This window comes from Salinicola sp. 4072 (assembly GCF_036663415.1).
Classification (GTDB): domain Bacteria; phylum Pseudomonadota; class Gammaproteobacteria; order Pseudomonadales; family Halomonadaceae; genus Salinicola; species Salinicola salarius_A.
The window spans coordinates 1-115,343 of sequence record NZ_JAXOVV010000011.1 but is presented as its reverse complement, the minus strand read 5'-3'; the positions used below and the strand labels follow the sequence as shown (position 1 = coordinate 115,343).

The following is a 115,343-nucleotide window of genomic DNA, read 5'->3' as shown; positions in this document are numbered from 1 at the left end:
TTAGATAGCATAACACCCGTTCGTTTAGCCCCATTATCCCCTAAAACATAAGAAACCTCATAAAGCTTCCAGTTGAAGACAGCAAGCACGGGATTCAAAATAGCCCGCCCCGTCTTGTAGGTTATCCAAAAAAGCCACATTAAAAAAACTAAATACCCAAGAAACTCTTTGGACTCTGAGTACTCTATGGATATAAATGCAACCAGATAAGGCAAAACATAATTCATCAAATCCATTGGCACATGTTTAACTTCGACAACCTTGACTTCATGCTTACATCTGATCCGGCTGAGAATCCAAAGGGACAAAAGCAGACAAGACAAGCAAAAAGCAACCGCACCAAAACTCAAGAAAGGATTAGAGAACGGTATGTAGCATGTTCTCTCACCAGAAAAATACCCCCAGCAAATATCATCACTCAGCGCAACCTCATCAAAGTCCTTAATCAGAAGGATTATGCTAAGCGGCAAATATGATCCGCAAAAAATAAAAAAAGCTGAGAGAATCTTAAGCTGCATTTTTCCATCTCAGGATAGATGAAAAATAAAATAGGAAAAACTTTAACAAAGCGCTCTCCCTCTTTAATAGACCTAATTATTCACAACACTTTCCTAATCCGAATCTCACACCGCTCCAGGATCTTCACGTCCTTCATGTCCTGAGGCTTAATCAATTCTTTCTCATAGCGCTGGTTATCGCTGATCTGAAGCCAGGCGCCGGCGGCCACGCGCAGCACCCGCTTGATGCGCCACTCGCCGTGCACCAGCAGGTACATCCCCTCGTGCAGCGGATTGCGGCTTCAGTTCGTCTTTTTCTCCGAGAAACCAGCACCAATCCCACTGTGTCAGCTGCATGGGTGTATCCGAAGAGAAAGCTAGAAACGCTATGTCACCACTCCCAAGCTCACGGCTGCTCACAAAACTTAGGACGACAGTACCGAAAACCTGAACGGCTGTCATTCCTGAATTAGGAAATGACTGCTCAGATGAGGCATAGCTGCAGGAAGAGCGACAGCACGGGAGAAAGGCCGTCCAAGGACGTCTTGAAGGAGCCTATGGAAGCCAGGTGCTAGGTGTGGGTCAAAGTGTGGGTCAAAAAGATACAGACAAAGAAAAAGCCGCTGAAATCAGCGGCTTAATCAAAATTCGTGGCGGAGGGGGAGGGATTCGAACCCTCGAAGCCTTTCGACTTACACACTTTCCAGGCGTGCTCCTTCGACCACTCGGACACCCCTCCGCATTGTCATTCCGTTCGCAATGGCTGTGCCGCTGCGTTCAGAACGGCGCACATAGTATCGAGCTAAACCTGTGATCGCAAGCCATTTTTCCTTTTCCGGCGACCTTTTACGTTATTCGTGCACGACAGGCCGCCGAGTCAGGACCAGCGTTCCACGTATTCGTCCGGATTGCGCGCTGGCGCGCTGGGGTAGCGCCCTCCTGCCTGGCCCAGGTAGAGGTAGCCGATCAGTTCTTCATGCTCGCCGAGGCCGAGACCACGCCATACAGTCTTGTCGTGCGCGTAGGTGCCGGTGCGCCACATGGCGCCGAGTCCCTGCGCGTAAGCGGCGTAAAGCATGGCATGGGCGGCACAGCCGGCCGAGATGATCTGCTCTACCGGCGGTACCTTGGGCAGATCGGGGGTGATTCTGGCGATCACGGCGATGATCATGGGGGCGCGCTTGGGCTTCTTGCGGGCGGCGTCGAGGCTACCGTCGTCGATATGCGGGTTGGCCTGGTAATCGGACTGGGCGAAGAGTTCACCCAGCCTATCGAGCCCTTCCCCGCTGATCTCGATGAATCGATATGGCGTCATTTCCTTGTGATCCGGCGCCCGCAACGCCGCGCGATAGAGCGCGTCCAGCTGCTCGGCGGTCGGTGCCGGACCGGCCAACTTGCCCATCGAGCGGCGCTCGTGCAGCAGTGTCATGGCATCCATGTGTAGCTCCTTCGACGATACCGGTAATGAGACTCAATGCCTGGTCGCCTGACTCTACGTCAAAAGCGTCACTGCCGCAGCAGCCGTGCGGGCAGCTCCGGCGCCCAACCCGGCGTGGCACGCCACGGGTTGATATCCAGCCCGCCGCGACGCACGTAGCGTGCCATCACCAGCAGCGCCTGCGGGCGGCAGCGCGCCATCAGGTCGACGAAGATGTGCTCGACGCAGTGCTCGTGGAAGTCCTGATGCTGGCGATAGGAGACGATGTATCGCAACAGGGCGGCGCGGTCGAGCCGCGGGCCACGGTAGGCGATCAGCACGCTTCCCCAATCCGGCTGGCCGGTGACCGGGCAGTTGGATTTGAGCAGGTGCGAATGCAGCGTCTCCTCGACGACATCGCCCTCGTCACAGATGAGCAACTCCGGTGACGGCGTGTAGCGATCGATATCGACTTCGATCTCGTCGATGCACTTCCCCGGCATGGCACGGGGGGCCAGCGCGGCGTCATCGACACCAAACAGCTCCACGGTGACCGGCGCACCGGCTGCCGCGCTCAGGTCCCGCTGCAAGAATTCGATCACCGCCTCGCGGTCGGCGAACGTCGTCTGGTTGAAGCTGTTGAGGTAGAGCTTCCATGACTTGGATTCGATCAGTCGGGGCGAGTCTGCCGGCAACCGGAAGCGCGCGACGGCCACGACCGGCTTGCCGCGCAGATCGAGCCAGGAGAGTTCGAACGCCCACCACTCGTCGCCGCCCACGAAAGGCAGCGACGATGCTTCGATTTCCAGCGGGGCACGGTTGGCCGCGCGCTCGATGGGGAACAACAGCGAGGCGTCGTAGCGCTCGGGATAGCTGGAGGCCTCGCCTAGCGGTGCGTCGATCAGGGTCTGCGGGCGATCCTGGTTCATGAGCGAATCCCCTTGCCGCGATTGAGCATCCACAGTGCCAGGAACCAGAACGCGACGATGAAAACGGCGATGGCGACCAGCGCGCCGCCGACGGGAATGTCGGAGATACCGAGAATGCCGTAGCGGAAGGCGTTCACCATGTAGAGGATCGGGTTGATCATCGTCACGTTCTGCCAGAATTCCGGCAGCAGATCGATCGAGTAGAACACGCCGCCCAGATAGGTCAGCGGTGTCAGCACGAAGATCGGAATGATCGAAATGTCATCGAACTTCTTCGCCAGCAGGGCATTGACGAAACCGCCGATCGAGAACAGCAAGGCGGTCATGATCACCACCATCAGGGTCAGTAGCGGATGGTGAAGGTCGAGATGGGTAAAGAACAGCGATACTACCGTTACGATCAGCCCCACACCGAGCCCGCGTGCCGCCCCGCCGATGACGAACCCGGCCAGGATGACCCAGTTGGGCATCGGCGAGACCATCATCTCTTCCACGCTGCGCTGGAACTTGTTGGAGAAGAACGACGAGGCCACGTTGGAGTAGCTGTTGGTGATCACGGACATCATGATCAGCCCCGGCACGATGTAGGACATGTACGAGATGCCGTGCATCTCGCCGACACGGGAGCCGATCAGGTTGCCGAAGATGATGAAGTACATCGTCATGGTGATGGAGGGCGGCACCAGCGTCTGCGGCCAGATCCGCAGGAAACGGCGTACTTCCTTGACCACCATGGTCCAGAGAGAAATCAGCAGTTGCCGGGTATTCAAGACGCCGTCTCCTTGGCCTGTGGGGATGTCTCGGGTTGCTTGTCGATACCGGTCGCGGCCTCCGGCTGCGAGGTCATCGACACGAACAGTTCTTCCAGGCGATTGGCGCGGTTACGCATCGAGAGCACGCGTACGCCCTGCTCCGTCAGTTGCTGGAAGGCGTCGTTGAGATCGGTACCCTTCCGTACCGACAGCGCCAACTGGTGCGAGTCGACCCGCTCGATCTCGAAGCCTTTGACCAGCGGTGCCGTTTCCAGCGGCTCGGCAAGGTCGAGCAGAAAGGTTTCGGTATCCAGCTCGGTCAGTAAACCCCGCATCGAGGTGTTCTTGATGATCTCGCCGCGATTGATGATCGCGATGTTGCGACACAGGCTCTCGGCTTCTTCGAGATAGTGCGTGGTCAGGATGATCGAGGTGCCCTCTTCCTCGTTGATCCGTCGCATGTATTCCCACATGCTGCGACGCAGTTCGATATCCACGCCGGCGGTGGGCTCGTCGAGAATCAGCAGGCGCGGACGATGGATCAGCGCGCGGGCGATCATCAGCCGGCGCTTCATGCCGCCGGAGAGCATGCGGGCGGCGCCGTTGCGCTTGTCCCACAGACCAAGGTCCTTGAGCAGGCGTTCGCAGCGCGGCCTGGCTTCCTTCATGGGCATGCCGTAGTAGCCGGCCTGGGTGAGGATGATGTCCTCGACCTTCTCGAACTGGCTGAAATTGAACTCCTGCGGCACCACACCAAGGGCGTATTTGGCCTTGGCAAAGTCCTGGTCGATATCGATGCCGAGGATCTTCACCTGCCCCGCCGTTTTCTGAACGAGCGAGCAGACGATGCCGAGCGTGGTGGATTTGCCTGCCCCGTTGGGGCCAAGCAATGCAAAAAAATCGCCCTGAGCGACATCGAGATCGATGCCCTTCAGGGCCTCAAAACCATTACCGTAGACTTTGGTCAGCCCGCGGATGGACAGTGCCGGTTCTGCCATCAGGGTTTCCTGCCATGTTTATGAAATCAAGGTTCGCAACATCAAGCGATACGAGGTGCCAGCCAATATGGGGGCAGTCCCGCCGGGTTCAATCTTTAGCAGACGAATGGATGGCCCGATAAGAACAACGCGAAAATTCCGACTACGCCGCACTGTCGCCAGCCTGATCCTAGAGAAACCGAAGAGAGTGGCGTCCGGGGTTCGAACCCCTGTTACCGCCGTGAAAGGGCAGTGTCCTGGACCACTAGACGAATGGGACGTAATTTGGAGCGGGAAAGGAGATTGACCGGGCTGGCGTTCCAGCTCACGACCCTCGCCTACCGTTCCTACGCTTACGATATGGAGCGGGAAAGGAGATTCGAACTCCCGACCCTCGCCTTGGCAAGGCGATGCTCTACCACTGAGCTATTCCCGCTTATCGCTGTCGACACCTTCCGGCGGCGACGTCATGACCTGGCGATCATGAAGTGGCGTCCCATAGGGGGTTCGAACCCCTGTTACCGCCGTGAAAGGGCGGTGTCCTGGACCACTAGACGAATGGGACGCAAAAGAAGAGATGCGATATGGAGCGGGAAAGGAGATTGACCGGGCTGGCGTTCCAGCTCACGACCCTCGCCTACCGTTCCTACGCTTACGATATGGAGCGGGAAAGGAGATTCGAACTCCCGACCCTCGCCTTGGCAAGGCGATGCTCTACCACTGAGCTATTCCCGCTTATCGCTGCCGACACCTTTCGGTGACGACGCCATGATCTGGCGATCATGAAAGTGGCGTCCCATAGGGGGTTCGAACCCCTGTTACCGCCGTGAAAGGGCGGTGTCCTGGACCACTAGACGAATGGGACGCATATTGGAGCGACCTCGGCCGTTCCGGTACTTTCAATTTGGAGCGGGAAAGGAGATCGATCGGACCGGCGTTCCGGCTCACGACCCATACTGCCTATCTGACGCTACCAAAAAATGGAGCGGGAAAGGAGATTCGAACTCCCGACCCTCGCCTTGGCAAGGCGATGCTCTACCACTGAGCTATTCCCGCACCGTACTTCGCTTGAACCGAGTGGCGTCCCATAGGGGGTTCGAACCCCTGTTACCGCCGTGAAAGGGCGGTGTCCTGGACCACTAGACGAATGGGACGTAATGTCTCGGCTCCGTCGAAGTGGCGCGTATGTTACTGAGCCGCTTTTGAGGTGTCAAGCGATTGATTTCACCGATTTTCACCACAACCCAATCAAGGCTGGTCAGCGGCCGACAAATGGCCTGTAATGCAGGGCACGCAGCCGAAGCAATATAGTGCCAAAGCGATGAGGAGAGCGAACATGAGCAAGGTACAGAAGACAGAAGCCGAGTGGCGCGAGCAGCTGACTCCCGAGCAGTACCACGTCACCCGCGAGAAAGGCACTGAGCGACCTTTCACCGGCGACTATCAGGTCGAGCCGGTCCAGGGCATCTATCATTGCATCTGCTGCGGCGCCCCGCTGTTCGAGAATGAGCATAAGTTCGAAGCCCACTGCGGCTGGCCGAGCTTCGACCGCCCCTTGGCAGCGGCAGCAGTCGAGGAGCATCAGGACGACAGCCATGGCATGCGCCGGATCGAGGTGACCTGCCGGCGCTGTGATGCGCATCTTGGCCACGTTTTCCCGGACGGCCCGGCGGAAACCACCGGCCAGCGGTACTGCATCAACTCCGTGGCGATCACGTTCCACGCGGGCGAATAACCCCCCACTATCGAGCCACGCCGAGCGGGCAGCCATTCTGATAAGATGGCTGCCCGCTTTTCGTTGGGCTCGCCCGACAGGCACGACACAAGCATTGCAGGCATAAGCAGGCACGACGCAGTCATTGCAGGCACAAAAAGTAGGCAGGAGACAGGTATGCTCGGCTGGTATCCCGGACACATGAACAAGGCGCGGCGCCAGATCACCGAGGCGCTGCCGGAAATCGACGTGGTGATCGAAGTACTCGATGCCCGTCTGCCCTACTCCAGCGGCAACCCGATGCTGGCCGAACTCACCGAGCACAAGCCGGTCCTCAAGATTCTTTCCCGCGCCGATCTGGCCGATCCCGAAGCCACGAAACAATGGGTCGCGTTCTTCGACGCGCAGCCGGACAGCCGCGCCATTGCCGTCACCACCACCCAGGCTCGCGAGCTCAAGCAGATCCCGGCGCTTTGCCATGAACTGGCAGGCCAGGTACGCGCCGACCGCGATGTCCGCGTGATGGTGATGGGCATACCCAACGTGGGGAAATCGACCCTGATCAATGGGCTGGCCGGTCGCAAGATCGCCAAGACCGGCAACGAGCCGGCGGTGACCAAGCGCCAGCAGAAGATCCGAATCGACGGCCGCGTCTCGCTGATCGACACGCCAGGCGTGCTGTGGCCCAAGATCGAGAACCAGGCCAGCGCCTATCGACTCGCCGCCAGCGGCGCGATTCGAGACACCGCGATCGAGTATGTCGATGTCGCCATCGTCTGCGCCGCCGAGCTGGCCAAGCGCTATCCCGAAAGCCTGCGCGAACGCTACAAGCTCGGCGAACTTCCCATTTACGTGCCACCAACCAACGCCGACGCCGTGGACGCCGACGGCCCCAGGCTGGTCGATCTTCAGGCCAGGGCCGGCTTCGACGGGCACGCGATCATGAACGAGATCGCCCGCAAGCGCGGCGGACTGAAGGCCGGCGGCGTGATCAACCTGCATCGCGGTGCGGAAGTGCTGCTGCACGAGCTGCGCGACGGCAAGCTGGGCAGGCTCACCCTGGAACTGCCCGAAGACATTCCCGAGCCCATCGAGGAAGCTCTCGACGAGTCCGAAGGCTGACCCTCACCCTGCTGAGCTGGTGAAATCCTGCCGCTTCTGCCCCTTGCGCCGCGCCCGCGCGGCGTTATGCTGGAACCTCGGCGACGCAGCCCGCCGAGAAGATACTGCCTGAACGCCTTCAAGAATGGCTCATGGCTTCATTCAGTACTTCCCTGACCCTCTAACCTTTATCCACCCGCCTGACTTTTTAGGCTGTGCAGCATACGGAAGCCCCATGAACAGCCCCATTCGGAAATCGCACAAGCTCGACAATGTCTGCTACGACATTCGCGGGCCCGTTCTCGATCATGCCAAGCGGCTCGAGGACGAAGGCCATCGCATTCTCAAACTGAACATCGGCAACCCAGCGCCCTTCGGTTTCGAAGCGCCTGAAGAGATTCTTCAGGACGTGATGCGCAACCTGCCGACAGCACAGGGTTACTGCGACTCCAAGGGGCTCTACTCGGCGCGCAAGGCGATCATGCAGGAGTGCCAGCGCAAGGGGATTCCCGGCGTCGGCGTCGAGGACGTGTTCATCGGCAACGGGGTTTCCGAGCTGATCGTGATGGCGATGCAGGCCCTGCTGAACGATGGCGACGAGGTGCTGATCCCCGCCCCCGACTACCCGCTGTGGACAGCTGCCGCCAACCTGTCCGGCGGCCACCCGGTTCACTACCTGTGCGACGAGGCCGCCGACTGGTCGCCGGATATCGCCGATATCCGCGACAAGATCACGGCCCGCACTCGCGCGATCGTGCTGATCAACCCCAACAACCCCACCGGCGCCGTCTATCCGCCGACCGTGGTCAAGGAGATCCTGACGATCGCCCGCCAGCATGGCCTGGTCGTGTTCTCCGACGAGATCTACGACAAGATCCTCTACGATGGCACCGAGCACGTTTCCACCGGCGCCCTGGCCGAAGACGATCAACTGGTCGTGACCATGAACGGCCTTTCCAAGAGCTACCGCTGTGCCGGTTTCCGCTCGGGCTGGATGATTCTGTCCGGCGGCCAGGGCAAGCAGAACGCCGAGGACTTCATTCAGGGGCTGAACATGCTGGCCTCGATGCGCCTGTGCGCGAACGTGCCGGCGCAGCACGCGATCCAGACCGGGCTTGGCGGCTATCAGTCGATCAATGACCTGATCCTGCCCGGCGGGCGCCTGCTGGCCCAGCGCGATGTGGTGTTTGATAAGCTCAATGCCATTCCCGGGGTTTCCTGCGTCAAGCCCAAGGGCGCGCTCTACGCCTTCCCGCGGCTCGACCCGGAGGTCTATCCGATCCACGACGACGCCCAGATGGTGCTCGATCTGCTGCTGCAGGAGCGCATCCTGCTGGTGCAGGGCACGGCCTTCAACTGGCCGACGCCGGATCATGTCCGCATCGTGACCCTGCCCTGGGCGGATCAACTGAGCGATGCCATCGACCGCTTCGCTCGCTTCCTGTCGCGCTACCGTCAATGATTCATGAGGCCGCGCGTCGCTGCGCGGCCGCTTCCCCTCTTGAAACCTATTCGCGAAAATCGTATCTAACGGTTCATAACTGCCTGATTATCGGGCGATAACGCATAACAGGCTAACTAAGACTATCGCGCAAGGCGGTGGTAGCGCTTTTCCACGACTGAGGGTAAAGACCGATGATGCGAATCATCCTGTTTCTGGCAACCAATCTGGCGGTGGTACTCGTCGCCAGCGTCACGTTGCGATTACTGGGCGTCGAGCCCTATCTCGATGCCAACGGGCTGAACATGAACAGTCTGCTGATCTTCTATTTCGTATTCGGCATGGCTGGTTCGCTGGTATCGCTGTTCATCTCCAAATGGATGGCGAAGATGAGCACCAAGGCCAGGGTGATCGAGCAGCCGAGCAACTCGACCGAGCAGTGGTTGCTCGATACGGTTCGCGAACTGGCGCAGCAGGCCAACATCCGGATGCCGGAAGTCGCGATCTTTCCCGCTCAGCAATCCAATGCCTTCGCCACCGGCTGGAACAAGAACGATGCGCTGGTCGCGGTTTCCCAAGGCCTGCTGGAGCGCATGCGCCCCGAGGAAATTCGCGCTGTCCTGGCACACGAGATCGGTCACGTCGCCAATGGCGACATGGTCACGCTGGCGCTGATCCAGGGCGTGCTGAACACCTTCGTGATGTTCTTCGCGCGCGTAGTCGCCCAGGTCGTCGACAGCTTCCTGCGTAGCCGCGACAACGAGGGTGGCCTGGGCTTCATGGGCTATTTCGTGGTGGTGATCGTCGCCGAGATCGTATTCGGGCTGGTGGCGTCGATCATCGTCGCCTGGTTCTCGCGCTTCCGCGAATATCGTGCCGATGCCGCCGGCGCCAAGTATGCCGGAAGCGGCGCCATGATCAACGCACTGGCTCGTCTGAAAGCCGAAACCAACCAGCCGGACCAGATGCCGGATTCGCTGACGGCGTTTGCCATCACCACCGGACAGACGCGCAAGGTCATGGAGAAGCTGTTCGCCAGCCACCCGCCGCTGGACGACCGTATCCGTGCACTGAAGGAATCCGCCTACCGGGAGTGAGCCGTGATACAAGCCGGTTCACTTACCGGCCGCCCCATTGGCTCACGCAACGCCCCGCTTCATGCGGGGCGTTGCGTTTCAGCCATCACGAACTCACTCGATCGTTTGACATCCGCGCCAATCGATAATGAGAATGGTTGACACTTGGCTTCGTCGAGCGCTTAATTGGTTGATATTATCAACCGACAAGGCGCGACATGTCCGGTACGACGGTGGGTGAATCCCTGCATCAGCTCATGCATGCCTACAAGCGAGCCTTGCGCCAGGCCTATGCCGAGGCCGAGCTGCCACTCACCGTATCCCACATTCGGACGCTCAAGGCCATTCGTCGCCAGGCACCCTGCACTGCCCAGCACATCGCGCATCACACCCAGCGTGACAAGGCCCAGATTACCCGGCTGCTTCGCGACCTGCTCGATGCCGACATCATTGTCAGGACGCCACATCCGGATGACCGGCGCAGCCAGATGCTGTCGCTGACCGCCCATGGCCAAGCCGTATTGGCACGAGTCGATACCTGCGAGCGCCAGGTGCATGCGCGGTTGTCGAGCGGGATGGCACCGGCCGATCTCGAGGCATTCCTGCGGCTGTCGCGGCTGATGATTTCCAACCTGAATTGACCGGGAGTTCCGATGCCTAAACCTGCCCCCAGACCCTATACCGTGCTGAACCGTCAGCTCGTCACCCCCCACATGCTGCGCCTGACCTTTGGCGGCGAGGGCATGGCGGGATTTCCTGCCGATCAGGAAAGCGCCTATATCAAGCTGGCCATCCCCACCGTCCATGAGTCGATGCCGGAAACCCCGTCAAGCGTGATGCGAACCTACACCGTGCGTCACCAGCGCGACGGCGAAATCGATGTGGATATCGTGCTGCATGAAGACGGTGGCCCTGCCGCGACCTGGGCGGCAGCGGCAGCGCCTGGCAACACGATCCTGATCGGCGGCCCGGGGCCAGCCAAACGGCTGCCGGAAAACGCGGACTGGTATCTACTGGTTGGCGACATGACATCGCTACCGGCGATAGGCGCCAATCTGGAACGACTTCCGTCGAACGCCCAAGGCCGTGCCATCATCGAAGTGACCAGCGAAGCGGATATCCAGGAACTGGACCTGCCAGACGGCGTGCAGATCGACTGGCTGATCAATCCGCACCCGGGCAGTGACAGCGATCGCCTGGTCGACGCCTTGCGCGAATTCGACTGGCGCCCGGGCACCTCGGGGATCTGGGTTGCCTGCGAATTTTCGGCCATGCGCAAGCTGCGCCGCCATCTGATCGATGAGCGCGGCGTGGGCAAGCGGGAGATGTACATTTCGAGCTACTGGAAGCTGGGTACCAGCGAAGACGGTCATCGCGTGGTCAAGCGCGAGGATGCCGACAGGGAAGAAGCCGAGAGCGCCTAGCCCGGCAAGACGCTGTCGCGAACGGCACTCTCGTTTCGGCTCGGCTATTTGCCGAGCTTGACGCTGAAGCCGAACCCTTCCAGAGCGTCACGAAGGCCGCCCTTGTTCTTCTTCAGCTCGACCCGCAGCGTCTGGAATTCACGCCGGGGCGGATATTCGCGGCGGTAGGCATCGAACCCTGCCGCCATGCCCAGGCGGCGGCGGTAGCGGTCGAACGCCAGCATGTCCCGACGCACGTCATAGCAGGCCCGGGCGCATAGCGACAGCGCCTCCAGCGGCGGTGTCCAGCTGTGCAGGACGATCTTGCGCAACCACGGGTCAGGCTTGAGCTGGCCCAGCTTCTTGCGCGCCGGCAAACCGAAATGACGCATGGTCGCCTGATAGATCATTTCGGTGCCCAGCATCTTGCCATCGACGCTATAGCCCGCGATGTGCGGCGTGCCGATGTCGACCAGCTCGAACAGTTCCTCGTCGATTCCCGGCTCGTGCTCCCAGACATCGAGCACCGTGCGCAGATCGGCCTGCCGCTCGAGCCGTTCACGCAGGGCATTGCCATCGAGGCAGTCGCCGCGTCCGGCGTTGATCAGCACCGTGCCCGGCTTGAGAGCCTCGATGCGCTCGCGGTTCATGAGATGATGCGTGGCATGTTCGCCTTCGGCCACCAGCGGCGTGTGCAGACAGACGATGTCGGCCCGCTCGATCAGCGCATCCAGGTCGAGAAAATCGTCCCGATTCTCGGCCTCGGCACGCGGCGGATCGCAGATCAGGCATTCGACGTCCAGGTTATCGAGCCGAGTGGCCAGCCGCCCGCCGACGTTGCCGGCACCGACGATACCCACCGTCTTGCCGGAGAGCGAAAAGCCCTCCTCCTCGGAGAGCAGCAGCAGGCTGGAAAGCACGTAGTCGACCACGGATTCGGCATTGCTGCCGGGAGCGCTGGCGAAGCCGATCCCGCGCTCGGTCAAAAGGTCCGTATCGATATGGTCGGTGCCGATGGTGCAGGTGCCGACGAATCTCAGCTTGTCGGCGCCTTCCAGCAGTGCCGCATTCACCTTGGTGATCGAGCGGACGACCAGAATGTCGTGACCCCTCAGGCTGGCCGCCGTCATCTCGCGGCCGGGCTGGCGAGTGACTTCCCCCAGTTCACCAAAGAATTCTTCCGCCAGCGGAATGTTCTCATCCAACAGGATGCGCATGACTATCCTCTTGTCTCGTTCATCCCGGCGCCAGGCCGGGCCCGGCGATGCGTCGGCTTCGAGCGTGGCACGTCAAAACCGGCGTCGATTTCTGCGGGGCTTGCTTTACAATGTCGCCTGACGCCGGGTTCGCCGCGGAGTTGAAAAACCGCGATGCTCGGCGCAGCCATATTAGGCCGGCCATTCGCGATGAACAAGCGATGAGCACCAAGCAGCAGGAGTCTCCGTGATCGTCCGTTGGGAAAGTGAACATGACTATGTCCTGGTCCATCTGCACCAGGACATGTTTGGCGACTGGATCTACAGCCGCGCCTGGGGCCAGATCGGCACCCAGTACGGCGGCCTGAAACATGCCGTCGCCGACAGCTACGATCAGGCCATGATGTGGATCGACGACCTCTCCCACATCCAGACGGCCCGCGGCTACCGCAAGGTGCTCGAGGCCGACGACGACAGCCCCGAGGGGCGTCAGGCCATGGCCCAGCTATCGCTGCTGGACTAGGCCCTGCCCGAAAACCAGCTGCGCTCGATCATGCAACGTAAGAATACCCAGGCTGGCCGCACTCGCTGAGTCAGACACGAGCCGGCCGTCCTCGACCGGCTAGCTCGCGTGCCGGATGCGGAAGCAGTGGTGCAGGTTGGCGCGCCGGGTGAAGTCCGGATCGTAGGTCTGGGCGGTGATCTCCTCGACTTGATAGGTCGACGCCACCGCGGCATCCAGGCTGAAACGCTGCTGATTGTTGGAGAAGATCAACTCGCCCGCCGGTGCCAGACGTGCCATTGCCAGCTCGATCAGTCGCACGTGGTCGCGCTGGATATCCAGCGTGCCCTCCATGCGCTTGGAATTCGAGAATGTGGGCGGATCCATGAAGATCAGATCGAACTCGCTACCCGCGGTTTCCAGCCAGCGCAAGCAGTCGTCGCGCACGATCCGGTGACGGCTCTGATCGAGCTTGTTGAGCGTGAAATTGTCTCGCGCCCACTCCAGGTAGGTATTCGATAGATCCACGCTGACGCTGTCGCTCGCCCCACCCAACGCGGCATGCACCGTGGCCGTAGCGGTATAGCAGAACAGGTTGAGAAAGCGTTTGCCGGCCGCCTTTTCACCCAGCATGCGCCGAACCGGGCGATGATCCAGAAACAGCCCGGTATCGAGATAGTCCTTGAGATTGACCCACAGCCTGGCGCCCCCCTCCTCGACCACGAAACGGTCGCCGCTGTCGGCCTGCTTGCGGTATTGCGCCTTGCCGCTCTGACGCTCGCGCTGCTTGTAGTGGATCTGCTCCGGCCGCACGTCGAGCGCGACGGGAATCGCGCTCAGCGCGTCCATCAGCCGACGCTGCGCCTTGTTCGGATCGACCGATTTCGGTGCCGCGTACTCCTGCACATGAACCTGATGGCCGTAGACATCGATGGCCAGGGCGTACTCCGGCATGTCGGCATCGTAGAGCCGGTAGCAGGACTCCCCGGATTTCTTGAGCCACTTGCCGAGACGCTTGCGATTTTTCTGCAGACGATTGGCAAACATCCGCGCGCCCTCGCTCAGCGCCGTCTCTTTCTGCACCGACCGGGCTGGCTCGTTGCCACCTTCCGAGTCTGTCCGGCTGGCGATATCGATCAACAAAAGCTTGCAGTCGAGAGGACCGTTCTTGAACGCGTACTGCTTGTGCGCCCGCAGCCCGAGACGATGGCCCAGGTCCGGGTTGCCGGTGAATAGCGCCAGTTGCCAGCCCGGGAACTGCCGGCGCATGCGATCGCCGAGATCGCTGTAGAGCGCGATCAGTTCCGGCAGCTCGCCCAGCCGCTCGCCATAAGGCGGGTTGGTGATGACCATCCCGCTGCTTTCGGCACCGTGCTCGCGAAGCTCGGCCGGGCAGTCGAGCGCTTTCACCGAGCCGCCGGATAGCGTGATCAGCGCGGGAATACCCGCACGCATGGCGTTGCTTCTTGCCGCCGAGATCGCCTGAGGGCTCTGGTCCAGACCGAACAGACGCGACCTGGCCCGGCGCCGACCGAGCTCGGCTCGTGCCTGCGCCTCGCGACGCAACTCTCGCCAGGCTTCGGCGTCGAAGTCGGCCAGCGTCTCGAACGCAAACCGCTCACGGCTCAGTTGAGGCGCCATATCCGCCGCCATCATTGCGGCCTCGATCAATAGCGTACCGGCACCACACATCGGGTCAACCAGCGGTTCACCGCGCTTGGCCCGCGCCGGCCAGCCCGCGCGCACCAACAGCGCCGCCGCCAGATTCTCCTTGAGCGGCGCGTGGCCGGTATCGCGACGATAGCCGCGCTGGTGAAGACTCGCTCCCACCAGGTCGACCCCGACCAGCAATTGCCCCTTGTGCAGGTGGGCATACAGCCGAACATCGGCCTCGCGAGGATCGATGCCTGGCCGTTCCCATCCGGCGTCGCGCAGCGCATCGACCACGCCATCCTTGACCACCTGTGCCCCGAATCGCGTATGCCGAATGGCGGCGGATTGGCCATGGAAGTCCACGGCCAGCGTCTGGCCGGGCTTCAGCACATCCGCCCACGGCAATGCCTTGACCGCGGCAATGATCGCCGCCGACTCCTCGCAGCCGGCTTCCCGGCCGAGGGTCAGGATTACCCGGTTGGCCAAGCGAGACCAGAGGCAAATGCGATAGGCCGTTTGACGGTCGGCGGACGCATGCAGGCCGGCGACCGTAGTTTTTTGTATAACGCCTCCGAGATCGGTGATCTCCTCGGCCAGCAGGGACTCGATGCCCCACGGACAAGTAATATAGAGGCTTAACAGTGAGTTATCGTCTTTCATGGCGGCGTCATCCGACCGTTATGAAGCGGTCATATTCCCGTGAGTGCAGTGAAAAAGAGACTTTATGACGAAACGACTATCGACATCGTTTCTCATTTCGACTAAAGCTAGGAGGTGTAGCTACGAAACAACGCATGCGGTTTTGCCTGTCCGGACGTTTTCGCGGGCAGTCGGTCGGACTTGGCCTAAGGTCGCTCGACAGACTGTGGTTTTCCCTAGGAGATGCACTTGTTCTGACAAGAGGCTACTACACGATGAAACGACAGAAACGTGATCGCAACCAGCGGGCATTTCTCCACGGCTACAAAGCGGGGGTCGTCGGTCGCTCACGCGACGAGTGCCCAAGCCAGGATGTGAATCTGCGCGAAAACTGGATGAGCGGTTGGCGTGAAGGTCGCGGAGACCAATGGGCCGGAATGACAGGCGTTTCGGGCATCCACAAGAACCCGGCGGTAATGACGTAGTTGACACTTACCTCAGTACACTCAAGGCTCGCTACTGGCGGGCCTTTTTATGGCGTGCATTCCACCAGGCGCCCGCCCGCATCATTTCTCACCTGCGCCACTTCTTATGGCCATTTCTAACCGCGTCACTACCCACCGTGTCACTTGGCGCACAGACCATTGCGCTGACCCGCTCCCCTCGTCGCCACACGCTGTCTGGCGCATCTACCGTTCGACGTCCGCTGGCTTCCGGCTCTCAGCTTAATCTCGTGTCTGACCGCTATCGAGCTGAGTCGCACGTACACACTCTCCGATCAGCTCCGGCCCGCGATAGATGAAGCCAGTGTAGAGCTGTACCAGATCGGCGCCAGCCTGGCATTTCTCGCTGGCCCGAACGCCACTATCGATACCGCCCGCGCCAATGATCGGCATCGTCGGCATCAGCTGTCTCAATTCCCTCACTACGGCGGTCGAACTCGCGAACAGGGGCGCGCCCGACAACCCTCCCGCTTCATGCGCATGGGGCGTTCCCGCGACGTGCTCCCGAGACACCGTGGTATTGGTCGCGATGACGCCGTCGATCTCATTGGCCTGGAGCGTGTTCGCGACCAGCGCGATCTCGTCACGCGTCATGTCCGGGGCGATCTTGACCGCCAAGGGCACGCGACGGCCGTGTTCGGCATTCAGCTTGACCACCTCGGTCTTCAACGCGCTCAAAAGGCCATCTAGATGATCGCCAAACTGGAGATTGCGCAGCCCCGGCGTGTTGGGCGAGGAAATGTTTACCGTAATGTAGTGGGCGGCACCGTGCGCCTTGCGCAGGCAGGTCACGTAATCGTCCACCGCTCGCTCGACCGGCGTGGTCAGGTTCTTGCCGATATTGATGCCGATGACGCCGTTGTAGCGGCTTTTGCGCACGTTAGCGACCAGATGATCGACGCCTGCGTTGTTGAACCCCATCCGATTGATGATCGCCTGCGGCCCGGTCAGCCGGAACAGACGCGGCTTGGGGTTGCCCTGCTGTGGCTTGGGCGTCACCGTACCGACCTCGACGAAACCGAAGCCGAGCGCCCCCAGGGCATCGAGATGATCGGCGTTCTTGTCGAGCCCTGCCGCCAGTCCTACCCGATTGGGAAAGGTCAGCCCCATGAGATCCACGGATGCCGAAGCCACGTAAGTATCACCGAGCATGCCGGAAAGATGGGCACGGTGTGCGACGTCCAGCGCGGTCAACGTCAGGCGGTGGGCGGCTTCCGGTTCCAGCCGGAACAACAGGGATCGAACGAGGGCGTACATGGATAGATCTCGTCGGTAACGAAAGGGATCGCTTGCGGCGGGCGAGTATATCCCAACTTCGCCTCTCGGGACGAACCCGACCTTTGGCGGTTCGAAGCGCCGAAACAGTTCAAAGCGTCAAGAAAGAGAGCGCGAAAACGGTCATGCACGCCGGCCAGATACGAAAAGCCCGGCGCCTTGGCGCCGGGCTTCTCCCTGCCACGCGATTACTGGGTATCGAGTTGCTGAACCCGCAGCGTGTAGTTGTTGGCAGCGTTCATGGCGGAACCGAACCGTTGCCCCTTGACCCAGACACGATAGCGACCGGGCTGCAGCACGGTTTCGATATCGAAATCGCCGATAGCCAATGAACCTTCGTCGCTGGCGACCGTGTTGCCGTTGGCATCGAGGATCTTCGCCTGCAGACGATACGTGCCTTCGTTGCCGGGGAAGGTGGAGCTGGTGACCGACACCGTGCCCGCCTCGGCGACGTCGAAGCTCAGCACCTCGCCTTCCTGCAGCACCTTGATGTCGGCAACGATCTCGTCGAAAGCGTCCGGCATCTGAGGCTCGTTAGCGCTACCTTGGCCCGCCGCTGCCGAAGTGGCAGCATTTGGTGTCGCGGCAGCGCCGGTGTTGGTGGTGCCGAACGTGGCATCCCCGTCACCCTGCCCTGCCGAGCCAGCCTGAGTCGCAGCGCCGCCAGCGGCAACGCTGCTGGCAGCCTGGCGGCCCGGTGCGCTCAGGGTTGCCACCTGGTCGCTCTCGTCGACGAAGGCCGTGGTCCGGCCACTGGTACCGGGACCGCCGAACATGATGCCGCCGCCGTCGTCGACGCCGCCTTCTCCGCTGGCGACCACGTTGCCGCTGGCGTCCAGCCTTGCAACATCGATACTGAAGCTGTTGCCGCCGGTCTTGGTGGTGCCGAACTTCTGACCCGAGACCTGCAGGGAGTAGTCGCCGGGCTCCAGCGTCTCTCTCATTTCAAGGCCACCGGTACTACCCAGCCCGGAACTGCTGGCCAACACGTTGCCGTTGCTGTCCACGAGTTTGGCAGAGATCTTGTAGTCCTCCGACTCCCCCGGCAGGGTCGAGCTGGTGAACTGGTAACGACCCGCTTCGTCGACGGTGAACGGGTGCTGATGGAGGCCGCCGAAAAAGAAGCTGCGGCTATGTGCATCCGAGCTGGATTTGAAAAACTTGGTCAGGTCGACCTTGCTGGCAGCTTCCTGGGCATCCTTCAACGCCTCGCTCTGCGCCAGCGCCTGGGTACTGGCGCCCGCTAGACTCAACGCCACGAACAAGGTGGAAAATACGCGATACTTCATGGGGCCTCTCTGCGTTCTGCGACCGAATCGGAGCCAAGCATAACAGAGACGCCCGCCGGCGCACCTTAAAGGCTGCCGGAGAGCATCTTTGCGCTAGATAATCATGACTCGAGCTAAATAAATCATGACTTGATGGAATGCGACGCCACCCTCGAATGTTCTTCGAGCGGCAGGTCACCTCCATCCGGCACGGGCGGCATGGCTGCCGCCCGGCCTGCAGGCCACCTTAGCCTTCGCTTTCGCTCTCGGCAAGATCAACCAGTTCACGGATCGCGACGGCGACCAGCGGGAAGCTGATCTGCGCTCCCGTTCCGATCTCCGCCAGCAGCGCATTCCAGCGTTCGAACAGCGGCGCGTGCTGCTCCTGCCAATGCGCCACTCTGGGCTCGATCTCGCGTGGGGCGTCCGTCATCCCCAGCACCTTGACCGTCAGTGCCAACTGCTGGCGGTCGAGATCGTCGCGGAACGTTTCCCGCGCCTGCGCCTGCCAGCTGTCGCGGACTTCGAGGCTATTGATCTGCTGCATCATCCGCGGCAGTTCCAGACGCTGGCCGATGGCATAGTAGGTTTCGGCGACCCGCTGGATCTTGTCACCACTGGTTCGCGCCGCCTGGATGATGCCCAGCCCGGCGTAGAGGCTCGAGGACGCCGCGACGACCGACGCCAGCGCTTCCGGCACCTTCGCCTTGACCAGCTCATCGCGCCGCGTGCTCCAGGCCTCGCGCTCGTCGCCGCTGAGGCGATTGCCGATATCCTCCTTCAACTGCGCCAGCTGCGGCGCGTACTGCTCGACGCACTCCTTGACCGCGAGCGACCCGCGATGACGCAGGAACCAGCGCGTCGCACGACGCAACAGCCGCATCAGATCCAGCATCATGGCGTACTGCGTCTGGCTGTCGACACGGTAGTCCAGCGCCTCGATCTGCTCCCACAGCGGGTTGAGACCGAAGCTGTCTCTGGCGATGACATACGCCTGGGCGATCTCGACCCGCGAGGCACCGGTGGAATCGCGCAGCTGGCGCACGAACGTGATGCCCATGTGGTCGACCAGATCGTTGGCGATCTGGGTCGCCACGATCTCCCGCTTGAGACGATGCTGATGAAGATCGTCCGGATACCGTTCGGCCAGCGTCGTCGGGAACGCCTTGGTCACATGCTGCTGCAGTTGCCCGTCCGCCGGCAGATCGGCCGCGATCAGATCGCTCTTGAGCGTGCTCTTGGCGTAGGAGATCAACACGCTCAGCTCCGGTAGCGTCAGGCCGCCGTCGGCATTGCTGCGCTCGATCAGCTGTTCGTCGGTGGGCAGGAACTCGAGCTCGCGATCGAGGCTGCCGGCCGCTTCCAGCTCGTTGATGAACCGGCGGTACGGGCCGAGCCCTTCCTTCGACTGCAGCTCGGAGAGCGATAGCGCCTGGGTCTGACGGTAGTTGTCGCGCACCACCAGCTCGCCGACCTCCTCGGTCATCTCGACCAGCAGCTGATTGCGCTGCTTCTCGGTCATGTCGCCGCGCTGAACGATACCGTCCAGCAAGATCTTGATGTTGACCTCGTGATCCGAGCAGTTGACCCCGCCGGCGTTGTCAATGAAGTCCGTATTGACCCGGATGCCCTTCTCCGCGGCTTCCATTCGGCCCCGCTGGGTGAGACCCAGGTTGCCGCCCTCGCCCACCACGCGGCAGTTGAGCTCGCGACCATCGATGCGAAGGCCATCGTTGGCCTTGTCGCCGACATCCGCGTGGCTCTCGCTGGAGGCCTTGACGTAGGTACCGATGCCACCGTTCCAGATCAGGTCGACCTTCGACTTGAGCATCGCGTTGATCAGGTCGTTGGGCGAGAGCTTGTCCGCCTTGATGCCGAAGACTTTCTTCATCGCCGCGGAAACGGGGACCGACTTGGCATCGCGGGAGAAGACGCCACCCCCTTCGGAGATCGTCTTCTCGTCATAGTCCGACCAGCTCGAACGCGGCAGTGCGAACAGGCGCTTGCGCTCGGCGAAGGACTTGGCAGCGTCGGGATTGGGATCAACGAAAATATGGCGGTGATTGAACGCGCCCACCAGCAGAATCTTGTCGGAGAGCAGCATACCGTTGCCGAAGACATCGCCGGCCATGTCACCGATACCCAGCACGCTGAACGTGTCCTTCTGGGTATTCAACCCCATCTCCCGGAAGTGGCGCTTGACCGACTCCCAGGCACCACGGGCGGTGATCGCCATGCCCTTGTGGTCATAGCCCTGGGCGCCGCCGGAGGCGAAGGCATCCCGCAGCCAGAAGTCGTATTCGATCGAGATCGCGTTGGCGTAGTCGGAGAAGGTTGCCGTGCCCTTGTCGGCGGCGACCACCAGGTACGGATCGTCCGGATCGTGGCGCACGACCGAGCGCGGCGGCACGACGGTGGTGCCGTCGAGATTGTCGGTGATGTCCAACAGGCCGCGGATCAGGGTGCGGTAGCACTCGATCCCCTCGGCCTGGATCGCGTCTCGATCGGCGTTTTCCGGCATCCGCTTGCAGATGAAGCCGCCCTTGGCCCCGACCGGAACGATGACCGAGTTCTTGACCTGCTGCGCCTTCATCAAGCCCAGGATCTCGGTGCGGAAGTCCTCGTTGCGGTCCGACCAGCGCAGGCCGCCACGGGCCACCTTGCCGCCGCGCAGGTGAACGCCTTCCATCCGTGGCGAATAGACGAAGACCTCGAACATTGGCCGCGGCTTGGGCATGCCCGGCACCTTGCTGGGCTCCAGCTTGAACGAGATGTACTCCTTGACGCTGCCATCCTCGCGCGGCTGGAAATAGTTGGTGCGAACGGTCGCCTGGATCAGATCGACATAGCGGCGCAGCAACAGATCATCGTTGAGGCTCGCGACCTGATCGAGCATCGCATTGAGCTCGTCGATGCATTGCTGACACTGCTCATCGCGCTTGCCGCTCTCCGGCGAGAAACGCAGCGTGAACAGCCGCGAGAGCCCCCGGGTGATATCGGCATGGGCCGCCAGGGTATTGGCGATGTAAGCCTGCGAAAGCCCGATGCGCAGCTGCTTCATGTAGCGCGCATACGCCCGCAGTACCGCCACCTGACGCCAATCCAGATCGGCGCCGATGATCAGGCGGTTGTAGCTGTCGTTCTCCGCATCACCCACCCAGATCTTGGTGAAGGCATCGATGAAATTGCTGCGCATGTCGCCCAGATCGATCTCGCCCACGCCGTGATATTCGAAGGTGAAATCATGAATCCAGTAGGTCTGCTGCCCGCTCGCGATACGGTAGGGCCGCTCGCTGATGACGCGCAGTCCCAGATTCTCGAGCACCGGCAGCATGTCGGAGAGCGGGATCGGCGTGTCCTGGTGGTAGAGCTTGAGATTGACGCTCTCCGCGGCGCTCTCCGCCAGATGATAGAGACTGACACCGATCGGCGCGCCGTCATCGAGCGCTTCGAGATGGCGAATGTCGTTGGCGGCGGTACGCGCCGAGAAGTCGTCCCGGTAGCTGCTGGGGAAGGCATCGCGGAAGGCCTGGGCCCGGCGATTGCCCGCTTCCTCGCCGAAACTTTCGATCAGTGCCGTATGCAGGTCCTCGCGCCAGTTGCGCGCCAGATTGATGACCTTCTTCTCCAGCGCGCGGCTGTCGAAGTTCACTGGCTTGTCGCCGTTGAAGCGCAGCGTGAACTGGATACGCGCCAGGATCGACTCGGACAGATACGGGTTGAAGTCGGCGAAGGTCGCGTCGAGCTCTTCGCACAGCAATTTCTGGATGCGCAGGCGCAGATCCGTCGAGAAGATATCCCGCGGCACGAACACCAGGCAGGAGTAGAACTGCCCGGCGCGGTCCTCGCGGATGAACAGGCGCACCCGGCGACGCTCGCGGATGTTGAGAATGCCGAACGCGGTCCGGCTGAGCTCTTCGGTGGAGCTCTGGAAAAGATCGTCCCGCGGGTGCACTTCCAGCACCTGCAGCAGCAGCTTGCCGTTGTGCCCTTTCGGATTGACCCCGGCGGCGTCGATCACCGCCTGAACCTTGCGCCGCAGGATCGGCACGGTGCGCGGCGACTCGTTGTAGACCAGCGAGGTAAACAGGCCGAAGAAGCGCCATTCGCCGATCGCCTTGCCCTTGTCGTCGTAACGCGTAATGGCGATGTAGTCGGGATAGGTAGGTCGATGCACGCGCGCATGGTAGGCGCTCTTGGCGAAATGCAGCAGCGCGGACTCTTCGTCCTTCTCGAATCGCACGGGCTCCTGATAGCGCGGTTGATCCAGCTTCAGCACGCCGAGCGCACTGCCCTCCACCCGCTCGCTGTGAACCTTCTTGCCGCTACCGGCGAAGCGGCTTTCGGCGTAACCGAGAAACGTGAAATGCTCGTCCAGCAGCCACTTGAGAAAGGCCACGGTCTCTTTGCGATCCGCCGCCGTGACGCCGCCCGCCTGCTGGCTCTCCAGCGCTGCGATGACGTCGCGAACCTTGTCGCACATCGGGTCGAAATCGGCCACGGCAGTGCGCACGTCGAGCAACACGTCCCGCAACCCCTGCTCGAGGTCGGACAGCGTCTCGCCATCGGTATGACGATCCACCTCGATCAGAATGATCGACTCGCGCGCTTCCGGCGCCTGCTGGGCGCGGGTCCCGGTAATCCGCGTGGCGTGGTGGCGAGCATCGCGCTCGACCGCCAGCACGGCGTTGTGGATCGCGTGCAGGGTCAGGCCACGGCGATTGAGTTCCATGCGGACCGAATCGACCAGAAACGGCATGTCCTGATGCAGAACGGCGACCACCGTATGCGGAGACTGCCAGCCGTGGGTTTCGAAATTGGGATTGAAAACACGCACCTTGGCTTCGTCGGGATCGAAGGTGCGCATGAAATGCCATGCCGCCAATGTCGCGCCGTAGATATCGTCCAGCTGTCGATCCGCGGCCTCTTCGAACGGCGCGGTAGCGTAGAGATCCTCGGCGAACGCCGTTATCCGCTTGACCTTATCCTCGGGGAGACGCTTGGAAAGCTTTTCCTGCAGCTGTTCCAGGAATTCCGTTTTTCCCTCGATCGCGACGTGTTGCATCTATCACCTCGGCTGGCATCGACCGTCAACATGGCGGCCACATTCAATAGGCTGGAAGCTTACGCCAGCGCCGCATGGCGCCCTACACAAGTGAAGCTTCGTCATGACGCATGTCGGTTATGCATCATCGGCGGCACTGCATGCGCTCGCCGGCAGTTGACAACGCTCGCCGTTACAGCCATGTCACTGGCGAACGGTGCCCAAAATCACGCTGCCGGCAGGCGTTCCAGCAAAACCCCGCACTCACAGTGGTCCGTCCAGGGGAATTGGTCAAACAGCGCCATGCGAACCACCCGGTGGGTCTGGCTCAGCTGTTCCAGATTGACGGCCAAGGTGTCGGGGTTGCACGAAATATAAACGATGCGCGGATAGCGCATCAGTGGCGCGCAACTCTCGGCATCCAGCCCGGCCCGGGGCGGGTCCACCAGCACGGTGGAGAAGTCGCATTCATCGAGTTGCATGGCCGCGACGCGACGCCCCTGCTTTTCCCCCGCCAGTGCCTGAGCGAACTCCTCGGCCGACATTCGCGCCACGTGCACGTTGTCGATGTCGTTGGCTTCGAGATTGGCCTGCGCGGAGGCGACCGATGTTCGGGAGATTTCGGTGGCGACCACGCGGCGGAAATTCTCCGCCAGCGCCACCGTGAAATTGCCGTTGCCGCAGTAGAGTTCGACCAGATCCCCCTGGCTTTCGGACGTCACATCGCGCGCCCAGTGCAGCATCGAGCGGCAGATCTCGGCGTTGGGCTGGGTGAAGCTGTTCTCGACCTGCTGATAGCGAAGTTCTTGGCCATCCACTTCGAGCCGTTCCCAGACGTGATCGCGATCCAATACCAGCCGCTGTTTGCGGGAGCGCCCGATCAGCGACACACCGAGCTGCGCCTGAAGCTCGCGAGCGCGTGCCTCCCACTCATCGTTCAGCGGCTTGTGATAGATCATCGTGACCAGCGCCTCGCCGCTCAGGGTGGTGAGGAACTCGATCTGGAACAGCTTGCGCCGCATCAATGGCTCGTCGCGAATCGCGTCCAGCAGCTGCGGCATCAGTTCGTTGATGCGCTCGCTGGCGACCGGAAAGCGGTCGACCCGGACGACACGCTGCGCGACCCGGCCCCGGTGACGCGGTGCCTCCGGATCGGGCTCGAACATCGCGTAGTAGAGATCGTCTCCCTCGTGCCAGACTCGGAATTCGGCGCGCATGCGGTAGTGCGACGGCGGCGACGCGAACACCTCCAGCGGCGGCGGCGAGAAGCGGGCGAACTGCCGCTCGATGCGCTCGCGCTTGGCCTCGAGCTGAGCGTCGTAGCGGGAAGGGTCGATATCGAAAATCACCAAACCAGAAATCCTCAAGCAGAAATAGCGCAATGACTCATGAAACGTGGACGGCAACGGCTGGAGAGGCGATCTCGAGCATCGCGGGCGGCGCATAACCGAAACGCATCAGCGCCGATGCCAATCCCGGCGCCGACGCGGCCGTCGCCCAACTGCGGGCATCCGGCGAACGGGTGGCGCGCTCTTCCGCCTCGGCAGCGGCGGCCGGCGCCGGGGCGCCCCAGAGCACGGACTCGAGACGCCTGGCGATGGCCGCCCCGGAATCGATCCAATGAACGCCTGACGGCAGCAAGGGCTCGAGATAATCGTGCAGCAGGGGAAAATGGGTGCAGCCCAGCACGACGGCGTCGATCTCCTCCGCTGCCCTGAGCGGTGCGATAGCCTCGCGAACCCTGGCTGGATCGACCGCCTGCCCCTTGAGCAGACGTTCGGCTTCGATGACCAGCGCGTCCGCCGCCACCCGGATGACACGACAGCCCCGCGCATGGTCTTCGATCAGTCGATCCAGATAAGGGCGGCGGACGGTGGCGCGGGTGGCGAGCAGGCCGATCGTGCGGCTTCGCGTCGTCTCGGCCGCCGGCTTGATCGCAGGGACCGTGCCGATGACCGGTATCGACAGCCGCGCCCTCAGCGCCTCCAGCGCCAGGGTGCTGGCGGTATTGCACGCGATCACCAGCGCGCGGGGGCGGGCTTGTCGGCAGGCGCTTTCACACACGGCGACGATCCGAGCCACCAGCCAGGCGTCATCCTTGGTGCCGTAAGGCAATGCAGCATTGTCACAGACGTAGCCCAACGGAAGCCACGGCATCCGCCGCCGAATTTCGGCGCTGACCGAGAGGCCACCGACGCCCGAGTCGAAAATCAGCGCATCAATCATACCGCTGACCCTCTCCGAAGTAGTCGAGCAAGGCGTCGATCAGCGCCCGCAACCGGGCCGGCATGTAGTCACGCTCGGCATACAGCAGGTGCACATCGAGCGGCGGCATCTCGAATACCTCGAGCACACGAACCAACTGGCCGGTTCTCTCCTCCGGCGCCGCCAGGGAGGCCGGCTTCAACGTCAACCCCATGCCCATCACCGCGGCTTCCACCAGCGCCCGACCGTTGTTGCAGGAAAACGCCGGCTGCAACCGCCAGCGATAGACCTCACCATCGACCCAGAATGGCCAGTAGAGTCCATGCCGCGACAAGGTGTAGTGCAGGCACCGATGATCCTTGAGATCGCGTGGGTGCCGCGGCGTCCCGTGACGGTGGAGATAGGCCGGCGACGCGTATAGGTGCAACGGCATCCGCATCAGCGGGCGGGCGATCAGACCGGAATCCTCCAGTTCGCCGATACGCACGACCAGATCGAAATCCTCGGCCAGCGGATCGACGCGTCTGTCCTCCAGCACCAGATCCAGGGAGACTGCCGGGTGAGCCGCCTCGAAAGCCTGCAGCGCCGGCATCAGCGAGCGGGCACCGAAGTCCACCGGCGCCGAAAGTCTCAGTCGGCCACGTACCTCGCCGCGCTGCTCTCCGATTCCCGCCTCCAGCTCCTGCAGCTCGTCGAGCAGGCGAGTCGCCGTCGTCAGGTAGCGCTCCCCTTCCGCAGTCAATTGCAGACGGCGTGTGGTACGTACCAGCAGACGCACGCCGAGCGTCTCCTCGAGCCGCGAGACCTGCTTGCTGACCATGGCATTGGAAACACCCAGGCGCCGGGCACCGCCAGCGAAGCTGCCGGCCTCGATCACCGCACGGAAAACCTGCATCGCTTGCAGCCGATCCATCTTGTCCCCTGCCACTGTTTTCAGGGGGATCATTCTACGCAAGCGACGACGATCGCGCAGTGGCGATCGTCATCGTGGGCAAAGGCAGAGCGGGCAGGATGGAAAACCGGCGGGAGTTGGACAGCCCCGAGGCTACACCGGCGAGGGTGCCTCGCGAAACTCGGTGTACAGCTCCGGGTAGGCCTCCTGCAACCGCGCCAGTTCGGCGCCGGCCTGAGCAGGCAGCTCGGCGGCCAGCCGTGCCAGATCGTCTTCGTCGAAATGCTCCCGGATCAGCGGGAACAGCTCTTCACGTTCGGCTCGCAGGTAGGCCCGATGCGCTTCGAGATAAGACTTGAGATCGTCGGCGAACTTGTCCATCGGCATCACCCCGTCCATGAGGATCATGTCGATGTCCCGGGAGAGCCGCATCAATTGCTGGTGAAGGTGCTGATAATCGCCAGCCAAGCGCTCGGTCAGCGCGTTGATCCCGGATTCCCGGGCCACCAGTCGATCGCTGCAGATTCGCTCCAGCGGAATCGTGAACCCGCTCATGTAGTCGAGGATATAATCCACGACTTCTCGGATCAGCCGAAAATCGGGCCGTTCACCGTCGGCCAGCGTCTTGTGCTTGAGTTGCAACACATGCAGCAGGCGCGCCATGTTGGCATGGTCCTGACGCAATTGAGTCAGCATGGGCATGGTGAGTCTCCTGTCCGTGAAGCGCGATGTCGGGTAACGCCGCGTTTGTCAGCCTAGTGTAGCGCCTGTCTCAAGAGTTGGCGCTGGAACTCGTGATCCTCGCCCTGTCGCGGCGCGACGGGCAACGCCGGCCTAGGTAGACGAGTCTCGGATAGCCTTCCTGTCGACGATCGATTGGGTCTGCCTCCAGTCACACGCTAGAATTTCATACCCTAGCGGTTTTTACGATAAACGCTCTACGCCTAACGTCTGAATCGCTGTAGCGAAATGTACCGTTTCGCTGCCGTCAGCCAGCCTGGAAGATGCCATGGACCTTTTTGCCGACGACGCCTCTCGAGGTGACTCCCGCACCGACAACGCCCCTCTCGCCTACCGCATGCGGCCGCGCCGGCTGGAGGACTACATCGGGCAGCAGGCCCTGGTCGGCCCCGGCAAGCCGCTGCGGCGCATGGCGGAAACCGCCAGTGTGCGCTCGATGATCCTGTGGGGGCCGCCGGGTGTCGGCAAGACGACGCTGGCCGAAATCCTGGCGGAAGCCTCCGGCGCCCGGCTGGAGCAGCTGTCTGCCGTCATGGCAGGCGTCAAGGACATCCGCGCGGCGGTCGAGCGGGCTCGGGACGGCCAGATGCGCGAGCGGCAGACCCTGCTCTTTCTCGACGAGATCCACCGTCTCAACAAGAGCCAGCAGGACGCCCTGCTGCCCCATGTCGAATCCGGCCTGCTCACGCTGATCGGCGCCACTACCGAGAATCCGTCGTTCGAGGTCAATTCGGCGCTGCTGTCGCGAGCCCGGGTCTACGTATTGAAGACACTCGACGAAAGCGAACTGATCACGGTGCTCAAGCGCGCGCTCGGCAACGAACCGCTGGGGCTGGGGGTGCGCAATATCCGCGCCAGCGACGAGACGCTGTCGATTCTCGCCCGCGCAGCGTCCGGAGATGCCCGCCGCGCCCTGGGCCTGCTGGAAACCGCTTGCGATTTCGCCAAGACCGACGAGCATGGCGAACATCTCGATCGGGATGCCGTGATCGAAGTGATCGGCCATCAGGGCGCCGCCTTCGACAAGCAGGGGGAGCACTACTACGACCTGCTCTCGGCCGTTCACAAGTCGGTGCGCTCTTCACGCCCCGACTCGGCCCTGCTGTATATCGCCCAGTTCATCAGTGGCGGCGGCGATCCGCTGGACATCGTCCGGCGCCTGGCCGCGATTGCTTCGGAAGACGTGGGCAACGCCGACCCGCGCGCGCTGCCGCTGGTCATGGCGGCGTGGGATGCCTATCTGCGCCTGGGCGACTACGAAGGGCAGCGCGCCATCGCCCATGCCGCGATCCACCTGGCGATCGCCCCCAAGAGCAATCGGATCGACCAGGCCTGGAGCCAGGCCAAGGCGTTCGTCGCCGCGCATCCCGACCTGGAAGTGCCGGTCTACCTGCGCAACGCGCCCACTAAATTGATGTCGTCACTGGGCTACGGCGACGGCTATCGATATGCCCACAACGAACCCAATGGTTACCCCGCCGGCACCGAACATGACTGCTGGCCGCCGAACCTGCCCCGCGCACGTTTCTACGACCCCAGCGACTACGGTCAGGAAAAGCGCTTCCAGCAGATGCAGACATGGCGTGCCGAACTGGATCGGGAGGCGGACAACGAGTCCTGACCGGCGAACCCGCCCCGGCAGCCTGCTTCCTGAAACGCATTCGCCCCCGCCGTGACGAACACGACGGGGGCGAGTCGACCGAAAAGCGAGAGGGTTACGGCGTCGCGGGGGCCTGCTCGCGGATCACGTCGGCACCTTCGGGCGCCTGGAACTGGAACTGGCCGGGGTCGATATCGATATTGATCTGCGCGTTATCGAAGTCGATGGCCGTGCGCTGGCCGGTGCTGTCGGTCATCTGCAACGCATCGAGCTTCTCGCTGTAGAAGGTCAGCTTGAGCTGCTCGAACAGGGTATCGTTGGCCTGAGGAACCAGGGTAAAGGTCTCGCTGGCGCCCTGTTGCTGACGCGACACGTCATAATTGTCGGAGAGCTCCGAAGCGCTTCCGGAGAGCAGCAGCGCGGGCGTATGCGTAACGCGATCATCCAGCGGCTGAATGGTGACCTGCTCGAGATCCGGGTCGTAGAGCGAGACTTCGTTGCCGTCGGAGACCACCAGCTGGCGATACGGTTCGTTCACTTCCCAGCGGAAATGTCCGGGACGCGACAACCACATGTGCCCGCTGGTGTCCTGCAGGCTCGAACCCGAGGCATCCAGGATCTGCTGTTCGAAATCCGCAGAGTAGGTCTTCAGCGGCTCCAGCAGATGAGTCAGGCGATCGGCAGAGGCCTGGTCGGCCAGCGCGGTCTGCGTCATCAGCACCGGTGCCAGCAACAGCGATCCGGCGACAGCCAACCTCTTCATCTTGCGCATGGGCATTCCTTATCGTGAATCGTCGGACTTTCATCGACGATCTTGGATCAATGGCGTGGAATCATTGTGGTAATGACGTGAAATGATCGTGGTCATTGCTGAGACAGCAAAACGGCCATAGGGTTTTACCTCACCCTATGGCCGTCAGCTCTCGATCAATGGCCGACCGGTGGTGGTGCGAGAACCTCCCGCGAACCATTGGTGCCCATCGAGGAGACGACACCGGCCTGCTCCATCGCTTCCACCAGTCGGGCGGCGCGGTTGTAGCCGATCTTGAAGCGACGCTGGACGGCGGAAATGGAGGCGCGGCGTGTCTCGGTGACGAATTGCACGGCTTCGTCGTAGAGCGCATCCTGCTCGGCGTCGTCGCCGTCGCCGCCGTCGGCTTCGAGCCCGGCCAGGGCGTCGGCGGATACCCCGCCGGACAGGATCTCCTCGATGTACTCGGGCTCGCCGCGACGCTTCCAGTCCTCGACGATGCGATGCACCTCGTCGTCATCGACGAAGGCGCCGTGGACACGCTGCGGCATGCCAGCACCGGCCGGCAGGTAGAGCATGTCACCGTGGCCTAGCAGGTTCTCGGCCCCGCCCTGATCGAGGATGGTGCGCGAGTCGATCTTGGACGATACCTGGAACGCCATGCGCGTCGGGATATTGGCCTTGATCAGCCCCGTTACCACGTCGACCGAGGGCCGCTGGGTGGCCAGAATCAGGTGGATACCGGCCGCACGCGCCTTCTGGGCCAGGCGCGCGATCAGCTCTTCGACCTTCTTGCCGACGATCATGAACATGTCGGCGAATTCGTCGATCACCACCACGATGTACGGCAGCTTGTCGAGCACCGGCGGCTGCTCGTGCATTTCCCAGGGCTGCGGCTCCCATAACGGATCCTGCACCTGGGCGCCATGACTTTCGGCTTCGTCGAGTTTGGCGTTGAAGCCGGCGATGTTGCGCACGCCCATGGCCGCCATCAGCTTGTAGCGTCGCTCCATTTCGGCAACGCACCAGCGCAAGGCGTTGGCTGCCTCCTTCATGTCGGTGACGACGGGCGCCAGGAGATGCGGAATACCGTCATAGACGGAAAGCTCGAGCATCTTGGGATCGACCATGATCATGCGCACCTCGTCCGGCGTTGCCTTGAGCAACATCGACACGAGCATGGTGTTGATCCCCACCGATTTACCGGAGCCGGTGGTGCCGGCGACCAGCAGGTGAGGCATCTTGTTGAGGTTGGCGACCACCGGCTTGCCGCCGATGTCTTGGCCCAGCGCCAGCGTGACCGGCGACTCGGCATTCTGGTAGACGTCGGAATCCAGCACCTGGCGAATGCGAATCATGGCCCGGTTGGGGTTGGGAATCTCGATCCCCACCGTCGGCTTGCCGGGAATGATCTCGACTACGCGCACGCTCTTCACCATCAGCGAGCGTGCCAGATCCTTCGCCAGGTTACTGATCTTGGAAACCTTCACGCCGGCCGCCGGGCGGATCTCGAAGCGGGTGATGACCGGCCCCGGCCAGGTCTCGACGACTTCCGCCTTGACCCCGTATTCGCGCAGCCGCATTTCGAGCAGGTCGGCCATGTCGGCCAGCTGTTCCGGCGTATAGTTTGGCTGCTCCGGATCGGCGGGCGTGGTCAGGCGAATCGACGGCAGATCGCCGCTCGGCTCCGGCATATCATCCATGACCGGGCGCTGGCTCTGCAGATGCTCGACGGTCCACAATGTCGGCTGGTCATCGGCGGCGGCCCTGGCTTGAGCTGCCGTCGCCAGCCGCCCCTCGCTGGGGGGTGTCGATGCCGGCACTGACGAAGGCTGCGGCGCCGTCGAAAGGCCGGCAGCCACGCTTTCGCCTCTCTCGCCTCTGTTCCCGCTCCTGTCGCCGCCGCTCACGGATGTCCGATCATCGTCGGCGATATCGAAGCACGGTTCCTGACGCTGCGGCGTTCGCTCGGTAACTGAGCGGCTCGGCTCATGCGCCGACGATGGCGATGGCGATGGCGATGAAGAGATGATTGGCTCCGAGGGTATCTCGCCGCCGTCCGCTTCGGCTTCCCGCCAGTTGATGCCCGAATGGCGAGGCTGATCGTCTGTCGGCTCGGTCGAAAACGCCTCTTCCGGCGCCCTCGCCGATCCTTCGATATCGATCACCGGCTCTTCGGTGTCGGCTGCCGGCTCGTCGGCCTGGGAGGCCGCTACTGGACGCCAATCCGCCATCGGCTCCTCGCGTTCCGCGCGAATCCCCCACTGCTGGGTCGGCGCGTCCTCGTCGTTCGCGGAGAGCCCCGGCTCGCTCTGCGCGGATTCCCGCGCGTTCGTGACGGCACGCTGCTCGTCTGCAGCGAGCTCCGGCGCAGGTTCCCGCGGCTGACGGCTCTCGTCGTCAATCCGGGGCTCCTCATCGTGCCGGAACGCTTCACCGTACCGGAACTCTTCGCCGTGCCGGAACGCCTCACCGTGCTGGCGCTCGTCGATGTCGCCCCGGGGAGCCGGAGGCACGGACGAGGACTCGCCTGCTGGCGCTTGAAAGGCATCGGGTATGCGTCGCCGGGTGACATCGGCGCGGAACGGCGTACTTTCCGGCCCGGATTCCTCCCCGGCATCCGGCCTGCCCTGAGCCTCGGCGGCCGAGATCGCCGACGAGGCAGCGACGGCATTCGTCGAGTCGTCGGTTGCCGATATCCTGCTCGGCCCTGACTCGGTGGAAGATGGCTGCCGGGCCGAGGCCTCGCCTCCAAAGCGGGTCGCCGGCGCCGTTCGCTGCGGTACTTCGGGCTCCTCGCCCGGTAGCCGACCCAGCGTGGGCTCGCGGGCTTCGTCACGCTGCTGGCGAGCGGTGTAGGAAGCTTCAGGCCGTTTGGCAGACGGTGTTCGCGCCGGGACATCCCACGGAATGTCCGTACGACCGTCATGACGCCACATCGAGGTGTCACGAGGCTCGACCCCATCGGCAGCCGCACCCACCGCGCTCTCCCAGGCAGGTTCCCGCCGGACTGGCCGTTCGGCGGCCATGTCGTCGTCTTCCCACTGCTCCAGATCCGGCGCCCTGTTCCAGGGCAGCCGGTTCCACGGCAGCAACCTGGCCCACCACGCGCTCCGGCGCGGCGCGTCTTCCTCATCCATCGCACCGGCATCGTCCGCCGCTGCCGCGTCATCGGCGGCCATGCTGCGTGCCTCGGCCTTGTCGAGACGACGAGTTTCCCGCGCCTCACGACGCTCGCCAGCGCGAGCTTTCGTCCAATGGAACAGCCGATTGAGCGAGCTACCGAGCTCATCCATCACCGTCAACCAGGACATGCCGGAGAACAGCGTGAAGCCGCACATGAATGCCGCGATGGCGATCAGCGTGGTGCCTCGCACACCGACCAGCGAGCCGAGAGAACCGGCGATACCACGGCCGAGAATGCCGCCCGCCTGGTTAGGAAGATCGCTGGCAGCGTTGTAGAAATGCAGGTCACCCAGCGTGGTCGTGCTCATCAACAGCAGCACCAGCCCGCCGGTGTGAACGGCGAGCGCCATGGGGTCCCAGGCGATCTGCACCTGGGTCTGGCGCATCAGTCGCCAGGCACCCAGACCGAACATGCCTGGCCACCACAGCGCACTGGCGCCGAACAGCGAATAGAGCACATCGGATAGCCAGGCACCGATCCTGCCCATCCAGTTGGAAACCGATTGATCCGGCCCGCTATGGGACCAGCCGGGGTCCGTCGGCGTGTAGCTGAACAGGGCCAACAGCAGAAAAACGCAGATGGCGAGCAACAGAATCACGGCACCTTCGCGAGTCACGCCCTGTAGGCGCATGATCACGTGGCGGGCCTGCTCCTTGGCTTGCGCTTGCGTTGATGGACGACGGCTCTTTTTGGCCGAACTCTTGGCACTCAAATGATCAACCCCCTCGCGCCCGATCTGGCGTGGCGTAACACGATCAACTGCCACGCCGCTGGCGGCATTCCATTCCGCTCGCGGCATTGACGATCACGGCCGAGCCGCTGATGGGCTCGACCTCTTCAACCCGCCATCATACCGGGGGCCGCGTCGACATCACAGGGGGCGCCGGCAGGTCATGAAATCCATGATCCGCGAGGCGCCAGATCAAGCTGGAAGAGGCTCGCCGGCTGGCGTTCGTCGCCCTGTCTCGTCCAGGCGCGAGGCAGCCTCGGGCACTCCTGTCTCAGCCGGCGGCGCGTTACGCAACCGGAACAGCGAGACGGTTTCCGCCAGCCGGCGACTCTGCTCGTTCAACTGCCGGGTCGACACGCTGGACTGACGCACCAGCGCGGCGTTGCTCTGGGTGGTCTCGTCGATCTGGGATATCGCCACGTTGATCTGCTCGATACCGCGAGACTGCTCTTCGGATGCCAGCCGGATCTCCGAGATCAGCGTGCTGATGCGTTCGACCTGGGAGACGATCTCGGTGACCCGCTGCCCCGCCTCGGCCGCGCGCAGGTTGCCGCTGTCGACTTCGTCGACGGTCTTGCCGATCAACGCCTTGATCTGCTGCGCCGACGTCGTGCAGCGCTCCGCCAGGTTCCGGACTTCCTGAGCCACCACGGCGAAACCGCGACCGTGCTCGCCGGCCCGAGCGGCTTCGACGGAGGCGTTCAACGCCAGCAGGTTGGTCTGAAAGGCGATGCCATCGATCACGCCCACCACCTCGGAGATCTGCGTCGCCATGCCGACGATACGCTGCATCGCCTCCGACGTTGCCTCGACGGTGCTCTGCGCTTCACCCGCTGCCGCCACGGTTCGCTGCGCCTGCTCATCGCCTTCCTGCGCCCGCTGCGCATTCTGACGAACCGTCGCGTTGATCTCTTCGGTGCTGGCAGCGGTCTGCTCAAGGCTCGCCGCCTGGGATTCGGTGCGCGACGCCAGTTCAGCGTTGCCGGACGCCAGCTCCCGGGTATGGCTTTCGGTCTGCGCAACTGCCGTACGCACTTGCGCCACGATACGCTCGAGCCCGTTGCCGATACCGTTCATGGCGGCAACCAGTTGGCCGATTTCATCACGCCGGCTCGTGTCGATGCGCTGCGACAGGTCTCCCTCCGCCAAGGCTTGAGCCAGGTTGACAACGCGGCTCATGGGCTGCGTCACCAGCCGCTTGACGATCCAGTAGAGCGTCACACTCAGCGCCGCGGCCAGCACAAGTGCAATCAGCAGGAAGCGATCCCGCGCCGCGATCACCCCCGCCTGCATTTCATCGACCGAGACCGAACCGGCCACGACCCATTGCCACTCGGGATAGCGCGAGTAGCGCACCAGCCGCCCTTCGCCACTGCTGGCGGTATATTCGATGTCGCCGAATGACGCCTCGAACAGCGGTGCGAAGAGCTCCCCCATTTCGCCGTCCAACAAGTTCCGCCCCTCGTAGGGCCCGCCGGCAATGACCTCCCCCTTCTGATCACCGGCTGCCGAGGCCAGCATGGTGTAGCCGGCATCACCGATGCCCATTTCACGAATACGATCCTGAACCTGAGCCATCTCGGCACTGACATCGACACCCACGAACAGCGCACCGACGACCTGACCATCTCTGTCCTGGATGGGCTGATACTTGGTGATGTAGTCGGTGCCAAAAAGCCTGGCGAGACCAATATACGGCTGATTCGCCATCAGCCTGGCATAGCTCTTCGAGTCCCGACTGAGCAATGTTCCCATCGCCCTTTCGCCATTCTCGTTCTTGAGGGACGTGGAAATGCGCACGAAGTCATCCCCGTCGCGCGCAAAGATCGTTGCTGGCGTACCCGTCTGCTTGGTGAACCGATCGAGCTTCCAGGTATTGTCGTTGAGCACTTCAAGCCCATCCTTGAGCGCCGGTGTCTGGCGCCCCGAGACTTCGACGAGCTGGTCTGGGCTCAATACGAAACGCCCCGAATACTGCTCCGAAAAAATACTCAGGAACCGGTCCGCCTGTTGCTGCAGGCTATAATCGAACAACGACAGCATGTCACCGATGGAATCCTGCTGGGTTTTCAGCTCATGCGTCGTGGCTTCACGCAGTTGCGTCGTGCTCGCCTGGGCCATGGCGAAGGCCAGCCCCAGGAGCACGGCGGCTTGAAGAAAGGCAACGATAAGGGCCAGCTTGGTACCGATGCCGGCACTGCGAAGACGCTGTCGAAATGCAGCCATGGTGGTTTCCGAGATTGAGGAATCAAGGCTCTTATCGGCGGCGACGACGACAATCTTGATGACGCCCGCGGCAAAAGATGCAAAAGGCATCACGCCATTCAAGGTTTGCTATGCTGTTGGCCGCTCTCTTGTCCGGCCGAACGCATGCTGCCCTGGTTACCGCCACATATCGTCGCTTTCCCGCCAGCCTCCCGGGCACTCGAACAACCCGACGGTCTGCTAGCCGCGGGGGGTGCGCTAAGCCCCGACTGGCTGCTGAGTGCCTATCGACAGGGCATCTTTCCGTGGTATGCCGAGGGCCAGCCCATCCTGTGGTGGTCGCCAAACCCCCGCATGGTGCTGTTCCCGGAGGAGATACGCGTCCGCCGAAGTCTGGACAAGCGCCTGCGCAACGGTGGCTTCGAAGTGAGCTTCGACCGGGCGTTCCCGCGTGTCATTGCCGCTTGCGCCGAAACCCGCGCCGATGCCGAAGGCACCTGGATCGACGACGCCATGCGAAAGGCCTACGTGGACCTTCACCGCCTGGGGCATGCGCATAGCGTCGAGGTTTGGCAGTCGCAGACGCTGGTCGGTGGGTTGTACGGGCTGTCGATCGGGCGCGTCTTTTTCGGCGAATCGATGTTCAGCCACGTTGCCGATGCTTCGAAGATAGCGTTGGTACATTTGGCGCGGCACCTTCAGCGCCACGATTTCGCGTTGATCGACTGCCAGATGCATACGCCCCATCTGGCCAGCATGGGTGCCAGAGACATCGCTCGCGAGACATTCCTCGACTACCTTGAGAAGAACGTCAACGCACCCAACCCGGCCAGCCTCTGGCCGACGGAGCCAACGTGAGCAGCGACAATGCGAACAGCCCGCAGCGTCAGGCACGCGATCTTCGTTTCTTCCTGACGGTGCCCCACCCCTGCAGCTACCTGGAGGGCCGGGAGGCAACGACACTATTTCTCGACCCTCAGGAGACCGTCGTTCCGGAGGTTTACGATGCGCTCACGCTACTGGGCTTTCGGCGCAGCGGCAGCAATCTCTACCGCCCCCACTGCGAGAGCTGCAGCGCGTGCACTTCGGTCAGGATCCCGGTCGACGACTTCGCGCCGTCGCGTACGCAGCGCAAGCTGATCAATCGCAACCAGGATCTGACATTCAGGTTACGGCCAGCCGAGTTCGATGAGCAGCACTATGCCCTCTACGCCCGCTACATTCGCGCCCGGCATGCGGATGGCGACATGTTCCCGCCGAGCCGGGAACAGTACCGGATGTTTCTGGCCCAGACCCATCCGTTCGCCAAGCTACTGGAATTTCGACTGGGCGATCATCTGATGGCAGTCGCTGCCACGGATCTGCTCAGCCATGGCCTGTCGGCGATCTACACCTTCTTCGATCCCGACCCGCTCTTCGAGCGGCGCTCGCTGGGCAGCTTTGCCGTCCTCAGCCAGATCGAGCTGGCACGTAAACGCCGCCTCCCTCATGTCTACCTGGGTTACTGGATCCGGGCCTGTCAGAAAATGCGTTACAAGCAGGATTACCAGCCGCTCGAGTATCTCAGTGGCGGACGCTGGCAACGCATGATCCCGGCAACGGCGTTTTCCTAGAGGCGCTGGGAACTTGGCGCGGGCGACCATGCATGGCGACGCAACGACAGCTCCGCTCCCGGATGGCTTTTAGCCCGATTTCAAGCGGTATTTTTGCCTTCCCTGGCGAGATAGCCCATAATATCGCGCACTTCAGAGGCCCAAGCGTGGCTGACTCGATGACGACGTGGATGGCGACACTGCTATTTGCGGTATATCACGTCGATTGCCGACCGCGCGGCGCCATGCCAGGCTCTCACACCAAGCCCCATGCTCAAAACGTTCAAGAGGGATCGCCTATATGGCACGAGAAGATCATATCGAAATGGAAGGCGTGGTCGTCGACACCCTTCCCAACACCATGTTCCGCGTTGAACTGGAAAATGGCCACGTCGTGACCGCACACATTTCCGGCAAGATGCGCAAGAACTACATCCGCATTCTGACCGGTGACAAGGTCAAGGTAGAGCTGACTCCCTACGATCTCTCCAAAGGCCGCATCGTCTACCGTTCTCGCTAATTCGCGAGCCCATCTCGCGCTTCCCGCCCTGCTTTGGCGGCCTTGCCCGTCATCCTGAAAAAACATCTGACATCGTAGTCTTGCGTCAGACGGGTGAGATGAGATGACACGAATCGAAAAACGCCTCGCCATGTTGCCATGGCGAGGCGTTATCGTTTCCGCAGGACCGAGACGTTGCGCCGTCAGGCGACCTCGGCCTCGGTCTCCAGCTGCAGCTCGTCGTTTTCGACCCGAACGTGCACGATACCGCCGTTGTCCGCCAGGTCGCCGAACAGGATCATCTCTGCCAATGGTTTCTTGAGCTTTTCCTGAATGACGCGGGCCATCGGTCGTGCCCCCATCTCCGGATCGTAACCCTTCTGGGCAAGCCAGACGCGGGCGTCTTCGTCGACATCGAGCTGCACGCGCTTCTCGTCCAGCTGTGCCTGCAGTTCGACCAGGAACTTGTCGACCACGTTGCGGACGATGGAAGGCTCGAGGCCATGGAACTGGATGATCCCGTCGAGACGGTTACGGAACTCCGGCGTGAACGTCCGGCGAATCACTTCCATGCCATCGGTGGAATGGTCCTGCGTCTGGAACCCGATCGAACGACGCGAGATCTGCTCGGCACCGGCGTTGGACGTCATGATGATGATCACGTGGCGGAAGTCCGCCTCGCGGCCATTGTTGTCGGTCAGGCGACCGTGGTCCATGACCTGCAGCAGCAGATTGAAGACCTCGGGGTGCGCCTTCTCGATCTCGTCGAGCAACAGCACGCAGTGCGGCTGCTTGGTGATCGCCTCGGTCAACAGGCCGCCCTGATCGTAGCCCACGTATCCCGGCGGCGCGCCGATCAGGCGCGATACCGTGTGACGCTCCATATATTCCGACATGTCGAAGCGAACCAACTCGATGCCCATCAGGTGAGACAGTTGCCGCGCCACTTCGGTCTTGCCGACACCCGTCGGACCAGCGAACAGGAAGCTGCCCACCGGCTTGTCCGGTGACTTGAGTCCGGCACGAGACAGCTTGATCGCGGCGGACAGGCTGGTGATCGCCTCATCCTGACCGAATACCAGCATCTTCAGGTCGCGCTCCAGATTGGAGAGCAGCTTGCGATCCGAGCTGGACACGCTCTTCGGCGGAATCCGCGCGATGGAAGCCACCACGGCCTCGACCTGATCGACATCGATCGTGGCAATTCGCGCCTCCGGCGGCAGCAGACGCTGGTGCGCGCCGGCTTCGTCGATGACATCGATCGCCTTGTCGGGGAGATGACGGTCGTTGATATACCGATCCGCCAGCCGGGCGGCACTTTCCAACGCGCCGTCGGTGTACTTCAACTGGTGATGCTCTTCGAAGCGGCCACGCAGCCCCTTGAGGATGCGGATGGTGTCCTCGACGGTCGGTTCCGGCACGTCCACCTTCTGGAAACGACGTGCCAGTGCCCGATCCTTCTCGAAGATACCGCGGAACTCCTGGAACGTGGTCGACCCGATGCAGCGCAGCTCACCGGAAGAGAGCAGCGGCTTGAGCAGGTTGGACGCGTCCATGACACCGCCGGAAGCGGCGCCAGCACCGATCACCGTATGGATCTCGTCGATGAACAGGATCGAGTTGTCCTGCTTGCGCAGCTCGGCCAGCAGCCCTTTCAGGCGCTTCTCGAAGTCGCCACGGTACTTGGTGCCAGCCAGCAAGGCGCCCATGTCGAGCGAATAGACCACCGCATCCGCGATGACGTCCGGCACGTCCTCCTCGACGATACGCTTGGCCAGCCCCTCGGCGATGGCGGTCTTGCCGACGCCCGCTTCACCTACCAGCAGCGGGTTGTTCTTGCGCCGGCGCGCCAGGATCTGCACCACGCGCTCGAGCTCGTGGTCCCGCCCGATCAGCGGATCGATCTTGCCCAGACGGGCCTGATCGTTGAGGTTGGTGGCGTAGCTGCTCAGCGGGCTCTGGCCATTTTCGGTGGCTGCCTCTTCGCCCTCCTCGGACTCCTGGGAAGGCTGCTGGGGCTGGCTGTGACCGGCCACCTTGGAAATGCCGTGGGCGATGTAGTTCACCGCATCGACCCGGGCCACGCTCTGCTGCTTGAGGAAATAGACGGCCTGACTCTCCTGCTCGGAGAAGATCGCCACCAGCACGTTGGCGCCGGTCACCTCGCTCTTGCCGGAAGACTGGACGTGAAAAACGGCACGCTGAAGCACGCGCTGGAAGCCCAGCGTCGGCTGCGTTTCCCGATCTTCCTGCTCTTCGGGAATCAGCGGCGTCGTGGAATTGATGAAATCCTGCAGATCGGCACGAAGCTTTTCCAGATTCGCCCCACAGGCATTCAGCACATCGGCTGCCGAGGCATTATCGAGAAGCGCCAGCAGCAGGTGCTCCACGGTCATAAACTCGTGTCGCTTCGAGCGCGCCACGGTGAAGGCCGTGTTCAGGGTGAGTTCAAGTTCTTTACTCAACATGGCAGTCCCCTTTTAGCCACTGAGGGCGTCGGTCGGCACTTTCACAATCGGGCACAAACAGCGGTTTCGCAAGTCTTCGAAGACAAAAGCGTCGACGATGTGTGTCCGCGTCCTACTCTGCGGCATCCACGTCACACATGAGAGGATGCTCGCACTCTCTTGCATATTCATTGACCTGATGGCACTTGGTCTCCGCGATATCGCGGGTAAAGATGCCGCATGTCGCCTTTCCCTGGGTGTGGACGGCCAGCATGATCTGAACCGCCTTCTCGCTGTCCATGGCAAAGAACCGTTGCAGCACCTCGACGACGAACTCCATGGGTGTGTAGTCATCGTTGTACAGCACGACCTTGTACATGGGCGGCGGCGCCAGTTGCGGTTCGGACACCTGCTCGGCGACATCGCCCTGCTCTTCATGACCAGGGTCGGGCGGGCGCGTCATACCCATGCGCGCCGGCTCCCTGGAAAGGTACAACGACACTCTATCTAGGATCTCTGACATACGGTTGTTGGCACAATCTGGATGAATCCCTGGATGCATCGGCCCGGGTGCATCAAATTGGGACTGGGTCAGGTATTGGATACCATCGAAGGCCCGAGGTTCCTTGAAGATGCGGCCGATAGGGCCTGTATGCAAGCCTTCACTGAAAATAGTCGCGACAGGCCGCCAACGCCATGGCATCGTGGCCCCGACATCACCGTTCGCGGCTATTCAAGAGGAGCGTTGGCGACCCGGCATGAGTCGAATCTATCTATTGCACAAGCCCTACCATGTGCTCTGTCAGTTTACCGATGACCAAGGGCGACCCACCTTGGCCGACTATCTTCAGGTTCCCGACATTTATCCAGCCGGACGCCTCGATTACGACTCCGAAGGCCTGTTGCTGCTGACCGACGACGGCGCCCTGATCCACCATATCAGCGACCCGCGTCATAAATTGCCGAAGCAGTACTGGGTGCAGGTCGAGGGAACGCCGGACGACGATGCGCTCGAAGCATTACGCCATGGCGTCACGCTGAAAGACGGCCCGACCCGGCCTGCCAGGGTTCGACGGCTGACCCGGCCGGATCCCGCGCCACGGGTCCCGCCGGTTCGCTATCGGGAATCCATCCCCACGACCTGGCTGGAAATCGAACTTCGCGAAGGGCGCAATCGGCAGGTAAGGCGCATGACGGCGCATGTCGGCCACCCCACGCTGCGTCTGATTCGCGCCGCCATCGGTCCGTGGCAACTGGGCGAGCTGCAGCCCGGAGACTGGCGCAGCGAGACCGTGAACGCCCCCCGGAAGCGTCCATCGCGACAGGACCGAAACCCGCGATCGAAGCCACGACGCACTCGATGATCGCCATCCCGTTCCCGTCCTGGCCTCCTCGTGCCACCGCCCTTCTTCCGACCGCGGGCTTTCGAATTGCCCCAGACCGGGTATGATCGGCTGAGTCCCGTGGCCCGTTGTCGAGGGCCGCGTACCGAGCTGGGAGAATGAAAAGATGAATCGCTGGACACCCCGCGTGACCGTTGCCGTGATCGTGGAACGGGCCGGTCGGTACCTGATGGTGGAAGAGGATCGCGGCGGACCGTTCAGTCTGTTCAACCAGCCTGCCGGCCATCTGGAACGCGGCGAGCGCCTGATCGCTGCGGCCGAACGCGAAGTTCGTGAAGAGTCCGCCTGGCAGATCGCCATCACCGATTACCTGGGGCTCTATGTCCATCAGACCTCGGATGGCCTCACCTTCCACAGTCACGCCTTCATCAGCCTGCCGCTGGCGCACCTTGGCAATCCGCTCGACAAAGGGATCATCAGCGCTCACTGGCTGACGTACGACGAGATCGACGATCTCGACCGCAGCCGCCGCCTGCGCAGCCCGGTAGTGATGCAGCGTCTGCGCGACGCGCGTGACGGCCGCCGCTACCCGCTCGATCTCATTCGCGAGCGCTGAGACCGGCCCTGCGGCCGGGTGACGGCCGCTCGCCTGGTATCGAATGCCCGTCGGGCTCGATGCCCAGACCCGCTTTCGGCTATAATCCCGGGTCATTTATTCAGGGCGGCGCCCGTTTCGTCGTCGCGCCCAGCCGTCGACGAATCCGATGTCATCGCCCGCCTTCACCTGTCCTCGGGAATCGCCATGACCACTGACAGCTTGCCCAGCGATAGCGTGCGCTCACCCAGCGCAGGCGCCTTGCCGTCCCGCGAGAATGCCAAGAAGGTCATCGTCGGCATGTCGGGGGGCGTCGATTCCTCCGTGACCGCATTGCTGCTGATCCAGCAGGGCTATCACGTCGAGGGCCTGTTCATGAAGAACTGGGACGAAGACGATGGCACCGAGTACTGTACGGCGATGGCGGATCTGGCCGATGCCCAGGCCGTCAGCGATACGCTCGGCATCAAGCTTCACACGGCCAACTTCGCCGCCGAGTACTGGGACAATGTCTTCGAACACTTTCTGGCGGAGTATCAGGCAGGCCGCACGCCGAACCCGGATATCCTCTGCAACCGCGAGATCAAGTTCAAGGTCTTCCTCGACTATGCCGAGATGCTCGGTGCGGATCTGATCGCCACCGGCCACTACGTTCGCCGAGGTGCCGACGACGCCGATGGCCGGGCGCAACTGCTCAAAGGTCTCGATGGCAACAAGGACCAGAGCTATTTCCTGCATGCCGTTCCCGGCGATGCCATCTCACGCACGCTATTCCCCGTGGGTGAACTGGAAAAGCCCGAGGTCAGGGCGTTGGCCGAACGTCATGGCCTGGCCACGGCGCGCAAGAAGGATTCCACCGGCATCTGCTTCATCGGTGAACGTCGCTTCAGCGACTTCCTCAAGCAGTACCTGCCCGCCCAACCCGGCCGCATCGAGACGCCGGAGGGCGATCTGGTGGGCGAACACATGGGGTTGATGTATTACACCCTGGGGCAGCGCCGTGGCCTGGGTATCGGTGGCCTCAAGGATCACAGTGAAGAACCCTGGTTCGTCGCCGCCAAGGATCTCGAGCGCAATGTCCTGATCGTCGTCCAGGGCGAGCATCCGCTGCTTTACAGCGATGTCGTGTACTGCGAGCCGGCAGCCTGGGTGGCGGGCGAACCGCCGGCAAAGTCGCGTCTCAGTGCAAAGACCCGCTATCGCCAGCAGGACGTCGCCTGCGAGGTGACACTGCTGGCCGATGGCGAGATCGAGGTTCGCTTCGATGAGCCTCAGCGGGCGGTCACGCCCGGCCAATCGCTGGTGCTCTACGATGGCGACGTGTGTCTCGGTGGCGCTGTCATCCGCGCCACCGAGACCGCCGATACGGCGGCCGTCGCCGAATTGACCGGCGCAGCGCGGCCCGACACCCACCTTACCGCAACGACGGGGAGCCAGCGTTCGGCATGAATCCAACGCCCATTCAATCGGCACCGCTCGACAGCAATGGCCGGCAGGCGCTGGCCCTGGCCGGTGTCTTTCAGGCGGCTTCCGTGGTCGATCAGCTCGCCCGTACCGGCCAGTGCGACGAACGCGCCTGGAACACGCTGCTCCGCGCGACGCTGGATACCAACCCGCCGAGTTTCGAATCGATCTACGGCGGCCATCACAACAACCTGCGCCTGGGCATCGATACCCTGCTCGCGGTGATGTCCCGCCAGCATGCCCAGCCGGCGGTGATGCGCTACGGCTTCTCGATGGTGTTGCTGATGCAACGGCTGCGCAAGGACGATGCCATGATGAGCACCCTCGGCCAGCGTCTCGTCCGCATCCAGGGCCAGGCGGAACATTTCGGCGAGACGCACGAGAACGTCGTTGCCAGTCTCGGCGAGTTGTATCAGGAGACGCTCTCCACCTTCCGCTACCGGATCGTGGTGCAGGGCGAGCCCAGCCTGCTGCAGAGCCGGATGATGCCGGAACGCATCCGCACCGCCCTTCTCGCCGGTGTGCGTTTCGCCTTGCTGTGGCATCAGCAGGGTGGCCGCCGCTGGCGCCTGATCTTCCAGCGCGGTGCCATCAGGCGCACGCTGCGCGAGCTCGACGCCCACTGATGTCGAAACCATGAATTCGTTAACCGCGAGCTTCGAGCTCGTGCGAGCCTTCGGGAACCCAAGATGATCGAACTTTCCGCATTGACCGCCCTCTCCCCCGTCGACGGCCGCTACGCAGCCAAAGCCGCTCCGCTACGCGAACACTTCAGCGAGTTCGGCCTGATCCGGGCTCGCGTCACCGTCGAGGTGCGCTGGCTCGAACGATTGGCGGCACATCCCGGCATCACCGAAGTACCGCCACTGTCCGCGGAGGCGCAGGCGTTTCTGGACAAGCTGGTGAAGGAATTTTCCATCGCCGATGCCGAGCGGATCAAGACCATCGAGCGCACGACCAACCACGACGTCAAGGCCATCGAGTACTTCCTCAAGGAAGCGATCGCCGATCAGCCCGAGCTGCACGCCATCACCGAGTTCGTGCACTTCGCCTGCACCAGCGAAGACATCAACAACCTCTCCTATGCCCTGATGATGCGCGACGGCCTGGCCGCGCTGCTGCCGACGATGCACCAGGTTCACGACGCCATCGCCAAACTGGCCCACGAGCATGCCGAACAGCCGATGCTGTCGCGCACCCATGGCCAGACTGCCAGCCCCACGACGCTGGGCAAGGAGATGGCCAATGTCGCCTACCGCCTGCAGCGACAGCTCAAGCAGATCGAATCGGTGGAGCTGCTGGGCAAGATCAACGGCGCCGTGGGCAACTACAACGCCCATCTGGCGACCTATCCGGAGATCGACTGGGCCGACAACGCCCGCACGTTCGTCGAGTCGCTCGGGCTTACGTTCAACCCCTATACCACCCAGATCGAACCTCACGACTACATCGCGGAGCTGTTCGATGCCATCAGCCGCTTCAATACCATTCTGATCGACTTCGACCGCGACGTGTGGGGCTACATCTCGCTGGGCTACTTCAAGCAACGCACCGTTGCCGGGGAGATCGGCTCCTCCACGATGCCGCACAAGGTCAACCCGATCGATTTCGAGAACTCCGAAGGCAACCTGGGGCTGGCCAACGCGCTGCTCGATCACCTGGCCCGCAAGCTGCCGATCTCCCGCTGGCAGCGTGACCTGACCGACTCCACCGTGCTGCGCAATCTCGGCGTCGGCCTGGCCTACGGACTAATTGCCTACGAGGCCTCGCTCAAAGGCATCGGCAAGCTCGAGGCCAACCCGCAGCGTCTCAACGACGATCTGGACCAGAGCTGGGAAGTGCTGGCCGAGCCGATCCAGACCGTCATGCGCCGCTACGGGATCGAGAAGCCCTACGAGAAACTCAAGGAACTGACCCGCGGCAAGCGCATCGATCAGGCCGGCTTTGCCGCCTTCATCGACACGCTCGCCCTGCCGGACGAGGTCAAGACCGAGCTCAAGGCGCTGTCACCGGCAAGCTACATCGGTAACGCCGTCGATCAGGCCAAAGCGCTTTAAGCCCTCAACGATACCCAGCTGGAGATCGATATGACGTCGGCCAACAAGCCTCGCACACTGCTCGGCGGCCTCACGCCCGCCCAGTTTCTCAGCCAGCACTGGCAGAAATCACCGCTGCTGATCCGCGGCGCGCTGCCCGGCTTCGTCTCGCCACTGGAGCCGGACGATCTGGCGGGCCTGGCCTGCGAGGAAGGCATCGAAGCCAGGCTGGTCGAGGAGCATGGCCCCGACAAGGCGTGGCAGGTCAGCCACGGCCCGTTCGACGAGGAGACTTTCTCGCGCCTGCCGGCCGGCGGCTGGTCGCTGCTGGTGCAGGCCGTGGATCACTACGTTCCCGAAGTCGCCGAGCTGCTGGAAGCGTTCGATTTCATACCGAGTTGGCGTCTCGATGACGTCATGGTCAGCTACGCTCCGCCTGGCGGCAGCGTGGGCGCGCACGTCGATCAGTACGATGTTTTCCTGCTGCAGGCAAGCGGCCGGCGTCGCTGGCAACTGGGCGGCACGCCCGGTGACGACGCCAGGCTGCTTCCCGGAATCGATCTGCGGATTCTGGAAGATTTCATGGTCGAAGCCGGCCAGGACTGGGTGCTGGAACCCGGCGACATGCTCTATCTGCCCCCCGGCGTCGCGCACCATGGCATCAGCGACGCCGACGACTGCCTGACCTTCTCGATCGGCTTCCGGGCGCCCTCCACCGATGAGGTCGTGACTTCGTTTGCCGACTATATCGGCGAGCAGCTCGGTGACAGCCAGCGCTATGGCGACGCCGATCTGCAGCCGCCAGCCGCTATCGGCGAACTGGACGATCAGGCGATCGCCCGTGTCCGCGCCTTGCTGCTGGATGCCATCGACAGGCCGGAACAGATGGCGCAATGGTTCGGTCGCGCCATGACCCAGCCCAAGTACCTGGATCAGTTGATCCCGCCCGAATCCCCGGCAGAACCGAGCGAGCTGCGCAGCGCTCTGGAGAGCGGTAGCGAGCTGACCCACAGCCTCGGCTCGCGCTTTGCCTGGCGCCGGCTGGATGACGCCCGGGCCACGCTGTTCGCCGATGGAGACGCCATTGTCTGCGATCTCGAGCTGGCACAGTATCTGTCGGCCAATTCCCGTCTCGATGCGAGGGTACTTGAGTTTCCGAATAGCGAGCCCCTGCTTGCCACTCTCATCAATAGCGGCACCCTGAGCGTACCCGAGGAAGATGATCAGGATTAGCGGGCCAGTGGCAGCGATGTCTACACTCCATGTAGGCATGGTTGGTGCCGTAGCTAAGGATATTCTGCACTGGACTCGTTTTAGAACACTGTTTTAATGTACTGATTCAGTGTACCCGGCACGAAGCCAAATCTGGATGTTAAGGAGAATGGATCATGAAACGACTTATCGCCCCCGCGCTGGTCATGAGCCTGCTGGCCCTGGCTGGCTGCACCAACAACTCGACCTATTCAGGCGACGTCTATCGCGGCGATCAGGCAGGTACCGCACAGACCGTCAGCTACGGCACCATTCAGTCGGTTCGCCCGGTACAGATCCAGGGCGGTAACGGCGAAAGCGTTCTCGGCAGCCTCGGTGGCGCCGTGATCGGCGGCCTGCTGGGTAACCAGGTCGGTGGCGGCTCTGGGCGTACCATCGCGACCGCCGCGGGCGCCATCGGCGGCACCGTCGCCGGAAGCAAGATTCAGCAGGCAACGGACCGTGTCGACGGTTACGAGCTCGAAATTCGTCAGGACAGCGGTCAGAACGTCGTGGTCGTTCAGAAGGCCGACCGCAACTGGCAGGTGGGTCAGCGCGTCAAGCTGGTTGCCAGCGGCTCGAGCGTGAGCGTGGCCCCTTATTGATCAAGGCAACGAAGGATCAAGGCAACCCGGGCGGTAGAAAGCCCGTCCAGTATAGTTTTCAGCGGCGCCCTCGGGGCGCCGTTTTTTTAGCATGCTATTAATTATAAAGGTTATCGACGCTTTACCTTCGCTGTTGTATGTTGTGTAGGGCACACCATTCGTTCAAGGGAATAATACGATTCATGAAGGGACTAACGTGGGCAAGAACCGGCTTCGCCATCGCCTTGGCTGGAATATCCGGCTCGGTTTGGGCTGATGGCATCCTGACACTGAAATCGGAAAACGATATTTTTGCCAGCGGTGAAGACGGCCACTACACCAACGGACTGGAGATCGACTGGTCTTTCAAGCCCGACCGGGACCACTGGACTCGCGCCCTTGCCGATGCCCTGCCCGGCTGGAGTGCAAACTCGCTCGATGGTGCCGCTTATCGTTTCGGGCAACAGATCTATACCCCCGAGGACATCGACAAGCGTCGTTTGATCGAGGACGACCGCCCCTATGCCGGCGTTCTCTATGCCGGGCTCTCATTGTTCGATGACGAACAGCTCGTCGGGTGGCGTCGCACCAGCGGCCTCTATTTCGATGTGGGTATCGTGGGCCCTGGCGCCGGCGGTCGTACCGTGCAGAAAAATTTTCATCACTTGATCGGTAGCGACGAGCCCGAAGGCTGGCACAACCAGCTCCACAACGAGCCGTTCGTCAACGTAGCGTATAACACCGCCTGGTGGAAGCAAGGTCAACTGGGCACGCTGGAAACCGAATACGGCCCTTCGGTCGGATTCGCGGCCGGTAACCTCTATACCTATGCCGCGACGGGGCTCGGGCTGCGCCTGGGCCAAGGGCTGAACAAGAGCTTCGGCGTTCCGGCCGTGGCGCCCGCCCAAGGCAGCCGGATCTTCTTCGAAGCCGATAGTGGCTTCAACTGGTACGTCTTTGCCAACGTCGAAGGCCGGCTCATGGCCTACAATATGCTGCTCGACGGCAATACGTTCGAGGACAGCCACTCCGTCGACCGACGCCCCTGGGTCGGAGATGCCCAGATCGGCCTGGCGCTCTCCTGGAACCGCTGGCAGCTGACTTACAGCTCCGTCTGGCGCACTCACGAATTCGAGGAGCAGGACAGTGGCGATCAGTTCGGCTCGATCACGCTCTCGACCTGGCTGTAAAGCTAGCTGGTGATCGTCACTTCAAACGCAACTCGAGCGCAAAGGTAGCATCAGACGCACGACGGGCGATGCTTCAAGCATCGCCCGTCGTGCGTCTGATGGCCCCGACCGAAATGACGGACCATCGGTCCGCTCAGTGCAACCTGGCTTTACGCATACCCCAGCAGACGACGCGCTTGCCTACCCAGAGCACGATCGCCAGCAGGATCAGCGTCAAGAGCATGGAAACGGGTTTCACGATGAAGGTCGCTCCGAGCACGGCCAAGGCGATCGCCATCACCCAGCGATCCTGGGCGGGATCTCCCTGTAGTTGTGCCGGCAGCCGGCGCTTGACCGCCCCTCCGAGCGCACCATCCCAAGCCTTGAGCAACAAAAAAAGCAGAACGGCGAAGGCAATGAGCCAAACGACGAAAACGGTCATGACGAACTTCTCCTCAACCGCAGGATCACGGTAGTTTATCCTCGAAATCAGGGTAACCACACCCACGAAGCGGCGCAACTGCTATGGAGGCCGTCCCGTGGGCTGCATCGAGCCGGCTAGACCAATATCCAACGTCATTGCGACCTGACAGAAAGGCCGTGGCACGTTAGGATGGGACAGACATGCACAAACGCAAAGGTTTCGAGATGCAGATTGCCCAGAACTCCGTGGTCGCGTTCCACTATAAACTGACCAATGATGCGGGAGAGGTGCTGGACAGTTCCGAAGGTCGGGAGCCACTGACCTACCTGCACGGTGCGGGCAACATCATTCCGGGCCTCGAGAAGGAGCTTGAGGGTCACGGTAGCGGTGATAAGCTTCAGGTCGCCGTCGCACCGAACGAAGGTTACGGCGAAGTCCAGCCGGCACTGGTTCAGGAAGTTCCGCGCGATGCCTTTCAGGGTGTCGATAACGTCGAGCCCGGCATGCAGTTTCAGGCGCAGACTCAGGAAGGCCCGCTGATGGTCACCGTCACCAAGGTAGAAGGCGATACCGTAACGGTCGATGGCAACCATCCGCTAGCCGGCGAGAAGCTGAACTTCGACGTCGAGATCACCGAAGTTCGCGAAGCGACCGAAGAAGAAGTGTCCCATGGTCACGTCCATGGCGAAGGTGGTCACCAGCACTGATCGTGTCGGATCCCGCTCGCCGGGGTCCGTTATCGGTGGCATCGCCACCACATAAAAGGGCAGCCTCATGGCTGCCCTTTTTCATGCCCCTGACCCGTCCTGAATAGAGTTGACACGTTCCGCCCTCACTTCGGGAGAACGTGATGAATCAACGCATTAAGCGCACCCAGCGGGACTACACCCTGGCCTTTAAACAGACGGTGGTAGACCAGGTCGAGCGCGGCGAGATGACCTACAAGCAGGCTCAGGCTCGCTACGGTATCCAGGGCCGCTCGACGGTACTAAAGTGGTTGCGTCGCCATGATCACCAGGACTGGCGTCCCGGTGCCACGGAGCGCTCCGCCAGGAGAACTGTCATGCCGAAATCGCCCCCGACCCCGGAGCAGCGCATCAAGGAACTTGAGGAGAAGCTGCGTCTGGCCGAGCAGAAGGCCCAGTTCTTCGAAGCCGTTGTCGATGTGATGGAGAAGGATTACGGGGTCTCGGTAAAAAAGCGGTCCGGCAAGTCCTCACGCAAGAACGCGTTGCCGGATTGACCGTCAGCAGGGCATGTCGTTTCTGGGAATCAGTCGTCAGGCCTGGTATCAGGCGCAGCGGACGCAACGGGAGCGAGCTGGCCGGGATCAGCGGGTAATCGGCTTCGTGCAGGCGATCCGTCGTTGTCAGCCCCGGATCGGGGTTCGCAAGCTCCACTATCTGTTGCACCAGCAGGCTGAAGTGAGCCTGCACCTGGGGCGGGATCAGCTGTTTCAAGTCCTACGGGCTCACAGGCTACTGGTGCCTCGTCGCCGGGCTTACCACAAGACGACCCATAGCCACCATCGCTTCCGGCGTCACCCCAACCTGCTCAAGCCGGGCGCGGGTCAGATGATCGCCATCCGCCCCAATCAGGTCTGGGTGGCCGACATCACTTACCTGCCGACCCGCTCGGGCATGAGCTACGTGAGCCTGGTCACCGACGCCTACTCCCGCAAGATCGTGGGTCACCATGTGCATGAGAGCCTACGCAGCGAGGACGTGGAGCAGGCCTTGCGCAAGGCCCTGCGACAACGGTCCGGTGACCAGCCGTTGATTCATCATTCGGACCGAGGCATTCAGTATTGCTGCGATCGCTACCAGCGCCTGCACGCTCGTCATGGCATCCAGTGTTCGATGACCGATGGACCAGAACGCCTTGGCGGAGCGGGTTAACGGAATCCTGAAAACGGAGTTCCTGTTGGTGCAGCCTCGGAACCTGGATCAAGCTTGCACCATGGTCAACGAATCGGTCGAAATTTATAACCGTGACCGGCCCCACCTGGCCCTGAAATACAAACACCCGATGCAGTGCATCGGGCGCTCTGAGGCGAAACTAGATGTCAACCTATTTCAGGACTAGACACCGTTTACCGCTCGGTCGAGACAACGACACTCACGACCGATCTCAACCTTCGCTGGCCAGCATCACCCGCTGGGCCAGCTGTGTGCGCTCGACGGGGCGCCGCGCCTGCCAGTAGTAGCGCTTCCAGTAGACGTTATCGAGACGAGACAGCTTCACGCCCTGGGATGACGACGCGTGAAGGAAGTAGCCATCGCCCACGTAAACGCCAACATGATTGTAGGGTCCCGGCGGCCGGAAGAAGACCAGATCCCCCGCCTTGAGGCTATTCTCTGCCACTCGACTCCCTTCCAGCACCTGCTCTTCCGTCGTACGCGGCAGCTCGAGAGCGAAGGCTTCCCCAAACACGTGCTGCATTAGTGCGGAGCAATCGATACCGTTGCGCGTCGTCCCGCCGAGCACGTAAGGCGTTCCCACCCAACGCTCGTGTTCGTTTAGCAGCGCCTTGCGAATTACTGCCGGAGAGACATTCTGCGGCCGAAAGTCCCGGATTGTCTGAGGCACAGGTGGCACACTCCGGTTTTCGCTGGTAGCAACGGTCGGGGATTTGACCAAGGGAAGTGAATACTGCGCGTTGACCTGTTGTTGTTTTACAGGAGCGGAGCAACCGGACATGACCATCACCAGTGCCAGCCCCATGGCTGTGCGTCTTAGCATTCAGCGCGACCTCGTTCGCCTGTGAGCCGTCACGGGCACCGCCTGTCTATCGGCGACTCGTGAGGAGTCGCCCGGCGAAGTGGAGTCGCTGTGGTGGTGACACACCTCGACGAGGTGTCACCGCCAAAACGGCCTGTATTCGGCTCGAATCATCGATCAATCGGACAGAAAAAAGCCACGCCCTCTTTCCAGTGGCGTAGCACAGCGGAGATCATATGTCATTGAAAACGCTTTGGCGAGCCTTCCGGATCAACGAACAGCGTCAATGCAGATGATGCGCTTCGCCCGGCAGGATATCGACATGGAGCGATGTCCAGTGCGTCATGGCGCTACCGGGAAAATCGAGGCTCGCCCAGGCGCCGGCCAATAGCGGCCTTGCTTCCAGCCAGGCATCGAGAGCCTCCCGAAAGCGCATCAGAAAGGCCTCTCGCTCGGGCGTGTCGTCCATGAAAAACCCGAAACCGCTGTACAACCCTTCGGCGTAATCGTACCAACTGCTGTAATGCCGCCCAGCCAGCCGCATCGCGGCATCGAGATAGTGGGAAAGCCGATCTTCCTCGAGCCAATCGAGCTGCCGACCGGCCAAGGCAAGATCCACCAGTTGCGCGATATCCCAGGCTGTCATGTCCTGATCGTTGCAGCGGCAGGCATTGTCCCGCACGTGTTTCAGGCGCAATAGATGGACGCGCTCCTCGTCCGCACACTCACCTGACTCGAGAATCGCGATTTCCGCCTCGAGCCGAGCGCGATTGAGCGTATAGGGCGCATAGTTGATCTGGTAATCCTGACGGTCACCCGCTTCGACCAGAAAATCCAGGAAGTCGATGAGCCCGGAAGCGCCCTGCAAGGCATACTGATGCTCCACCCACTCCCCCAACGCCTGCCGATCCTGCGGCGCCAGAGGCTGCGGTGCCTGCCACAGCGCCTCATTGAGCGGCCCAGCCAGCGATATCGCCGTAAAGCGCGTCAATGTCGGCCGCACACCTGGCTCGAGCCAGGTCAGTGACCGCGACGTTGTCAGCCAGTGAAACGGCGACCCCAAATCATGCCGATGCCAGGCAATATCATCCGCCAGCGAGACTTCTTCCGGCGCTTCATCCTGACTCAGGACGATTTCCCAGGCATGCCAGGCCGAGAGCATGCGCAAGGGGTCGCTGTAAAAGCGACTCAGCACGTCACATAGCGACTGAGCCAGCGCCTTGATTTCGGAAGACGGATAGCGGCCGCTATCGGCGGCCATCACCAGATAGAACGCGTACTTTTCCGCCATGGCGATCGTTGCTGCATGATCGGCACAGGCGGCCAGGCGCCGCGATGCCCTCCGCGACGATTTTCGACCGACGTGATGGCGAGAATCCGCTGCCAGCTGATTGAGATGATGCGCCTGCGCAGGCATCCAGAACCTCGCCAGCCCAGCGGTGCCCTCTTCCCGGCGCAGGCCGAGAACTTCTTCGAGGTAGCGTTCGGCATCCTCAGTCCGAGCCTGCCCCAGCGGCTCGTCGAGGTGGCGACGATGAATCAGATCCGGGTCCCGTACCGCCGCAATGGCCAGCACCCAACTGTCGGCTTCTCCACGCTGCTGCTGGATGAACGCTCGCGCTAACTGGCGCTGCTCCACTCCCAAAATCCGGGAAAATGGCATTTCCCAAGGGCTCCGGCTGGCGACGAGCAGACCGCCCCAGTCGCTGTCGAACGTCTCTCGCAGGTCTCGACCTTCGAACAGGCTGCGCCCTCGCTGATAGGCACGCGCCACCGCTTCCCAATCGGCATAGCGCTGCTGCAGGAGATCGATGGCATGGGCCGCGAACACCTCCGCCTCCGAGGCAGAAAGCCAGCCAGCGCAGCAGCCGAGGTAAGCCTGGTCGACGAGGCGCAGCCAGTCCCATGCCGCCCAATCCAGCGGCTCCTCTTCGGCCAGGAACTGCAGCAACACCCGGCCGTAGTCCTGCTGGTCGTTCAATCCGGCCAACCACTCGACACGAGCTTCAGCCCCTTGGCGCGCGAGTCGAACCGCGTCCATCTCCCAGCCGTAGCGGTGCCCTTGGCCAGCGAGCCAGAACAACAGGGACTTGAGCTCATCCGGACCACGGACCTCGCCCTGCTCGCGTAACAGCGCCTGCTGCTGCCGCTGTTCTTCCGGGGAATGCTGGATTGGCCAGGCAAGAACCGGCGCAATGACGGCCCTGGCTCGCCAGAGATCGGCGGGCCAAAGCGGAGCCGGCATATCGATCGATTTCAGACTGTGCCGAACCTCACGCCAGGAAACGCCTCGCTGTTGCCGTTCCCGGGCGAACAGTGCCTGCCCCGCCATGTCCAGCGCCGGATCGCCCAGATGCGCCAGCGCCTGCAACCAGGCCTTGAGCGTCGGCATGTCGGTCACGATGTCGCGTGCCAGGGCAAGCAGCCAGGCCTCATCCGTTCGAGGATGGGTCCAGCCCACGGTACTTCCCAGCGCCAGCAACTCCAGGGCGGCCAGCCGTGCGATTGGAGGCTCGCCTGTGTCGGAAGCGTTCTCCCAGAGTCGCCACGCAAACTCGTCTCGACTATCGATCCCGAGCAACATCAGGCGCTCGAACGCCTGGTCGGCGCTGAGTGCCAGCCGAGGATCGCTGACAAGGGGCCAACCACAAAGCGTCAGTTGCTGGGCCCACCATGGGACGAGAAGTTCGCTCAAGAGAGACCTCATGCTACGGGAAACGGCTTGCGCCGGACGCCGAATGGATTCCGACAGGGCGCATGCGGCGGCACAGTATACCGGAAAGGTGCTCGTGCGCCGATGCCACGGCGCACGACGACATGACAGAGACCTAGTTCAACTTCTCGGTATGAGAGCGCGGGGTCTTGCCGAGCAGATGACGTAACAGGAACTTTCTGACGCGCACCACGAACTGCTCTTGGAACAGCACACAGAAAAGCACGGTCAGAACGAGGAACAACGGGTACAGCCAAAGATGCAACTCACCCGCCGCTGCCAGGCAGCCTTGAAAATCCGTCCTGCACAGGCCGGGATCGCCGGAGAGTACACGCTCGACTCGCGAGAACACGGCATAAAGCGGCACATGCAGTGCGAACATCGGCAACGATGCGCCGCCCAGTCGGGTTGCCCAACGCATCAATCGACGACTGCGAGGCTCTCCCCAATGTGCGGCAACGTAGATTAGTGCCAGTTGCGCTGGCAGCAGCAGACCATTATGCAGGGCGTAGTACCAGGCATGTCCTAGCCCCAGGAGCGTGACTGCCAGAATCACGCTGACGGCAACCGCCAACAGCGTCAGGCAGCACTGGGGAAGCGTCATCAGCCGCCCCTGCGCCTTGCGTTGCGCATAGAACGTGCAAAGCAAGATGCCGGCGGCGAACTCAGGCAGACGAATCAACGGGTTGCGGTGCAGGATGCCGGTCTCCGGCACGCCGTAATCGGTGGTCAGAATGACATACAGAGGCGGAATCAAGTAGACCAGATTGACCAGCAACATGGCGCGACGCGGGTGCAGAACGCGGCGCAGCCGAGGCGCCAGCCAGGGAAACGTCAGATAGAAGAAGAACAATGCCGAGATCGACCAGGACGGCGGATTGAAGGTCAGGTATAGCGGATTCCAGGCATGCAGCAGGGTAAAATTGAGCAGCAGATTGATGCCGGTTTCCAGCGGCCCCATGGTGTGGTTCAGGCTCTTCCAGTCGAGCTGGCCGATATCGTTATTGACGTCATACACCACGAACCGCAGCGAGATATCGCTATCCCCCGGCGCGATCGCCAGGTAGCCAACCAATGCCGATACTGCCATGGCGAGAAGCAGTGATCCGATGTGAATCGGGTAGAGATTCGAGAAGCGCTTGAGCCAGAAGCTTCTGGGCGACTCGCGCATCTGGTATGACGAGTCGAGATAGACATGGGTCAACAGAAAGCCGGATAGCACGAAAAAGGCGCTAGTCGAGAAGAAACCGATATCGGTCACGTAGTGCGACCAATCGCGAATGGAAGGATAGTTGTGAAGCGTATGGAAAATAACGATGTAGAGGCCGAGCAGAAAGCGCAGCCATTCGAGCCCAATGAAGCGCTCTTTACGCGTGCCGGTCGTTGAATCGGGCATCCTTGCAGATCTCTGTCCGTCAAAGGCGCTAGTGTACCCGATTCCTGTCAGCAAGCACTTGGCCTGGATTGCTTTCCACGAGCGCAACGGTCAGTCAGAACCAAGAAAGCCGCGCAATGGCGCGGCTTTCTCTCCAGGACCAGTCGGTACGAAATCCGTCTAGGCTTTCTTCACCTTGGCGACGATCCACAACAGGATGATCGCCCCGATGGTCGCCACGACCAGGGACCCGATCAGCCCGTTCGACGATAGCCCCAGGAGACTGAACAGGAAGCCGCCGATCACGGCACCGACGATGCCGACGACGATATTTCCGAGAATACCGAACCCACCGCCACGCATGACTTTTCCAGCAATCCAGCCCGCAATGCCACCAATAATCAGCCACAGGATGAAGCCCATAGTGTTACTCCTTGATTCCCTTCAGCATGAATAGCTCATCGGGCAACTTCACATTGCCTCATCCAAGCATAGACAGCATTCTCGAATTATTCGAAGGTGGAGGCCAAAACCGGGCCCACATGTGTGGACCCGTTTTCGCGTCGAAAGACGCATTTCAGCCGCGACTCAATGGAATGCCGCCACCCGCAGCGATACCCTTGGCGGCAATCCGTAATGACGCCAGGCAGCGTGAGCCTCGGGATCTTCCCACACTCTCCAGTGCAACTGGGAAAGCATCACCGGATCATCCAGAAACGCCAGGCGCTCGAGATTGTTCATCGCCACCGGCCCCTGCTTGACAGCCCGGCTGACGCGCTCATGGCGCCTCCGCTGCAAAGGCTCGGCGTGCGCATGACGCGACGTTCCCAGCGCCGTTGCCAAGGCATTCGATATCGGATCCACGACCACCTGAACGAAGGTCGGCGTGGGTGCCGCGGCATTCATTCTGCCCAGGTGGCGCACCATCCGGCGCAGTACACGTGGAGGATGAGTCTCTTCAGGAATCCGGAACAGCCGCGCGCGAGAACAGGCGCTCCCCAGCGACACCCGGCTGGATAAAGTCGAGACCGGTATCGATATCATCATCGCCCCAACGATCGGCGATAGCCACCACAGGAAGGTCGGCTCCATGAGATAAACCCCCACGGCCCAGACCGCCCCGATCACGGTTTGAGTCCAGTGATTGCGAATTGCATCACCCCAGGTCGTGTCGCTGTTTTCGCGAGACGGTGACCGCCACTGAATGGACCAGCCCATGATCGAGGTCAGCACGAAGCGCGTGTGGAACAGCATCCGTACCGGCGCCAGGGCCATCGAGAACAGCGACTCCAGCACCATGCTCGCCAGCACCTTGAGCGGCCCGCCGAACTGGCGGCTCCCCTGGACCCATACCAGAATCACGCTCAATACCTTGGGCAGGAACAGCAGCGTCGCGGTGGCCCCGAACAACCCGACGGCAAGCGTGGGGTTCCACTGCGGCCATACCGGAAACATCATCCCCGGCTCCGGGAAATAGTTGGGCGTACTCAGCGTATGAACGGCAAGTAGCGCAGTCGACAGGACCAGGAAAAGAAACCACAGCGGCGCCGAGATGTAGGACATCAGGCCGGTCAGGAACACCGCACGGTGAACGGGATGGATCCCCTTGGAGAGGAACAGTCTGAAATTCATCAGATTACCGTGACACCAGCGCCGATCCCGGTTGAGCTCGTCGAGCAGGTTGGGCGGCATCTCCTCGTAGCTTCCCTCCAGCTCGTAGGCGATCCAGACGCCCCAGCCGGCACGCCGCATCAGCGCCGCCTCGACGAAATCATGGGACAGGATCTCGCCGGACATCGAGCCCTTGCCGGGTAACGGTGCCAGCATGCAGTGCTGCATGAACGGCGCCACGCGGATGATGGCGTTGTGTCCCCAGTAATGCGACTCGCCCAGTTGCCAGAAGTGGAGTCCGGCAGTAAACAGCGGCCCGTACACCCGTGTGGCGAACTGCTGCATGCGGGCATAAAGATTCAATCGCCCGGAGGCTCTGGGCGCCGTCTGGACGATACCGGCATCAGGATGCGCTTCCATCATCTGAACCAGGCGCGTGAGACAGGCCCCGCTCATCACGCTGTCGGCGTCCAGCACCAGCATGTAACGGTAGAGCGCGCCCCAGCGACGACAGAAGTCATCGAGATTGCCGCTCTTGCGCTTGACCCGGCGCTGACGACGACGGTAGAACACCTGGCCGAAGGCATCGAGATCGCGGCAGAGCGCCAGCCAGGCGTGGGTTTCCTGGATGGCGATGTCGGGATCGAAGGTATCGCTCAGGATGAAGACGTCGAAATGGCGACCGTTACCGCTCTGACGCAGGGACTCGATCGTCGCGCGAACGCCGGCGAAAACCCGCGGGACGTCCTCGTTGCAGATCGGCACCAGCAACGCCGTGCGCGCATCGTCCGGGATCGGCTCGTCGCCGACCTCGGAATCGATGGCGTAGCGATCCCGGCCTCGCAACAACTGGAAGAAGCCCATCAGGGCGGTCCAGAAACCGGCGGAGACCCATGCAAACAGCAGCACGAACAGCGCCAGAATGGCAATCTCCAGCCATTGCTGGCCCTGATAGGGCAATACCGTTCGCATCTGGTTGGCGGCTATGACGCTCTGGCCGAAAATCAGCACCAGCAATACCCAGCGGCGCGCGCTCGCGATCCACTGCCAGCGCGGGATCGGCTTGGCCTCGCGCTGTCTGCGCCGATAGCCACGATCTGCCCAGTTCTTCAGACGCTGGCCAAACCGCACGAAGGGATTGGTAGACCACGCCTCCGGTGCCAGCGGCGTCCGCCGCATGGGCGGCGCTGTCTGCAGGCGGGTGATCCCATGCTCGTCGGTACTCAGGACTTCGGGCGGCGCCAGCGGCGGCTCGGCATAGGCCAGAGCCAGGCGACGCCCCACCGATGTGGCGGCAGGGTCATCGCCATCGACCTCTCCCCCGCCCAGCGCCGCATGCAGCGATGCCATATCGTTAGCGTCCAGATCGCTGGCGAGCAGCTTGCGCCGCTCGTCACGATCCTGGGTTTCCAGTGCCAACCGCTCCAGGTATTGCTCGGCTGACGCCATCCGTGAGCTGGACGTCGCTTCAGCCATTGGCAGGCAGCCGGTAGTACCAGGTTTCGGAGACCCGCTTGTCGCCCTGATTCAGATAGGCGCGGATATCCAGCGGCTGAGCATTGTCGCTGCGCTTGATCTTGACGAACACGCGCCAGCCGCCGGTCGCTGGATTACGCTCGGTATAAGCGTCAACCAGTTCGCCGTTGTCGCCGACACTGGCCTGAACGCTCAGGTTGGCATCGCTGCCGAGGCCGGAGAGCGAGGGCCCTTCGAAATCCAGCACGAAGGCAAGCGAGCCGTCTGCTTCACGCACCAGGTTCTCCTGACGCACTTCACCACGCGAGCGGCGGGTCTGCTCGACCCAGGCCAGCGACGGATCGACATACCGGCTCTCGTCCTTGGTCACGGTGAAGCGATAATCGTAATCCAGCGGAGTGCCCGGTTGCGGAGCAGTTTCCGGCAGCCACATCGACACGATGTTGTCGTTGGTTTCATTGGGGGTCGGGATCTGGATCAGTTCGATCTTGCCCGCGCCCCACTCGTTCTGGGGTTCGATCCAGGCGCTCGGACGCAGATCGTAACGGCTATCCAGATCCTGGTAGCTGTCGAACTCGTGATCACGCTGCATCAGGCCATAGCCGCGAAGGCGCGGTGTCGCATGCTCGTTGATCATCAGCTTCGCCGGATTGGCCAGCGGCCGCCAGGTCCAGCCGTTCTGCGAGTCGCTGATCAACAGGCCATTGGAGTCGTGAATGGCCGGACGGTAGTTCAGCGTCGATGACGGCTGCTCCGGGCCATAGAGATACATGCTGGTGAGCGGCGCCACACCCAGCTTCTCGACCGCGCGGCGCAGGAAAAGCCGCGACTTGACGTCGACCACGGTGTCGGCACCCGGGCGCAGAACGAAGCGATAGGCGCCCGTCAGGCTGGGAGAATCCAGCAGCGCGAAGATGGTCAGATACTGGCTCGTCTTGCTCGGCTTGACGATCCAGAACTCCTTGAAACGGGGGAACTCTTCGCCGGAAGGCAACCCCGTATCCACGGCGAGGCCGCGACCGGAAACGCCATAGACCTGGTTCTTGCCAACGACGCGAAAGTAGCTCGCGCCGAGGAATACCATCGTCTCGTCCTTGCGATCCGCCTGGTTGAGGGCGTAATTGACTTTGAAGCCCGCGATGCCCAGGTCATCGTCGTTCTTGGTGCTATCCGGCAAATCGAGATTGCCGTAGGTGAAATCGTCGGGATTGTAGGCGAAATCCTGAACGCCCTGATCATCGACGCTATGAAGCTGAATGGCACTGTCGTAGTGCATGCCCTCGTGGAAGAAACTCAGAGTGAAAGGCACCCCATCTCCACTCCAGACATCGCGTTCACGCTTGTACTGGATCTGCTCGTACTGGCCGTAGTCCAGATTACGCAGCGCTTCCGGCAGGTTTTTCTCAGGTTCGCTATAACCCTGCTTCGAGAGGTCTTCGGCTTTCTTCGCGACATCATCGAAACCAAAAGCCAATACATTTTGGGCGATACCGCTGAGTAGCAACCCTGTCAGGGCTACCACCGGAAGAAGCGCCTTGCGTTTTTCAAGGTTACTCCGCCGGATCGATGCACTCACACTCATACTCCTGTCATAACTATCTTGGCCGATATCAACGAGCTCGAAACGTTCAAGGCCGCACATAGCCATATCGTAAACGGTCAGCTGAGCCGGTAGCCGCGCTGCCGACATTCGGCACGCGGACGCAACTCATGATGAAGGGCGACGAGATAGCGAAGCCTCCGTGCTTCGTATTGCCGAAGTCTAGCATACGCTACACTGCGGACACGGAAAGACCTCGCTACCGGTCTGCGACCGCGCTATTTGACTCATGTTCTATTCATACACGCTTTACTAACCTGCGCGCCCGGTTCACCGACGGATGAGGCCGATGAATGCGTATCGATCCGCACCCCAACCAGGTGATCATGACAACCGGGTTACGCCGCTGGCTGGGCATAATGGCGTATCTGGTCATTTTCAGCTACCCCCTCATCCACGCCGACCGCCTCTACCGTGACGATATCTGGCGCAGCTTCCATGGCGAAATGGGATGGGTCTCCAACGGTCGTCCGCTCTCCAGCCTGATCACATTGCTCGTCAACGGCGGCCCACGTCTCGCCGATCTCGCGCCACTGCCGCTGTGGCTGGGGCTGGCTGCCATCACCGCGGCGATTCTGCTGTGGCGCCGTCGCCTGCTCGCATTTGACACGGGTTATGCCTGGCTCGCGATGTTGATACTGGTCGTACAGCCATTTTTCCTACAAAACCTCTCCTATCACTTCGATGCGTTGCCCATGGCGCTCGCCTTGGCCTGCGCCATTACCAGTATTGCCTGCGCGCTGGACCCTCGTGAAAGCAAGGTCTGGCAAGTGCGGTTTCGCTGGCTGGCTGGCGGTGCCGGCATCTTGGCTTCGCTTTTTTTCTATCAGCCGGCGGCCAACGTCTACTTCATTCTGCTGGCATTTCACGTTGCCTTGACCATCTCGCACCAGGGCCGCCCGGACTGGAATCGACACTTGGGGGCGCTGGCGGTAGGCGTTTTGGCGCTGGTGATATCGAAGCTCGTCTCCGCGGCGCTGATCGACGGCGACTACAGCCGGCAGCACAGCACGCTGGCGCCGCTCGATCAGCTGCCCGGCCACATGCTCCGCCAGACCGGGCAATTCTGGCGTTACGCGGCAACGATGGTGGACACGCCTACCTGGTGGCTATTCATGGCGCTGGCCATCGTGGCGCCGCCAGGTTTGCTGGTCGCCGCGTATCGGCAACGCAATGCCCTCGGGCTGCTGGTAATGATTCTGGTCCTGGCCTGCTTGGCCTTCGGCGGGTTGGGATTCCTCGCTGCCCTGGCCCACCCGATCTGGCAACCTCGGGTGATGATGGGTTTCGGCGCGCTGTATGCCGGCCTGCTGTTCTGCGTTCTTCATTGGCTGGGCCGCTCACACCGGCCCACGGCCTGGTCGCTGCTGGGCTGGCCTCTGATCGTCTTGGCACTCGGCACGCCATTGACCCTGGCTTACGCCTATGGCAACGCGCAGCGCCAACAGGCGCTCTTCGCCGACGAGGTATCGATGCGACTGATCGACGACCTCGCCACACAGCCATCAGCCGCGCCTTTGGTCATTGATGGAACGCTGCCCCTCACGCGCGCGACACGTAACGCGATCGCCGTACATCCCTTGATTGGCGAGCTGATCCGTCCCTATCTCGACAATGGCTATTGGTGGGGCTATCAGGATCTCTATCGTCGTGGGCTTTCCTCGGCCTTCGAACTCAGTGACGACCCGCCGCTGCGTCGGCGCTTCGAGGCGCAATGCCAACGGCTCGAAGCGCTGTCCCGGCGCGCCTGGTATACGCTCTACCAATTCGAAGGGAGTTACGTGGTGTCGTTCGATCGCAAATGTCATCACGCGCTGACCACGACCGAACTTCCGATCGACGACTGAGCCGATCCGGCATGCGTCTTCCCCCTGCTGTCCGCGCTCTGCCGGCTTTCTGTCATTGCCTCGTGAACTGGCGTTCAACAAACACCTACACATTGGACAGGTTATGTCAGACAAATGGCGAATGGCGATTTACGACTAGTTGACCAACAATTCGCAGGGTAACGTGGCGCAACTCAACGTTAATTACGTTGGCGCGACCCCCGGGATGCATTCAACAAGGATACCCCCTATGCATGCGTGGACTTTAATCTCGTTTCTGTTCTTCACGGGATTAGTCGCCTTGATTACCTGGCGTATCACTCACCGTGACGATCTCAGTAACACGCGCGGCTACTTTCTCGCAGGACGCAGTCTCAGTTTTCCGCTGATCGCCGGCTCCCTGCTGATGACCAACCTCTCGACGGAGCAGATGGTCGGGTTGAACGGTTCGGCCTTCTCGGACGGGCTGAGCGTCATGGCATGGGAGGTCGTTGCCGTCGTCGCCCTGGTGCTGCTGGCGCTATTCTTCCTGCCGCGCTTCTTGCGCAGCGGTATCGCCACCGTCCCGCAATTGCTGCAGGAACGCTTCGGCCCGACGACGCAATTGATCTGCAACGTCATCTTCCTGGTCGCTTACGCCGTCATTCTGCTGCCAATCATCCTCTACTCCGGCGCCGTCGGCCTGCAGGGCATGCTGGACTTGCCGGTACTGACAGGCATCGACTCCAGCACGACGCTGCTGTGGCTGACGGTCTGGGGCGTCGGCATCATCGGCGCCGTCTATGCCCTGTTCGGCGGTCTGCGCACGGTCGCGGTTTCCGACAGCATCAACGCCATCGGCCTGCTGGTCGGCGGTTTCCTGATCGTCTATCTCGGCCTCGATGCCGCGGGTGACGGCAACGGCATCGCTGCCGGCTGGCAGGCAATCCAGGAGGCCCAGCCCGAGCGTCTCAACTCGCTGGGGCGTCCGGACCAGCAGGTGCCCTGGCCGACCCTGTTCACCGGGGTCTTCCTGATCAACCTGTTCTACTGGTCCACCAACCAGCAGATCATCCAGCGCACCTTTGCGGCAAGGAGCCTTGCCGAGGGCCAGAAAGGCGTGCTGCTGACCGGATTCCTCAAGCTGCTCGGGCCACTCTACCTGGTGCTGCCGGGCATCATCGCCTACCAGCTCTATGCCGATGAAGGCATCGCTGGCGACCAGGCCTACGGCTACCTGGTTTTCCATCTGCTGCCGCCGTGGCTGACAGGCTTCTTCGCGGCCGTCATGGTCGGTGCCATCCTGTCGTCGTTCAATTCGGCGCTGAACAGCACCACGACGCTCTTCAGCCTGGGTATCTACAAGGGCGTGTTCAAGAAGGACGCCAGCGAGCAGCAAGTCGTCAACTCCGGCAAGGTCTTCGGCTGGATCATGGCCGTCGCGTCGATGGCCATCGCCCCGCTGCTGGCCGGCCAGGATAGCCTGTTCGACTATCTGCAGACCATGAACGCCATCTATTTCATTCCGATCCTCGCGGTGGTGATCGTTGGCCTGCTGACCAAGCGAGTGCCGGAGTCGGCCGCCATCTTTGGCCTGGTCGGGGGGATCGTGCTGATCGCTGCCGGCTACTTCGTGCCGCCGTTCAACGGCATCCTCGAGATCACCAACCAGTATCACTTCGTCGCCGGCGTCTTCGTGCTGCTCATCGTCGTGATGCTGCTGATCGGCAAGATCGCCCCACGCCGCGAAGCCTGGGTCCATGAAGACGTCAAGGCCGTCGACCTGACGCCCTGGAAAGGTGCCGTGCCGGTGGGCATCGTACTGCTGATCCTGGTCTTCGCGATCTACTTCGCCTTTGCCGGTTGATAGAGAAGACAGGTTCCCGACGCTACACCGATGACGCCTCGCTACCGTGCGAGGCGTCGTCGTTTCAGCCTCTTTTCACGGCAAAATCCTTTCACGGCCTCGCCGCCACGCCCGCATACCCGCTCATATCGTTTACCATGCAGGCAGGTTTTCTTCGGAAACGAGGCGATGCGCCGACAACTGACTCACGAATTTCAGAACCTGATCGATCGCAGCCGGGACCGCCAACTGCGCCTGGCAGTGACCGGGCTATCCCGCGCCGGCAAGACGGCGTTTTTGACCTCGCTGGTCAACCAGCTGCGCCACGCGGGTATCGATGCCCGTCTCGACCTGCTCAAATCCGCCCGTGAAGAGCGCCTGCTCGGTGCACAGCGCGTCTCTCAGCCCGATCTCGGGGTCCCACGCTTCCCCTACGACGAAGCGATGACCTCCCTCAAGTCGACACCGCCCCACTGGCCCGAGCCGACTCGCGGTATCAGCGAGCTGCGCCTGCAACTGCGCTACAAGACACGACGCGCGCGCGGCCTGCTGGGTGACACGGCGACGCTGACCCTGGACCTGATCGACTATCCCGGCGAATGGTTGCTGGACCTGCCGCTGCTCGAGCATGACTTCCTCAGCTGGAGCCAGGCTCAGCTCGAAAGCATGGGCCCGGAGCGTCGACGCTACGCCAGGACCTGGCAAGACGCCGTGGCGACACATGCAGCCGACGAGACGGTGGACGAATCGCGCCTGGCCGAGCTCGCCGAGCATTACGCCGCCTCGTTGCGCCAGGCCCGGGAAGCCGGCTTTTCTCACCTGCAGCCGGGCCACTTCCTGCTGCCCGGGGATTTGCAGGGCGCGCCGGTGCTGCAGTTCTTCCCGCTGCCGGGCGTCACCGAGAAGGATCGTCAGACGCTGGAAGCGCTGCCCCCCTCCAGCCTTTACCAGACGCTGAAAAAGCGTTTCCGCTTCTATCAGCAGCATGTGGTCAAGCCTTTCTATCGAGAGCACTTCCGCCGCTTCGACCGCCAGATCGTGCTGGTCGACGTGCTCGGCGCACTCAACGCCGGCCCCGAGCGCTTCGAGGATCTGTCGCGTGCGCTCACGACCTTGATGCGAAGTTTCGACTACGGCAAACGAAGCCTGCTGAACCGGCTGTTCTCGCCCCGCATCGACCGGCTCGCCATCGCCGCCACCAAGGCGGACCACGTCACGCCGGACCAGCACGCCAACCTGGTCACGCTGCTCGAATCGCTGCTGGCCGAACCGATCAAGGATCTACGCTACGCCGACGTCCCGGTTCGGGCTTTCTCGCTGGCCTCGATCCGGGCCACCGAGACCCGCGAGGTCGAAAACGACGGCAGGCGTCAGCCAGCGCTGCGGGGGCATGGCCTCGACGGCGAGCCGCTACTGGTCTACCCCGGCGACGTCCCGACCCGGCTCCCGGAACCCGCGTTCTGGCAGCGCCAGGGATTCGCCTTCACGGCCTTCCGGCCGCCACCGTTCACGCCAACCGCGCTACCCCACATTCGCATGGACGCGGCCCTGGAATGGCTGATGGGAGATAAACTGCGATGAGCGACCCCCGCCCCGGGCAGCGCTTCACGTTCGAGGAGCCGCCGACGCCTGGCGACGATGTCTCGCTGAGCGGCGCGCACGTCTACGCAACCACGCAGGCCAGCGATCCCTACTCCGAGGCCGACGACTCGCCCGCGCTCGATGCCGCCATCGAACCGCCGCGCAAGCGCCGCTGGGGACTGTTGGCCATCTTCGGCGGCACGCTCGCGCTCGGCACGATCGAGGCCGCACAGTCGCTCTATACCTCGGCGCTCGGCGGCGACTGGCTATCGGGTGCCTGGAGCATGCTTGGCCTGCTTGCCGTCGGGCTGGCTGCCAAGGCGCTCGCTGGCGAAGTGTGGCGGCTGCGCAAGTTGCGCCGCCACGCACGCCTGCGGCAGCAACTGGACGACGAGTGGATCGACGACACCGACAACGCCAGCACGGACCCGGCCACACTGGCCGACGAGCTTCGCCGCCAGATGGGGCTCTCCCGGGATCATCCGCACTGGCAGTCCTTCCTGCGCGCCCACCAGGCGCACCATACGGCGCACGAGACCCGCGAACTGATCGCGCACCACATCCTCGCGCCGCGCGACCGGGCGGCACGACGGCTGGTGACGCGAATGTCGGGAGAAACCGCCGTCATGGTCGCCGTCAGCCCGTTGACCCTGGTGGACATGTCGCTGATGGCCTGGCGCAACATTGCCATGCTCGATCGCATCGCCGCGCTCTATGGACTGCAGCTCGGCTACGCCAGCCGTCTCAAACTGCTCAGGGAAGTGCTGCGCAACATGGCCTTCGCCGGTGCCAGCGAGATGGTCACTGACGCCGGTATGGATCTGCTGTCGATGAACCTGGCAGCCAAGCTATCGAGTCGCGCCGGTCAGGGCCTGGGCGCCGGGCTGCTGACGGCACGCCTGGGCCTGCGCGCCATGCGCACTACCCGGCCGATCGCATTCGAGCCTGGCGAACAGCCGCGTCTCGCCGACCTGCGGCGTGAAGTGTGGCAGCAATTGCGGCGGCTGGATGACACTGCGGAGAAGGGTTGACTCGGCGAACGGAAATTCGCCGCCGAGTCGATCGAGAGCGCGTGAAGCGACACCGTGACATCAATCGAGCGAAAAGAACGCTCGCAGCGTGTGGGCCACCGCCGACTCGTGATGCGCGCCGATCCTCTTGGCCCGTGGCAGTTGATCGATGACCTCGGGATGGGCGTTGGAGACGACATAGGCATTGCCCACCAGCGTCAGCATTTCGACGTCGTTGAAATTGTCGCCGAACGCCAGCGCCCGCTCGATGGGAAGATCGAGCGCCTTGATCGCACGGCTCAGCGCGGTCGCCTTGTTCACGCCCCGATGCATGACCTCCAGCGAATTGGCCGCCGAATAGGTGATATGCAGCGCCTCTCCATACGCCTCCCGCAGGGTGTGCTCCAGCGGCTTGAGCAATGCCGGCTCGCCAATATAGAGCACCTTGCCGACGTGTTCATCCGCTAGGTCGCGCATGTCATCGACCTGGTAGGTGAATCCCGTCATTGCATGAAGCGGCAACAGTTCCGGCGCTTCGGCGTCGATCAGCCAACGGTCGTGAGTATAGAGATTGAGCCGCACTGTCTCCGGACGCGGCAGCGCCACCAGCGCCTGAACCAGCGCGGTCGGCACCAGCGTTTCGTTGACGAGCCGATCGTCGGCATCGTGAACGTGGGCGCCGTTGCTGCTGATGATCCAGGCCGGGATCTCCAGCTGTTGGCGGATCGCCGCGATATCGTGATAGTGCCGCCCGGAGGCCAGCGCGATCACATGGCCCTGCGCCGACAACGTCCGCAAGGTGTCTCGCGTCAAGGCATCGACGCGATGCTCGGCATTCAACAGCGTGTTGTCGAGATCGCTGGCGATCAGATGCTGGTTCATGGAGTCTCCTCGGGTGAGCGACAAGCGCCGGTTGCGGGGCGCTGTTGATAGCAGCTTCGAGCTTACAGTGTCAAAAACCAGAATGCAGAGCGTCAACGATGCCAGATCGTCGACGCTCGCAGCGAGATATCAGCAACGACGTTTCGGCGATGCCACCGATCTCGTCGGAACGGCTCAAGCCTTGAGACTGTTGGCCACCGCGCCGGCCTGCCGCCCCATCACCAGATGCAGGACGCCATGGCCAATTTCCTGGATGCCGGCGGCCCCCAGCGCCAGGAGCGCGGATTCATCGAAGCGGACGATGACCCAGCGGAAGACGCCGTGGTAGAGCACGAAGTAGCAAAACCCTCCGGAAGCGTCATCCAGCCGTTGGTCGATAAACCGTAGAAGAGCGCGTAGCCGAAGGCCCCAGCCGATGCAGCCTCGTGACGATCAGGATGCGGTTGAGTACGCCGTAGACGAACAGCCCCAGATCATTCCGAAATAGCCGAACTCGGCCAGCGTGTCGGCGTTGGCCTGCCATTGGGCTCGCAGGCATTCCGGGGCGCTCTGCGCCTCTTCCAGCATCAGTGACATCAGTGGCTCTCCCGCGGCGCACCGGCCGCCCGTGTTGTCGTCTGTTCTCGTGACGTCGCCGATGCCTGGTGGGCGAGCTCGCCCCCGACATAGACGGCATCGATCTCGAGTCGAGCATTCATGACCACGACATCGGCGCGGCAGCCGATCTCGAGCCGGCCGATCTCGGTCTCGCCGAGAAAGTCGGCGGGATACTGCGACAGCCGTCGGCAAGCATCGCCGAGATCGAGACCGATCTGGACCAGATTGCGCAGCGCCTGATCCATGGTCAGCGTGCTGCCGGCCAACGTGCCATCGGCCAGTCGCACGCCGCCCAGGCACTTGGTGACATGCTGCTCGCCGAGCCGATATTCGCCGTCGGGCATGCCGGCCGCGGCGGTGGAGTCGGTCACGCCATAGAGGTGAGGAATGCAGCGCAAGGCCGTCAGAATCGCCCCGGGATGGACGTGCAGGAGATCGGGAATGATTTCGGCGTAGTCGGCATGCGCCAGCGCCGCGCCGACCATTCCCGGTTTGCGATGATGCAGCCCGGTCATGGCATTGAAGAGATGAGTGAAACCCTGGGCGCCGTGAGCCAGCCCGGCCACGCCCTCTTCATAGCTGCCCAGGGTATGCCCCATCTGCACCCGCACTCCGCGCTCGCGTAGCAGGCGGATGAGCTCGGCATGGCCGGACAGCTCCGGTGCCAGCGTCAGCAGCCGGATCGGGGCGAGCGCCATCAGGGCTTCGACCTCCTCGATCACGCCGGGGTGGGCATACGGCGGCTGGGCGCCCAGCTTGCCGGGGTTGAGATAAGGCCCTTCGAGGTGCACGCCCAGCAGTCGCGAGGCCTGAACGGGCGACTCGTCGATCAGCCGAGCGATATCCCGTAACGCCTGACGGATATCGGATACCGGCGCGGTCATGGTGGTGACCAGCAGGCTGGTGGTCCCGAAGCGCACATGGGTACGTGCCATGGTGGCGGCGGCATCGCCTCCTTCCATGGCGTCCGCCCCGCCGCCGCCGTGGACATGCAGATCGACGAATCCCGGTAGCAGGCGGGGATGATCATTGGCGTCCGGATCGACCGCCTCCCCCTCGAGGGTGACGATTCGCCCGTCACGCCAGTCGAGCGTGCCGAGCCGCCACCCTGCCGGGGTCAGAATGTTGCCGTAAAGCATGTCCTCTCCTGCTCGAACGCTCTCACTGGGTCATTTCCTTCATTCATTTTCCTGGGCTGCCATCATTGGGTGAGTTCCACCATGAAGTCGTAATAGTCGGTGCGACAATAAGTCACCGTCAGTTCGCCGGGCCGGCCGTCGGCGAGATAGCCGAGCCGGGTCATCATCAGCAGCGCCTGGGATGGCGGCACCTGGGCCAGTTGCGCCAGCTCGGCATCGGCGTTGACCGCCGACACGTGCTGCAGGGCCCGTACGATCGGCGTGCCCAGGTCTTCGAGACGGCGATAGAGCGAATGGGTCACGCTCTCGGGATCCGACAGGACATGGCTCGGCAGACAGCTCTCCTCGACCGCGACGACCACGTCATCCGCCAGTCGCAGCCGCTTGAGCCGCGAGACCTGGTGGTCCGCGCTCAGCCCGAGGCGCAGGCTCTCCTCCGCCGTTGGCGTGCCCAGGCGCCGGCTCAACCAGCGCGAGCTGGGGCGATGACCGCGCTGAACCAGCAGTTCGGTAAAGCTGGTCAATCGTGTCAGCGACTGATTCAGACGCGGGGCGATGAAAGTGCCCGAGCCGTGGGTCCGCTGAATCAGCCCCAGCGCCACCAGGCGATCCAGCGCCTTTCTGGCCGTGATGCGGGAGATGTTGAGCGACTCCGCCAGCACTCGCTCCGAGGGCAATGCCTCGCCAGTCTCCCAGTCGCCCGCTTCGATCGCCTCGACCAGTTGCTGGGCCAGCTGGCGATAGAGCGGGGTCGACTGGGCAGCGTCCAGTTTCAGCCGAGAAAGCGTGGGTTCCATGGCAGGTCGGTTCCGGTGTCGCTGTGGTGGAGCTCGTAGTTAATACCACTTCAATACCACCAACATAACCAGTCGAATACCAATCTGCCAGTTCGGCTACTGCCGACATTGGTCGAATGCCACCGCCTGCCACACCCTGCCATACGACGGCCCGCCACGAGCAGCCGTCGACCACCGCATGATTGGCGTGCCCCACGCGGAATCCGTATAGTGTCGCTCTCGTCCACCGACCGATCCGATCCGATGCTGCAGAACAACTCTCTTCTGGCCCAGCTGAAGCAAGATATTCGCGCCAACACGCCGCGCGTTCAGGGCACCATCAAGGCGACAGACAAAGGCTTCGGTTTCCTCGAAGCCGAAGACGGCACCTCCTATTTCATTCCACCACCCGCCATGAAGCAGGTTCTCCACGGCGACCGCATCGAAGCGATCGTCAAGGAGAACGGCGACAAGAAGCAGGCCGACCCCGAGACGCTGCTCGAGGCATCGCTGGATCGCTTCGTCGCACGGGTGCAGAAGCGCGACGGCCGCCTGGCCGTGGTGCCGGACCACCCCTCGATCAATCTGTCGCTCAAGGCCCGTCTCAAGCGTTCGCTGGAAGAGTCCGACATCGCCGATGGCGACTGGGTCGTGGCGCGCCTGATTCGTCATCCGTTGCGCCCGGACGATCGCGCCTTCTTCACCCAGATCGACGAGGTGGTGGTCAAGAGCGAAGATCCGGCCGTGCCGTGGCGCGTCACTCTGGCACGCCATGCCCTGGAGCAGGAGTGCCCGCCGGCGGCCGATGCCTGGCCGCTGAAAGACGAAGGGTTGACGCGCGAAGACCTCACCGCCGAGCCGTTCTTCACCATCGATGGCGAGAAGACGCGCGACATGGACGATGCGCTGCGTATCGAAACCACCGATGACGGCTGGGCGCTGACTGTGGCGATCGCCGACCCGACGGCCTACGTGGACGAGTCTCACGCCGCGGACAAGGAAGCACGCACGCGCGCCTTCACGGTCTACCTGCCGGGTCAGAACATCACCATGCTGCCGGAAGCGCTGGCCGATGACCTGTGCTCGCTGAAGCCGGACGTAGAGCGGCCGGTACTGGCCTGCCGGCTACAGGTCGGTCGCGATGGCACCCTGGGCGAGTACCGCTTCTTCGCCGCGACGATCCGCTCCCAGGCTCGCCTGGTCTACGACAACGTCTCCGACTGGCTGGAAGACAAGGCAGGCACCGAGGCGCCGGCAGCAGCGATCGCCGAGCAGCTCAAGGCACTGGCCGAGCTCTCTCGCGCTCGTGCCGCCTGGCGCGAAGCCAACACGCTGGTGTTCAAGGATCGTCCCGACTACGTGTTCGACCTCGACGATGCCGGCAACGTGCTGGGCATCCGCGTCGAGGAGCGCCGCATTGCCCAGCGCATGATCGAGGAGGCGATGATCGTCGCCAATGCCTGCTGCGCCGATCTGCTGGCCAAGGAAGTGGGACACGGCATCTTCAACGTGCACCACGCTTTCGAACCGGAAAAGATCGATCAGGCGCTGGAGTTCCTGACCGCCCAGGAGATCCCGGTAGAGCGCGAGCAGCTCGCCGAGCTCCCCCGCTATCGCGAGTTGCGCCGGGCGCTGGACCTGCGAGAAGACGCCTGGCTGGACGCGCGCCTGCGGCGCTTCCAGGGCTACACCAACATGTCGGCACGACCGGGACCGCATTTTGGCCTGGGGCTTTCCGCCTACGCGACCTGGACATCGCCGATCCGCAAGTACGGCGATATGGTCAATCACCGCTTGATCAAGCGGGTACTGAAGGCCGAGGCAGCCCCGGCGGAAGCCAGCCAGCAGTTGACCGAACAATTGACCGAGCGCCGTCGACTGAACCGAATGGCCGAACGCGACGTCAAAGACTGGCTTTACGTGCGCTATCTGGCTACCGCCATCGAGCAAGGCGATGTATTCGATGCCGATATCATCGACATCCGCCGAGGCGGCATGCGGGTTCGCCTGACCGCCAACGGTGCCACCGCCTTCGTGCCGGCACCGTTGATTCACAGCGACCGCAATCAGGTCGTGATCGACGACAAGGAAGGCCGCATCCAGGTCGCTGGCGAGCCTCGCTATGCGCTCGGCGGTACCCTGCGCGTCAAGCTGGTCGAAGCGCGTGAAGCAACACGCTCGCTGGTGGCCACTCCCACCGAATGAGCGTGGTAACGGCCTGGCAGCGCTGGATATTATGGCGCTGCCAAGCTACCACTATGGTGTGAACGCCCTGTGGCAGTAACCCGATATACTGCAATGTAGTCATCGCCATTCTCCGGAATGTGCTTTATCGACAGGAACGTTCTGACAGGGAAAGCCTTTTAGAGGAGCGGCTCGTTGCACATTGCCGACGTTACGATGTTCTATGCCCCCGCCAGTGGCGGGGTTCGTACTTACCTCGATGCCAAGCATCGGCGCCTTGCCAAGCGACCGGGCATTACCTGCAGCCTACTGATACCCGGATCCCAGCTCTTTACTCACAACGGCATTCATGAAGTTCCGTCACCGCCGTTGCCGTTCAGCCAGGGTTATCGATTTCCGCTTCGCCGTCGCGGCTGGGAGCGTGAGCTCGTTCGTCTGTCACCGGATATCATCGAAGCCGGCGATCCCTACGTGACCGGCTGGGCCGCGGTGCGGGCCGGACGCAAGCTCGATATCCCCGTCGTCGGTTTCTATCATTCCGACCTGCCGCGGTTGATCAGCAATCGCATGGGCAGCGGTATCGACAAGCTGGTGGAGCGCTATGTCTACCAGCTCTACCGGCGGTTCGACCAGGTACTCGCGCCAAGCCGCGTGATGGCGGAGCGACTGACCCGTCTCGGCATCGAACAGGTCGCCATTCAGCCGCTGGGCGTCGACCTGGAGACATTCCATCCCAGTCGCCGGAACCCGGCGCTGCGTCAGCAGCTCGATCTCGACGACGATACGAAACTGCTGATCTTCGTTGGTCGCGGCTCTCGCGAGAAGAACCTTCACGACCTGCTGGAAACCGCGCGCCTGCTCGGCAAGGGCTATCACTTGCTGCTGGTCGGCCCGAGCATGCCTAGCCGCGTCCCCGACAATGTCAGCGTGATCGACCGCTACACGCCGACCGAAGAGGTCGCGAGCTGGCTGGCATCGAGCGATGCGCTGGTCCATGCCGGTACCCAGGAAACGTTCGGCCTGGTCGCGCTGGAAGCGATGGCGAGCGGCATTCCCGTGGTCGCCGCACGCGCGGGGGCGCTGGCCGAAAACGTGCCGCTGGGCTGTGGATTATTGAGCGAGCCGCATATACCGGCCGACATGGCCCGCGCCGTGAAGGAACTGTTTTCCAATCACGATGCCGCGCAAGCCGGTCGTCGCGCCCGGCGATACGTGGAGCGTAATCACGACTGGGACATCGTCATCGACGGCCTGCTTTCCCACTACCGCCGGCTGACCAGTGCCACCGAAGGCGCAGGAGAGGCCCAGCAGGGTTCCCAGCATGGATGATCGTCATTTTTCGCTGGTGCTCCACGACATCGCCCCCGAAACCTGGCCGGACTATTGTGGATTCGTCGAGGCGATCGATCGTCTCGGTGAACGCCTGGGCCGGCGTATTCCCATCACCTGGCTCGTCGTGCCCAACTTCCACGGTCGTGGCGAATGTCGCGACAGCGACACCCTGCGCCGTGTGCTCGACACCCGTCTGGCGCTGGGCGACGAGCTGACACTGCATGGCTACTATCATCGGGACGATGCCCCGGCGCCGCGCTCGCTGCGCGATTTCTATATGCGCCGGATCTACACCTGGGAAGGTGAGTTCTACACCCTGGACCGCGCTCGCGCTGGCGCTCTGCTCGACGAAGGCATGGCGCAATTCGAGGCCTGCGGCTGGCCTCACGGCGGCTTCGTGGCCCCGGCCTGGCTGATGAGCCAGGGCACCCGCGAGGCGCTGCAGGAACGGCCATTCACCTACACCAGCGACCCGCAACGACTCTATCGCCTGCCAGCCTTTTCCGCGCTGGAAGCGCCTAGCATCGTATGGAGCGCGCGCAGTGCGTGGCGGCGCGGCATGTCGAGAGTGGTCAGCGCCATTCAGTATCGCCGCTTTCAGCACGCCCAACTGTTACGCCTGGCGCTGCATCCGGTGGACATGCGCCATCGCCCTTCGTACGACTACTGGCTGCATTTCGTCGAACACCTGCTCCGACAGGGACGACAGCCGGTGACCAAGCAGGACTGGCTGGCCCATGAAGCTCCTGACCTCGCCCCCGGCAATCTCGCCAATCGGGCGAACAAGGATCGCCCCGCGGCATGAAGCGTATCCTGTGGCTACTGGCGCTGGGTCTGGTGGCGGCGCTGGCGATACCGATCCTGATCGGTGGGCGCGGCATCGTCACCGAACTGCGGGGCTTTCCTACCTCGCAACTGCTGATGATGCTGGGCATGATCTTCGTCTGCTGGAATCTCAACGCCCTACGTCTGAGGTTGTTGCTGGCGGGTCGCGCCGGGAAGCTGTCCCAGACCCGCGCCTTTTCGATCGTCATGGCCACCGAGTTTGCGATCTGCGCCACGCCAGGTGGTACCGGAGGGCCACTGACTCTGCTCGGCCTGCTGGCCCGACGAGGCATTCGGCCGGCCCAGGCCTCCGCCATTTTCGCCGTCGATCAACTGACCGACCTGCTGTTCTTCCTGTCCGGCCTGGTAGGTGTCGCCATTTATGTACTGATCGAGGCGGTCGATCTCAAACTCGGCTGGCTGGTGGGGCTGCCGACCTTGCTGCTGGTCACGGCACTGGCGCTGCTGTGGCTCACGCTCGGCAACTACGCCCGCGTCATGCACATCACCGGCCGCTGGCTAGCCAAGCTCAACGTCAAGCGACGTTCACGCTTTGGCTTCGCCCGCAGGCTGTTGCACTTCCGCAACTCGCTGATGGAAACATTGCGTTTGCCGCGTTGGTTACTGCTGAGCGTATTCCTGCTCTGCTGCGCTCACTGGCTGATCCGTTACAGCATTCTCTATCTGGTCGTCCAGGGCCTGGGGCAGCATATCGACTGGGCGTGGACTTTTCTGGTGCAGATGGTATCGATGGCAGCGGGTCAACTGAGCTTCCTACCGGGTGGCGCGGGCGGTGCCGAGCTGACATCGTCCGCGTTGCTGACGCCGCTGATCGGCGCGCAGAGTGCAGCCGCCGCCGTACTGATCTGGCGTTTCGTCACCTACTATTTCTATCTGCTGGCCGGGTTCCCGATATTCATCGCCACCGCCGGCAAGGCGTTCCTGCGAATGATGAGCAAACGGAAAGCCGCCGCCAAGCGCTGATACCGAAGCGACGAATAACGTATTCACGGAGCGCGAAAATGCAATCGCCCCGCCAGGCGGACCTGGCGGGGCGATGACAGAGACGCATGGTCTTGAGCGGTCAGCTCAACGGCTTACCAGCCAGTAGCCGCCTTCAGCGCATCACCGATCTCGGCGAGCGAACGTACGGTCTTGACGCCAGCGTCTTCCAACGCGGCGAACTTTTCGTCCGCAGTGCCTTTACCACCGGAGATGATCGCACCGGCGTGACCCATGCGCTTGCCCGGAGGCGCGGTAACGCCCGCGATATAGGAAACCACCGGCTTGGAAACGTTGGCCTTGATGTAGGCCGCGGCTTCTTCTTCGGCGGTGCCGCCGATCTCGCCGATCATGACGATCGCTTCGGTCTGCGGGTCGTTCTCGAACATCTCGAGGATGTCGATGAAGTTGGAACCCGGAATCGGGTCGCCGCCGATGCCCACGCAGGTGGACTGACCGAAGCCGTGGTCAGTGGTCTGCTTGACCGCTTCATAGGTCAGGGTACCGGAGCGCGACACGATACCGACGCGGCCCGGCTTGTGGATGTGACCCGGCATGATGCCGATCTTGGTCTCGCCCGGCGTGATCACGCCCGGGCAGTTCGGGCCGATCAGGCGAACGCCCAATTCGTCGCACTTGACCTTGACGTCCAGCATGTCGAGCGTCGGGATGCCTTCGGTGATGCAGACGATCAGCTTGATGCCGGCATTCGCGGCTTCGAGGATCGAATCCTTGCAGAACGGGGCCGGCACGTAGATGACGGAGGCTTCCGCACCGGTCTTCTCGACCGCTTCCTTGACGGTGTTGAACACCGGCAGGCCCAGATGCTCCTGGCCGCCCTTGCCCGGCGTGACGCCACCCACCATGTTGGTGCCGTAGGCGATCGCCTGCTCGGAGTGGAAGGTCCCCTGGCCGCCAGTGAAGCCCTGGCAGATGACCTTGGTGTTCTTGTCGATCAAGATACTCATTACTTGCCCTCCGCCGCTTTGACGACCTGCTGAGCCGCGTCAGTCAGGCTGGTAGCAGCGATGATGTTGAGTCCGCTGGACGCCAGTTTCTCGGCACCCAGCTCGGCGTTGTTACCTTCCAGACGCACCACGACCGGCACGTTGACGCCAACCTGCTCGACGGCACCGATGATACCTTCCGCGATCATGTCGCAACGCACGATACCGCCGAAGATGTTGACCAGCACGGCCTTGACGTTGGTATCGGAGAGGATGATCTTGAACGCTTCCGCCACACGCTCCTTGGTCGCGCCGCCGCCAACGTCGAGGAAGTTGGCCGGGCTGCCGCCGTTGAGGTTGACGATATCCATGGTGCCCATGGCCAGGCCAGCGCCGTTGACCATGCAGCCGATGTTACCGTCGAGCGCAACGTAGTTGAGCTCCCACTCCTGGGCATGCGCTTCGCGCTCGTCTTCCTGCGACGGATCACGCATCGCCTGCAGGTCGGGGTGACGATACAGGGCGTTGGCGTCGAGGTTGATCTTGGCGTCGAGGCAGTGGAGGTTGCCTTCGTCGGTGATCACCAGCGGGTTGATCTCCAGCAGCGCCAGATCCTTGTCGTGGAACAGCTTGGAGAGACCCAGGAAGATCTTGGTGAACTGCTTGATCTGGTCCTTGTTCAGGCCCAGCTGGAAAGCCAGTTCACGCGCCTGATACGGCTGTGCGCCGACCAGCGGATCGATTTCGGCCTTGAGGATCTTCTCGGGGGTTTCCTCGGCGACTTTCTCGATCTCGACACCGCCTTCGGTGGAGGCCATGAAGACGACACGACGCGTGGCGCGATCGACGACAGCGCCCAGATACAGCTCGCTGGCGATATCGGTGCAGTTCTCGACCAGGATCTTGGCAACCGGCTGACCTTTCTCGTCGGTCTGATAGGTCACCAGATTCTTGCCCAGCCACTGCTCGGCGAACGCCTTGGCGGCTTCCGGGCTATCGACCAGCTTGACGCCACCAGCCTTGCCGCGGCCGCCCGCGTGAACCTGTGCCTTGACGACCCACTTGTCGCCACCGATTTTCTTGCAGGCCTGTGCGGCTTCATCCGGCGTGTCGACGGCGAAACCCTTGGACACTGGAAGACCGTAATCGGCAAACAGCTGTTTGCCCTGATACTCGTGAAGGTTCATCGATTCATGCCATTAGGTTGCATGTGACTCGAATGGCAACGAGCCGAGACATCGGCTCGTTGCCCCCGTGCCATTCCGACAGGGAATGGCACCTAGTGCAGGAAACGCGAAAGGAAAGACTTACTTGCGCTTCTTGCGGTTGGCCATGTGAATGGCGTGTCCATCGACGGCCAGCGCCGCCTCGTGCACGGCTTCCGACAGGGTCGGGTGCGCGAAGCAGGTCAGCGCCAGATCTTCGGCACTGGAGCCGAATTCCATGGCGATCACGCCCTGGGCGATCAACTCGCCGGCGTGCTGACCCAGAATATGGACACCGAGAACGCGGTCGGTTTCGGCATCGGCGATTACCTTGACCATGCCTTCCGGCGCGTTGTTGGCGAGCGCGCGACCACTGGCCGAGAACGGGAAGGCACCGGTCTTGACCTCGATACCCTGCTCCTTGGCCTGCTGCTCGTTGATACCCACCCATGCCACTTCCGGGGCAGTGTAGATGACGCTGGGGATGGCATCGTAATTCATCTCCGGCTTCTGCCCGGCGATGATGTCCGCCACCATGACGCCCTCTTCGGACGCCTTGTGGGCCAGCATCGGACCACGGACCACGTCACCGATGGCGTAGACGCCGGAGACGTTGGTACGGCACTGGTCATCGACGAAGATGAAGCCACGCTCGTCGAGCTTGATACCGGCAGCGTCATCGAGCAGATTTTCGGTGTAAGGCTTGCGCCCGACACAGACGATCAGCTTGTCGAAGGTCTGCTCCTGCTCGCCTTCGCTGTCGGTGTACTTGACCACGACTTCGCGGGACTTGCCCTTGCCCTTGATCTCGGAGCCGGTCACCCGCGCGCCCATCTTGATGTCCAGACCCTGCTTCTTGAACAGCTTCTGGGCATCCTTGGCGATCGCCTGATCGACCATCGGCAGGAACGTATCCAGCGCTTCGAGCACGGTGACTTCACTACCCAGGCGATTCCACACGCTGCCCAGTTCGAGGCCGATGACACCGGCGCCGATGACACCCAGACGCTTGGGTGCTTCGGTGAACTCCAGCGCACCGGCTGAGTCGACGATGACATCGTCGGTCATCGGTGCCGGCGGAATGTTCACCGGCACCGAACCGGAGGCGATGATGACATTCTCGGCCTCGTAGGTTTCGGTCTTGCCGTCGTGGCCGGTCACTTCGACCTTCTTCCCGTCGAGCAGCTTGCCGGTGCCTTCCAGCGCGGTGACGCCGTTCGATTTGAACAGCATGCTGATACCGCCGGTATTCTTGGCGATGACGCTGTTCTTGAACTCCAGCATCTTCTTCACGTCGGTGGAAATGTCACCGACGTTGATGCCGATCTCGGCGTAATGGTCGCGAGTCTCGACGAACTTGTGCGAGGTCTCCAGCAACGCCTTGGAGGGGATACAACCCACGTTCAAACAGGTACCACCGTGGACCGTCTTGCCTTCCTTGTTGACCCACTTCTCGACGCAGGCCGTCTTGAGACCCAGCTGAGCGGCGTGGATCGCGGCGACGTAGCCTCCAGGGCCCGCGCCAATGACGATCACATCGAATTTATCGGCCATGAGATATTTCCTGTTCGCTTCGTTTGCCATTCGCCGGGCGAACCCGGCGAATCGAAAGTCCGGTGTTTAGAGATCGAATACGCTCAGATGTCCAGCAGCAGGCGCGCCGGATCTTCCAGCAGCGACTTGATCGCCACCAGGAACTGGACCGCATCCTTGCCATCGATCATGCGGTGATCGTAGGAAACGGCGAGGTACATCATCGGGCGAATCTCGACCTTGCCATTCACCGCCATCGGACGCTCCTGGATCTTGTGCATACCCAGGATCGCGGTCTGCGGCGGATTCAGGATCGGGGTGGACATCAGCGAGCCGAAGATACCGCCGTTGGTGATGGTGAAGGTACCGCCCTGCATGTCCTCGATGCCGAGCTTGCCTTCACGACCCCGCTTGCCGAAGTCGCCGATCGCCTTCTCGACGTCGGCCAGCTTCATGCTGTCGGTATCACGCAGCACCGGCACGACCAGGCCACGCGGCGTGGAAACGGCGACGCCGATATCCTGATAACCGTGGTAGACGATGTCGGTACCGTCGATGGAGGCGTTGACGTCCGGGAAGCGCTTGAGCGCTTCGGTCGCCGCCTTGACGAAGAAGCCCATGAAACCGAGCTTGACGTCGTGCGCCTTGAGGAAGGTGTCCTTGTACTGGCTGCGCAGCGCCATGACCGCACTCATGTCCACCTCGTTGTAGGTGGTCAGCATGGCGGCGGTCTGCTGAGCCTGCACCAGGCGCTTGGCGATGGTCTGACGCAGGCGGCTCATCGGTACGCGCTGTTCGGGACGCTCGCCCTCGACCGCCGGAGCGGCAGCGGCCTTGGGTGCTGCAGCGGCCGGCTTGGCGGATTTCTTCGCCGAACCGTCCTTGATCGCCTTCTGGACGTCTTCCTTCAGAACGCGACCGCCTTTGCCGGTGCCCTCGATCCTGCTCACGTCGAGATCGTTTTCCGCGGCGAGCTTGCGTGCAGCCGGCGCCAGAATCTTGCCATCGACCTTGGCATCTTCTTCACCATCGGCGGCAGGCGCCTCGTCCTGGTTACCGGCGGACTCAGCGGAAGCGCCGCTATCACCAGCGCCATCTGCACCTTCGGAGAAGGTCGCCAGCAGAGCCTCGGACTCGACGACTTCGCCTTCCTGAACCTTGATTTCGGAAAGCGCGCCGTCAGCCGGAGCGACCACTTCCAGCACGACCTTGTCGGTCTCGATTTCGGCCAGCACCTCGTCACGCTTGACCGCTTCGCCGACTTTCTTGTTCCAGCTGGCGACGGTGCCTTCCTGCACGGATTCCGGGAAGCTCGGCGCCTTGACGTCAAAGCTCTTGCCGGCGGCAGCGGGCTTGGCAGCCGCCTTCTCTTCACCGCCCGACTTCTGCTCACCGCCTGATTTTTCTTCGCTCCTGGCCTCGCTCTTGCCACCCTCGGAGGCAGCACCGAGAACACCCAGCACCTGCTCGGACTCGCAGGTATCGCCTTCCTCGATCTTGATCTCGGAGAGCGTGCCGGCCTCGGGCGCCACCACTTCGAGGACGACCTTGTCGGTTTCGATCTCGACGATCAACTCATCGCGCTCGACGCTGTCGCCCACTTTCTTGTGCCAAGTGGCGACCGTTCCCTCGGCAACGGATTCGGGAAAACTCGGCGCTTTGATATCAGTAGCCATGTCGTATCCTTAGTCTCTTTTCTCTCGCGCCTGTCTCAGCGGCAAGGCGCCTTACGCGTTGAAAGCGTCGTCGACCAGTTGGCTCTGCTGTGCCACGTGGACAGACATATAGCCTGCGGCTGGCGCGGCAGATGCCGGACGACCAGCGAACTTGAGGCTGTGGTCCAACCCTTCGCGCACCATGCTCGCCACCAGGCGCAGATGATGCTGGCTCTGATACCAGGCGCCCTGGTTGAGCGGCTCTTCCTGACACCAGACGACCTGCTCCAAATTCGGATAGGTCCTGAGCGCTTCCAACAGCTCGTCCTTGGGGAACGGGTAGAGCTGCTCGACACGGATGATTGCCGTGTCGTCACGCTCGTTTTCAGAACGATAGGTCGCCAGATCGTAGTAGACCTTGCCCGAGCAGAGGACGGCTCGCTTGACCTGCTGGGGATCCCGTTCGCCAACGTCGGGAATGACCATCTGGAAACGGCCTTCGGCCAGCTCTTCCATGGTCGAAGTCGCGTCCTTGTGGCGCAGCAGGCTCTTCGGCGACAACACCACCAGCGGCTTGCGCAGCGGACGGATTACCTGGCGGCGCAGCAAGTGGAAGATCTGGGCCGGCGTGGTCGGTACGCAGACCTGCATGTTGTGCTCGGCGCACAGCTGCAGGAAACGCTCCAGACGCGCCGAGGAATGCTCAGGGCCCTGGCCTTCGTATCCATGCGGCAACAGCAGCGTCAGTCCGCACAGACGCGCCCATTTCGACTCGCCCGAGGAGATGAACTGGTCGACCACGACCTGAGCGCCGTTAAAGAAGTCACCGAACTGGGCTTCCCAGATGATCAACGAGTTGGGCGCAGTCGTCGCATAGCCGTATTCGAACGCCAGCACGGCCTCTTCCGAAAGGAAGGAGTCATAGATGGCAAACGAGGGCTGATCGTCCTTGATGTGCTGAAGCGGAACATAAGTCGAGGCGTCGGCCTGGTTATGCACCACGGCATGACGGTGGGAGAACGTCCCGCGGCCGGTATCCTGTCCGGTCAGGCGGACCGGATGACCGGCATCGACCAGGGTGGCGTAAGCCAGCGTTTCGGCAAAGCCCCAGTTGAGCGGCTGGTTGCCGGCCAGCATCTTGCGCCGCTCTTCATAGACTCGCGCCACCTGCCGCTGCACGTCGATCCCGTTGGGAATCTCGCTCATCTTCTGCGCCAGTTGCGTCAGATGTTCGAGATCACAGCTGGTATCGGTGTCGCCGCTCCACTCGTGGCCGAGATACGGCGTCCAGTCGACGAACAAGCCCGTATTGGGCTGCTTGACCAGGGCATTGGCAACGTGATTGCCGGCCATCAGGTCGTCGCGATACTGCTCGCCCATTTGCTTGGCCTGATCCTCGGTCAGCACGCCCTCCTTGATCAGCTGTTCCACGTACAGGGTACGCGTCGACTTGTGCGACTTGATCTTGGCGTACATCAGCGGCTGCGTACCGGAAGGTTCGTCGGCCTCGTTGTGTCCCCGGCGACGGTAGCAGACCAGATCGATGACGACATCGCGCTGGAACTCCTTGCGATAGTCGACGGCGACCCGGGTCGCATGCAACACCGCTTCCGGATCGTCACCATTGACGTGGAAGATCGGCGCCTGAACCATCTTGGCGATATCGGTGCAATACTCGGTGGAGCGCGCGTCATCGGCGCGCGACGTCGTGAAACCGACCTGATTGTTGATCACGATGTGCAGCGTGCCGCCGGTCTTGTAACCGCGGGTCTGCGACATCTGGAAGGTTTCCATCACCACGCCCTGACCGGCGAAGGCGGCATCGCCATGCACCACGACCGGCAAGACCTGCTTGCCTTCGACGTCCTGGCGGCGATCCTGACGAGCGCGAACGGACCCTTCCACCACCGGCGAAACGATTTCCAGATGCGACGGGTTGAACGCCAGCGCCAGGTGGACCTCGCCTCCGGGCGTCATCACGTTGGAGCTGAAGCCCTGGTGATATTTGACGTCGCCCGACCCTTGCTCGATCTGCTTCTTGCCGTCGAACTCGTCGATCAGTTCCGACGGGCTCTTGCCAAGGATATTGACCAGCAGGTTGAGACGGCCGCGGTGGGCCATGCCGATCACCACTTCCTTGACGCCGTAGTTGCCGCTGCGCTGGATTACCTCGTCCATCATCGGAATGAAGGATTCGCCACCCTCCAGGCCGAAACGCTTGGTGCCGGGATACTTGGAAGCAAGATAGCTTTCCAGCCCTTCAGCGGCGGTCAGGCGCTCGAGCAGATGCTCCCGTTCGCTCTGGCTGTACTTCGGCTTGGAACGCACCGACTCGAAGCGCTGCTGCAGCCAACGCTTCTCTTCGGTGTTGACGATGTGCATGAACTCACAGCCGATCGAGCGGCAGTAGGTCTGCTCCAGCGCCTCGACGATCTCCTTGAGCGGCGCCTCTTCCTTGCCCAGGAAGAACGAACCGGTCTGGAACTCGGTGTTCATGTCGGCCTGGGTCAAGTCATGGAAAGAGAAATCGAGGTCAGGGACCGTATCGGGCTTGCGCAAACCGAGCGGATCGATATTGGCACGCTGATGGCCACGGAACCGATAGGCATTGATCAGTTGAAGAACCTTGACCTGCTTACGGTTTTCGCTGCTGCCGGTGGCGGCCGATACGGTGGGACGACGCTCGCGCGCCAGCTGGTAGAACTGTTCCCGAATGGGGCTGAGAGGAACGTCTTGGGAGGGAGTGCCTTCCAGGCGCGGCAACTGATCAAACGCTTGGCGCCATTCATCGGGGACAGTCGCGGGGTCATTCAGATACTGCTCGTAGAGCGCTTCCACATAGTGGGCGTTGCCGCCGCTCATATGGGAAGTGCGCCACATCAACTCCATTATGCCTTCTTGCATCTCTCGTTCACCCTACACTGATGGGGTGTTGTCGGCGCCGGTCGCAGCTGCGCGCCTCGGCGTCACTCCGGAACCGTCGCGAGACGGCCAACGACCATGCCAATTCAAGGCGTCGTCATGATCGTTAAAAGCCGGTGCGCGAGGCACCGGCCAATATCTTGAGCTGGATCGGCTGCGACAACGCGTCGCAGCCAATAGCGTGGCGACATGATAACAAGCCAAGCGCTACGATTTAAGTCGTAGATGCCGCCCCTGACCATCAAGTCGCGTTGGACAGCAGCATTTCACGGATTTTTCCGATCGCCCGAGTCGGATTCAGCCCCTTGGGACAAACCGCGACACAGTTCATGATGCCGCGACACCGGAACAGACTGAACGGATCTTCCAGTTCGGCCAGACGGGCCTGCGTCGCGTTGTCGCGAGAGTCCGCCAGGAAACGGTAGGCCTGCAAGAGACCGGCCGGACCGACGAACTTGTCCGGGTTCCACCAGAACGACGGGCAGGAGGTCGAGCAGCAGGCACACAGAATGCACTCGTACAGACCGTCCAGCTTGTCACGCTCTTCCGGGGACTGCAGACGCTCGATCGCCGGCGCTGCCGTATCGTTCTGCAGATACGGCTGCATACGCTCGTACTGCTTGTAGAACAGCCCCATGTCGACCACCAGGTCACGCATGACAGGCAGACCAGGCAGCGGCCGCAGCACCAGCTTGTTGTCCTTGACCACGGACGACAGCGGCGTGATGCACGCCAGGCCGTTGGTGCCGTTCATGTTCATCCCGTCAGAGCCGCAAACGCCCTCGCGGCAGCTGCGACGAAACGCCATCGAGCTATCCTGATCCTTGATCATGGTCAGGATGTTGAGAACCATCAGATCGCGGCCCTGGGTATCGATCTGGAACTCCTGCATGTACGGTGCGGAGTCGGTCTCAGGGTTGTAGCGATAAACGGAAACCTGAAGACTGGACATCGGTGACAACCCTCTTAATAGGTACGGACTTTCGGCTCGAAAGTGTCGACCGTCTTGGGCGTGAAGTTGACTTCACGCTTGGTCACGGTCTTTTCGCCCGGATGAAAGAGCGAGTGCTTGAGCCAGTTGACGTCATCGCGATCCGGATAATCGTAGCGAGAGTGAGCCCCACGGCTCTCCTTGCGTTCCAGTGCCGCGATGGCGGTGGCTTCGGCCACTTCCAGTAGATTGTCTAGCTCGAGCGCCTCGACACGCGCCGTGTTGAAGACGTCGGACTTGTCACCCAGATGCGCCTGTCCGATACGCTCACGCAGCTCCGCCAGCTTCTTGACACCTTCCTGCATGTTGTCTTCCTGGCGGAAGACACCGAATGCATTCTGCATGGTGTTCTGCAGCTCGGCCTTGAGCTCGGAAACCGACTCGCCGCCACCGGACTCGTTCCAGCGCGCCAGACGGCTCGTAGCACGTTCGACATCCGACGCGGAAGCGTCGAGATACTCGATCCCTTCGCTGAGCGCCTTGTCGATGTAGATGCCGGCAGCACGACCGAACACCACCAGATCCAATAGCGAATTACCGCCCAGACGATTGGCGCCGTGCACCGAAACACACGCAGCTTCACCGCAGGCAAACAGACCATTGATGATCTGATCGTTGCCATCGCCGTCCTGCATGATGGCTTGCCCATGCACGTTGGTGGGAATACCCCCCATCATGTAGTGGCAGGTCGGCGTGACCGGAATCGGCTCCTTGACCGGATCCACGTGCGCGAAGGTCTTGGAGAGTTCGACGATACCCGGCAGGCGCTTCATCAGCACCTCTTCACCCAGGTGGTCGAGCTTGAGCATGACGTGATCGCCGTTCTCGCCGCAGCCACGACCTTCCAGCACTTCCATGACCATGGAGCGTGCCACCACATCGCGACCGGCGAGATCCTTGGCGTTGGGCGCGTAACGCTCCATGAAGCGCTCGCCGTCCTTGTTGATCAGGTAGCCACCTTCACCGCGGCAGCCTTCCGTGACCAGAGTCCCCGCACCGTAGATACCGGTCGGATGGAACTGCCACATTTCCATGTCCTGCATCGGGAAGCCGGCACGCAGCGCCATGCCGATGCCGTCGCCGGTGTTGATCAGCGCGTTGGTGGTCGAAGCGAAGATACGCCCTGCCCCGCCGGTCGCCAGCACCGTCGCCTTGGATTTGACGTGCACGACTTCGCCGGTTTCGATGCACAGCGCGATACAACCGACCACGTCGCCGTTGGCATTCTTCACCAGATCGATGGCATACCACTCGTCCAGGAAGACGGTGTTGTTTTTCAGATTGTTCTGATACAACGTGTGTAGCAGCGCGTGGCCGGTACGGTCTGCAGCTGCGCAAGTACGCGCCGCTTGGCCACCCTTACCGAAATCCTTGGACTGACCACCGAAAGGACGCTGGTAGATACGACCATTGTCGAAGCGCGAGAACGGCAGGCCCATATGTTCGAGTTCGAAGACCGCCTTGGGCCCCTCGGAGCACAGATACTCCGCGGCGTCCTGGTCAGCAATGTAGTCGCCACCCTTGACGGTGTCGTACATGTGCCAGCGCCAATCGTCGTTGGGATCGGCCGAGGCAATGGCACAGGTAATACCGCCCTGTGCGGACACCGTGTGCGAACGGGTCGGAAAGACCTTGGACAGCACGGCAGTCTTCTTGCCGGATTTGGCCAGCTCGAGCGCCGCTCGCAGGCCGGAACCGCCACCACCGATGATGATGGCGTCGAATGTCAGGTTACGCATGGTAGACATGAATCAGGCTCCCCAGAGGACTTGAACGCCCCACACCAGAAAAACGAAGATGGCGAGAATCACGATGGCCTGGAAGCCGAAGCGAACACCGGTGTGTTTGAGATAGTCGGTGGAAACCGTCCACAGACCGACCCAAGCGTGAGCGGCCATGGAAATGAAGGCCAGCAAGGAAAAGATACGCATCCAGGTCTGGGCGAACAGGCCACTCCAGGTGGCGTAGTCCAGATTGGGATGGAACAGCAGGTAGGCCACGACGAACAGCGTGTAAAGCGCCAGAACGACGGCGGACACGCGCTGAATGAGCCAGTCCGACAGCCCGCTGCGACCGAGATTCGTAATATTGGTTACCATACCCAGACTCCCGCCAGAACCACCAGGACAGCACTGATCACGACCGTGATTTGCGCCTTGCGATTGCCACCTTCAAGATCGACACCGTAACCGGTGTCCATGAGCAGGTGCTTGATTCCCGCCACGAAGTGAAAGCCGAGTGCCGACAGCAGGCCCCAGGCGATCAGTTTCGCCAACACGTTATTCGCCAGCGCGTCGCGTACTGATTCGAACCCCTCGGGAGAGGACAGCGAAGCATCCAGCGCCCAGAAGCCGAAGATCAGCCCGACGAACAAGATGACGCCGGTAATGCGATGTGCGATGGAGGTGAGTGCGGGAAGTGGAAAATGGATGGTGGATAGGTCGAGGTTTACTGGACGTTTGCTATTCACGGCTCTTAAACACTCTCTTAACCCTGACGGGTTGTGCCCGTTCAGGGGCGGTGGTTTTTAGAAGCAGGATCACGGTCGCGGAAGCAGTTCCGATGCGGCCCAAACCGGCTGACGATGCCATATCGTGCGGTAGCAGATTATAGGGTTTGGGCAACCGTATGACAAATCGCTCCGGCGTCCAAAGACGGAAGAAATGCGCCAGAACCGCGCCAGCACGGCCTTCGGGTTGTCGACATTTGGCTCAAATTCTTTCGTTACTGTCAGCCTGCCCCTCTCAATTGGTATGATAGTGGCTAGATTGGCAGAACAACGAGCTCCCTTCGCACAAGCCCGCCCCCTCCGCCACCTTGCAACTCGGCAACAACGCCGAAGCCACGGCACAAGGGCGACCCAGGCGAATTGACAATCCCCCGCGGAAATCTATAGTGGGCGAACTATTTTTCGCCCGCACGGCAGTAAAGACAAAGGCTTATGTCACGATAAAGGAGGCCATAATGGCTGACAGAAAAGCGAAATTATCGGTCGATGGTGTCGACAATGCCATTGAGCTACCGGTATACCCCGGTACCGCTGGTCCCGACGTCATCGACGTCCGCGGCCTGACCGCAGAAGGCCTGTTTACCTACGACCCTGGCTTCGTTGCTACTGCTTCGTGCGAGTCCGGCATCACTTACATCGATGGCGCCGCCGGCACACTGCTTCATCGTGGCTATCCCATCGAACAACTGGCCGAAAGCTCCAACTATGTAGAGCTCTGCTATCTGCTGATGTTCGGCGAGCTCCCCTCCCCCGACGAGTACGAGACGTTCAGAAGCACGATTGCCCGCCACACCATGGTTCACGAGCAGATCGTCAACTTCTACAAGGGCTTCCGACGCGACGCACACCCGATGGCCGTTCTCTGCGGCGTCGTGGGCGGGCTGGCAGCTTTCTATCACGATAATCTCGACATCACGCAGGCCGACCAGCGCCACGTCAGCGCCATTCGCCTGATCGCCAAGATGCCGACCCTGGCGGCGATGTGCCACAAATACAACATCGGCCAGCCATTCATGTACCCGCGTAATGACCTCAATTACTCGGAAAACTTCCTGTACATGATGTTCGGCAATCCGTGCGAGAACTACGAGGTCAATCCGGTCATCGCCAAGGCGATGGATCGTATATTCATGCTTCACGCGGATCATGAGCAGAACGCCTCGACGTCCACCGTACGCTTGGCGGGCTCGACCGGCGCCAATCCTTTCGCCTGCATCAGTGCCGGCATCGCTGCACTCTGGGGGCCGGCACATGGCGGCGCCAACGAGGCGGTCCTGGCCATGCTGGACGAGATCGGCGACGACTCCGAAGAAAACATTCAGCGCTTCATCGATAAGGCCAAAGACAAGGAGGATCCGTTCAAGCTGATGGGCTTCGGTCACCGGGTCTACCGCAACTTCGACCCGCGCGCCAAAGTGATGAAGGAGACGTGCGATGAGGTGCTGGGCGAGCTGGGGATCGGCGACGACCCACAGCTGCAGATCGCCAAGCGCCTGGAGCAGATCGCCCTGGAAGACGAATACTTCATCGAGCGCAAGCTCTACCCCAATGTCGACTTCTATTCAGGCATCATTCTCAAGGCCATTGGCATTCCGACCAATATGTTCACCGTCATCTTCGCGATGGCACGAACCGTTGGCTGGATCTCTCACTGGAACGAGATGATCACCAACGGCTATCGAATCAGCCGGCCTCGCCAGCTCTATACCGGCTATGACAAGCGCGATTACCCCAAGAAATAACGCTTGACCTGATATGGCACTGGAACGCAAGCCGCCGACTTCTGTCGGCGGCTTTTTTGTGCCTGCCCAGCGGCACGGAAGATTTCCACACTTCCTGTGGATAACCCTGTTCAAAACCCTTCGATAATGTCACCAAACCGCCTTCAGAAGCGCCCTGGCAGCAAATTGCCTAAATTTTAATCAAATATAAAGCACTGATTTTTATGAAAAAAATCTACATCCACGTATTTTCAGCAAGTTAGCCGTGGCGCCAACAAGCGAGGAGCGAACAGTGGAAAAGCCTGCCGATGTCAAGCATTTCGACAGCAAAATCAGAGAGGTTATCAACAGCTGCAGATACCCGGAAAACCCGGTATCGAAGAAGAAACAGAAGGAAGGAATGAAATAGAGTGGCGTCCCATAGGGGGTTCGAACCCCTGTTACCGCCGTGAAAGGGCGGTGTCCTGGACCACTAGACGAATGGGACGCGGAAAACAGCCTGTTGGCTGGTTCTTGTGGTGGAGCCTAGCGGGATCGAACCGCTGACCTCAACACTGCCAGTGTTGCGCTCTCCCAGCTGAGCTAAGGCCCCGTCTCAAGAACGGGGCGAAATATACGGTCATCTCACTGATAAGTCAACGCTTTATTACCAGAAAAACTCGGCGGTTCGATCCGAACCAGCATCCTGACGCGCTATAGCTCCCGATACTGCTTTTCCAAGCGTTTAGCCTGCTTCTTGGAAACGCCACCCAACACCTCGATAGCATGCCGGAGACGAGCCCGTGTCATATCCGATCCGAGAATCGCCATGGCATCGAGCACCGACGTCGAATGGGCGCTGCCCGTCACCGCAATGAACACGGGAGCCAGAAAGACTTTCATCTTCAACTCGAAGTGCTCGGCCAGAAGCTTGACCTGGGCCAGCAGCTCCTCCTTTTCCCAGCGCGTCACGGTTTCCAGTCGCCAGACCAGGAACTGCAACAGCGCCACCAAGGTATCGCGCTCGAGGTCGAGATCGGCAAAGCTGGCCTCGCGAACGTCGGGCAGCCCCGCGAAGAAATGCCCGGCCAGCGGCATGGCATCCGACAGCGTCGAGATACGCGGCCGGATCTGCGGAAGGATCTGGCCGACATACGCCTCGTTGAACGACCAGTCACGCAACGCTTTCATCAGCGCCGCGTCATCGAGATCCTCGCGAATGTAGACACCGTTGAGCCAGGTCAGCTTGTCGAGATCGAATACCGGCCCCCCTAGCGAAACCCGCTGTATGTCGAAGTGAGCCATCATGTCGTCGAGGCTGAATTTCTCGCGCTCGTCCGGCATCGACCACCCCATCCGGCCCAGATAGTTGGTCACGGCCTGCGGCAGGAACCCCATGCGCCGATAATAGTTGATCGAGGTAGGGTTCTTGCGCTTGGACAGCTTCGATTTGTCAGGATTGCGAAGCAGCGGCATATGACACAGCTGCGGCATGGACCAGCCGAAATATTCGTAAAGCAGCTTGTGCTTGGGCGCCGAATTGATCCACTCCTCGCCTCTCAGGACGTGAGTGATTCCCATCAGGTGGTCGTCGACCACATTGGCGAGATGGTAGGTCGGCATACCGTCCGACTTCATCAGGATCTGGGCATCTACCTGTGCCCAGTCGACCTCGATCCGCCCACGCAGCATGTCGTCGACTTCGCACACACCTTCGGAAGGCACATTCATTCGAATGACGTAGGGATAGCCCTCGGCCTCCCGTCGCCGCTGCTCTTCCGGATCCAGAGCGAGATCCTGCGGCTTCAATGCCAGATGAAGCCCCGCTGCCTTGCGCTCTTCCCGCAAGGCGTCGAGCTCTTCGCTGGTGCGATAGCATTTGAAAGCGTGCCCGCGCTCCAGCAGCTGTTGGGCATGCTCGGCGTAGATATCGCCGCGCTCGCTTTGCCGATAGGGACCGTGCGGGCCGCCGACATCTGGCCCTTCGTCCCAATCCAGCCCTAGCCAGCGCAAAGAATCGAGAATCATCTGCTCCGACTCAGGCGTAGAACGCTGGCGGTCGGTATCCTCGATGCGCAGAACGAACTGCCCACCATGCTGGCGAGCGAAGCAGAGATTGAAGAGGGCGATGTAAGCCGTGCCGACGTGCGGATCGCCGGTGGGCGAAGGCGCAATACGCGTGCGTACCGTCATGAAATCCATTCCGTTGATGAACGAGCCGCCACATTATACGCCCCCAAGGCGACGGGCTGCAGCGCCCGACTCGTCGTCTTCGGCGCTTTTCGATGGTGGCAATGCCGACGACGGACTACTATCGGACTGATCGACTGCACTTCCGAAGTGCCGGCTTCCCGTCCTCACGGCACACGCAGACGACCGCAAACATGAATCACGATAAGAATTTCCAGAAGGTTTCGGGCGACAAGTTCGTAACCCGAAACATACTTCGGCGGTGAGTGGATATCCTCACTGCATCAATAACGCAGGCGAGATTCATGGATGGACGGGTTAGGACCACGAATCAAACAGCTACGCCTTCAGGCCGGCATGAGCAAGGCCGCGCTCGCAAGACGGGTAGGCGTCTCCGACGTCACGATCTCCTACTGGGAATCAGGCACGATCAAGCAGATCGGCCATGAGCGCCTGGTCGCGCTGACCTCGGCGCTGTGCTGCTCGATCAAACAGCTGCTCGATGATGACTCGTTAAACGCAATGGCGGCCGCCTCTCGTACGTCAGGCGGGACCGTGCTCAGCCTGCAGGCGAATCTTGCGGCACCCTGGGAGCAGCGGGAAGACGAACCGGGAGAGATGTCCACGCTACAGATGCTGACTCAGGACTGTCACCTGGTAACGCCAGCGGAGAACGAGTCTTTCGATTTTCTGTTCGAAGGAGACCTCGCCGCCATCGCGCCTTGCGACAAGTTCCAGCAGGACGGACTGTATCTGCTGGAGCGCGAGGGTCTGTTGCAGATCCAGTATCTGGAACATCTCGCTTCCGGCAGAATGCGGGTCAGCGGTGAACAGCTTCAAGGCGCGACCGTGGAAAGCGTCCGCCACCCCCCCTTTCGCATCGTAGGCTATATCAGAGCCCGCTGGTGTCGTCAGTAGCAGCCTGGATAGCCGTACCCTGGAATTCAGGCCTGAAATTCCTTGCCTGAAATTCGGAGTTTGAAATCTGTAGTCTGGAATTCGCAATGTAGACAGTGCCGATCCGGCCACGCGGCGATCGCTGAATCACCGCGTGGCCCGGCCCTTATCAGGCAATCCTGTTCAATTGCCTTCGTTCAGCCGTGGCGCTGTTGCTGGCGATAGGCAAAGAAGAACACGACCAGCCCGCCCGCCGCAGTAGCCGCGCCGACATAACCGGTCACGGTCCATCCGAAACCCGCACCAATGGCCACCCCGCCCAGCCATGGCCCCAGGGCATTCGCGACATTGAAGGCCGCATGGTTGGACGCAGCCGCCAGCGTTTGCGCATCTGCCGCCACATCCATCAGGCGTGTCTGCAGTGCCGGCGACAGTGAGACCATGGTGCCGATGGCTATGCAAATCAGCAGTATCGACCAGAGCGACTGCGCCGCCAGCGGAAACAGAAGCAGGATGGCAATGCACCAGACCAGCAGCCAGCCGACGCCCTTGAGCTGCATCCGGTCATAGAGCTTCCCGCCGACGATATTGCCGATGATGGCGCCCGCACCGAATGCCGCCTGAGCGACCGGTATCCAGTAGGGCGACACCTGAGTCACGTTGATCAGCACCGGTGCCAGATAGCTGAATACGCAGAACATGCCGGCGAAGCCGATCGCCCCGACACCCAGCGTCAGCCAGACTTGGGAGCGCTTGAGCGCCGTCAGTTCCTGAGCAGGGCTGTTGCGCTTCTCCTGGCGATTCAACGGCAGATAGATGAACACCAGCACCACCGTGAGAATGGCGATGCCGCCGACCATCGCGAAGGCAAGACGCCAGCTCATCATCTGGCTCAACCAGGTGGCGAAGGGATTGCCTACCAGCATGGCGATCGTCAGCCCCGACATGACCCGGCTGACCGCCTGCGCACGCTTGTGCGTCGGAACCAGCGAGGCCGCGACCAGAGACGCCACGCCGAAATAGGCGCCGTGCGGCAATCCCGAGATGAAGCGGAAGATCATCAGGGTGTGATAATTGGGCGCCAGAGCACTGGCGATGTTGCCCAGCGCAAAAAACGCCATCAGCATCAGCAGGAGATGGCGTCGATAGAAATGCGAGCCCATGACGGCGATCAAGGGCGCGCCAACGACCACCCCCAGCGCATAGGCACTGATGACGTTGCCAACCTGCGGCTCCGAAATGTTCAACGCCTCGGCCACGTTGGGCATCAGCCCCATGATGGTGAATTCGCCGACCCCGATGGCGAATCCACCTACGGCCAGCGCCAGCTCTATCAACAGAGCAAACCGCCGCGACGGCTTCGCAGCGCCGGTCTCGAATGTGTCAGCCACAAGCTACCCCTACTTTAGTCTAAGGCGTAAAGGTCTCGATTATTCACACCTCGCCACGGATTGGAAACCGCTGATGCGCTATCTGCGATGTTTTCTGCTGCCGAATGGCGAGGCACGACGTCCAGACAACCCTCTTCGAGAAGCCGGATTTCTGCCGCCGGGGAACTTTTTCGTCGATTGCCGCTCACAAGAACAAGCAAGAGATTCGACACAGCAGTTGCTATGCGGTTTCTCGAGCTTACTGTAACGATCGTTATCGCCGCGCCATGCGCGGCGATTTTTTGTCGGTACGATGTCTCTCGCTCGCTTTTTTTCCCGTCATCTCGCTGTTCGCCGCCAGCCAGCTCCCGCCAAAGGGCAATAGCGAACGCCGCCCCAATCCATTACTGTCTCGCGGTCGCCCCACAACCCGACAACAAGCGCGACCTGAATAACGATATTGATATTTCGCTGAAGACACCGTACGGACTCATATCATGCGCTCCTCCTCCCCTTCTGCTTCCAGAATCACTGCTTCTCCGGCCAATTTCTTCAAGCTTGCGTGCCAAACGCTGCCCTTGGTGGCGGTGATGCTTGCCGCTCCTGTGCACGCCGCGCCGCAAGGCAAGGTCGACTGTATCGCGCCTGCCCAGCCGGGCGGAGGATGGGACTTCACCTGTCGTTCGGTAGCCAGAGCGCTCCAGGAGCTCTCTCTGATCCCGGCGGCCATGCAGACGCTCAACGTCCCCGGCGCAAGCGGCGGCGTAGCCTTCAGCCATGTACAGGCGAAACGTTCCAGCGATGACGATCTGATCGTGGCGGCGTCGACCGCCACGACCACGCAGCTGGCGCTGGGCAATTATCCCAACGGCAATGCCGATCAGGTTCGCTGGGTGGCGACGCTTGGCGCCGACTACGGCGTGATCGCCGTGGCGGCCGACTCGCCCTACCACTCACTTAACGAGCTTCTCGACGACCTCAAGGCAGATGCCGGCAGCGTGACGTTCTCCGGCGGTGACGTTGCCGGTGGTTTCGATCACATCAAGGTACTGATGGCTGCCCGCAAGGCCGGTATCAAGTCCATTCGCGACATCAAGTATCTGGCCTTCGATTCCGGCTCGGTGGCGATCAGCCAGTTGCTGGGCGGACACATCGACGCCTTCACCGGCGACCTCAGTGAAGCCAAGAGTTTCGTCGACAGCGGCGATCTTCGCATTCTGGCAGTCTTCGCCGAGGACCGCTTGCCCGGCGAGCTGGCCGATATGCCTACGGCAAGAGAGCAAGGCATCGATGTGGTCGCCCCCAACTGGCGCGGATTCTATACCCCCGCAGGCGCTTCCGAAGCGAGCTACACATGGTGGAAACAGACACTGAACGATCTTTACGCCTCTCCCCAATGGAAGCAGACCATGACCCAGAATGGCCTGCTGCCGTTCCACAAGTCGGGCGACGAGCTGAACCGCTTCGTCGATCAACAGATCACTGACATCCGCGAGATCGGTGGCGAGCTGGGCATGATCCGATAACGGTCGCGTCTGCGTTCGTTTGGAGGCTGCGGCGACCAACGTGGTAAACTGAGCCGGTCGCCGCGCACTCGGAGCGCCTCCATGTCACTCTTTCTCGTGGTTTTCGCCGTCTGTCTGCTGGTCAGCGTGGCCACCGTGACGGCGCTGATGCTGTCTCGAACGCCCCGTTACCGCACCCAGGCGCAGGATCTGCTCGATCTCTTCGATGCGGTGCTGGAAAACCGTGCCAGCGAAGCACGCTGGCATACGCTGATCGGCTATCCGATCCGCCACGATGCCTATCTGGAAAACCTGCGCCGGCGAAGCCAGCATCTGATGGAAACCCACGGGCGCCCCTGGCAAGTCGCCCAGGGCGGGTCGCTGTTTTCCCGCAGCGGACGTGAAGAGCTGGTAGCGCTGCGCGATCATCTGGCTGCCCACCAGGCGCTTCAGGGAGGCGAATATCGTGCCTGATCCGGCTCTCTTGCGGCAGACATCATGACCGACACGATTCGCCTGGCGCCGCTCGACAACGCCATTCAGCATCATCATCACGACTATCACCAGATCGTGATCGGGCTGTCCGGCTACGCGGAATTCGAGATTGCCGGCCAGGGCGGCGTCGTGGCGCCGCTTTCCGGTTGCCTGGTGCCGGCCAATATCGAGCATTATTACGAAGGAATTGGCGACAACCGTCAGTTGATCATCGACCTGCCGGACGACGCCGCTTCCCTGACCGGCATGCACCGCCCGTTGAGAAGCCTGTTCGACCGTCCGGGCTATTTCTCGCTGGACGAGTCGCTGCAGCATTATCTCCAGTTCCTGATTCAGGAGATGACCCATGCCAGCCATGCGCCAGCGGATCTGCTGGTCACGACGCTACTGAGTTCGCTGCACGCCCGCCTCAGCGCGGCGTTCCGCTCTCCGCCGCTGACCAGGCGAACCAGCCGGTCGCTGGACATTCAACGACTCGAGCAGTTCGTGCTGGAACGTCTGGACCAGCGCCTGAGCGTATCCGACCTGGCCAATCTCGCCTGCCTCAGCGAGGCGCACTTCTCCGAGCGCTTTCGCGAACAGACAGGTATCACGCCGTATCAGTTCGTGATGCGGTTGCGGCTGACCCGGGTTCGCGAGCTGACGACATTGACCGACATGCCACTGGCCGAGATCGCGGAACGCACCGGATTCGCCAGCCAGAGCGCTCTGAGCCATGCCTTTCGCCGTCGCTACGGCCACTCTCCCATGCAACTGCGTCACCCCTCTCGCTAGCGGATAACCCGGGCTTTTTCGCAAATCTCCCCCGGATAATTGGCAAGAACCCTTCCCCTGTTTCACGCTACGCTTTGTCTGAAAAATGCCTGCGCTCGCCCATACTGCGTTAAAAATCGGCTCAAAAGGCTCATTTACTTCCCTGTAAACTCCGCTTTTTCGCCGATTTTTGCCTTGTCTGGCCATCGCTCGTCGATTTTTCAGACAGAGCTTAGAGTCAGCCACCACGCCTTCCATTATTGACGGCCACCGCCTGCTTGCCGCGAGCGGTCGCCGAGGCTAACGCCGATTCCTGTGGACCATACTGCAGTGGTCCATACTGCTATAGGGGCTTCAACAATGCTAAAAGCCGATCAAATGCTGGACACTGCCACTTGGCAGACTTCGCTCGACGACCTGTTTGCCAGAATCAGCGACCATTACATCGTCGACGAAGACGCCTATCTGACCGAGCTGTGTACGCTCCTGGGAGCCGGTGAAGCCGATTTCGCACGAATCGGTGACAAGACAGCACAGCTGGTGCGCGATGTCCGGGCCATGGATACCGCCGTCGACTCCATCGATGAGCTGCTTCAGCAGTACAGCCTCGACACGCAGGAAGGCGTATTACTGATGTGCCTGGCCGAAGCGCTGCTGCGCATTCCCGACAAGGCCACCGCCGACGCGCTGATCGAGGACAAGCTGGGGGTCGCCGACTGGAAGCGTTATCTGGGCCAGAGTGAATCCTGGTTCGTCAATGCCTCGACCTGGGGCCTGCTGATGACCGGCAACGTGATCCAGATGGACAAGCCGCGAGAAGGCAAGCCGGCCAACTTCATCAACAAGATGGTCAACCGCATGGGCGAGCCGGTCATTCGCAGTGCGATGTACCAGGCGATGAAGATCATGGGGCAGCAGTTCGTGCTGGGCCGCACGATCGACGAAGCGCTCAAGCGCTCCCGGCCGCTCTTCAACAAGGGCTACACCTACTCCTACGATATGCTGGGCGAAGCCGCCCGGACCCGTCAGGATGCCAAGCGCTATTTCGACGATTACGCCGCGGCGATTCTCAAGGTGGGAGAAACCAGCCTCAAGCTGGACGCCAGGACACCGGCGCCGTCCGTCTCGATCAAGCTGTCGGCGCTGCATCCGCGCTATGAATTCGGCCGTCGCACCCAGGTACTCGAAGAGCTCGTCGGTACGGTCAAGCAGCTCGTCGAACTGGCGCGCGAGCGCCATGTGGCGCTGACCATCGACGCCGAAGAAGTGGACCGCCTCGAGCTGTCGCTCGAGGTCTTCCGCGCCGTCTTCGAGAGCGATGTCTGTCGTGGCTGGGGGCATTTCGGCCTGGTGGTCCAGGCCTATTCCAAGCGCGCGCTGCCGGTCCTCCACTACATCAACCGACTGGCCGATCGACAGGGCGACGAGATTCCGCTGAGACTGGTCAAGGGCGCGTACTGGGATACCGAAATCAAGGAGTCGCAGAAACTCGGTGTCGGCGGCTACCCCGTCTATACCCGCAAGGCATGTACCGATGTCGCCTATCTCGCCTGCGCCCAGTTCCTGCTGTCCGAGAACACTCGCGGCCGCATTTTCCCTCAGTTCGCGACGCATAACGCGCACACCATCACCAACATTCTCGAACGGGCCAACCATGCCGACCGCGCGTTCGAATTTCAGCGCCTGCACGGCATGGGAGAAGCCCTCTACGACGCCGCGCTGTCACGAGCGCCCGAAGGCACCTACTGCCGCATCTACGCCCCGGTGGGAGCACACAAGGATCTACTGCCCTACCTGGTCCGGCGCCTGCTGGAAAATGGCGCCAACTCGTCATTCGTCCATCAGCTGGTCGACCCGCGCGTTCCGGTGGAATCGCTCTGCGTTCACCCGATCGCCACCCTCAAGCAATACCCGACCTTCGCCAATACCAAGATCCCGTTGCCGCGCCAGATCTATGGTCCGACACGCAAGAACTCCAAGGGCGTCAACTTGAACATCAATAGCGAATATCAACCGCTCGTCGATCGCATGGCGGACTTCATGGAGCGCGAGCATCACGTCAAGCCGCTGCTCGGAATCAATGTCGCCGACGACGAGAGCCAGCGCCAGCGCGTCACCAGCCCGTACGACCGCCGTCAGTCCGTGGGCAGCGTGCAATGGACCACGCGCGAGCAGGCCGAGAAGGCCGTCGATATCGCCTGGCAAGCCTTCCCCCGCTGGAGCGAGACGCCAGTCGAGGAGCGTGCGGCCATTCTCGAACGCCACGCCGACCTGATGGAGACGCATCTCGCGGAACTGATGACGCTCTGCTCCCGCGAGGGCGGCAAACTGCTCACCGACGGTGTCGACGAGATTCGCGAAGCGGTGGATTTCTGCCGCTACTACGGAGCGCGCGCGCGCGAGCTGTTTGCCGAGCCGAGCGTGTTGCCAGGGCCGACCGGCGAGTCCAACGAGCTGGTGTTGCAGGGCAAAGGGGTCTTCGCCGCGATCAGCCCCTGGAACTTCCCCGTCGCCATCTTTACCGGACAGCTCGTTGCAGCGGCGGTGGCCGGCAATACCGTGCTTGCCAAGCCCGCCGAGCAGACCTCGCTGGTCGCCAACCGCGTGATCGAATTGCTGTACGAGGCCGGCATGCCCCGGGACGTGGTGCAGTTGCTGCCCGGCGACGGTCCCACCGTGGGTAGCGTCCTGAGCAGCGATCCGCGCATCACCGGCGTGGTCTTCACTGGCTCCACCGACACCGCGCAGATCATCAACCGGGCCTTGGCCGCCAGGGAAAATGCCGCGCTGCCCACGCTGATCGCCGAGACCGGCGGCATGAACGCGATGATCGTCGACTCGACCGCCCTGCCCGAACAGGTCGTGGCCGATGTCGTCCATTCCGCATTCCAGAGTGCCGGCCAGCGCTGTTCCGCACTGCGCGTTCTCTATCTTCAGGAAGATATCGCCGATCGCGTGATCGAGATTCTGCGTGGCGCGATGGCCGAGCTGCGCATCGGCGATCCGCGTGACCTGGGCACCGATGTCGGTCCGGTCATCGATGAAGACGCCCGCCAGGGTCTGCTCAAGCATGTCGAGACCATGAAGGTCGAAGGCCGTCTGATCGCGGAAGCGAAGCTCGATCCGGCCCAGACCGGCAACGGCACCTTCGTTGCGCCGATGGCATTCAATATCGACGGCATCGAAGCGATGGAAACCGAACAGTTCGGCCCCCTGCTGCACATCGCCCGCTACCGCGCCGATCAACTGGAAGCGGTCATCGATTCCATCAATGCCAAGGGCTACGGACTGACGTTCGGCGTTCACAGTCGCAACGAGAACTTCACCAACCATGTCGCCAGCCGCATCCGCGTCGGCAACGTCTATGTCAATCGCGACATCATCGGCGCCGTCGTCGGTGTCCAGCCGTTCGGCGGACAAGGATTTTCCGGTACCGGACCCAAGGCGGGCGGCCCTCATTATCTGTTACGCTTCGCCACCGAAAAGACGCGCACTATCAATACGGCCGCGCTGGGTGGGAACGCCTCACTGCTTGCCATGGGAGACGAGTGATCGCCACGTCCGGCCTAGGCTTTGTCTGAAAACTGCCTGCGCTCGGCCATACGGCGTTAAAAATCGGCTCAAAGTACTCATTTACACCGCGTAAACTCCGTCTTTTCGCCGATTTTTGCCTTGTCTGACCTTCGCTCGACGACTTTTCAGACAAAACCTAATAATTAAGAAACAGGAGACGTTTTTATGGCTATTGGTGTCTGGATAAGCCTTTTTGCCTACTTTGCGCTCATGATCGCCATCGGCCTCTACGCCATGCGCACATCCACTTCCACGTCGGAAGACTACATGCTGGGCGGCCGGACGCTCAGCCCGCAGGTGGCGGCGCTGTCGGCCGGCGCCTCGGACATGAGCGGCTGGCTGCTGCTGGGGTTGCCCGGGGCGATGTTCGTCTCCGGCCTGGGCTCGGCCTGGATCGGTATCGGCCTGTTCGTGGGCGCCTTTTTCAACTGGCTTCTGGTCGCGCCACGTCTTCGTGAACAGACGGTTCACTATGGCAATGCGATCACCATCCCGGCCTTCCTGGCAAACCGGTTCCCCACCCGGGCCATGTCGCTGCGAACGGTCTCTGCCATCGTCATCGTCGTGTTCTTCGCGGTCTACACGGCGTCCGGCCTGGTGGCAGGCGGCAAGCTGTTCGAAAGCGCCTTTGCCGACGTCATCAACATCGGTGGCCTGAGCGACTATGCGGCAGGCGTGATCATCACGCTCGGCGTGGTCCTGACATATACGGTCGTTGGCGGCTTTTTGGCCGTGAGCATGACCGACTTCGTGCAGGGCTGCATCATGATGCTGGCACTGGTGATCATGCCGGCGGTGGTGATCTTCGGCGAAGGAGGCGGCGGTTTCTCCCAAGCCTCGCAGACCCTGAACGAGGTCGATCCCACCCTTCTGTCGTGGACAGATGGGCTGACCTTCATCGGCTGGCTCTCCGCGGTGACCTGGGGGCTGGGCTATTTCGGACAGCCGCATATCATCGTGCGCTTCATGGCCATCCGGTCGCTGAAGGATGTACCCGTCGCCCGCAACATCGGCATGAGCTGGATGCTCATCTCCCTGATCGGCGCTGTCTCGCTGGGGATATTCGGCCGGGCCTATGCGATCCGTAACGGTATGGAAGTCGAGGATCCGGAAACGATCTTCATCATCCTGGCGGATCTGCTGTTCCATCCGCTGATCACCGGCTTCCTCTATGCCGCGCTGCTTGCCGCGATTATGAGTACGATTTCCAGCCAGCTGCTGGTGGCCTCCTCGTCACTGACCGAGGATTTCTATCGTCTGTTCCTGCGCAAGGAAGCAACGGAGAAGGAAACCGTGGCCGTCGGCCGTCTCAGTGTCGTGCTGGTTGGCCTGGTGGCCGCCGTGATTGCGTCCGACCCGGACTCTCAGGTGCTGGGGCTGGTGAGCAACGCCTGGGCCGGCTTCGGTGCGGCATTCGGCCCGTTGATCCTTCTCTCGCTGATGTGGTCGCGCACCAATGGCGCTGGCGCCATCGCAGGCATGGTGGTGGGCGCTCTCACCGTCATCGTCTGGATCTCGCTGGGCTGGAACGGTGAATTCATGGGGGGCCCCGGCGTCTACGAGATCATTCCCGGCTTCATCGCCTCCGTCATCGCCATCCTGGTGGTTAGCAGCGTGACCAGCGATGCCGGGGAGTACAAGCAGATCTCGCGTTAGCAAAGCGTGCGTGATGGACTCTAGGCATCGAAGGGCTCCTGCGGGAGCCCTTTTTCATGCTCCGTTCATGCCCTCCCGATACCCGGCCCGCGTCCCCGCCCTGGCTTTGCCTGAAAGGTGCCCCCTGGCTTTGCCTGAAAGGTGCCGTGCCCACCCATGCATGCCTGCAGCCTTTCCGCCTCCGGGCCCTAGACATGATGTTCGCGGAACGCCCACAGCCGCGAACCGATGTAGGTGATCAACGGCACGGTCAACGTAGCAATGACGATGGCCCAGAATCCCGCGATCCTGGTGGATGCCAGCAGCGCCGCCAGCACCCCGTTATTGAGCACGAATCCCAGCACCGCCAGCGTGAAAAAGCGCTTTGCCCGCCCGCGGCGCCGGAATGTCAGCCGCCGATGACCAATGAGAGATATCTGGAAGGCCACCAGAAACCCGCACAGGTTGACGATGAATTCCGACAGCGCCGGCCATAGCGCGCTCAGGACAGCCGCGACCGACAGATGGGCAGCCGTCGCCGCCGTGCCTACCAGGCCGAAACGTGCGGCGGTCTTGGCTTCGCGCTTGAGTCGACGTTTCATGAGTTGCGGGAGGCCTCATCGACCAGACCCGCTTTGGCCAGGCTATCTTTATCATCCAGGCTGTCTTCGGCGACCAGGTAGAGCGGCCGCTGCTTGGTTTCGATGAACAGGCGTCCCACGTACTCGCCCAGAATCCCGACGGACAGCAGTTGCATGCCGCCGAAGAACAGGATCGCCGTCATCAAAGAAGCATAGCCGGGGACATCGCTGCCCACCACGATCACACGCCCCACGAGCAGCAGAATGTAGAGGAATGCGAGCCCCGCGATGACCGCGCCGAAATACATCCAGATGCGCAGCGGCCAGGTCGAGAAGCTGACGAAACCGTCGATGGCGAAGTTCCAGAGTTTCCAGAAGTTGAACTTGCTCTCTCCGCTCTCTCTCGCCGGCCGGTTGTAATAGATGCCGGTCGAACGGTATCCGGGCCAGCTGAACAGCCCTTTCATGAACCGGTTACGCTCCGGCAATCGCTTGATCGCCTCGACGACACGGCGATCCATCAGCCGGAAATCTCCCGCGTTACTGGGGATGGGCGTCTCCGCCAGCCGGTTGAAGAAGCGATAGAAAAGCCCCGCGGAGGTCCGCTTCGCCTGGGTATCTTCATCCCGCGAACCCCGAATGCCGTAGATCATGTCGTAGCCGTGCTCCCGCCATAGACGAATGAATTCCAGAATCACCTCCGGCGGGTCCTGCAGATCGACATCCATCGGCACCACAGCATCACCGCGCGCATGGTCGAGACCGGCGGTCATGGCAGCCTCCTTGCCGAAATTGCGCGTCAGCGATATCACCCGAGTGCGAGGATCCAGCGCTGCCCGCTCTCGCAGCGTGGCCAGCGTCGCATCGGTGGAACCGTCGTCGACGAACAGAATTTCCAGTCGCGGCACCGCATCGCCCAGCGTGCAATCCACGGCTTCCAGGAACCGCTCGATGGCCGTTTCCTCGTTCATCACCGGCACCACGATCGACAACATCCAGTTTCTCTGACGACTCTCCACGAGCACTCCTTGCGCGATGTGCTGCCATCTCATCTCGTATTGGCAACTCGAGCCATTCGCTACTACGCTAATCCTAGCCGGTAGCAGCGGATTGCGCACAAGCAGGCATAACGCCTATGGAGCTGTAAAAAAACGCTGTTTCAAAATTTTACTGGACATAAAAAACACTGTTTCCTATCATAGGGACGTTGTCTCATAGAATGTGAAAGCCGGTAACACGGCTTCATGATGAAAGGAAGGGAGTACTTATCATGACCAAGACCAAACTGTTTTCTGCACTGGTGGTTGCCGGCGCTTGCGCATTCGGAACCCAAGCCGCTTTCGCCTACGGCGCTGGCGACTTCTACGGCCGTCTGGGCGTTGCCAAGACCGACGTTGACACCGGTTATACCGATGACAACGACAAGGGCGCCTACCTGGGCCTGGGTTACATGGTTCACGACAAGATCGGTGTCGAGCTGAGCTCCATGACCGAAACCAAGGTTCACGCTGAAGGCGGCAACTTCAAGCAGGTTCCGATTAACCTGATGGCTCAGTACTACCCGCTCGGCGGCATGGACTCTCGTGTCCAGCCCTATGCTGGTGTCGGCGTCAACTACACCACGTTCTCCGACGAGAGCGGTGTCGGCAGCGTAGACGACTCCTGGGGCGCAGCCGGCCAGTTGGGCGTTGACCTGAACGTCACCGAAAACTTCGGCTTTAACGCTTTCGCGCAGTACACCGATGTCAGCGCCGACATCGATGGCGGCCGCGACATCGATCTCGACCCGGTCACCGTCGGTGCCGGTGTTACCGCTCGCTTCTAAGCGATCGGCGATCGATAGCAAAACCGGGCCTCAGGGCCCGGTTTTTTGTGTCCGCGATTCAGCAAGCGAACGACCATGCTCGCTGTGACCGCTCACGCCTGGGTGACGATGCGGTCGACGACGGCGAGTTCACGAATTACCGGCTCTCTCCTCGAGGCCGGTTCGTCCTTGAGCCACACCTCCATTGCCGGCGCGACCGCGCAGCTCTCCGGCAGGGTCGCACGGGCGTCGATCAGTGCCTGCAGACGGGCGATAAAGACGTACCGCAGCCATTGCGGCAGTGACATGGTATCGACGCAGAATGGTTGCCGGCTTTCGAACGCCGAAGCGTCCGGCCGGGATTTCTCCCAGAAGCCGGCCTCCATCAGGGCCGTTTCCAATTCACGCAAGGCACTGGCCAATTCATCGTGTGGACTCATTCTCTCTCCTGTTGCTGTCTGGATATGGCGCCTTCAGGGTTGCTCACAGAAACCCTGAAAGAGCCTGTGGATAAACTTGGGACACCTTGATCGGAGCGCCGCAAGCCATGCCTTGGCGGAAACTGTTCAATTTTTGGCCACCCCCTATCCAGCGCCATCACCGCAAGTTACAGTGCGCGCCTTGATGAAAATGACGACCGCTACCATGCAAACGCTGAGCGATTTTTTCGCCCATAGCGGCGCAGAGCTTGCGCTGTCGACCCTGGGCCGACGTGTGGCGCCAATGCGCCAGGACACTTTCGCTGCCTTCGAACAGGAGCGCGAGCCATGGCCGCTACCCTGGAACGGCCATGCACAGGTCGCATGCGCCCTGCGCTGGCCAGCTACCTACCAGGATCCGGCGATCTGGTTTCTGTCGTTACCGCTGGACGAACAGGGCATGCTGGTTCCTGCCGCGCGCGACGGATTTCTCGATCGCCTGCTCCAGACCCTGGGCACCCAGGCTGCCGATCCGTCAGAGAACGGTCTCGCACAAGGTAAGCTGGAGCCGCCCAATCTGATGCAGGACAATCCACTGGCATTCGAACCGGAGCTGCACCAGCGCGCGCTGCTGCATGCTCGCCTGTCTCGCCATTTCGGGCAACCGTCGTCATCGCATTCGGACATGGCGCGCCGTTACCTCATCGGCGACGACGCTCTCAATTGGCAAATGCTCGGCCTCCAAGGGCTGGCCGATCAGGTGGTCGCCAGCGATCCCGCCGTCATCGAGGCATTGGCGCTGCGCCTGAACACGCTGCCCCGCGAGGTGATCCTGCCGCTGTGCTACCTGATGGAGCATGGCGATACGCCGGCCGAGCTTCTTCCCACTCTCTGGCACGCCCTCGCCACCGCCCGCGAAGCGCAGGATATAGAGACGTTCTGCGCCCTGCTGAGAGCGCTACTGGGCAGTGACGAACCCCGGGTCGGAGAATGGCTCGATGGTATTCTCGAAGACGACGACCTCATGGCCGCCGACTGTCTCGCCGCCATCGCCGCCCGCGGCTGGCAGCACCTCGAACATGAAACCCGGCTCGAGCGGTTTCTGGAACGTCTGGCAAGTTGCAGGAATGCCAACTTCCGCCGCGTCGTCCATGATTTGGCATTGATCCCTCGCCTGCGCCTGCCCATATTGATGATGCTGCGTCAGGCGCCGGCGAACTCTGCCGTGGGCCGGCTCGTCAGAGAATGGAATGCTTGAACCCATGAAAGCACTACCCTACCAGGCCAAGGCGGTCATCGGCCGACGTGAAATGGTCACGCTACCGGACCTGCACATGACACTCTGCTGCAAGGCGGACACTGGCGCGAGGACATCGGCCTTGCATGCGGAACGGATCGAACCCTACGAGGAGAACGGTCACCCGTGGGTTCGGTTCATCACCCGCTCAAGTGGCCAGCAGAGCACGCACCATGAATGTCAGTTGCCTCTGCACGATCGTCGCCGGGTGAGAAGTTCCAACGGCCAGCAGGAGTGGCGCTATGTCATTCGTACGCGTCTTCTGCTCGGCGGGCTGGATTTCCCCATCGAGCTGACCCTGACCGATCGCAGCAACATGCGCCACCCCATGCTGCTGGGAAGGCGCGCCATGCGGCGGCTTCTGGTTGCCCCTGGCGCCGCGTTCCTGCACGGTGAACCCTGACGGCCCGTTTCGCCTCGCCCTTCCTTCCATTCACGCATCGGAGCCCCAAGCGCATGCATATCGGCATCCTGTCACGCAATCGCAACCTCTACTCGACGCGCCGCCTGGTCGAGGCCGCCGAGCAGCGTGGCCATACCGTCAGAGTCGTCGACACGCTGCGCTGTTACATGAGCATCGCCTCGCACCGCCCTTCGATTCATTACAAGGGCGAAGAGCTCGAGTCCTTCGATGCCATCGTTCCGCGTATCGGCGCGTCGGTCACATTCTATGGCTGTGCCGTGCTGAGGCAGTTCGAGATGATGAATACGTACGTGCTCAATGACTCGGTCGCGATCACTCGCTCGCGAGATAAATTGCGCTCCCTGCAACTGCTCTCTCGCAAAGGGTTGGGACTACCGGTCACCGGCTTTGCCCACTCGCCCGACGACATCCCCGACCTGATCACCATGGCTAAGGGCGCACCGTTGGTGATCAAGCTGCTGGAAGGCACGCAGGGCATCGGCGTGGTCCTGGCGGAAACCAACCAGGCCGCCGAGTCGGTCATCCAGGCTTTCATGGGCATGAAGGCGAACATCATGGTTCAGGAATACATCAAGGAAGCCAAGGGCGCCGATATTCGCTGTCTCGTGATAGGCGACAAGGTCGTGGCATCGATGAAACGTCAGGCTGCCGACGGCGAATTCCGTTCCAACCTGCACCGCGGCGGCACCGCCAGCGTCATCCGCATCACGCCGGAAGAGCGCTCTACCGCGATTCGTGCAGCCAAGGCCATGGGGCTCGGCGTGGCGGGTGTCGATCTGCTGCGCTCCAACCATGGCCCGGTGATCATGGAGGTCAATTCCTCCCCTGGCCTGCAGGGTATCGAAACCGCGACCGGCAAGGATATCGCGGGCCTGATCGTCGAGCATCTGGAGAAAAATGCCAGCACGCCACGGAAAGCGCCGCCGAAACCCAAGGGCTGATGGATAGCGGTCGAACAAATGGCCGAAAATCCTAAATTTTTCTGCGCCCGGGGGTGGCAAAACAGTGTTTCCGGCCGCACAATTTGTGTCACCTCAGGAGGTGGCCGCACATGTTTCTCGACAATCGCCAAGTGGCGATGGACAGCGTACTCGAAGCGCTGGCCGACAGTCTCGATTACTTTCAGGACAATCTCGATCGCCTGCGACCGGCGTTGCGTAATGCCCTGAAACCCCATTACGAGGAACGTGGGGCCGCCATGCGCGAACTGCAGCAACTGGTTCGCGAACATCTCGATATACTGCCTCGCGATGCCGATGTCGAACGCGACGATTACCTCTGGCTCTGGAGCCGTATCAAGAGCTTCGTCGGCAACGACAGTGCCGTACTACTCGGAGAGCTGCTCGAGCAGGAGCGCGTATTGATGCAGGCACTGGGCACCGCGTTCACGCACCCGTTGCCGGAAGCCCTGGAGCCCGCGCTGGAACGGTGCTGGAAGAACTGCCGAGCCCTGATTCGGGAGATCAACAAGCTGCAGCAACGCCAGCGCTGAGAAGCGGTTCCTGAGAGCAAACTAACTTGCTGGCGACACTCGCGCCGCGGCGCACGTGTCATGGCGATGACAGCTGAATCGGCTCCAGAGGTCCCAGGAAGTAAGGCTTCCGCCCCCAGACGTAAAGATCGCCAAAGGTAGCGGCACGGGCGAGCCATTCGCGCAGTCGTAGCCGCCATTCTCCCTCGACGCCATCATCGGGCACCGCACAGCCGGTGGCCTCGATCCCCATAACCTCGGCGATGAACAGAGCCCGTGGCAGGTGCCAGCCCTGGGAAATCAGCATCAGGCGATCCGCACCAAACACCTCCTTGGCACGAACCACGCTATCGAACGTACTGAAGCCGGCATAATCGAGCGTCATGTGAGCATCGCTGACGTTGCGATGACGCAAGGAGCGCCACATGCTGATGGGCTCGTTGTAGTACCGCGTGCGGTTATCGCCGGAAAGCAGCAGATGCTGAACGCGGTGAAGCCTCAGCAGCTCTGCCGAGGCCTCCATCCTGGCCTGATAGTAGGGATTGGCACCGCCCTCTCGCAGCCACTGCGCGGTACCGAAGACCAGCCCGACCGGCTGCATGGCACACAGCGGCACCTCGTGTTCGATGCGCGCGTGGGTCTTCTGGAGTATCCAGAGATTGATCACCACGACACCGATCACCAGCAGCAACAGGCCAGCGAACAGCGTCTTGAGCAATCCCTTCAGCAGCTCGAGCATGGATGAACGGCACGGTAACGGTGAGGGGAAAGCGATCGTCGGGCGCCCCAGCCGGGAGTCGAGTAGCGATTCGGGATGTCGATCAGCATGTCGCGTTCGTTATCCTGCCAAAAAACCGGCTCGCGCAGCCCGGAAAGCCTGACTCCATGCCACATGCCCAGGGTCCCGTCGACCCTAGAACATTCCCAGCTCCAGGCGCGCCTCTTCGCTCATCATCTCACGGCTCCAGGGAGGATCGAAAACGATTTCCACGTGAACCTTGGAGAACTGCGGCGCACCGAGAATCTTGCGCCGCGCGTCTTCAGCGATCACGTCGCCCATGCCGCAACCGGGCGCCGTCAGCGTCATGCGAATGGTCACCATGCGTTCGCCGGTAAGCAGGCGCTCGATACGACAGCCATAGACCAGTCCCAGATCGACGATGTTGACCGGTATCTCCGGGTCGAAGCATGTCCGCAACTGCTCCCAGACGAAAGCTTCCATTTCCGCTTCCGTCGCATCGGGATCCAGCGTCGGCCGCTCGAGCGCCTTCAGCCCCAGCGCGTCGAGATCATGGCCTTCGATCAGATAGAGACGGCCTTCGTAGCTGACGGTAATCGAGTTGCCCTTGGCCTGCATCACCACCACGGTGCTGTCCTCGGCCAGCGTGATGGTCTTGCCGAACGGAATCGAAATGACATCGACATCCCGCTGCAGCGGCATTTCCTGACCCTTGTAGACCTCGTTTAGCGGATCCATCGTTGCTCCTGACAGAATTGCCGGCCCGGACACGCCGGAAGCCGGAACCGGCTCAGCGCAGCATGCCCAGCACGCGCTGCAAGGCCTCGACGAACGCATCGACCTCTTCCGGCGTGTTGTAGACCGCCAGCGAGGCACGACAGGTCGCCTCGACACCGAAATGACTCAATACCGGCTGGGCGCAGTGATGCCCGGTGCGAATCGCCACACCCAGTTGGTCGATCAACAGACCGATATCCTGGGCATGCGCACCGTCGACGAGAAACGAAATCACGCCCGCCTTCTCCGGTGCCGTGCCAATGATTCTCAGCCCGTCGATCTGCTCGAGCTTCTGGGTCGCATGATCCAGCAACCACTGCTCCCAGGCCGACAGCCGCTCGATGCCGAGCGCGTTGACCCAGTCCAGTCCCGCGCCCATCGCGATGACATCGGCCACCGAAGGCGTTCCCGCCTCGAACCGGTGCGGAACGGCCGCGAATTCAGTGCCACGATCGAAGGAGACTCGAGAGATCATCTCCCCGCCACCCTGCCACGGCGGCATGGACTCGAGGATGGAAGCCTTGGCATACAGCGCCCCGGCTCCCATCGGCCCATAGACCTTGTGACCCGAGAAGGCGTAGAAGTCGGCATCCAGCGCCTGCACGTCAACCGCCTGATGCGGCACCGCCTGGGCGCCGTCGACCAGCATGAGCGCACCATGGACATGGGCGTCACGCGCCATCTCGGCGACGGGATTGATCGTGCCCAGCGCGTTGGAGACGTGGTTGACGCAGACCAGCCTGGTCCGCTCGCCCAGCATCTCGCGATAGGCCTCCAGATCGAGGACACCTCGCGCATCGACGGGGATGACCTTGATCGCGATACCCAGTTCACGCTCGAGCAACTGCCAGGGCACGATGTTGGAGTGATGCTCCATCAATGAGATCACCACCTCGTCGCCAGCCTTCAGGTTGGCCCGGCCCCAGCTGTTGGCGACCAGGTTGATCGCCTCGGTGGTCCCCCGCGTGAACACGATCTCGCGCGGCTCGAACGCATTGAGGTGGCGCTGAACCGTGGTGCGCACGCCTTCGAAGGCTGCCGTCGCCTCGTCGGCTAACGTATGCAGCCCGCGATGGATGTTGGCGTTGTAACGACGGTAGTAGTCGCTGAGGCTGTCGATGACCGCTACTGGCGTCTGGCTGGTAGCTGCATTATCGAGATAGATCAGCGGTCGACCGTGCACCTCTCGATCAAGAATCGGAAAATCCCGACGTACTGCCGCCAGGTCCAGCGTCAGATCGGTAATCGCGGTCATCTCAAGCCTCCTGAATCGCCTCGGCGGTTTCCACCAGATCAGCCAGGTTGAAACGATCCGGCAGACGTCCCGCAACGGCCCGTTCGACGCGCTCGGCGATGACGTTGAGGCGCACCTTGTCCATGACTTCGCCGACGAAGGCCAATGTCAGCAGCGCCCGGGCCATCGGCTCGTCGATGCCGCGGCTACGCAGCGCATAGACGGCTTCCTCGTCCAGTTGGCCTGTGGTAGCGCCGTGGGAACATTTGACGTCGTCGGCGTAGATCACCAGCTCCGGCTTGGTGTCGATCTCGGCACGGTCGGACAGCAGCAGGTTGGCGTTGTTCTGGTACGCCTCGATCTGCTGCGCGTCCTTCTTGACGAAGACTTTGCCGTTGAACACGCCACGAGAACGGTCATCTAGCACACCCTTGTAGTTCTCGTTGGAGAACGTGCGCGGCGCGTTGTGATTGACCAGCGTGTGGTTGTCGACGTGCTGACGCCCCTGGACGAAGAACAACCCGTTATAGGCCGCTTCGGCGCCTTCGGCATTGATATCCGTCACCAGATCGGTACGTACCAGCGCCCCGCCAAGGTTCAGGTTGTACGAGTTGAAGCGGCTGTCGCGCCCCTGATCGACGTGGATGCTGGCCACGTGCAGATCCGTCAGCGCCGCTTCCTGCAACTTGTAGTGATCGACGATGGCGCCGCGATCGAGCAGCACTTCGGTCACCACGTTGGTGAAATTGGCGGCGTCGGGCTCGCCCGAATAATGTTCGACGATCGTCGCCTCGGCGCGCGCGCCCGCTTCGATCAGTACCCGCGGATGGCTCATCACCGGCCGTTCGTTGGCCCGCGACAGCAGCAGCACGTAGATCGGCTTGTCGACCACCGTACCGGGTGCCAGACGCACGATGACGCCCTCTTCGGCGAAGGCGGTATTGAGCGCCGTGAACGGCGAGAAATCGACACCCGCCAGACGGCCGAGCGAACCGCCTACTGCCTCGTGGTTGGTAGCCATTGCCTTGGACAGCGGTTCGAGGGAAACGCCGGCAGGCAGGCCGTCGAGCCGGGACAGCTCGGCACTGAACACGCCGTCGACCAGTACCAGCCGATAGGCGTCGATATCCAGGCGCTGCTCGTCGAAGCGGGCAGTGTCGAACGCGGCGTCCGTCGCCAGAGCGAAATCGCCCTCGGCAATACGGCGCACGTCGGTATATTTCCACTCTTCGTCACGTCGCGTGGGAAAACCCATTGCCTCGAAGCGCGCCGCGCCGGCCTGGCGCCGTGCCGCGACCCAGCTGGGGTCTTCGGCGCGGCGTGCGGTCAGACGCTCGAGAAAGCGTTCCGGTGCACTCATGCGGCAGATCCCTCCAGCACCCAATCGTAACCGCGGGCTTCGAGTTCCAGCGCCAGGTCCTTGTCGCCGCTCTTGACGATACGACCATCGACCAGCACATGAACATGATCCGGCTCGATGTGATTGAGCAGGCGCTGATAGTGCGTTACCAGCAGAATGGCGCGATTAGCGTCACGCAGCGAGTTGACGCCGTCGGCGACGACCTTCATGGCATCGATATCGAGGCCGGAGTCGATCTCGTCGAGCATCGCCAGCTTCGGCTGCAGCACCAGCATTTGCAGAATCTCGTTGCGCTTCTTCTCGCCGCCGGAGAATCCTTCGTTGACCGCTCGCTGCAGGAAGCTCGGGTCCATCTTCATCTCGGCGCTCTTTTCGCGCACCAGCTTCATGAACTCCGGCGCCGGGATCTCTCCTTCCCCGCGCGCGGCACGCTGGGCATTGAGCGCCGCCTTGAGCAGGTAGATGTTCTTGACCCCGGGAATCTCGACCGGGTACTGGAAACCGAGCAGCAGACCGGCGCGAGCCCGCTCTTCGATTTCCATTTCGAGCACGTCCTGACCTTCGAACAGGATCGTGCCCTGCGTCACCTCGTAGCCATCCTTGCCGGCGATCACGGCCGACAGCGTCGACTTGCCCGCGCCGTTCGGCCCCATGATGGCATGGACCTCACCGGCATTGATGGTCAGATTGAGGCCCTTGAGGATCGCTTTGTCCTCGACCGTAACGTGAAGATCTTTGACTTCGAGCATGTGAAACCCTTGAAACGAGAGAGACCGCCGACGCAGCCTCCCGAATTGGCATATGAATTCGACAGTGGCGGCGAATCAGCCCACCGAACCTTCCAGCGTGACGTTGAGCAGCGCCTCGGCCTCGACCGCAAACTCCATCGGCAACTCCTGGAAGACGTCCTTGCAGAAGCCGTTGACGATCATGCTTACCGCGTCCTCTTCGTCGATCCCGCGCGCGCGGCAGTAGAACAGCTGATCGTCGGCGATCTTGGACGTGGTGGCCTCGTGCTCGACGGTGGCAGTGCTGTTGCCGATCTCCTGATAGGGGAACGTGTGGGCGCCGCACTGGTCGCCGATCAACAGCGAATCACACTGGGTATAGTTGCGTGCGCCCTTGGCCCGCGGCCCGATTTTGACCAGACCACGGTAGGCCTGATCGCTGCGACCGGCGGCGATGCCCTTGGCGACGATCGTCGAGCGGGTATTCTCGCCGATGTGGATCATCTTGGTGCCGGTGTCGGCCTGCTGGCGACCGTTGGTCACCGCGACCGAATAGAACTCGCCGATGCTCTCCTTGCCACGCAGCATGCAGGAGGGGTACTTCCAGGTGATGGCGGAGCCGGTCTCGACCTGCGTCCAGCTGATGCGGGAACGGTCGCCACGGCAGTCGCCACGCTTGGTGACGAAGTTGTAGATGCCGCCCTTGCCTTCCTCGTCGCCCGGATACCAGTTCTGCACCGTGGAGTACTTGATGTAGGCATCTTCCAGCGCGACCAGCTCGACCACCGCCGCGTGGAGCTGGTTCTCGTCACGCATCGGCGCGGTACAGCCTTCGAGGTAGGAAACCTGCGCCTGCTTGTCGCAGATGATCAGCGTACGCTCGAACTGGCCGGTATTGGCGGCGTTGATCCGGAAGTAGGTCGACAGCTCCATCGGGCACTTGACGCCTTCCGGTACGTAGACGAACGAGCCATCGGTGAAGACCGCGGAGTTGAGCGCGGCGAAATAGTTGTCGGCCTGCGGCACTACCGTCCCCAGATACTGGCGCACCAGTTCCGGGTACTCGCGAATCGCCTCGGAGATGGAGCAGAAGATGACCCCGGCCTCGTGGAGCTTCTCCTTGAACGTCGTGGTCACCGATACCGAATCGAAAACGGCATCGACGGCCACCCCCGCCAGCGCCGCCCGCTCGTGCAGCGGAATACCCAGCTTTTCGTAAGTTTCCAGCAGCTTGGGGTCGACCTCGTCCAGGCTCTGAGGGCGGTCTTCCGGCTTCTTCGGCGCACTGAAATAGGAGATTGCCTGATAGTCGATGGGGGGATATTCGAGATGCGCCCAGGACGGCGGCGTCATCTTGAGCCACTGATGATAGGCTTCGAGGCGCCAATCGAGCATCCATTGTGGCTCTTCTTTCTTCTGGGAAATGAAGGCGATCGTGCTTTCATCCAGGCCCGGCGGCACGGTATCGCTTTCGATGTCGGTCACGAATCCCTGCTTGTATTCGCGACGGACCAACTGCTCCATCTCTTCGCTAGCCATGGTCTTCTCTCCTCTCCACCGAGAGTCTTATGACGAAGATGCAATCCCGGCTGGACACGAGAAGCGGCAAACTCTCACCGCCACCGCACCTGCCATTGCCACGTCTTCTTAATGTTCGCGCACTGCCCCGGTCGTCGAAGGCAACGTCACGCTTTGAATCGGTAACTGCACCGGCAACTTGAGCGGGCTGGACTGAGCGAGATGCGCCAACGTGACACAGTCGAGCAGTGTCCGTATCGCCTGTGACACCCGCTGCCAGTTGTCGGCAACGCCACAGGTGTCCATCAGCTCGCAGTCCCCATCGGCATGGCTGCACTCGGTCATGCCGATCGGCCCCTCGATGGCGGCAATGATGTCGCTGGCGGTGATCTCCGCCGGAGATCGGGAAAGCACGTACCCCCCATGAGAACCGCGGCGGGATTCGAGCAAACCGCTTCGGGAAAGCATCTTGAGCGTCTTTCCTACCGTGGGGTGCGGAAGGCTCACGCGTGCCGCCAGTTCAGCCGCTGTATGCGCCTGCTCGGGATCCCGCGCGATCTGCGCCATGATCACCGCCGCATAATCCGTCAATTTCGATAGTTTCAGCATGCCGTGATGCCCTCTCGATCCTGACAGCCGCTATATAGGACCATTTTAGTCCTCTTTGCACACGCTGTGAACCCTTGGTTCTCGCCAGAGGACCGCGGCCTCTACCTGACTGCCTGCCTGCCCGAGCACCGTCGATGCCATCAGGAACGAGGAAGCCATTCACAGACACTTGGTGTCGTTGAATTACGCAACATCAAAAGAACACAAAAAGAAAAACTCGGAAAACTAAATTTTCCAATCACACCCATTGGAAAAATAAAGTTACCAAAACCGCTTCAGAACGCCTTTTTGGCGTCTCCAACCAGAGACAATAGATGTCGTCATAAAGTCACACGCTGTGCAATAGAACGACACTAAAGCCGCATTCTTCTTTACATGAGCTTTTCCTGAATTGGAACGAAAGACGCTTTGAAACTAACGTTGTCCTCGTATTTCGGAAACACTGTTTGTCATTAGCTGTAAAGAATAAAGATCTTAAAGACCACTAAAATCAAAGGCTTGACATCTTAATGGAAATTAGCCTCGGATTTGATTGGCTTTCGTAATCCTCATCGCCCCATTACGTGACGCTTTGCAGGACGTGACGTCTTTGCAGCGGATGACAAATTGCCGTGTTCAACACTCATATGAATGCCAATGACTGGCATATCGAATGACCGATGCCACGAGACAAGCTCGTGAACGTCGGACACATAACGATACGAATCAGCAAGGAGAGCCATCATGCGGATTACCATCTTTGGAACTGGTTATGTAGGTCTCGTTACCGGAACCTGCCTCGCCGACGCCGGCCATGAACCCGGCTTATTCATGAGGCCGGCCCGAAAACGAAGATAGCGGATGGTATTCTCTTGAAAATTCAGTGTGTTCCGCCAAGAATCTGAACCAAGAGAGCCATCCGCTATGGGTGAAAGCCTATCCACCT

At 61.7% G+C, this 115,343-nt stretch carries 94 protein-coding genes, 9 tRNA genes and 2 pseudogenes (1 of these 105 running past the window's edge); 43 read left to right on the top strand and 62 right to left on the bottom strand.

What is annotated here, in order from left to right; genetic code table 11:
- The 13 genes from R3F72_RS09735 to R3F72_RS09675 all read right to left on the bottom strand — a co-directional run.
- Positions 1-518, bottom strand: partial view of a hypothetical protein gene (locus R3F72_RS09735; RefSeq protein ID WP_087721092.1) — the 5' portion only. The gene continues 76 nt to the left of window position 1, outside the view; 518 of the gene's 594 nt are visible here — the first part of the coding sequence; it begins with the start codon at positions 516-518; the stop codon falls past the left edge of the window.
- A gap of 80 nt (positions 519-598) precedes the next feature.
- Positions 599-775 (bottom strand): hypothetical protein, encoded by a 177-nt coding sequence (locus R3F72_RS09730; RefSeq protein WP_332779539.1) that lies wholly within the window; start codon positions 773-775, stop codon positions 599-601.
- Between the two features lie 373 nt (positions 776-1,148).
- A tRNA-Ser gene (locus R3F72_RS09725) sits at positions 1,149-1,236 on the bottom strand.
- A 138-nt stretch (positions 1,237-1,374) separates the two neighbouring features.
- Entirely contained in the window at positions 1,375-1,935 is a 561-nt protein-coding gene (locus R3F72_RS09720; RefSeq protein ID WP_087719585.1) for a nitroreductase family protein, read from the bottom strand.
- Between the two features lie 68 nt (positions 1,936-2,003).
- Positions 2,004-2,843: an NADPH-dependent 7-cyano-7-deazaguanine reductase QueF gene (gene queF / locus R3F72_RS09715; RefSeq protein WP_332779538.1), complete on the bottom strand. Its 840-nt coding sequence runs from the start codon at positions 2,841-2,843 to the stop codon at positions 2,004-2,006.
- Positions 2,840-3,613, bottom strand: coding sequence for an ABC transporter permease (locus tag R3F72_RS09710; protein WP_332779537.1), 774 nt, complete (start codon positions 3,611-3,613; stop codon positions 2,840-2,842). The genes queF and R3F72_RS09710 overlap by 4 nt, the downstream gene beginning before the upstream one ends.
- On the bottom strand, positions 3,610-4,593 hold the full coding sequence (locus R3F72_RS09705) for an ABC transporter ATP-binding protein (protein WP_087719582.1): 984 nt from the start codon (positions 4,591-4,593) through the stop codon (positions 3,610-3,612). Before R3F72_RS09705 ends, R3F72_RS09710 begins: the two co-directional genes overlap by 4 nt.
- Before the next feature lie 340 nt (positions 4,594-4,933).
- Positions 4,934-5,008: transfer RNA gene (locus tag R3F72_RS09700), tRNA-Gly, on the bottom strand.
- Between the two features lie 53 nt (positions 5,009-5,061).
- Positions 5,062-5,137 (bottom strand) — tRNA-Glu (locus R3F72_RS09695).
- 95 nt (positions 5,138-5,232) lie between these two features.
- Positions 5,233-5,307 (bottom strand) — tRNA-Gly (locus R3F72_RS09690).
- Positions 5,308-5,361: 54 nt separating this feature from the next.
- Positions 5,362-5,437 (bottom strand) — tRNA-Glu (locus R3F72_RS09685).
- A 116-nt stretch (positions 5,438-5,553) separates the two neighbouring features.
- Positions 5,554-5,628: transfer RNA gene (locus tag R3F72_RS09680), tRNA-Gly, on the bottom strand.
- A gap of 22 nt (positions 5,629-5,650) precedes the next feature.
- Positions 5,651-5,726, bottom strand: a tRNA-Glu gene (locus R3F72_RS09675).
- 182 nt (positions 5,727-5,908) lie between these two features.
- Here R3F72_RS09675 and msrB point away from each other — a divergent pair.
- The 6 genes from msrB to R3F72_RS09645 all read left to right on the top strand — a co-directional run bounded on the left by msrB (position 5,909) and on the right by R3F72_RS09645 (position 11,328).
- On the top strand, positions 5,909-6,307 hold the full coding sequence (gene msrB / locus R3F72_RS09670; RefSeq protein WP_087719581.1) for a peptide-methionine (R)-S-oxide reductase MsrB: 399 nt from the start codon (positions 5,909-5,911) through the stop codon (positions 6,305-6,307).
- 156 nt (positions 6,308-6,463) lie between these two features.
- Complete coding sequence (gene ylqF, locus R3F72_RS09665) at positions 6,464-7,408, top strand: ribosome biogenesis GTPase YlqF (RefSeq protein WP_332779536.1); 945 nt, start codon at positions 6,464-6,466, stop codon at positions 7,406-7,408.
- Between the two features lie 214 nt (positions 7,409-7,622).
- Positions 7,623-8,849 carry a pyridoxal phosphate-dependent aminotransferase gene (locus R3F72_RS09660; RefSeq protein ID WP_332779535.1) on the top strand — a complete coding sequence of 409 codons (1,227 nt, stop codon included), beginning with the start codon at positions 7,623-7,625 and terminating at the stop codon, positions 8,847-8,849.
- Between the two features lie 173 nt (positions 8,850-9,022).
- Positions 9,023-9,925: a protease HtpX gene (gene htpX, locus R3F72_RS09655; RefSeq protein WP_087719578.1), complete on the top strand. Its 903-nt coding sequence runs from the start codon at positions 9,023-9,025 to the stop codon at positions 9,923-9,925.
- 197 nt (positions 9,926-10,122) lie between these two features.
- Positions 10,123-10,545 carry a MarR family winged helix-turn-helix transcriptional regulator gene (locus R3F72_RS09650; RefSeq protein WP_071233172.1) on the top strand — a complete coding sequence of 141 codons (423 nt, stop codon included), beginning with the start codon at positions 10,123-10,125 and terminating at the stop codon, positions 10,543-10,545.
- A gap of 12 nt (positions 10,546-10,557) precedes the next feature.
- Complete coding sequence (locus tag R3F72_RS09645) at positions 10,558-11,328, top strand: siderophore-interacting protein (RefSeq protein WP_087719576.1); 771 nt, start codon at positions 10,558-10,560, stop codon at positions 11,326-11,328.
- A 44-nt stretch (positions 11,329-11,372) separates the two neighbouring features.
- On the opposite strand, the gene pdxB is transcribed toward R3F72_RS09645, so the two are convergent.
- Complete coding sequence (pdxB, locus tag R3F72_RS09640; RefSeq protein ID WP_087719575.1) at positions 11,373-12,524, bottom strand: 4-phosphoerythronate dehydrogenase PdxB; 1,152 nt, start codon at positions 12,522-12,524, stop codon at positions 11,373-11,375.
- Between the two features lie 226 nt (positions 12,525-12,750).
- On the opposite strand from pdxB, the gene R3F72_RS09635 reads away from it, so the two are divergent.
- A complete protein-coding gene (locus R3F72_RS09635) occupies positions 12,751-13,026 on the top strand; it encodes a WGR domain-containing protein (protein WP_087719574.1) in 276 nt (91 codons plus the stop codon).
- Between the two features lie 99 nt (positions 13,027-13,125).
- Here R3F72_RS09635 and rlmKL read toward each other — a convergent pair whose 3' ends face one another.
- On the bottom strand, positions 13,126-15,318 hold the full coding sequence (rlmKL, locus tag R3F72_RS09630) for a bifunctional 23S rRNA (guanine(2069)-N(7))-methyltransferase RlmK/23S rRNA (guanine(2445)-N(2))-methyltransferase RlmL (protein ID WP_332779534.1): 2,193 nt from the start codon (positions 15,316-15,318) through the stop codon (positions 13,126-13,128).
- Positions 15,319-15,572: 254 nt separating this feature from the next.
- Between rlmKL and rmf the strand changes: the two genes are divergently transcribed.
- A complete protein-coding gene (rmf, locus tag R3F72_RS09625; protein WP_087719572.1) occupies positions 15,573-15,782 on the top strand; it encodes a ribosome modulation factor in 210 nt (69 codons plus the stop codon).
- 240 nt (positions 15,783-16,022) lie between these two features.
- Here rmf and R3F72_RS09620 read toward each other — a convergent pair whose 3' ends face one another.
- The 7 genes from R3F72_RS09620 to R3F72_RS09590 all read right to left on the bottom strand — a co-directional run bounded on the left by R3F72_RS09620 (position 16,023) and on the right by R3F72_RS09590 (position 27,180).
- On the bottom strand, positions 16,023-17,057 hold the full coding sequence (locus R3F72_RS09620) for a quinone-dependent dihydroorotate dehydrogenase (RefSeq protein WP_087719571.1): 1,035 nt from the start codon (positions 17,055-17,057) through the stop codon (positions 16,023-16,025).
- 206 nt (positions 17,058-17,263) lie between these two features.
- Positions 17,264-18,364, bottom strand: coding sequence for a hypothetical protein (locus R3F72_RS09615; protein ID WP_332779533.1), 1,101 nt, complete (start codon positions 18,362-18,364; stop codon positions 17,264-17,266).
- A gap of 226 nt (positions 18,365-18,590) precedes the next feature.
- Entirely contained in the window at positions 18,591-23,408 is a 4,818-nt protein-coding gene (locus R3F72_RS09610; RefSeq protein WP_332779532.1) for an NAD-glutamate dehydrogenase, read from the bottom strand.
- A gap of 206 nt (positions 23,409-23,614) precedes the next feature.
- Positions 23,615-24,739, bottom strand: coding sequence for a tRNA (uridine(54)-C5)-methyltransferase TrmA (gene trmA / locus R3F72_RS09605; RefSeq protein ID WP_332779531.1), 1,125 nt, complete (start codon positions 24,737-24,739; stop codon positions 23,615-23,617).
- A 34-nt stretch (positions 24,740-24,773) separates the two neighbouring features.
- Positions 24,774-25,613 carry a glutamate racemase gene (gene murI, locus R3F72_RS09600; RefSeq protein ID WP_332779530.1) on the bottom strand — a complete coding sequence of 280 codons (840 nt, stop codon included), beginning with the start codon at positions 25,611-25,613 and terminating at the stop codon, positions 24,774-24,776.
- A complete protein-coding gene (locus R3F72_RS09595) occupies positions 25,606-26,505 on the bottom strand; it encodes a LysR family transcriptional regulator (RefSeq protein WP_332779529.1) in 900 nt (299 codons plus the stop codon). The genes murI and R3F72_RS09595 overlap by 8 nt, the downstream gene beginning before the upstream one ends.
- Before the next feature lie 132 nt (positions 26,506-26,637).
- Entirely contained in the window at positions 26,638-27,180 is a 543-nt protein-coding gene (locus R3F72_RS09590) for a hemerythrin domain-containing protein (RefSeq protein ID WP_087719591.1), read from the bottom strand.
- A gap of 313 nt (positions 27,181-27,493) precedes the next feature.
- Here R3F72_RS09590 and R3F72_RS09585 point away from each other — a divergent pair, with 313 nt between their 5' ends.
- Positions 27,494-28,846, top strand: coding sequence for a replication-associated recombination protein A (locus tag R3F72_RS09585; protein WP_087719566.1), 1,353 nt, complete (start codon positions 27,494-27,496; stop codon positions 28,844-28,846).
- 94 nt (positions 28,847-28,940) lie between these two features.
- Here the strand turns inward: R3F72_RS09585 and lolA are convergent, their stop codons facing one another.
- From lolA to R3F72_RS09570, 3 genes are all read right to left on the bottom strand, one after another.
- Positions 28,941-29,597 carry an outer membrane lipoprotein chaperone LolA gene (gene lolA / locus R3F72_RS09580; protein ID WP_087719565.1) on the bottom strand — a complete coding sequence of 219 codons (657 nt, stop codon included), beginning with the start codon at positions 29,595-29,597 and terminating at the stop codon, positions 28,941-28,943.
- Positions 29,598-29,752: 155 nt separating this feature from the next.
- Positions 29,753-33,394: a DNA translocase FtsK gene (locus R3F72_RS09575; protein WP_332779542.1), complete on the bottom strand. Its 3,642-nt coding sequence runs from the start codon at positions 33,392-33,394 to the stop codon at positions 29,753-29,755.
- Positions 33,395-33,685: 291 nt separating this feature from the next.
- The gene (locus tag R3F72_RS09570; protein WP_332779528.1) at positions 33,686-35,719 is read right to left on the bottom strand and encodes a methyl-accepting chemotaxis protein; all 2,034 of its coding nucleotides are present in this window, start codon (positions 35,717-35,719) and stop codon (positions 33,686-33,688) included.
- Positions 35,720-35,863: 144 nt separating this feature from the next.
- Between R3F72_RS09570 and aat the strand changes: the two genes are divergently transcribed.
- From aat to infA, 3 genes are all read left to right on the top strand, one after another.
- On the top strand, positions 35,864-36,556 hold the full coding sequence (gene aat, locus R3F72_RS09565; protein WP_303855339.1) for a leucyl/phenylalanyl-tRNA--protein transferase: 693 nt from the start codon (positions 35,864-35,866) through the stop codon (positions 36,554-36,556).
- Positions 36,553-37,311, top strand: a complete 759-nt coding sequence (locus R3F72_RS09560) for an arginyltransferase (RefSeq protein ID WP_087719562.1) — start codon at positions 36,553-36,555, stop codon at positions 37,309-37,311. The genes aat and R3F72_RS09560 overlap by 4 nt, the downstream gene beginning before the upstream one ends.
- Before the next feature lie 280 nt (positions 37,312-37,591).
- A complete protein-coding gene (gene infA, locus R3F72_RS09555; RefSeq protein ID WP_013332816.1) occupies positions 37,592-37,810 on the top strand; it encodes a translation initiation factor IF-1 in 219 nt (72 codons plus the stop codon).
- A 182-nt stretch (positions 37,811-37,992) separates the two neighbouring features.
- On the opposite strand, the gene clpA is transcribed toward infA, so the two are convergent.
- Positions 37,993-40,257 (bottom strand): ATP-dependent Clp protease ATP-binding subunit ClpA, encoded by a 2,265-nt coding sequence (gene clpA, locus R3F72_RS09550; protein WP_303855302.1) that lies wholly within the window; start codon positions 40,255-40,257, stop codon positions 37,993-37,995.
- 112 nt (positions 40,258-40,369) lie between these two features.
- Complete coding sequence (gene clpS, locus R3F72_RS09545) at positions 40,370-40,705, bottom strand: ATP-dependent Clp protease adapter ClpS (protein ID WP_179208902.1); 336 nt, start codon at positions 40,703-40,705, stop codon at positions 40,370-40,372.
- Positions 40,706-40,994: 289 nt separating this feature from the next.
- Between clpS and R3F72_RS09540 the strand changes: the two genes are divergently transcribed.
- From R3F72_RS09540 to R3F72_RS09505, 8 genes are all read left to right on the top strand, one after another.
- Positions 40,995-41,600 carry a pseudouridine synthase gene (locus R3F72_RS09540; protein ID WP_303855299.1) on the top strand — a complete coding sequence of 202 codons (606 nt, stop codon included), beginning with the start codon at positions 40,995-40,997 and terminating at the stop codon, positions 41,598-41,600.
- A gap of 145 nt (positions 41,601-41,745) precedes the next feature.
- A complete protein-coding gene (locus R3F72_RS09535; protein ID WP_332779527.1) occupies positions 41,746-42,195 on the top strand; it encodes an NUDIX hydrolase in 450 nt (149 codons plus the stop codon).
- A 186-nt stretch (positions 42,196-42,381) separates the two neighbouring features.
- On the top strand, positions 42,382-43,623 hold the full coding sequence (mnmA, locus tag R3F72_RS09530; RefSeq protein ID WP_332779526.1) for a tRNA 2-thiouridine(34) synthase MnmA: 1,242 nt from the start codon (positions 42,382-42,384) through the stop codon (positions 43,621-43,623).
- Positions 43,620-44,264 carry a high frequency lysogenization protein HflD gene (gene hflD / locus R3F72_RS09525; RefSeq protein ID WP_332779525.1) on the top strand — a complete coding sequence of 215 codons (645 nt, stop codon included), beginning with the start codon at positions 43,620-43,622 and terminating at the stop codon, positions 44,262-44,264. Before mnmA ends, hflD begins: the two co-directional genes overlap by 4 nt.
- 66 nt (positions 44,265-44,330) lie before the next feature.
- Entirely contained in the window at positions 44,331-45,695 is a 1,365-nt protein-coding gene (purB, locus tag R3F72_RS09520) for an adenylosuccinate lyase (protein WP_332779541.1), read from the top strand.
- Positions 45,696-45,725: 30 nt separating this feature from the next.
- Positions 45,726-46,907 carry a cupin domain-containing protein gene (locus tag R3F72_RS09515; protein WP_332779524.1) on the top strand — a complete coding sequence of 394 codons (1,182 nt, stop codon included), beginning with the start codon at positions 45,726-45,728 and terminating at the stop codon, positions 46,905-46,907.
- Between the two features lie 155 nt (positions 46,908-47,062).
- On the top strand, positions 47,063-47,530 hold the full coding sequence (locus tag R3F72_RS09510) for a glycine zipper 2TM domain-containing protein (protein WP_087719556.1): 468 nt from the start codon (positions 47,063-47,065) through the stop codon (positions 47,528-47,530).
- A 182-nt stretch (positions 47,531-47,712) separates the two neighbouring features.
- Positions 47,713-48,699 (top strand): lipid A deacylase LpxR family protein, encoded by a 987-nt coding sequence (locus tag R3F72_RS09505; RefSeq protein WP_303854285.1) that lies wholly within the window; start codon positions 47,713-47,715, stop codon positions 48,697-48,699.
- Positions 48,700-48,832: 133 nt separating this feature from the next.
- Here the strand turns inward: R3F72_RS09505 and R3F72_RS09500 are convergent, their stop codons facing one another.
- The gene (locus R3F72_RS09500) at positions 48,833-49,120 is read right to left on the bottom strand and encodes a hypothetical protein (protein ID WP_303854283.1); all 288 of its coding nucleotides are present in this window, start codon (positions 49,118-49,120) and stop codon (positions 48,833-48,835) included.
- 206 nt (positions 49,121-49,326) lie between these two features.
- Between R3F72_RS09500 and slyD the strand changes: the two genes are divergently transcribed.
- On the top strand, positions 49,327-49,809 hold the full coding sequence (gene slyD / locus R3F72_RS09495; protein WP_303854288.1) for a peptidylprolyl isomerase: 483 nt from the start codon (positions 49,327-49,329) through the stop codon (positions 49,807-49,809).
- Between the two features lie 143 nt (positions 49,810-49,952).
- Positions 49,953-51,153: pseudogene (locus tag R3F72_RS09490) on the top strand (IS3 family transposase).
- 79 nt (positions 51,154-51,232) lie between these two features.
- On the opposite strand, the gene R3F72_RS09485 reads toward R3F72_RS09490, so the two are convergent.
- The 6 genes from R3F72_RS09485 to R3F72_RS09460 all read right to left on the bottom strand — a co-directional run bounded on the left by R3F72_RS09485 (position 51,233) and on the right by R3F72_RS09460 (position 60,574).
- Complete coding sequence (locus R3F72_RS09485) at positions 51,233-51,844, bottom strand: C40 family peptidase (protein ID WP_332779523.1); 612 nt, start codon at positions 51,842-51,844, stop codon at positions 51,233-51,235.
- Positions 51,845-52,106: 262 nt separating this feature from the next.
- A complete protein-coding gene (locus tag R3F72_RS09480; RefSeq protein WP_332779522.1) occupies positions 52,107-54,518 on the bottom strand; it encodes a DUF1266 domain-containing protein in 2,412 nt (803 codons plus the stop codon).
- Positions 54,519-54,651: 133 nt separating this feature from the next.
- A complete protein-coding gene (locus R3F72_RS09475; protein WP_303854277.1) occupies positions 54,652-55,932 on the bottom strand; it encodes an acyltransferase family protein in 1,281 nt (426 codons plus the stop codon).
- A 159-nt stretch (positions 55,933-56,091) separates the two neighbouring features.
- Positions 56,092-56,334 (bottom strand): GlsB/YeaQ/YmgE family stress response membrane protein, encoded by a 243-nt coding sequence (locus R3F72_RS09470; protein ID WP_071233199.1) that lies wholly within the window; start codon positions 56,332-56,334, stop codon positions 56,092-56,094.
- Between the two features lie 165 nt (positions 56,335-56,499).
- Positions 56,500-58,998 (bottom strand): glucans biosynthesis glucosyltransferase MdoH, encoded by a 2,499-nt coding sequence (gene mdoH, locus R3F72_RS09465; RefSeq protein WP_332779521.1) that lies wholly within the window; start codon positions 58,996-58,998, stop codon positions 56,500-56,502.
- On the bottom strand, positions 58,991-60,574 hold the full coding sequence (locus R3F72_RS09460; protein WP_332779520.1) for a glucan biosynthesis protein G: 1,584 nt from the start codon (positions 60,572-60,574) through the stop codon (positions 58,991-58,993). The genes mdoH and R3F72_RS09460 overlap by 8 nt, the downstream gene beginning before the upstream one ends.
- Positions 60,575-60,891: 317 nt before the next feature.
- On the opposite strand from R3F72_RS09460, the gene R3F72_RS09455 reads away from it, so the two are divergent.
- From R3F72_RS09455 to R3F72_RS09440, 4 genes are all read left to right on the top strand, one after another.
- Positions 60,892-62,445, top strand: coding sequence for a glucosyltransferase domain-containing protein (locus tag R3F72_RS09455; protein ID WP_332779519.1), 1,554 nt, complete (start codon positions 60,892-60,894; stop codon positions 62,443-62,445).
- A 229-nt stretch (positions 62,446-62,674) separates the two neighbouring features.
- Positions 62,675-64,270: a solute:sodium symporter family transporter gene (locus tag R3F72_RS09450; protein ID WP_303854269.1), complete on the top strand. Its 1,596-nt coding sequence runs from the start codon at positions 62,675-62,677 to the stop codon at positions 64,268-64,270.
- Between the two features lie 168 nt (positions 64,271-64,438).
- Positions 64,439-65,830: a YcjX family protein gene (locus R3F72_RS09445; RefSeq protein WP_332779518.1), complete on the top strand. Its 1,392-nt coding sequence runs from the start codon at positions 64,439-64,441 to the stop codon at positions 65,828-65,830.
- Positions 65,827-66,861, top strand: a complete 1,035-nt coding sequence (locus R3F72_RS09440) for a YcjF family protein (protein WP_332779517.1) — start codon at positions 65,827-65,829, stop codon at positions 66,859-66,861. The genes R3F72_RS09445 and R3F72_RS09440 overlap by 4 nt, the downstream gene beginning before the upstream one ends.
- 60 nt (positions 66,862-66,921) lie before the next feature.
- Here the strand turns inward: R3F72_RS09440 and R3F72_RS09435 are convergent, their stop codons facing one another.
- The 5 genes from R3F72_RS09435 to R3F72_RS09415 all read right to left on the bottom strand — a co-directional run bounded on the left by R3F72_RS09435 (position 66,922) and on the right by R3F72_RS09415 (position 70,255).
- Positions 66,922-67,722 carry a Cof-type HAD-IIB family hydrolase gene (locus R3F72_RS09435; RefSeq protein ID WP_332779516.1) on the bottom strand — a complete coding sequence of 267 codons (801 nt, stop codon included), beginning with the start codon at positions 67,720-67,722 and terminating at the stop codon, positions 66,922-66,924.
- A 174-nt stretch (positions 67,723-67,896) separates the two neighbouring features.
- Positions 67,897-68,055, bottom strand: coding sequence for a hypothetical protein (locus R3F72_RS09430; protein WP_332779515.1), 159 nt, complete (start codon positions 68,053-68,055; stop codon positions 67,897-67,899).
- Positions 68,056-68,154: 99 nt separating this feature from the next.
- Positions 68,155-68,298 (bottom strand): hypothetical protein, encoded by a 144-nt coding sequence (locus tag R3F72_RS09425; protein WP_332779514.1) that lies wholly within the window; start codon positions 68,296-68,298, stop codon positions 68,155-68,157.
- A complete protein-coding gene (nagA, locus tag R3F72_RS09420; RefSeq protein ID WP_332779513.1) occupies positions 68,298-69,458 on the bottom strand; it encodes an N-acetylglucosamine-6-phosphate deacetylase in 1,161 nt (386 codons plus the stop codon). The genes R3F72_RS09425 and nagA overlap by 1 nt, the downstream gene beginning before the upstream one ends.
- Positions 69,459-69,520: 62 nt before the next feature.
- Positions 69,521-70,255, bottom strand: a complete 735-nt coding sequence (locus R3F72_RS09415; RefSeq protein ID WP_087719540.1) for a GntR family transcriptional regulator — start codon at positions 70,253-70,255, stop codon at positions 69,521-69,523.
- Between the two features lie 243 nt (positions 70,256-70,498).
- Here R3F72_RS09415 and R3F72_RS09410 point away from each other — a divergent pair, with 243 nt between their 5' ends.
- The 4 genes from R3F72_RS09410 to R3F72_RS09395 all read left to right on the top strand — a co-directional run bounded on the left by R3F72_RS09410 (position 70,499) and on the right by R3F72_RS09395 (position 75,559).
- Positions 70,499-72,439 carry an exoribonuclease II gene (locus R3F72_RS09410; protein ID WP_087719539.1) on the top strand — a complete coding sequence of 647 codons (1,941 nt, stop codon included), beginning with the start codon at positions 70,499-70,501 and terminating at the stop codon, positions 72,437-72,439.
- A gap of 174 nt (positions 72,440-72,613) precedes the next feature.
- Entirely contained in the window at positions 72,614-73,747 is a 1,134-nt protein-coding gene (locus R3F72_RS09405; RefSeq protein ID WP_087719538.1) for a glycosyltransferase family 4 protein, read from the top strand.
- Positions 73,740-74,555 carry a DUF2334 domain-containing protein gene (locus R3F72_RS09400; protein ID WP_087719537.1) on the top strand — a complete coding sequence of 272 codons (816 nt, stop codon included), beginning with the start codon at positions 73,740-73,742 and terminating at the stop codon, positions 74,553-74,555. The genes R3F72_RS09405 and R3F72_RS09400 overlap by 8 nt, the downstream gene beginning before the upstream one ends.
- Positions 74,552-75,559, top strand: coding sequence for a lysylphosphatidylglycerol synthase transmembrane domain-containing protein (locus tag R3F72_RS09395; protein ID WP_332779512.1), 1,008 nt, complete (start codon positions 74,552-74,554; stop codon positions 75,557-75,559). The genes R3F72_RS09400 and R3F72_RS09395 overlap by 4 nt, the downstream gene beginning before the upstream one ends.
- 113 nt (positions 75,560-75,672) lie before the next feature.
- Here the strand turns inward: R3F72_RS09395 and sucD are convergent, their stop codons facing one another.
- From sucD to sdhC, 9 genes are all read right to left on the bottom strand, one after another.
- Positions 75,673-76,545, bottom strand: a complete 873-nt coding sequence (gene sucD, locus R3F72_RS09390) for a succinate--CoA ligase subunit alpha (RefSeq protein ID WP_071233213.1) — start codon at positions 76,543-76,545, stop codon at positions 75,673-75,675.
- Positions 76,545-77,711: an ADP-forming succinate--CoA ligase subunit beta gene (sucC, locus tag R3F72_RS09385; RefSeq protein ID WP_071233214.1), complete on the bottom strand. Its 1,167-nt coding sequence runs from the start codon at positions 77,709-77,711 to the stop codon at positions 76,545-76,547. The genes sucD and sucC overlap by 1 nt, the downstream gene beginning before the upstream one ends.
- 120 nt (positions 77,712-77,831) lie before the next feature.
- The gene (gene lpdA, locus R3F72_RS09380) at positions 77,832-79,283 is read right to left on the bottom strand and encodes a dihydrolipoyl dehydrogenase (RefSeq protein WP_087719534.1); all 1,452 of its coding nucleotides are present in this window, start codon (positions 79,281-79,283) and stop codon (positions 77,832-77,834) included.
- 83 nt (positions 79,284-79,366) lie between these two features.
- Positions 79,367-80,938 carry a 2-oxoglutarate dehydrogenase complex dihydrolipoyllysine-residue succinyltransferase gene (odhB, locus tag R3F72_RS09375; RefSeq protein WP_332779511.1) on the bottom strand — a complete coding sequence of 524 codons (1,572 nt, stop codon included), beginning with the start codon at positions 80,936-80,938 and terminating at the stop codon, positions 79,367-79,369.
- Positions 80,939-80,989: 51 nt separating this feature from the next.
- The gene (locus R3F72_RS09370) at positions 80,990-83,821 is read right to left on the bottom strand and encodes a 2-oxoglutarate dehydrogenase E1 component (protein ID WP_071233217.1); all 2,832 of its coding nucleotides are present in this window, start codon (positions 83,819-83,821) and stop codon (positions 80,990-80,992) included.
- A 259-nt stretch (positions 83,822-84,080) separates the two neighbouring features.
- On the bottom strand, positions 84,081-84,791 hold the full coding sequence (locus R3F72_RS09365; protein WP_071233218.1) for a succinate dehydrogenase iron-sulfur subunit: 711 nt from the start codon (positions 84,789-84,791) through the stop codon (positions 84,081-84,083).
- Between the two features lie 14 nt (positions 84,792-84,805).
- Positions 84,806-86,578, bottom strand: coding sequence for a succinate dehydrogenase flavoprotein subunit (gene sdhA / locus R3F72_RS09360; protein ID WP_087719530.1), 1,773 nt, complete (start codon positions 86,576-86,578; stop codon positions 84,806-84,808).
- A gap of 3 nt (positions 86,579-86,581) precedes the next feature.
- Positions 86,582-86,929 (bottom strand): succinate dehydrogenase, hydrophobic membrane anchor protein, encoded by a 348-nt coding sequence (gene sdhD, locus R3F72_RS09355; RefSeq protein WP_071233220.1) that lies wholly within the window; start codon positions 86,927-86,929, stop codon positions 86,582-86,584.
- Positions 86,923-87,300, bottom strand: coding sequence for a succinate dehydrogenase, cytochrome b556 subunit (gene sdhC, locus R3F72_RS09350; RefSeq protein ID WP_075569934.1), 378 nt, complete (start codon positions 87,298-87,300; stop codon positions 86,923-86,925). The genes sdhD and sdhC overlap by 7 nt, the downstream gene beginning before the upstream one ends.
- Positions 87,301-87,794: 494 nt before the next feature.
- On the opposite strand from sdhC, the gene gltA reads away from it, so the two are divergent.
- Positions 87,795-89,081 carry a citrate synthase gene (gene gltA / locus R3F72_RS09345; protein WP_087719528.1) on the top strand — a complete coding sequence of 429 codons (1,287 nt, stop codon included), beginning with the start codon at positions 87,795-87,797 and terminating at the stop codon, positions 89,079-89,081.
- A 390-nt stretch (positions 89,082-89,471) separates the two neighbouring features.
- Here the strand turns inward: gltA and R3F72_RS09340 are convergent.
- From R3F72_RS09340 to gltX, 3 genes are all read right to left on the bottom strand, one after another.
- A tRNA-Glu gene (locus R3F72_RS09340) sits at positions 89,472-89,547 on the bottom strand.
- A gap of 29 nt (positions 89,548-89,576) precedes the next feature.
- A tRNA-Ala gene (locus R3F72_RS09335) sits at positions 89,577-89,652 on the bottom strand.
- Positions 89,653-89,753: 101 nt separating this feature from the next.
- Positions 89,754-91,232, bottom strand: coding sequence for a glutamate--tRNA ligase (gene gltX / locus R3F72_RS09330; protein WP_087719527.1), 1,479 nt, complete (start codon positions 91,230-91,232; stop codon positions 89,754-89,756).
- 306 nt (positions 91,233-91,538) lie between these two features.
- On the opposite strand from gltX, the gene R3F72_RS09325 reads away from it, so the two are divergent.
- Positions 91,539-92,147 carry a helix-turn-helix domain-containing protein gene (locus tag R3F72_RS09325; protein WP_083387503.1) on the top strand — a complete coding sequence of 203 codons (609 nt, stop codon included), beginning with the start codon at positions 91,539-91,541 and terminating at the stop codon, positions 92,145-92,147.
- A gap of 176 nt (positions 92,148-92,323) precedes the next feature.
- Here R3F72_RS09325 and R3F72_RS09320 read toward each other — a convergent pair whose 3' ends face one another.
- Entirely contained in the window at positions 92,324-93,517 is a 1,194-nt protein-coding gene (locus R3F72_RS09320; protein ID WP_332779510.1) for an MFS transporter, read from the bottom strand.
- Positions 93,518-94,086: 569 nt separating this feature from the next.
- Between R3F72_RS09320 and R3F72_RS09315 the strand changes: the two genes are divergently transcribed.
- The 5 genes from R3F72_RS09315 to putP all read left to right on the top strand — a co-directional run bounded on the left by R3F72_RS09315 (position 94,087) and on the right by putP (position 101,478).
- Positions 94,087-95,022, top strand: a complete 936-nt coding sequence (locus R3F72_RS09315; protein ID WP_332779509.1) for a Bug family tripartite tricarboxylate transporter substrate binding protein — start codon at positions 94,087-94,089, stop codon at positions 95,020-95,022.
- An 81-nt stretch (positions 95,023-95,103) separates the two neighbouring features.
- Positions 95,104-95,475, top strand: a complete 372-nt coding sequence (locus tag R3F72_RS09310; protein WP_332779508.1) for a hypothetical protein — start codon at positions 95,104-95,106, stop codon at positions 95,473-95,475.
- Between the two features lie 24 nt (positions 95,476-95,499).
- Positions 95,500-96,270, top strand: a complete 771-nt coding sequence (locus tag R3F72_RS09305) for an AraC family transcriptional regulator (protein WP_332779507.1) — start codon at positions 95,500-95,502, stop codon at positions 96,268-96,270.
- A 339-nt stretch (positions 96,271-96,609) separates the two neighbouring features.
- Positions 96,610-99,801 (top strand): bifunctional proline dehydrogenase/L-glutamate gamma-semialdehyde dehydrogenase PutA, encoded by a 3,192-nt coding sequence (putA, locus tag R3F72_RS09300; protein WP_332779506.1) that lies wholly within the window; start codon positions 96,610-96,612, stop codon positions 99,799-99,801.
- A gap of 186 nt (positions 99,802-99,987) precedes the next feature.
- Positions 99,988-101,478 carry a sodium/proline symporter PutP gene (putP, locus tag R3F72_RS09295; RefSeq protein ID WP_332779505.1) on the top strand — a complete coding sequence of 497 codons (1,491 nt, stop codon included), beginning with the start codon at positions 99,988-99,990 and terminating at the stop codon, positions 101,476-101,478.
- Positions 101,479-101,666: 188 nt separating this feature from the next.
- On the opposite strand, the gene R3F72_RS09290 is transcribed toward putP, so the two are convergent.
- Positions 101,667-102,059: a GtrA family protein gene (locus R3F72_RS09290; RefSeq protein WP_087719319.1), complete on the bottom strand. Its 393-nt coding sequence runs from the start codon at positions 102,057-102,059 to the stop codon at positions 101,667-101,669.
- A complete protein-coding gene (locus tag R3F72_RS09285; RefSeq protein ID WP_256961242.1) occupies positions 102,056-103,057 on the bottom strand; it encodes a glycosyltransferase family 2 protein in 1,002 nt (333 codons plus the stop codon). Before R3F72_RS09285 ends, R3F72_RS09290 begins: the two co-directional genes overlap by 4 nt.
- Before the next feature lie 251 nt (positions 103,058-103,308).
- Here R3F72_RS09285 and R3F72_RS09280 point away from each other — a divergent pair, with 251 nt between their 5' ends.
- Positions 103,309-103,863 (top strand): OmpW/AlkL family protein, encoded by a 555-nt coding sequence (locus R3F72_RS09280; RefSeq protein ID WP_087719321.1) that lies wholly within the window; start codon positions 103,309-103,311, stop codon positions 103,861-103,863.
- Positions 103,864-103,955: 92 nt separating this feature from the next.
- On the opposite strand, the gene R3F72_RS09275 is transcribed toward R3F72_RS09280, so the two are convergent.
- Entirely contained in the window at positions 103,956-104,282 is a 327-nt protein-coding gene (locus tag R3F72_RS09275; protein WP_087719322.1) for a YqcC family protein, read from the bottom strand.
- A gap of 205 nt (positions 104,283-104,487) precedes the next feature.
- Between R3F72_RS09275 and R3F72_RS09270 the strand changes: the two genes are divergently transcribed.
- From R3F72_RS09270 to R3F72_RS09255, 4 genes are all read left to right on the top strand, one after another.
- Complete coding sequence (locus tag R3F72_RS09270; protein WP_087719323.1) at positions 104,488-105,519, top strand: DUF3549 family protein; 1,032 nt, start codon at positions 104,488-104,490, stop codon at positions 105,517-105,519.
- A 4-nt stretch (positions 105,520-105,523) separates the two neighbouring features.
- Positions 105,524-105,961: an ATP-dependent zinc protease family protein gene (locus tag R3F72_RS09265; protein WP_071233235.1), complete on the top strand. Its 438-nt coding sequence runs from the start codon at positions 105,524-105,526 to the stop codon at positions 105,959-105,961.
- A 53-nt stretch (positions 105,962-106,014) separates the two neighbouring features.
- On the top strand, positions 106,015-106,923 hold the full coding sequence (rimK, locus tag R3F72_RS09260; protein WP_303854878.1) for a 30S ribosomal protein S6--L-glutamate ligase: 909 nt from the start codon (positions 106,015-106,017) through the stop codon (positions 106,921-106,923).
- Positions 106,924-107,033: 110 nt separating this feature from the next.
- Positions 107,034-107,474, top strand: coding sequence for a hypothetical protein (locus tag R3F72_RS09255; protein ID WP_071233237.1), 441 nt, complete (start codon positions 107,034-107,036; stop codon positions 107,472-107,474).
- 58 nt (positions 107,475-107,532) lie between these two features.
- Here the strand turns inward: R3F72_RS09255 and R3F72_RS09250 are convergent, their stop codons facing one another.
- The 7 genes from R3F72_RS09250 to R3F72_RS09220 form a co-directional block, all read right to left on the bottom strand.
- Positions 107,533-108,192 (bottom strand): SanA/YdcF family protein, encoded by a 660-nt coding sequence (locus tag R3F72_RS09250; RefSeq protein ID WP_303854880.1) that lies wholly within the window; start codon positions 108,190-108,192, stop codon positions 107,533-107,535.
- Between the two features lie 174 nt (positions 108,193-108,366).
- Complete coding sequence (gene sufT, locus R3F72_RS09245; protein WP_087719327.1) at positions 108,367-108,930, bottom strand: putative Fe-S cluster assembly protein SufT; 564 nt, start codon at positions 108,928-108,930, stop codon at positions 108,367-108,369.
- A gap of 52 nt (positions 108,931-108,982) precedes the next feature.
- Positions 108,983-110,224, bottom strand: a complete 1,242-nt coding sequence (locus tag R3F72_RS09240; protein ID WP_332779504.1) for a cysteine desulfurase — start codon at positions 110,222-110,224, stop codon at positions 108,983-108,985.
- Position 110,225: 1 nt separating this feature from the next.
- On the bottom strand, positions 110,226-111,563 hold the full coding sequence (gene sufD / locus R3F72_RS09235; protein ID WP_332779503.1) for a Fe-S cluster assembly protein SufD: 1,338 nt from the start codon (positions 111,561-111,563) through the stop codon (positions 110,226-110,228).
- Positions 111,560-112,312 carry a Fe-S cluster assembly ATPase SufC gene (gene sufC, locus R3F72_RS09230; RefSeq protein WP_071233242.1) on the bottom strand — a complete coding sequence of 251 codons (753 nt, stop codon included), beginning with the start codon at positions 112,310-112,312 and terminating at the stop codon, positions 111,560-111,562. Before sufC ends, sufD begins: the two co-directional genes overlap by 4 nt.
- Positions 112,313-112,387: 75 nt before the next feature.
- Positions 112,388-113,830 (bottom strand): Fe-S cluster assembly protein SufB, encoded by a 1,443-nt coding sequence (gene sufB / locus R3F72_RS09225; RefSeq protein WP_087719330.1) that lies wholly within the window; start codon positions 113,828-113,830, stop codon positions 112,388-112,390.
- 108 nt (positions 113,831-113,938) lie between these two features.
- Positions 113,939-114,418: an SUF system Fe-S cluster assembly regulator gene (locus R3F72_RS09220; RefSeq protein ID WP_087719331.1), complete on the bottom strand. Its 480-nt coding sequence runs from the start codon at positions 114,416-114,418 to the stop codon at positions 113,939-113,941.
- 723 nt (positions 114,419-115,141) lie between these two features.
- Here R3F72_RS09220 and R3F72_RS18650 point away from each other — a divergent pair.
- Positions 115,142-115,216: pseudogene (locus R3F72_RS18650) on the top strand (hypothetical protein); the annotation flags it as partial.
- Between the last annotated feature and the right edge of the window lie 127 nt (positions 115,217-115,343).

Coding starts and splice junctions, on each gene's coding strand:
- R3F72_RS09730 (WP_332779539.1), bottom strand. CDS start 775: ATGTACCTGCTGGTGCACGGCGAGTGGCGCATCAAGCGGGTGCTGCGC.
- R3F72_RS09720 (WP_087719585.1), bottom strand. CDS start 1,935: ATGGATGCCATGACACTGCTGCACGAGCGCCGCTCGATGGGCAAGTTG.
- queF (WP_332779538.1), bottom strand. CDS start 2,843: ATGAACCAGGATCGCCCGCAGACCCTGATCGACGCACCGCTAGGCGAG.
- R3F72_RS09705 (WP_087719582.1), bottom strand. CDS start 4,593: ATGGCAGAACCGGCACTGTCCATCCGCGGGCTGACCAAAGTCTACGGT.
- msrB (WP_087719581.1), top strand. CDS start 5,909: ATGAGCAAGGTACAGAAGACAGAAGCCGAGTGGCGCGAGCAGCTGACT.
- ylqF (WP_332779536.1), top strand. CDS start 6,464: ATGCTCGGCTGGTATCCCGGACACATGAACAAGGCGCGGCGCCAGATC.
- R3F72_RS09660 (WP_332779535.1), top strand. CDS start 7,623: ATGAACAGCCCCATTCGGAAATCGCACAAGCTCGACAATGTCTGCTAC.
- htpX (WP_087719578.1), top strand. CDS start 9,023: ATGATGCGAATCATCCTGTTTCTGGCAACCAATCTGGCGGTGGTACTC.
- R3F72_RS09650 (WP_071233172.1), top strand. CDS start 10,123: ATGTCCGGTACGACGGTGGGTGAATCCCTGCATCAGCTCATGCATGCC.
- R3F72_RS09645 (WP_087719576.1), top strand. CDS start 10,558: ATGCCTAAACCTGCCCCCAGACCCTATACCGTGCTGAACCGTCAGCTC.
- pdxB (WP_087719575.1), bottom strand. CDS start 12,524: ATGCGCATCCTGTTGGATGAGAACATTCCGCTGGCGGAAGAATTCTTT.
- rlmKL (WP_332779534.1), bottom strand. CDS start 15,318: ATGAAAGACGATAACTCACTGTTAAGCCTCTATATTACTTGTCCGTGG.
- rmf (WP_087719572.1), top strand. CDS start 15,573: ATGAAACGACAGAAACGTGATCGCAACCAGCGGGCATTTCTCCACGGC.
- R3F72_RS09620 (WP_087719571.1), bottom strand. CDS start 17,057: ATGTACGCCCTCGTTCGATCCCTGTTGTTCCGGCTGGAACCGGAAGCC.
- R3F72_RS09615 (WP_332779533.1), bottom strand. CDS start 18,364: ATGAAGTATCGCGTATTTTCCACCTTGTTCGTGGCGTTGAGTCTAGCG.
- R3F72_RS09610 (WP_332779532.1), bottom strand. CDS start 23,408: ATGCAACACGTCGCGATCGAGGGAAAAACGGAATTCCTGGAACAGCTG.
- murI (WP_332779530.1), bottom strand. CDS start 25,613: ATGATTGATGCGCTGATTTTCGACTCGGGCGTCGGTGGCCTCTCGGTC.
- R3F72_RS09595 (WP_332779529.1), bottom strand. CDS start 26,505: ATGGATCGGCTGCAAGCGATGCAGGTTTTCCGTGCGGTGATCGAGGCC.
- R3F72_RS09590 (WP_087719591.1), bottom strand. CDS start 27,180: ATGCTGACTCAATTGCGTCAGGACCATGCCAACATGGCGCGCCTGCTG.
- R3F72_RS09585 (WP_087719566.1), top strand. CDS start 27,494: ATGGACCTTTTTGCCGACGACGCCTCTCGAGGTGACTCCCGCACCGAC.
- lolA (WP_087719565.1), bottom strand. CDS start 29,597: ATGCGCAAGATGAAGAGGTTGGCTGTCGCCGGATCGCTGTTGCTGGCA.
- R3F72_RS09575 (WP_332779542.1), bottom strand. CDS start 33,394: ATGCGCCTACAGGGCGTGACTCGCGAAGGTGCCGTGATTCTGTTGCTC.
- R3F72_RS09570 (WP_332779528.1), bottom strand. CDS start 35,719: ATGGCTGCATTTCGACAGCGTCTTCGCAGTGCCGGCATCGGTACCAAG.
- aat (WP_303855339.1), top strand. CDS start 35,864: ATGCTGCCCTGGTTACCGCCACATATCGTCGCTTTCCCGCCAGCCTCC.
- infA (WP_013332816.1), top strand. CDS start 37,592: ATGGCACGAGAAGATCATATCGAAATGGAAGGCGTGGTCGTCGACACC.
- clpA (WP_303855302.1), bottom strand. CDS start 40,257: ATGTTGAGTAAAGAACTTGAACTCACCCTGAACACGGCCTTCACCGTG.
- clpS (WP_179208902.1), bottom strand. CDS start 40,705: ATGGGTATGACGCGCCCGCCCGACCCTGGTCATGAAGAGCAGGGCGAT.
- R3F72_RS09540 (WP_303855299.1), top strand. CDS start 40,995: ATGAGTCGAATCTATCTATTGCACAAGCCCTACCATGTGCTCTGTCAG.
- R3F72_RS09535 (WP_332779527.1), top strand. CDS start 41,746: ATGAATCGCTGGACACCCCGCGTGACCGTTGCCGTGATCGTGGAACGG.
- mnmA (WP_332779526.1), top strand. CDS start 42,382: ATGACCACTGACAGCTTGCCCAGCGATAGCGTGCGCTCACCCAGCGCA.
- hflD (WP_332779525.1), top strand. CDS start 43,620: ATGAATCCAACGCCCATTCAATCGGCACCGCTCGACAGCAATGGCCGG.
- R3F72_RS09515 (WP_332779524.1), top strand. CDS start 45,726: ATGACGTCGGCCAACAAGCCTCGCACACTGCTCGGCGGCCTCACGCCC.
- R3F72_RS09510 (WP_087719556.1), top strand. CDS start 47,063: ATGAAACGACTTATCGCCCCCGCGCTGGTCATGAGCCTGCTGGCCCTG.
- R3F72_RS09505 (WP_303854285.1), top strand. CDS start 47,713: ATGAAGGGACTAACGTGGGCAAGAACCGGCTTCGCCATCGCCTTGGCT.
- R3F72_RS09500 (WP_303854283.1), bottom strand. CDS start 49,120: ATGACCGTTTTCGTCGTTTGGCTCATTGCCTTCGCCGTTCTGCTTTTT.
- slyD (WP_303854288.1), top strand. CDS start 49,327: ATGCAGATTGCCCAGAACTCCGTGGTCGCGTTCCACTATAAACTGACC.
- R3F72_RS09485 (WP_332779523.1), bottom strand. CDS start 51,844: ATGCTAAGACGCACAGCCATGGGGCTGGCACTGGTGATGGTCATGTCC.
- R3F72_RS09475 (WP_303854277.1), bottom strand. CDS start 55,932: ATGCCCGATTCAACGACCGGCACGCGTAAAGAGCGCTTCATTGGGCTC.
- R3F72_RS09470 (WP_071233199.1), bottom strand. CDS start 56,334: ATGGGCTTCATCCTGTGGCTGATTATTGGTGGCATTGCGGGCTGGATT.
- mdoH (WP_332779521.1), bottom strand. CDS start 58,998: ATGGCTGAAGCGACGTCCAGCTCACGGATGGCGTCAGCCGAGCAATAC.
- R3F72_RS09455 (WP_332779519.1), top strand. CDS start 60,892: ATGCGTATCGATCCGCACCCCAACCAGGTGATCATGACAACCGGGTTA.
- R3F72_RS09450 (WP_303854269.1), top strand. CDS start 62,675: ATGCATGCGTGGACTTTAATCTCGTTTCTGTTCTTCACGGGATTAGTC.
- R3F72_RS09445 (WP_332779518.1), top strand. CDS start 64,439: ATGCGCCGACAACTGACTCACGAATTTCAGAACCTGATCGATCGCAGC.
- R3F72_RS09440 (WP_332779517.1), top strand. CDS start 65,827: ATGAGCGACCCCCGCCCCGGGCAGCGCTTCACGTTCGAGGAGCCGCCG.
- R3F72_RS09435 (WP_332779516.1), bottom strand. CDS start 67,722: ATGAACCAGCATCTGATCGCCAGCGATCTCGACAACACGCTGTTGAAT.
- R3F72_RS09425 (WP_332779514.1), bottom strand. CDS start 68,298: ATGTCACTGATGCTGGAAGAGGCGCAGAGCGCCCCGGAATGCCTGCGA.
- nagA (WP_332779513.1), bottom strand. CDS start 69,458: ATGCTTTACGGCAACATTCTGACCCCGGCAGGGTGGCGGCTCGGCACG.
- R3F72_RS09415 (WP_087719540.1), bottom strand. CDS start 70,255: ATGGAACCCACGCTTTCTCGGCTGAAACTGGACGCTGCCCAGTCGACC.
- R3F72_RS09410 (WP_087719539.1), top strand. CDS start 70,499: ATGCTGCAGAACAACTCTCTTCTGGCCCAGCTGAAGCAAGATATTCGC.
- R3F72_RS09400 (WP_087719537.1), top strand. CDS start 73,740: ATGGATGATCGTCATTTTTCGCTGGTGCTCCACGACATCGCCCCCGAA.
- R3F72_RS09395 (WP_332779512.1), top strand. CDS start 74,552: ATGAAGCGTATCCTGTGGCTACTGGCGCTGGGTCTGGTGGCGGCGCTG.
- sucD (WP_071233213.1), bottom strand. CDS start 76,545: ATGAGTATCTTGATCGACAAGAACACCAAGGTCATCTGCCAGGGCTTC.
- sucC (WP_071233214.1), bottom strand. CDS start 77,711: ATGAACCTTCACGAGTATCAGGGCAAACAGCTGTTTGCCGATTACGGT.
- lpdA (WP_087719534.1), bottom strand. CDS start 79,283: ATGGCCGATAAATTCGATGTGATCGTCATTGGCGCGGGCCCTGGAGGC.
- odhB (WP_332779511.1), bottom strand. CDS start 80,938: ATGGCTACTGATATCAAAGCGCCGAGTTTTCCCGAATCCGTTGCCGAG.
- R3F72_RS09370 (WP_071233217.1), bottom strand. CDS start 83,821: ATGCAAGAAGGCATAATGGAGTTGATGTGGCGCACTTCCCATATGAGC.
- R3F72_RS09365 (WP_071233218.1), bottom strand. CDS start 84,791: ATGTCCAGTCTTCAGGTTTCCGTTTATCGCTACAACCCTGAGACCGAC.
- sdhA (WP_087719530.1), bottom strand. CDS start 86,578: ATGTCTACCATGCGTAACCTGACATTCGACGCCATCATCATCGGTGGT.
- sdhD (WP_071233220.1), bottom strand. CDS start 86,929: ATGGTAACCAATATTACGAATCTCGGTCGCAGCGGGCTGTCGGACTGG.
- gltA (WP_087719528.1), top strand. CDS start 87,795: ATGGCTGACAGAAAAGCGAAATTATCGGTCGATGGTGTCGACAATGCC.
- gltX (WP_087719527.1), bottom strand. CDS start 91,232: ATGACGGTACGCACGCGTATTGCGCCTTCGCCCACCGGCGATCCGCAC.
- R3F72_RS09325 (WP_083387503.1), top strand. CDS start 91,539: ATGGACGGGTTAGGACCACGAATCAAACAGCTACGCCTTCAGGCCGGC.
- R3F72_RS09315 (WP_332779509.1), top strand. CDS start 94,087: ATGCTTGCCGCTCCTGTGCACGCCGCGCCGCAAGGCAAGGTCGACTGT.
- R3F72_RS09310 (WP_332779508.1), top strand. CDS start 95,104: ATGTCACTCTTTCTCGTGGTTTTCGCCGTCTGTCTGCTGGTCAGCGTG.
- R3F72_RS09305 (WP_332779507.1), top strand. CDS start 95,500: ATGACCGACACGATTCGCCTGGCGCCGCTCGACAACGCCATTCAGCAT.
- putA (WP_332779506.1), top strand. CDS start 96,610: ATGCTAAAAGCCGATCAAATGCTGGACACTGCCACTTGGCAGACTTCG.
- putP (WP_332779505.1), top strand. CDS start 99,988: ATGGCTATTGGTGTCTGGATAAGCCTTTTTGCCTACTTTGCGCTCATG.
- R3F72_RS09290 (WP_087719319.1), bottom strand. CDS start 102,059: ATGAAACGTCGACTCAAGCGCGAAGCCAAGACCGCCGCACGTTTCGGC.
- R3F72_RS09280 (WP_087719321.1), top strand. CDS start 103,309: ATGACCAAGACCAAACTGTTTTCTGCACTGGTGGTTGCCGGCGCTTGC.
- R3F72_RS09275 (WP_087719322.1), bottom strand. CDS start 104,282: ATGAGTCCACACGATGAATTGGCCAGTGCCTTGCGTGAATTGGAAACG.
- R3F72_RS09270 (WP_087719323.1), top strand. CDS start 104,488: ATGCAAACGCTGAGCGATTTTTTCGCCCATAGCGGCGCAGAGCTTGCG.
- R3F72_RS09265 (WP_071233235.1), top strand. CDS start 105,524: ATGAAAGCACTACCCTACCAGGCCAAGGCGGTCATCGGCCGACGTGAA.
- rimK (WP_303854878.1), top strand. CDS start 106,015: ATGCATATCGGCATCCTGTCACGCAATCGCAACCTCTACTCGACGCGC.
- R3F72_RS09255 (WP_071233237.1), top strand. CDS start 107,034: ATGTTTCTCGACAATCGCCAAGTGGCGATGGACAGCGTACTCGAAGCG.
- R3F72_RS09250 (WP_303854880.1), bottom strand. CDS start 108,192: ATGCTCGAGCTGCTGAAGGGATTGCTCAAGACGCTGTTCGCTGGCCTG.
- sufT (WP_087719327.1), bottom strand. CDS start 108,930: ATGGATCCGCTAAACGAGGTCTACAAGGGTCAGGAAATGCCGCTGCAG.
- R3F72_RS09240 (WP_332779504.1), bottom strand. CDS start 110,224: ATGACCGCGATTACCGATCTGACGCTGGACCTGGCGGCAGTACGTCGG.
- sufD (WP_332779503.1), bottom strand. CDS start 111,563: ATGAGTGCACCGGAACGCTTTCTCGAGCGTCTGACCGCACGCCGCGCC.
- sufC (WP_071233242.1), bottom strand. CDS start 112,312: ATGCTCGAAGTCAAAGATCTTCACGTTACGGTCGAGGACAAAGCGATC.
- sufB (WP_087719330.1), bottom strand. CDS start 113,830: ATGGCTAGCGAAGAGATGGAGCAGTTGGTCCGTCGCGAATACAAGCAG.
- R3F72_RS09220 (WP_087719331.1), bottom strand. CDS start 114,418: ATGCTGAAACTATCGAAATTGACGGATTATGCGGCGGTGATCATGGCG.